Origin of the sequence: Streptomyces sp. NPDC096324, assembly GCF_044763015.1 — a bacterium.
GTDB lineage: Bacteria > Actinomycetota > Actinomycetes > Streptomycetales > Streptomycetaceae > Streptomyces.
The window spans coordinates 457,328-570,955 of record NZ_JBIWFK010000005.1; the positions used below are offsets into that span (position 1 = coordinate 457,328).

Below are 113,628 nucleotides of genomic sequence, written 5' to 3' on the forward strand. Positions count from 1 at the left end.
GGGGCGACCTCGTTGAGCAGCGACAGCGTGAACTGGTCGTTGCCCTGGTCGGCGACGTAGCGGTCCGTGGAGGCCAGCGACTGGAAGCCGAACTGGAACACGAACTTGTCCGGGTACGCGTTGCGCAGCGGGTCCGTCTCGGCGACCCAGTGCTCGTTGCGGACCAGCGTCGCGCCCTTGCCGATGCTGCGGCTCTCGATCTTGTACGGGGCGCAGGAGAGCGGGTGCTTGTCGTACTTCTCCTTGGTGTCGTGCTTCTTGGGCACGATGGAGAAGCCGCGCATGGCCACCATGAAGTTGAAGTCGGCGTGGGCCTCCTTCAGCTTGAACGTGATGGTCTTGCCGCTGATCTCGATGGAGTCGAGGTGCTTGCCGCCGTAGGGGCCCTTGTACTTGTCGCCGCCGACGAGCCAGCCCTGCGGGTAACGGGGACCCTGGGTGACGAACGAGGCGAAGAGGCGCTCGAAGGTGTGGCGCACGTCCTCGATCGTGACGTCGGCGCCGTCCTCCCACTTCACGTTGTCCTTCAGCGTGAAGGACCAGGTCTTGCCGCCGTCGGCCGCGGTGCCGGCGTCCGTGGCGAGGTCACCCACGAGGGTGGTGCCGCCCTTGGAGTCGATCTTGTAACCGGTCAGGCCGCGCAGGAACAGGACCGAGCAGGCGCCCTCGTACGAGGAGTAGAGCTGCGCCGGGTCCAGGTGGTCCCAGTCGATCTGGTCGAGGGTGTAGATCGTGCCGCCCTTGACCGCGCCGGGGACCTCGGGAGCCGCTCCGGTGGAGTCCGCCTTGGTGCCGACCAGGATCTCGGCCGCCTTGGCCTTGGCCACGGACGGAGCCTTGTTGCTGCCGGTCCCGCTGTTGCCGCTGCTGCAGGCGCTCAGCACCGTGGTGGCGCCGGCGGCCACACCGGTGGCTATGAGGAAGTTTCTGCGGGAAAAGGACATGGCTTACCTGCCTAGTGGTGGGTGAATGTGAGACGGGTAACCAGCCGGACGGCTATGACCGGTACTGGGGGTGGAAGTCAGCGCTTGGACTTCGGGTCGAGTGCGTCGCGGACCGAGTCTCCGAGCAGGTTGAAGGCGAGGACGAAGACGATCATCGAGACGCCCGGGAAGATCATGAAGGTGATGTCTTCCGTGTAGAAGCCGGCACCACGCTGGATCATGACGCCCCAGTCCGGGGTCGGGTCCTGGATACCGACGCCGAGGAAGGCGAGACCCGCTTCGGCCGTGACGTAGGCCGGCAGCATGAGGGTCGACTGGATCAGGATCGGTGTCCAGAGGTTGGGCAGGAGTTCCTTGAAGACGATGCGGCGCGAGGACGCGCCGGTCACCTTCGCGGCCTCCACGAACTCGCGCTCCCGCAGGCCGAGGACCTGACCCCGCAGCAGACGCGCGATGGAGGCCCAGCCGAAGGCGGAGAGGACGAGGATCAGGCAGGTGGCCCGCAGCCAGGTCGGGACCTCTTCGTTGAAGGGCACGAAGAGCGCGTAGACGACCGGCATGAAGGCGATGAAGAACAGCGTGGACGGGAACGACAGCAGGATGTCGATGATCCGGCCGACGAAGTAGTCCGTCTTTCCGCCGAGGTATCCCGCGGTGATGCCGATCACGACACCGACCACCGTGGTCAGCAGCGTGGCGGCGGTCGCGATCATCAGCGACGTGCGGATGCCGTACAGCAGGAACGTGAAGACGTCACGTCCGAGCTGGGGCTCGATGCCGAACCAGAAGCTGCCGTCGATGCCGCCGTTGGGCTTCACCGGGAAGGCGAAGTCGTTGAGCAGGCCGTCCGTCTCCTGGCCGTACTGCTCGTACGGGTTCTTCCCGTACAGCTTGGCTATGAGCGGCGCGCCGATCGCGATGACGAAGAAGAACACCACGATGTACGCGGAGACGACACCGGTGCGGTCGCGCTTGAAGCGCGTCCAGGCGAGTCGTCCGGGGGAGCGACTTTCCGAGCCCTTGGGGGTGGAAGACGGGACCGGGGTCTTGCCGGTCTCGTCGGTCACCTCAAGTGGGGCGGCCGCGGATGGAGTAGGGGGGGTCATGATGCTCCAGGCCCGAGGGGGTCAAGGGCTCCGCAGGGCGCTCCCTACGGGCTACGCCGGACTTTTTCAACGCAATTCATGCAAGGTCAATAAAATCTCGGTCGCCTTGGTCTTCTCTTTACTTTCTTTACCTCTGGTTGACCTGAGCGTAACTACGCGTGTAGCGCACTGTGGCCGTTCTGTGTCCGGATTCGGACCAACGGGGCGAAACGGGCAATGAGTTCGTTATCCGGACGCCGGAGTCTCGGAATGCGTACATCTCGTGCACTGGAATCAACAGTTCCGCATCGAACCGTGGAGATCTGTTGCGCGGACGGTCAAGATCGTCTGTGTGGACGGTCAAGATCATTTGACGGAGCGTCCGGAGTGCCTCCTTCCGGATGGATCGCCACTCGGAAGGGTGGGGTAAATGTGCGATCTGCCCTATATAGGAAGATATTGGGCCCTAAAGGCACACCGCACCGAGCAGGACCTCCGAGCCCGACTCGGCGCCGGCGGCACAGCGCACTCTTGAGGAGGCACTCCAATGCGTGGAGCCACGCACGCCAAATGGGCCGCATGTGCGGCGGCGGTAGTCCTGGCGGCGTCCGCCTGTGGGGGTGGAGGAGGCGGCAGCAGCGGCAGCGGCTCCGGCACCGTCAGCGCCTCCTGGGGTGACCCGCAGAACCCGCTGGAACCGGCCAACACCAATGAGGTGCAGGGCGGCAAGGTCCTCGACATGATCTTCCGCGGCCTGAAGCGGTACAACGCCAAGACCGGCGCCGCCGAGGACATGCTCGCCAAGAGCATCGATACCACCGACTCCCAGAACTTCACGATCACCGTCAAGGACGGCTGGAAGTTCAGCAACGGCGAGGCCGTCACCGCCCAGTCCTTCGTCGACGCCTGGAACTACGGCGCCAGCCTGAAGAACAACCAGAAGAACGCGTACTTCTTCGGATACATCGAGGGCTACGACAAGACGCACCCCGACACGGGCAAGCAGAGCGCCGACACCCTGTCCGGGCTCAAGGTGACCGGCACGAACACGTTCACCGTCAAGCTCACCCAGAAGTTCTCGACGTTCCCGGACACGCTCGGCTACGTGGCCTTCGCGCCGCTGCCCAAGTCGTTCTTCAGCGATCACGCCGCCTGGGTCGCGAAGCCCATCGGCAACGGCCCGTACACGATCAACAGCTACGCCAAGGGCTCCCAGATGTCCCTGACGAAGTGGGACGGCTACCCCGGTGACGACAAGGCGAAGAACGACGGTGTGACCCTCAAGGTCTACACGGACAACAACACCGCCTACAACGACCTCCTGGCCGGAAACCTCGACCTCGTCGACGACGTGCCCGCCGCCCAGCTCAAGAACGCCAAGAGCGACCTGAACGGCCGGTACATCAACACCCCGGCCGGCATCATCCAGACGCTCGCCTTCCCGTTCTACGACCCGAAGTGGAACACCAGCGGCGCCACCAAGGTCCGCCAGGGACTGTCCATGGCGATCAACCGCCAGCAGATCACCGACACCATCTTCCAGAAGACGCGGACGCCCGCGAGCGACTGGACCTCACCGGTGCTCGGCGAGAAGGGCGGCTTCCAGGAAGGCCTGTGCGGCAAGTACTGCGACTACAACCCGTCCGAGGCCAAGAAGATGGTCCAGGAGGGCGGCGGTCTGCCCGGCGGCCAGGTCAAGATCTCGTACAACGCGGACACCGGTTCCCACAAGGAATGGGTCGACGCCGTCTGCAACTCGATCAACAACGCCCTCGGCAACGACAAGGCCTGCGTCGGCAACCCGATCGGCACGTTCGCCGACTTCCGCAACCAGATCGGGCAGCACAAGATGCCCGGTCCGTTCCGGGCCGGCTGGCAGATGGACTACCCGCTGATCCAGAACTTCCTCCAGCCGCTGTACTACACGAACGCCTCGTCCAACGACGGCCAGTGGTCCAACAAGCAGTTCGACAGCCTGGTCAACCAGGCGAACGCGGAGACCGACACCGGCAAGGCCATCAAGCTCTTCCAGCAGGCCGAAGGCGTCGTGCGGGACAACATGGCCGCCATCCCGCTCTGGTACCAGAACGGAAGCGCCGGCTACTCGGACAAGGTCTCGAACGTGGCCCTGAACCAGTTCAGCGTGCCCGTCTACAACGAGATCACCGTCAACTGAGCCGCCTCGGCGGGCCCGCCACGGCGGGCCCGCTCCTCTCTCTCCGGAGCACTCATGGGACGGTACGTCATCCGGCGACTGCTGCAGATGATCCCGGTCTTCATCGGCGCCACACTGCTGATCTTCCTGATGGTGAACGTGATGGGCGACCCCATCGCGGGCCTGTGCGGTGAGCGCAAGTGCGACCCCGCCACGGCCGCCCAGCTCCGCTCGGAGTTCGGCCTCGACAAGCCCCTGTGGCAGCAGTATCTGACCTACCTCGGTCACATCTTCACCGGTGACTTCGGCACCGCGTTCAACGGACAGCCGGTCACCGAGCTGATGTCCACCGCCTTCCCGGTCACCATCCGGCTGACGCTGGTCGCGATCTTCTTCGAGATCATCATCGGCATCACGCTCGGTGTCATCACCGGTCTGCGCCGGGGCCGGCCCGTCGACACCGGGGTCCTGCTGCTCACCCTCGTGGTCATCTCCGTGCCGACCTTCGTCACCGGTCTGCTGGCGCAGCTCCTGCTCGGCGTCAAATGGGGCTGGATCAAGCCCTCGGTCTCCGCGGACGCCACCTTCGGCGAGCTGATCGTGCCCGGCCTCGTGCTGGCCTCGGTCTCCCTCGCCTACGTCACCCGGCTGACCCGGACCTCCATCGCGGAGAACAAGCGGTCCGACTACGTCCGCACGGCCGTCGCCAAGGGCCTGCCCCGGCGCCGCGTCACCATCAGGCATCTGCTGCGCAACTCGCTGATCCCGGTGGTCACGTTCATCGGCACCGACATCGGCGCGCTCATGGGCGGCGCGATCGTCACCGAGCGGATCTTCAACATCCACGGTGTCGGCTACCAGCTCTACCAGGGGATCGTGCGCCAGAACACCCAGACCGTCGTCGGCTTCGTGACGATCCTCGTCCTCATCTTCATGGTCGCCAATCTGCTCGTCGACCTTCTGTACGCCGTACTCGACCCGAGGATCCGCTATGCCTGAGCAGCCGCCGTACGAGGAAGAGGAATTCCACCACGGCCCCGAAGGTCCGCCGCCGGAGGACCTCGCCATCGCACCGACCGGCTTCGGCGGCACCATGGACCTCGGATCGAGCGAAGCGGAGACCCTGGAGAAGACGCCGGGAGGACCGGAGGGGACGGGGCCGACGGAGAAGCCGCGCTCCCTGTGGTCCGACGCCTGGCGGGACCTGCGCCGCAACCCCGTCTTCATCATCTCCGGACTCATCATCGTCTTCCTGGTCGTGATCTCGATCTGGCCCTCCCTGATCACCTCCCAGAGCCCGCTCCAGTGCGATCTCTCCAAGGCGCAGCAGGGCTCGCAGTCAGGACACCCCTTCGGCTACGACGGTCAGGGCTGCGACGTCTACACCCGGACCGTGTACGGGACCCGCGTGTCGATCAGCGTCGGTGTCCTCGCCACGATCGGGGTCGCGCTCCTCGGCTCGTTCCTCGGCGGGCTGGCCGGCTTCTACGGCGGGGTGGGCGACTCGATCCTGTCCAGGATCACCGACATCTTCTTCGCGATCCCCGTCGTGCTCGGCGGCCTGGTCCTCCTCTCCGTGGTGACCAGCAACACGATCTGGCCGGTCGTCGGGTTCATGGTGCTGCTCGGCTGGCCGCAGGTCTCCCGGATCGCGCGCGGCTCCGTCATCACCACCAAGGAGAACGACTACGTCCACGCGGCCCGCGCGCTCGGTGCCTCCAACTCCCGGATGATGCTGCGGCACATCACCCCGAACGCGGTCGCGCCGGTCATCGTCGTCGCGACCATCGCGCTCGGCACGTACATCTCGCTGGAGGCGACGCTGTCGTACCTGGGCGTGGGTCTCAAGCCCCCGACGGTGAGCTGGGGCATCGACATCTCCTCGGCCTCCGCGTACATCCGCCAGGCCCCGCACATGCTGCTGTGGCCGGCCGGCGCGCTCGCGATCACCGTGCTCGCGTTCATCATGCTCGGCGACGCGGTGCGCGACGCCCTCGACCCGAAGCTGAGGTGAGTGCCGTGCTGCTCGAAGTGCGCGATCTGCATGTGGAGTTCAGAACCCGGGACGGTGTCGCCAAGGCCGTCAACGGCGTCACGTACAGCGTCGACGAGGGCGAGACGCTCGCCGTGCTCGGCGAGTCCGGCTCCGGCAAGTCGGTGACCGCGCAGGCGGTCATGGGCATTCTCGACATCCCGCCCGGGAAGATCACCGGCGGCGAGATCCTCTTCCAGGGCAAGGACCTGCTGAAGTTCAAGGAGGAGGAGCGGCGCAAGGTGCGCGGCGCCGAGATGGCGATGATCTTCCAGGACGCGCTGTCCTCCCTGAACCCCGTCATCAGCGTCGGCGACCAGCTCGGCGAGATGTTCATCGTGCACCGCGGGATGAAGCGCAAGGAGGCCCGCGCCAAGGCGATCGAGCTGATGGAGCACGTGCGCATCCCGGGGGCCGCCGAGCGGGTGCGGGACTATCCGCACCAGTTCTCCGGCGGTATGCGCCAGCGCATCATGATCGCCATGGCGCTGGCCCTGGAACCCGCCCTGATCATCGCGGACGAACCGACCACCGCGCTCGACGTCACCGTGCAGGCCCAGGTCATGGACCTGCTGGCGGAACTCCAGCGCGAGCTGCACATGGGGCTCATCCTCATCACCCACGACCTCGGCGTGGTCGCGGACGTCGCCGACAAGATCGCGGTGATGTACGCGGGCCGGATCGTGGAGACCGCCCCGGTCCACGACATCTACAAGGCGCCCGCCCACCCCTACACCAAGGGCCTGCTGGAATCGATCCCCCGGCTCGACCAGAAGGGCCAGGAGCTCTACGCCATCAAGGGCCTGCCGCCCAACCTGATGCACATCCCGCCGGGCTGCGCCTTCAACCCGCGCTGCCCGATGGCCCAGGACATCTGCCGAACCGAGGTGCCGCCGCTCGCGGAGGTCGACGCGGACCGCCGCAGCGCCTGCTTCTTCTGGAGGGAGTGCCTCGATGACTCAAGCCGCAACTGAGCCGCTGCTGGAGGTCAGCGGACTGGTCAAGCACTTCCCGCTCACCCAGGGGATCCTGTTCAGGAAGCAGATCGGGGCCGTCAAGGCGGTCGACGGCGTCGACTTCCACCTCGACCGCGGCGAGACCCTCGGCATCGTCGGCGAGTCCGGCTGCGGCAAGTCCACCGTCGCCAAGATGCTCGTCAACCTGGAGCGGCCTACCGAGGGCGCGATCAAGTACAAGGGCGAGGACATCACCAAGTTGTCCGGCAAGGCGCTGAAGGCGGTGCGCCGCAACATCCAGATGGTGTTCCAGGACCCGTACACCTCGCTCAACCCGCGCATGACCGTCGGCGACATCATCGGGGAGCCGTACGACATCCACCCCGAGGTGGCGCCGAAGGGCGACCGGCGGCGCAGGGTCCAGGAGCTGCTGGACGTGGTCGGGCTCAACCCGGAGTACATCAACCGCTATCCGCACCAGTTCTCCGGCGGCCAGCGCCAGCGCATCGGCATCGCGCGGGGCCTGGCGCTGCGGCCCGAGATCATCGTCGCCGACGAGCCGGTCTCCGCGCTCGACGTCTCCGTGCAGGCGCAGGTGATCAACCTGCTGGACCGGCTCCAGGCCGAGTTCGAGCTCAGCTACGTCTTCATCGCGCACGACCTGTCGATCGTGCGGCACATCTCCGACCGCGTCGGGGTGATGTATCTCGGGCGGATCGTGGAGACCGGCAAGGACGTCGAGATCTACGACCATCCGACGCACCCCTACACCCAGGCGCTGCTGTCCGCGGTGCCCGTGCCGGACCCGGAGGCCCGGGAGCACCGGGAGCGGATCATCCTTCACGGGGACGTGCCCTCGCCCGCGAAGATCCCGTCCGGCTGCCGGTTCCGCACGCGCTGCTGGAAGGCGCAGGAACGCTGCACGCTGGAGGTGCCGCTGCTCGCGGTGCCGGCCGAGTTCCGGCTCGCCGAGGGACCCGCCGCCCACGACTCGGCCTGTCACTTCGCGGAGGAGAAGCGGGTCGTGCCGCCCGAGGAGCCGTCCGACGGAACGCCATAGCGGCACAAACGTGAGCAAACTTCGTTAACACGCAGGCAACTTGACGGAAGCGGTACCGATATACGGACGCGTCAAGGTGAACACCGTACGGCCGTGCGGGTGCCGTGAACGAGCCGGGGTGTCGCCATGTCACCCCGGCTCGTACTTTTCGCCCGAACCGGCGCCGCTCTCGCGGAGGTGGCCGGTGCGTCGTCGTGGGTCCTCGATCGATGCTTGCGGTGCCCGGTGGTGTGCCGGTGCTCAGTTCAGGCCGAGGGCGCGTCGCAGGAAGTCCACCTGGAGCAGGAGCAGGTTCTCGGCGACCGTCTCCTGCGGGGTCATGTGGGTGACCCCCGACAGGGGCAGGACCTCGTGGGGGCGGCCGGCGGCGAGCAGGGCCGAGGAGAGCCGGAGGGCGTGCGCCACCACCACGTTGTCGTCCGCGAGGCCGTGCACGATCATCAGCGGCCGGTGCGTGTCCGCGGGCTCGGCCAGACCCTCGTCGGTGACCAGCGAACTCTTCGCGTACGCCGCCGGGTTCGTCGCCGGGTCGCCGAGATAGCGCTCGGTGTAGTGCGTGTCGTACAGCCGCCAGTCGGCGACCGGGGCGCCCGCGATGCCCGCGTGGAAGACGTCGGGGCGGCGCAGCACGGCGAGCCCCGCGAGCCAGCCGCCGTAGGACCAGCCGCGGATCGCGACCCGGGACAGGTCGAGCGGGAACCGCTCGGCGAGACCGTGCAGCGCCTCCACCTGGTCGTCGAGGGAGAGCGTCAGGTCGTCGCGGATCGCCTTCTCCCAGGCGGGGGAGCGCCCCGGGGTGCCGCGCCCGTCGGCGACGACCACCGCGAAGCCCTGGTCGGCGAACCACTGCGAGGTGAGGTGCGCGTTGTGCGCGGCCAGCACCCGGGGGCCGTGCGGACCGCCGTAGGGGTCCAGGAGGACGGGCAGGGGAGTGTCACCGTCGTAGTCGGTAGGCATAAGCACGGCGCATGGGATTTTCTGTGCGCCCCCCTGTGTGAGTGTCACGCGCGGGGACAAACCGGGATCTTCGGCGTACGAGGAGATGGTCGCCGTCTTCTTCCCCTCGCGCAGCACCTGCACCTGGGCGCCCGGCTGGTCGAGCACCGACGACACGAGCACGGTCACGCCCCCGGCGCGTACGGCCGAGTGCACGCCGGGCTCCTGCGAGACGCGCTCCAGGCCGAGTTCGTTCACCCGGTACACATGCACTTCACCCGTTTCGGGGGAACTCGCCCCCTCGCCCGCCGAGGCCGCGACCAGCACGTCGTCGGCCGAGATGTCGAGCACCGCCCTGACGTGCAACTGGGCTCCGGTCAGCGGACGTTCGCCGAACGCCAGGACCCGCGCGCCGCCCTCGTCGGCGATCCGGACGAGCTGTCCGCCGGGGCTCCAGCACGGCACTCCAGGGAAAAGATCAAGCCAAGTTGGATCTTCGTCCGCGTGCACCATCCGGGTCGTCCCGGAATCCGGGTCCACGGCCAGGAAGAGCTGGCTGCGCTGGTCCCTCGCCTGCACCAGAAGCAGCGGCGCGCCCGCGGCTGACCAGTGCGCATGCGCCAGATACGGATAGCGCGCCCGGTCCCAGGTCACCTCGGTGCGCACCCCGTCGAGCCCGAACACGAAGAGCCGCACCTCGGCGTTGGGGCTGCCCGCCACCGGATAGGCGACCCGCTGAGGATCGGCTTCCGGGTGCGCCGGATCGGAGATCCACCAGCGCTGTACGGGCGTGTCGTCGACCCGGGCGACGAGCAGCCGGTCTCCTTCGGGTGACCACCAGAAGCCGCGCGAACGCCCCATCTCCTCGGCCGCGATGAACTCGGCCAGTCCATAGGAAACCGTCCCGGGACCTCCGGCCGACTCCGGCTCCGCGACGGCCCGGTCGCCCTCACCCTCGGCCCCGACGACGCGCAGGGCGCCCCCGGACACGTACGCCACGAGCGTGCCGTCCGGGGAGGGGCGCGGGTCGATCACCGGCCCGGGGACGCGGAGTTCACGCGCCGTGCCGGCCCGCAGCTCCGCCGTGAACAGCCGCCCTGACAAGGTGAAAGAGGCCAACTCGGCGGCTGTGTCGGTGGCATATCCGACGATGCCCGCGCCGCCCTCGCGGCTGCGCTCGCGGCGCGCCCGCTCCTCGGCGGACAGGTGCTCGGCGGCGCCCCCGAGCAGGGCCGCGGGGTCGGCCACGACCCGCTCACGGCCCTCCGGCACGTCGAGGACCCACAGGTGGTTCGCCCGCTCCGTACCGGAGGGGGACCGCAGGAACACCACACGGGAACCGTCGGGGGACACGGTGAACGCGCGCGGCGCGCCGGAGGTGAACCGCTGGGTGCGGGCGTACCGGCGCGGGAAGGAGAGAGGCTCGTTCGTCATGCGTCGACCATATTGGCCATGCGCCCCCTTGTGCGGCCGTGCGCCGATCGATGCGCGCGTACGGATAGTTATGATCACTAGCGCTGTGTGGGTAGGAACCTGCTGCCCGCTGTTTGGATGTACCGACCCTCGTGTCCGACCCCGTACCGGACCCCAAGTCCCCGGGAACTTTGGAGGTGAGCCGCCGTGGCACTCTCGATTTCGGCGGTGGTGCTGCTGGCGATCATCGTCTTTCTTCTGATCAAGAAGTCAGGACTGAAAGGCGGGCACGCGGTCGTCTGCATGCTGCTCGGCTTCTATCTCGCCTCCTCGACCATCGCGCCCACGATCAGCGATCTGACCACGAACATCGCGGGCATGATCGGCAGCATCAAGTTCTGATCCGCCCCGGGGCCGCCGGCGGGGAGAGTGTCCGGCTCCCGCTCCCCGCCTGCCCCGTCCGGTCCGCTCGAAACGGACCGGTCCGCGCCGCCGGACGGCGGGGGACCCGGGCCTCGTAGGGTGGCTTCCATGACGGAACTGCCCGACCGGCGTCTGCTCCTGGTGCACGCGCACCCGGACGACGAGTCGATCAACAACGGCGCGACCATGGCCCGGTACGCGGCCGAGGGCGCCCAGGTGACGCTGGTGACCTGCACCCTCGGCGAGGAGGGCGAGGTCATCCCGCCCGAACTCGCCCATCTCGCCCCCGACCGCGAAGGCGGACTCGGTCCCTACCGGACCGGTGAGCTGAGCGCGGCCATGAAGGAACTGGGCGTCACCGACCACCGGTTCCTGGGCGGACCCGGACGGTTCCGCGACTCCGGGATGATGGGCGCCGAGCAGAACCACCGCCCCGGCGCCTTCTGGGCCGCGGACGTCGACGACGCCGCGGACCATCTCGTGGAGGTGATCCGCGAGGTGCGCCCCCAGGTGCTCGTCACCTATGACCCCGACGGCGGCTACGGACACCCCGACCACATCCAGGCCCACCGCGTGGCCGTGCGCGCCGCGGAGCTCGCCGCGGATCCCGCCCACCGCCCCGACCTCGGCGGCGCGTGGCGGATCGCCAAGACCTACTGGAACCGGGTGCCGCGCCAGGTCGCCGAGGAGGCGTTCGCCCGCCTGCGCGAGGCCCTGCCCGGGCTGCCGTTCGGCCGGAGCGCCGCCGTCGACGACGTACCGGGCGTGGTCGACGAGGCGAGAGTCACCACCGAGATCGACGGCACCGCGTACGCCGCGGCCAAGGCCGCCGCGATGCGGGCGCACGCCACCCAGATCACCGTGGACGGCCCCTGGTTCGTCCTCTCGAACGAGCTGGCCCAGCCGCTCTTCACCACCGAGTACTACGAACTGGCAGGCGCCCCGCGCCCCGCGGCGCGCGAGCGAGACCTCTTCGAGGGAACCGGCACGACCGGGCGAGGGACGGATCCGCGATGAGCTCGAACGGACAGCGCGGCGGGGGAAGCATGCTCGCCCAGCCGATGAAGCCGCCCTCGGGCGGGCGGATCGCCGCCTACCTGGGGCTCTTCCTGCTCGGCGCCGTGGTGGGCGTCGCCGGAGCGCTGGTGCAGCCGGGCTGGTTCCCGTTCGGGCTGCTGCTCGCCCTGGCGGGCGCCGCCGGACTCTTCCTGGGCGGCGCGCGGGCGGCGGGCACCCGGGCCGGAGCCGTCGCCCCCGCGGCGGGCTGGATGGTCGCCGTCGTCCTGCTCACCGCCAGCCGACCGGAAGGGGACTTCCTCTTCGGCGCGGGAGTCGTCTCGTATCTCTTCCTGCTCGGAGGCATGGCCGTGGCTGTGATGTGCGCCACTCTCGGTCAAGGGCGGCAACCAGGCACTTCCGGTGCCCGACTTGGCAAGTGACGTACCACTTCGCCTCATCGGTCCCGGGCGGGTCCCGTGCGAGATTCCTGCACGGTCGAGGTTTGCGGGCCGGACATGGCCAGTATGGTGGTGCGCGCCGCCGAGCTGCCCGAGATGAGGTCGAGTAAACGGGCGGCGGAGCCAACCGGGAGAACCTGCCTTGAGTCGTGAAACTGACAGTTCGTCCTCCGGGCCCAACGGGCGCGGTGGAGCCGCGTACCCGTCGGGGACGCCCCCGTACGGCACCCCCGCGGCTTCCGAGAACGGTGCCGACACGGGCCGTTCGGCCGCCGGCAAGCCGACGGAGGAGCGCAAGACCGAGACAACGCTGACGACACGGATCCGGATCAACATCCCCGGATCGCGGCCCATCCCGCCCGTGGTCGTCCGTACACCCGTCGCCGACACCGACGCCTCGCCCGACAGCGGCGACGGCAGCGGGACCGGCACACCGGGGCCGCAGGGCACGAGTTCGCCCGCGGGTGCCTCCGGTCCGGCGGCCACCGCCCCGGCCCCGTCCGCCCCCGTGCCCGCGCCCGTGGAACAGCCCGCGCCGGCCGAGGAGAAGACGAGCGACTGGTTCGCGCCCCGCAGGGCCGGCGCGCCCCCCAAGGGCGCGACGGGCGGCGGCTCCACCAACGGAGCGGGCATGCCGGGCGGTTCGGCTCCCGCGGGCGCCCTGCCCGCCGGGACCACTCCGGGCGCTGGACGGCCGGCGCCGTCCACCGGCGCGGGTCCGCTGGGCATCACCGGGGGACGGCCCGGCGGCGCGAACAGTGCCCCGCTCCCCGGCGCCACCGGCGCCGGACCCGTGGCCCCCGGTCACGGCGGCGGCACGGGCTCCTTCGACGTCTCCGGGGCGCTGCGCGACACCGGCTCCTTCCCGGTCATCGGTTCGCCCGGCGCGGCGGGCACGCCCGGCCCGTCCGCGGGGTCAGGCGAACCCCGCCGCGACGACCTCCCGTACTTCTCCGAGAGCGGCCGCGGCGGCCCGGCCGGTCCGACCGGCGGTCCCGCCACCGGCGACGGCCCGCTGCGGCCCCCGGCCGGAGCCGGCGCGGGCCCCGGCAGCCTCGCCGCCCGGCCCGGTCCCGCCCACGGCAACCGGAACACGGGCACGGGACACTCCGGCGCTCGCGGCGGCCTGAGCGGCGGTCTCAGCGACGACACCGCGATCCTCACCCCGCAGAAGCCGGCACCCGACCCGGGCCCCGGTGCCTACGGCGCCCCCGCGGACAACGTCTCCGGGCACACGCTGACCAGTGGCATGCCCGTCGTGTCGCCCAGCCAGAACTTCGCGTACGACGGGGAGCCCGACCGCACCCGGTCGCACACCCCGCCGAAGCTCCCCGAACCCGTCCGGCAGCCGTCCGCCCCCGCGAAGGCGGCGAAGCCCGCGAAGAAGAAGGGCCGCAACAAGCCGGCGCTGCTCGCCGTCCTCGTCGTGGTCCTCGCCGGCGGTGCCTACGGTGCCGGCCTGCTCATGAACCACTCGGACGTGCCCAAGGGCACCACGGTGCTCGGCGTCGACATCGGCGGCGGCACCCGCGACGACGCCGTCAAGAAGCTCGACGACGCCCTCGGCGCCCGGACCAACAAGCCGCTCACGCTGTCCGTCGACGGTGACACGGTCCAGCTCAAGCCCGACCAGGCCGGACTCCAGCTCGACAGCCAGGCCACCGTCCGCGCCGCCGCCTCCAGCGACTACAACCCGATCTCCGTGATCGGCTCGCTGTTCGGGCAGGGGCGTGCGGTGGAGCCCGTGATGCCGGTCGACAAGGAGAAGCTGCAGGCCGCCCTGGAGCGCGCCGCGAGCGGCTCGGGTTCGGCGAGCGACGGCACGATCAAGTTCCAGGCCGGCAAGGCCGTCCCGGTCTACGGCAAGGCCGGCAAGGGCATCGACGTCGGACCCTCGCTTCAGGCCGTCCAGGATGCGTACCGCGCCCAGGTGGAGAGCAACACGGCCACGCCGGTGAAGGTCGCCACCACGACCCGCCAGCCGACGATCAGCAAGGCCGAGGTGGACCGGAAGATGTCGACGTTCGCGAACGTCGCCATGTCCGCGAACATCACCATCCGCACGGACGCCACCCACTTCATCCCCTTCAGCCCGCAGAAGTCCATCTGGAAGTTCCTGAGCGTCCGGCCGGTCCAGGGCAAGCTCGTCGAGTACTACGACCTCAACGCGCTCCAGTCGCTGTACGGCCACGCCTTCGACGGCGTGACGATCACCAAGGGCGACGGCAGCCAGAAGGCCGTCAGCCCGCAGGACGTGGCCTCCGCCATAGGAAGGGCGCTGGTCGGGAAGACGACCGCCGAGCGCGACGTGACCATCCCCACCAACCCCAACTAGCGGGCCCCGCCAAGCGCGTCGAGGGCACCCGGCCGAACCGGCCGGGTGCCCTCCTGCCGTTTGCCGTGTCGCGCGGCCCGCCACGAGCACGGACGCGGGCCGCCGACATGACATCTGTCATCCGCCGCTCAGGACACACCACACTGCCGCGCGTGCCCTCCTCTCGACCACGATGGACGACATGACAACGACTGCGGCGACCACCACCCCATCGGTGGTCCGGTTCGATTCGGTGACCAAGAGCTACGGGAACGTCCGGGCGGTCGACGGACTGACGCTCGAACTGCACCCCGGCGAGACCGTCGCCCTGCTCGGCCCCAACGGCGCGGGCAAGTCGACCACCCTCGACCTGCTGCTCGGCCTCAAGAACGCCGACAGCGGCACGGTGCGGGTCTTCGGCACCGGCCCGCGCGAGGCGATCGTCGCCGGCCGGGTGGGCGCCATGCTCCAGAGCGGCGGGCTGATGGACGAGGTCACCGTCGGCGAACTGGTCAAGCTCGCCTGCGACCTCCACCCGAGGCCCTACTCCGCGAGCGAGGTCCTCACCCGCGCGGGCATCACCCAGATCGCCGACCGCAAGGTCAACAAGCTCTCCGGGGGCCAGGCACAGCGCGTCCGCTTCGCCCTCGCCACGGCCGGCGACAGCGACCTGATCGTCCTCGACGAGCCCACCACCGGCATGGACGTCTCCGCCCGGCAGGCGTTCTGGGCCACCATGCGCGAACAGGCCGACCAGGGCCGTACGGTCCTGTTCGCCACGCACTACCTGGAGGAGGCCGACGCCATCGCGGACCGCGTGCTCGTCCTGCACCGCGGACGGCTGCTGGCCGACGGCACCGCCGCCGAGATCAAGGCCAAGGCCGGAGCGCGCCGCGTCTCCTTCGACCTGGAGGGCACGATCGACGAGGCCCCGCTGCGCGCGCTGCCCTTCCTCACCTCGCTCACGGTGGCCAGGAGCGGCTCAGCCGCGGGATCCGGGCAGACCGTCCGCATCCAGTCCTCCGACGCGGACGCCACCGTCCACGCGCTGTACGGGCTCGGCGTCTACCCCCGCAACCTCGAAGTCGCCGGGCTCGGTCTGGAGCAGGCCTTCGTCGCCATCACCGAGGCCGAAGAGGCCACCCGCGGCGCGGCCGAAGCGGCCCCCCGCGCCACCGCCGAGGAGGCCACGTCCAAGTGAACAGTCTCATCAAGCTGGAGATCACCCGCGCCCTGCGCAACCGCAAGTTCCTGTTCTTCTCGGTCATCTACCCCTCGGCCCTGTTCCTGCTGATCGCGGGCAGTGCCGACAGCACCACGAAGGTGGACGGCACCGGCCTGACCCTGCCGACCTTCTTCATGGTCTCCATGGCCTCCTTCGGCGCCCTGACCGCCGTCCTCATGGGCAACAGCGAGCGCATCGCGAAGGAGCGGGAGAGCGGCTGGGTACGGCAGTTGAGGCTCACCCCGCTGCCCGGCCGCGGCTACGTGTTCGCCAAGACGGCCAGCGCCGCCGTGATCAGCCTGCCGTCGATCGTGATCGTCTTCGTGGTCGCCGCGGCGGTGAAGGACGTACGCCTGGACGTCTGGCAGTGGTGCGCGCTCACCGGCGTGATCTGGGCCGGCAGCCTGGTCTTCGCCGCCCTCGGCGTCGCCATCGGCTACCTCGCCAGCGGAGACGCCGTCCGGCCGATCACGATGATCGTCTACTTCGGTCTGTCGATGCTCGGCGGCCTGTGGATGCCGACGACGACCTTCCCCGACTGGCTCCAGAACATAGCCAAATGGCTCCCCACCCACGCGTACGCTGCCCTGGGGCAGGCCATCGAACTGGGGGACGCCCCGCACGCGAAGGACATCGCCATCCTCGCCGTGTCCTTCGCCCTCTTCGCGGGCGGCGCGGCCTGGCTGTACCGGAAGGACACGCTGAAGGCGTGAACGCCATGACGGAAGACCCGCTGCCCGACGCGGCCCGCACGGACCGGATCGTGAGGATGGGGGAGTCCCCGCGCAACGTCCGTGAGGCCCTGCGCAAGTCGGTCTGGATCGTCATCTGGCTGGTGTTCCTCAGCTCGCCGGTCCACGACCTCGTCTCGGGCGACCACACGCCCGGGGCCACCGCGGCCGGCTGGGTGGGCCTCGCGGCCTTCGTCGCCGTCTATCTGACGCTGGTCTTCCGGCACATGGGCAAGGCCTTCACGGGCACCCTGGCCGTCACGCTCATGGTGCTCGCCCTGGGCGTGCTGGCCGTCGTCCTGTGCCTGACGCTCGGCGCGCCCTGGCTCGGCCTGTTCGTGTACGTCTCGGTCGCCTGCGGCACGACGTTCCCGCTGCGCGTCTCCTACTGGACGATCCCGCTGACCGCCGTCGTGATGCTGCTCGTCGGTCTGCACGGCGGCGAGGAGGACGCGCGCAACCTCGTCCTGCTCGTCGTCCTGATCGGCTTCGCGATGACCGGCGTACGGCAGTTGGTCCGTACGACGGTGGAACTGCGCAAGGCGCGGGCCACCGTCGCCCAGCTCGCCGCCAACGAGGAACGCCTGCGGCTCGCCCGGGACCTGCACGACCTGCTCGGCCACTCGCTGTCGCTGATCACGCTGAAGAGCGAGCTGGCCGGGCGGATGCTCCCCGACCACCCCGACAAGGCGGCCCAGCAGGTCGCCGACATCGAACAGGTCAGCCGCCAGGCCCTGGTCGACGTGCGCGAGGCGGTCACCGGCTACCGCAGGCCCCGGCTGGCCGGTGAACTCGCGGGAGCCCAGGTCGCGTTGACCGCTGCCGACGTGATCGCCGACCTGCCGGCCGAACCCGGCCTCGACGGCGTTCCCGAGGAGACCGAGTCCGCGCTGGCCTGGGCGCTGCGCGAGGCGGTCACCAACGTCGTACGGCACAGCGGCGCCCGGCGCTGCACGGTGGAGCTCGTCCGCCGCCAGACCCTGGACGGTCCCGTGCTCGAACTCTCGGTGGAGGACGACGGGTCGGGCGGCACCTCGGGCACGGCACCCGGCAACGGCCTGACCGGGCTGACCGAACGCCTGGAGAAGGCGGGCGGTTCGATGGAGGCGGGCCGGGTCCGGCACGGATTCCGGCTGGTGGCACGGGCGCCCCTGGAGGGCGGCCGGGCCCCTGTGGGCGCGGGGGACGACCCCGTAGGATCCGGTGCATGAGCCGCACGATCAAGGTCCTGCTCGCCGAGGACCAGTCGATGGTCCGCGAGGCACTGGCCGCCCTGCTGGGACTGGAGCCGGACATCGAGGTCGTCGCCCAGGTGGCGCGCGGTGACGAGGTGCTGGCGGCGGCCCGCGCCCACGACGTGGACGTGGCGCTCCTCGACATCGAGATGCCGGGCATGACGGGCATAGAGGCGGCGGCCGAGGTCCACAAGGAGCTCCCGGGCATCAAGCTGATCGTCCTCACCACCTTCGGCCGCCCCGGCTATCTGCGCAGCGCCATGGAGTCCGGTGCCGACGCCTTCCTCGTCAAGGACGCCCCGGCCGCCCAACTCGCCGCGGCCGTACGCAAGGTGCTGGACGGCGAGCGCGTCATCGACCCCACCCTGGCGGCGGCCGCGCTCGCCGAGGGCGCCAACCCCCTGACCGACCGCGAACGCGAGGTCCTCCGCGCCGCCGCCGACGGCTCCACCAACGCCGAACTGGCCAAGGCCCTCCACCTCTCCCAGGGCACCGTCCGCAACTACCTCTCGACCGCGATCCAGAAACTCGCGGTACGCAACCGGGCGGAGGCGGTACGGATCGCACGGGAGAAGGGATGGCTGTGAGCGCCACGGCCGGCCGGTGCCTCAGTTGAGCATCGCCCGTGCCGCGTGGGCCTGTTGGCGGACACGGGACGCGGCCGGTTCGTCGACCGCCGCCACCACGTCCGCGTAGGCGTCGAGTTCGGCGGCCCCGGTCAGGAAGTCTCCTCGCTGCACAAGGAGTTGGGCCCGTTCGTAGCGCAGCCGCGCGGAGTGCGAGGGCAGCTGCAGGGACAGCTCCACCGACCACAGGGCCACGTCGGAGCGCTCGGGCCGGGCGGCGGCCCAGGCCCGGATGTTGTTCAGGACGCGCAGGACGACGTCGAGCGGGTCGGCGGGGGCGAGCATCGACGGGTCGAGCGGGGCGCCGGTCGCGCCCGCGACGAGGAGCTGCGCGTCGGAGCCGGTCAGGACGCGTCCGCCGTCGAACGGGTCGGCGAGCACCTGTTCGTCGGGCGGTCCGAAGCCCACCACGAAGTGACCGGGCAGCGCGACCCCGTACACCGGCGCCCCGGCCCGCCGCGCGACCTCCATCCACACCACCGAGAGCAGGATGGGCAGCCCGCGCCGCCGGCGGAGCACCGCGTGCAGCAGGGAGGATTCGAGCCGCTGGTAGTCGCCCGGTGAGCCCCGGTATCCGAGGCGCCCGCCGAGGAGTTCGGCGAGGGCCGTCGCCCAGGCCCGGGGGCCGCCCGCGCGGAAGGGCAGCCGGCCCGCCAGCTCGTCCAGCAGGATCTGCGCCGCGTCGATCCCGGCGTCGTCCAGGGTTCCGTCCGCCGCCGCGCCCACCAGCAGGCACAGCTCCGCCGGATCGGGCCGCTCGGCCCGCGCCTCGGCGGCGAACCGGCGCCGTACCTCGTCGGCCCGGCCGGGCTCGGGCGGCTGGGGGGAACGCATAGGTGGCTCGTGCCCCGTCACGTCGATCGATACGGCTCGACACCCGCACCGGCGTCGCCGGACGGCTCGCGGTAGTGGTGGTAGGCGTGGTGCGGGGCGAACCCCATCCGGGCGTACAGCTCGCGTGCCCCGGCGTTGTCCGCCTCCACCTGGAGCCAGGCGGCCGAGGCGCCCTCCTCCAGGGCCCGGCCGGCCAGGGCGGCCATGACGGCGGTGGCGAGGCCGCGGCGGCGCAGGTCCGGATCGACCTCCACGGCGGCGAAACCGGCCCAGCGGCCGTCGACGACGCACCGTCCGATCGCCGCCGGAGCCGTGCCCCCTTCACCGGGAACCGTCGCGAACCACACCGAGGGACCGCCGCCCAGCACCTTCAGGGCCACCTCGCCGACGCCCTTGCGCTGGTAGCGGCCGAGCCATGCCTCGTCGGCCGTGCGGGAGAGCGTCACCCCGGGCGCCTCCCGGTCCGCGACCGGTGCCAACGCCCCGGTCCACAGCTCGGCGGTCACCTCGCGCGTCCAGCCGCGTGCCTCCAGCTCCGCGCACAGGAGTTCCTGGGTGCCCTCGGCGCCTGTGGCCGTCTGGACGAAGGCGGGCAGGTCACGAGCCGCGTACCAGTCCCGTACGTACGCGAGCGCACGGTCGAGCGGTACGCCGGGGTCGCCCAGCGGCAGCACGGAGTTGGCGCGCCGGGTGAACCCGCCCGCCGCCCGCAGCTCCCAGCCGCCGAGCCGCTCGCTCTCCACCGGCGGCCAGGCCCGCGCGGAGACGCGCGCCAGCTCCTCGTAGGACGCCGCGGGGCCGCGCCGCCGGGCCGGGGCGGACGGTACGACCTTCGCCGCGACCAGGGAGGACTCCGCGATCCGGACCCGTTCCCCGGTCCGTCGTGTGATCAGCAGCACACCGTCGTCCCATGATGTGAGAACACCGACCGTATCGGTGAACTTCTCCACCGTGTCTCCATCGTCGGTCAGGCGTCGTACCGAGACGCGTTTCCCCACGTCAGCAGCGGTGACGCGGACCTCCAGGCGGCCGGCGGCAGAGAATTCCACAGGTCAGTTCACCCCTCCTGTTCGGATCATGCCCAAGAACGGAGATACTAGGGGCGGGCATCGACTACGCCGCGCTCCCGCGCGCCAGGCGGCGGAGCCTACGACAGGCCCGCCAGCGCCCTATCGAGGAGGAACGACAGCGTGACCTACGTCATCGCGCAGCCTTGTGTCGACGTCAAGGACAAGGCGTGCATCGAGGAGTGCCCGGTCGACTGCATCTACGAGGGCTCCCGGTCCTTGTACATCCACCCGGACGAATGCGTCGACTGCGGAGCCTGTGAGCCGGTGTGCCCGGTCGAGGCGATCTTCTACGAGGACGACACTCCGGAAGAGTGGAAGGACTACTACAAGGCGAACGTCGAGTTCTTCGACGAGCTCGGCTCGCCCGGCGGTGCCAGCAAGCTCGGTCTGATCGAGCGCGACCACCCCTTCGTCGCCGCGCTGCCGCCGCAGAACCAGTAGAGCGGCCCGCACACGCGCCGCCTCGGTCCCGTACGGCCTGATCCTCCGGTCGCTGTACGGGACCGAGGCGTTTGCGGTGTCCGCCCGCGCATCCGTGCCGTGGCCCGTACCGGCGTACGGGGCGTACGTACGAGAAAGTGAGCCCGATCCCGTGTCCGCAGTCTCCGACCGGCTTCCCACCTTCCCCTGGGACAAGCTGGAGCCCTTCAAGGCGACCGCCGCAGCTCACCCGGGCGGCATCGTCGACCTGTCCGTCGGCACCCCGGTCGACCCGGTGCCCGAGCTGATCCAGAAAGCTCTGGTCGCGGCGGCGGACTCGCCCGGCTATCCCACCGTGTGGGGCACGCCCGAGCTGCGGGACGCGCTCACGGGCTGGGTGGAGCGACGACTCGGCGCGCGGGACGTCACCCACCGTCATGTCCTGCCGATCGTCGGTTCCAAGGAACTGGTCGCCTGGCTGCCGACCCAGCTCGGCCTCGGCCCAGGCGACAAGGTCGCCCATCCGCGCCTCGCCTACCCGACGTACGAGGTCGGCGCGCGGCTAGCCCGGGCGGAGCACGTGGTCTACGACGACCCGACCGAGCTGGACCCGACGGGCCTGAAGCTGCTGTGGCTGAACTCCCCGTCGAACCCGACCGGCAAGGTGCTGTCCGCCGCGGAGCTCACCCGGATCGTCGCCTGGGCCCGCGAGCACGGCGTCCTCGTCGTCTCCGACGAGTGCTACATCGAGCTGGGCTGGGAGGCCGACCCGGTCTCGGTGCTGCACCCCGACGTGTGCGGCGGCTCCTACGAGGGGATCGTCTCGGTCCACTCGCTGTCCAAGCGCTCGAACCTGGCCGGCTACCGCGCCGCGTTCCTCGCGGGCGACCCCGCCGTGCTCGGCGAGCTCCTCGCGATCCGCAAGCACGGCGGCATGATGACCTCCGCGCCGACCCAGGCCGCCGTGGTCGCCGCTCTCTCGGACGACACGCACGTCCGGGAGCAGCGTGAGCGCTACGCGGCCCGCCGCACCGCCCTGCGCGAGGCCCTCCTGGGCCACGGCTTCCGGATCGAGCACAGCGAGGCGAGCCTCTACCTCTGGGCGACCCGGGACGAGTCCTGCTGGTCCACGGTGGCCCACCTGGCCGAGCTGGGCATCCTGGTGGCCCCCGGTGACTTCTACGGCGAGGCGGGCGAGCGGTTCGTCCGCGTGGCCCTCACCGCCTCGGACGAGCGGGTGGCGGCCGCGGTGGAACGCCTGCGCTGACCGGCCGAGGGGCGGGAGCGCCCGCGCCGAGCGGCGAAACGGGGTCCGGGGAAGCACATCCCCGGACCCCGTCGCCGTACGTCCCGCCGGGCTAGCCCAGCGGCAGGGCGCTCATCGGGAGCTGTCCCGTCGGCAGGCCGCCCTTGGTCACGGCGTCCGTCGGCAGGCCGCTCGAGGACGCGGTCCTCGCGGTGTCACCGATGAGCCCTCCGGCCTGGCCGGCCGCGGTTCCGGCCACCTTCCGCGCGGCGGGCGCCGCCTTCCTGGCGACCTTGGTGCCGGCCTTGCCCGCGGGCGGCAGGGCCTTCTCGACCGCCGTGCCGCCGGTGATCCCGGTGGCGCGGTGCGTGGCTCCGTCGAGTGTGGGGCCGACGTTCGCCCCGTCCAGGGCGGTCAGCCCGCCGAGGCCGGGGGTGGGCGGCAGGTCGACGGCCGCGCTCGCGGAGCCGGCCGCGCCGACCACGGGTGCCGCTCCGGCCGCGACGAGCAGCGCGACACGGGCGATCCGGCGGGTCAGGGAGAGGGACATGGTGCTCCTTAGACGGAAGGGAACGAGCAGTCGTCCTGCCGGAGCCGATCGGCCGAGTCGATCGGGAGGTGATCGTTCCGGGCTCGGACGCAGTGACTACCGCTCGAAGTCCGCGAAGGTTGCGGTGGCCCGCCGTAAAGAGTTGGCAATGCGTCGCATTATCGGTTGTGGATAAAAACGGGCAAACGATATCCGGTCAAAGGGTTCGTGGAGTGGCCACGGCCCTTTGTTTCCAAGGGTTTTCACGCACCGGGGGTGAGTGCCCGAAAGGGCGCGCACATCGCCGGCCCCCGGTGTCCGCGTCCTCCCCAGGGGTGAGGTCCCGTACTACTGCCCGGTCATGATCCGGACCTCGCCCGCGGTGTCCTCCGCCTCCGTGCCGCTCTTGTCGTCCGCCGTGCGCCACGAGCCCTCCGCCGTTCCCGCGGTCCACTCGCGCCCCGCGTACGACACCCGGTCGATGTGCAGGGCCGAGGAGTTGGCGACGGCCCAGTGCGCCAGCTCCCAGCCGCGGCGCAGCTCCGTGGCGCCGGAGCCGGACCCCTCGCGCACGGGGACGGTCACGGTCCGGTCGGCGCTCCCCGTGGCGGCGGGGGCCGCGGAGGCCGAGGAGGCGGGGGAATCCGTGGAGACCGGCGAATCCGAGGGGGCCGCGGACTTCGGGGCGGCCGGTGCCGGTGACACGGCGGAACCCGCGGTGTCCACCGTGGCACCCGCCTCCTGGAACACATCCCGTCCGAAGTCCCGCGCGAGCGCGGCGCGCACCGGCGCCGGACCGCCCGCCGGAGTCGTCGCGGCCGGGCGCCCCTGACAGGTCAGCGTGGCCGCCGCGCGGCCGGTCAGGGCGGCGGCGAGCAGCGTGGCGTCCGGCTCGTGCTTGGCGTACGCCTGCGGGAAGCCGCTGTGCTGCACCCGCTGCGCCGCGACCGTGAGCGGCAGCCGTGAGTACCCGGGCACCTTGGCCAGGTGCTCGTAGAAGATGCCCGCCGCGTACGTCGGGTCCATGATCTGCTTCTCGGTGCCCCAGCCCTGCGACGGGCGCTGCTGGAACAGACCGAGGGAGTCCCGGTCGCCGTGCCGGATGTTGCGCAGCCCCGACTCCTGGAGCGCCGTCGCGAGGGCGATGGCCACCGCGCGCTCGGGCATGCCGCGCGAGGTGCCGATCGCCGAGATCGTCGCCGCGTTCACCGCTTGTTCGGGAGTGAACTCGTACGACGCGCCGTCGCCGTTGGCGGAGACGACCTTGCACCGGGGCGCGCCCACGCCGCCCGTGAGGTACTGCACGCCGAGGTAACCCGCGACCGCGAGCAGGACCACGAGGGCCCCGCCGAAACGCAGGAGGCGACGGCGGCGTCGCCGGACAGGAGTGGGGGACGGCTCAGACACGCGTACAAGGTACTGGAGAGCGCTGTGGGCGAACCCTGGGGCTGTGGACAACGGCGGCGGGGCCGGGGGATACGACCCCATCCGGCTGCTTTCGGTACCCCCGGGCCGGGCGCGCTAGGGTCGACGCCATGGCCGACACCCCTCTTGACCTCACCCTCGACGCAGCCGAGCTCACCGCGCGGCTCGTCGACTTCCGCTCCGAGAGCGGCGACGAGAAGCCGCTCGCGGACGCCGTCGAGACGGCCCTGCGCGCCCTGCCGCATCTGACGGTCGACCGGTACGGCAACAACGTCGTGGCCCGCACCGACCTGGGCCGCGCCGAGCGGGTCGTCCTGGCCGGTCACATCGACACCGTGCCGATCGCCGGCAACGTGCCCTCCCGCCTCGACGAGAACGGCGTGCTGTGGGGCTGCGGAACCTGTGACATGAAGTCGGGCGTGGCCGTCCAGCTCCGTATCGCGGCCACCGTTCCCGAGCCCAACCGGGACCTCACCTTCGTCTTCTACGACAACGAGGAGGTCGCGGCCGATCTGAACGGGCTGAAGCACGTGGCCGAGGCCCGCCCCGAGTGGCTGCGGGGCGACTTCGCGGTCCTCCTGGAGCCCTCCGACGGACAGGTCGAGGGCGGCTGCCAGGGCACGCTGCGGGTCCTGCTGAAGACCAAGGGCGAACGGGCCCACTCGGCCCGGAGCTGGATGGGCTCGAACGCGATCCACGCGGCCTCCCCGATCCTGGCCGCGCTGGCCGCGTACGAGCCGCGATACCCGGTGATCGACGGTCTGGAGTACCGCGAGGGCCTGAACGCGGTGAAGATCTCCGGCGGGGTCGCCGGCAACGTCATCCCCGACGAGTGCGTCGTCACCGTCAACTTCCGCTACGCGCCCGACCGCACCGAGGAGGAGGCGATCGAGCACGTCCGCGAGGTCTTCGCCGACTGCGGTGTGGCGGAGTTCGTCGTCGACGACCACAGCGGTGCCGCCCTCCCCGGCCTGTCCCACCCGGCGGCGGCCGCGTTCATCGAGGCGGTGGGGGGCACCCCGCAGCCCAAGTACGGCTGGACGGACGTCTCCCGTTTCAGCGGCCTCGGCATCCCGGCGGTCAACTACGGACCCGGCAATCCGCACCTGGCCCACAAGCGGGACGAGCGAGTGGAAACGGCCAAGATCCTCGCGGGCGAACAGCGCCTGCGCGCCTGGCTCACCGCCTGAGGAGCGGCCCGTACCCGTCGGCTGTTCACGGCGGACATGCCCACGTCCCCCCGCCGTAACCAGCGGAGATCTACGCTGGGGCGGAACGACCTTCCCCCGCACCGGTTTCGGCCGGGGCGGGGGAGATCCGTACGCGGAGGGAGTGGACATGGCTACTGGAGACCCGAGGGGCAAGAAGCGGCCACCTGAGGAGCAGCGGCTGGGCCCGGTGCTGCGCAGGCGGGACCAGGTTCAGGCGAGCACCACGGATCAGCGACTGCTGGACGCGGGCGGTCCTTCGGACTGGGTGCACACCGATCCCTGGCGTGTTCTGCGCATCCAGTCGGAGTTCATCGAGGGCTTCGGCACGCTGGCCGAACTCCCGGCCGCGATCAGTGTGTTCGGCTCGGCGCGGACCCCGGTCGGGTCGGCCGAGTACGAGGCGGGTGTCGCTCTCGGCCGCGGCCTGGTGGACGCCGGGTTCGCGGTGATCACCGGTGGCGGACCGGGTGCCATGGAGGCCGCCAACAAAGGCGCCCTGGAGGCGAAGGGCATCTCCGTCGGCCTCGGCATCGAGCTTCCCTTCGAGCAGGGGCTGAACCCGTACGTCGACATCGGCCTGAACTTTCGCTACTTCTTCGTGCGAAAAATGATGTTCGTCAAGTACGCGCAAGGGTTCGTGGTGCTGCCCGGCGGTCTCGGCACCCTCGACGAGCTCTTCGAGGCGCTCACGCTGGTCCAGACCCAGAAGGTCACCCGCTTCCCCATCGTGCTGTTCGGTACGGAGTACTGGGGCGGCCTGGTGGACTGGCTCAAGAACACCCTCGTCGCCCAGGGCAAGGCGGCCGAGAAGGACTTGATGCTGTTCCACGTGACCGACGACGTGGACGAAGCGGTGGCCCTGATGTCGAAGGAGGCCGGCCGCTAGGCGTTCACGGGGTGGGGGTACGGCCGTACCCCCACCCCGTCCGCTACGCCAGTCCGCGCCGGGCCACCGCCGGCGGCCGGTGCCCGGCGATCGACGCCACCATGTCCAGCACCTGACGGGTCTCCGCGACCTCGTGGACGCGGTACACCTGCGCCCCCAGCCACGCCGAGACCGCGGTCGTCGCCAGCGTCCCGAGGACCCGCTCCTTGACCGGCTTGTCGAGCGTCTCGCCGACGAAGTCCTTGTTGGAGAGCGAGACGAGGACCGGCCACCCGGTGGAGACCATCTCCCCGAGCCGCCGTGTCGCCTCCAGACTGTGCCGGGTGTTCTTCCCGAAGTCGTGTCCGGGATCGATGAGCACCGACTCGCGGGGCACCCCGAGGGCGACCGCGCGCTCCGCGAGGCCGAGCGTGACCCGCAGGATGTCGGCCATCACGTCCTCGTAGGCGATCCGGTGCGGACGGGTGCGCGGCTCGGACTCCCCGGCGTGCGTGCACACGAGCCCCGCCCCGTACCGGGCGGCCACCTCGGCCAGCCGGGGATCGACCCCGCCCCAGGCGTCGTTGAGCAGGTCGGCGCCGGCCTCGCAGACCGCCTCGCCGACCTCGTGCCGCCAGGTGTCGACACTGATGACCACATCCGGGAAGCGGCGGCGCACCTCGGCGACGAAGCCGACCGTCCGCCGCGCCTCCTCCTCGGCGGTGACCTCCTCGCCCGGACCGGCCTTGACCCCGCCGATGTCGATGATGGCGGCCCCCTCGGACACCGCCTGCTCCACGCGCGCGAGAGCGGGCTCGTCGCGGAAGGTGGCCCCCTGGTCGTAGAAGGAGTCCGGGGTCCGGTTCACGATCGCCATGATCACCGGCTCGTGCGCCTCGAATTCGCGCCTGCCCAGCCTGAGCATCCCCTGTGACCTCTCCCCGTCAGTCGCACCGATAAGCCGCCTGCGACCTTAACTGTCACACTCGCATGGCACGATCGGAGCCTGACACTTCCAGCGTCAGACTGCTTTCGTCAGCACCAGTAATTTCGCGCCGACGCGACCCGCGCCGGCACCAGAGCGTGGGGACCTCAGCGATGTTCATGTTCTTGTTCCTGGTCGTCGCCCTCGCCGTCGTGGTCGCCGCGGTGACCCTGTCCGTGGTGGGCGGCGGTGAGCGCGCGCCCCTTCCCGACGCCGAGCCCGAGCGGCTGCACGATCCGCTGCCGTACGACCGCCCGGTGCACAAGGGGGACGTGGACGCCCTGCGTTTCGCCGTCACCGTGCGCGGCTACCGCATGACGGACGTCGACGACGCCCTGGGCCGGCTCGGCGCCGAGATCGGCGAGCGGGACGCCCGGATCGCCGATCTGGAGTCGGCGCTCGCGGGGGCCCGCGCGGCGAGCGGCACCACCTCGCTGCGCAAGCACCCCGAGGACGAGCGATGAGCGACGCGCTGGCCGGACCCGACGGACTGCTGCGCTGCCCCTGGGCGCTGTCCACCGAGGACTACGTGGCGTATCACGACGAGGAGTGGGGCAGGCCCGTCCGCGGCGACGACGCCCTCTACGAGCGGCTGTGCCTGGAGGCCTTCCAGTCGGGGCTGTCGTGGATCACCATCCTGCGCCGCCGCCCCGGCTTCCGCGCGGCCTTCGCGGACTTCGAGATCGCCAAGGTCGCGCTGTTCACTGAGGCCGACGAGGAGCGCCTGCTCGCCGACGCGGGGATCATCCGCAACGGCGCCAAGATCCGGGCGACCGTCGCCAACGCGCGCGTGCTGGCCACGTGGGAGCCGGGCGAGCTGGACGAGTTCGTCTGGTCCTTCGCCCCCGATCACACCGCGCGTCCGGCCCCCGAGAAGCTCTCCGACGTACCGGCGGTCACCGACGAGTCGACCGCCCTGTCCAAGGCGCTCAAGAAGCGCGGCATCCGCTTCGTGGGCCCGACGACGGCGTACGCCCTGATGCAGGCGTGCGGCCTGGTGAACGACCACCTGGCCGACTGCGCGGTGCGCGACGCCGGCTGACCCGGACGCCCTCACGGACGTGGAGGGGGTCCGCCGCGGGCCGGCCCCGCGGTCCGCGGCGGACCCCCGAGGTTCAGCGCCCCAGGTACTTGGGCTTCTCCTTGTTCACGAACGCCTGGACCGCGATGGCGTGGTCCTCGGAGGCACCGGCCCGCGCCTGGAGTTCGTCCTCCTTCTCCAGGGTCTCCTCCAGCGAGTGGGTGAGCCCGAAGGCGACCGACTCCTTCAGGGCGGCGTACGCCAGCGTCGGCCCGGAGGCCAGGGCGCGCGCCACCTTCTCCGCCTCGGCCCGCACCTCGCCGGCCGGAACCAGCCGGTTCGCGATGCCCAGTTCGTACGCCTCCTGGGCGCTGATGCTGCGGGGGAAGAGCAGCAGGTCGGCGGCACGGCTCGGGCCGATCACCCGCGGCAGCGTCCAGGAGATCCCCGAGTCTGCGGTCAGCGCGACACCGGCGAAGGACGTGTTGAAGGCGGCCGTGTCGGAGACGACGCGGTAGTCCGCGGCCAGCGCGAAACCGAAGCCGGCCCCGGCCGCGACACCGTTGACCCCGGCCACCACGGGCTTCGCGGCGCCGACCAGCGCTCGCACGATGGGGTTGTAGTGCTCGCGGACGGTCCTCATCGTCCCGCCCGACCCCGACTCCCGGTCGGCGGCCAGCAGCCCGATGTGCTCCTTGAGGTCCTGGCCGACGCAGAACGCCCGGTCACCGGCCGCGGTCAGCAGGATGGCCCGTACGGCGTCGTCCGCGGCGGCTTCCTGCGCCGCGTCCCGGAAGGCGACCTTGGTCTCGACGTTCATCGCGTTCATCGCCTCGGGGCGGTTCAGTGTGATCGTCGCGAGTCCGTCGCTCACCTCGTAGAGCACGGTGTCGGCCATGGTGGGTCCCTTCCGGGGGTCGCGGCTCGTCGTACCGGCCGGTACGTCCTGTGTCCGATGACAGCATGGCGGAGATCACCGGCGGTGGGCGCGGGGCCTCCATGTGACCTGCGTCAAAGAATTCCGCGCCGTGAAGGCCGATGCGGCGGCGCAGTATCGCAGCCACATCGCCGAATTGGGTGGTTTTGCTCAAGCGCGTTGCGCAAGCGATGCCGACTGATGTTGGTCATCGGGTCCTGAGATGCGAGATAATGGCCTGGAAGCAATGTGTTCGATGCCGGTGACGTGTGTCCTATGAGAGGACGTGCGTGCCCTCCGAGGGGGCCGTCGGCGACGATGAGCTGGTTTCAGGAAGGGGAACGAGCATGGCGGCCATGAAGCCGCGGACGGGCGATGGCCCGCTCGAGGTGACCAAGGAGGGGCGGGGCATCGTCATGCGCGTTCCGCTCGAAGGCGGCGGGCGGCTCGTCGTCGAGCTGACCCCTGACGAGGCCGACGCGCTCGGCGACGCCCTCAAGAAGGTCGTCGGCTGACGCGGAACGCGACCCTTACCTCTTCGGCTTCCCCGGCATCGCACATGGTGCCGGGGAAGCCGTGTTTTCGCCGTCGTACGGGACCGCCGTGCCGCCTCGAACGGCGGGAACGGGCAGGTCAGCGCTTGACCGCGCACAGCAGGCCGTCGCCCACCGGCAGCAGCGAGGGCACCAGCTCCTGGCTCTCGCGCACCGCGCGCAGCAGCTCGCGCAGCCGGGTCACCTCGACCGGCTGCGGCCCCGAGTCGACGGTGCGGCCGTCCGCGAAGACGCCCTCGAAGGCGACGAGTCCGCCCGGGCGCAGCAGGCGCAACGATTCAGCGAGGTAGTCCAGGCTCTCCAGCCGGTCGCCGTCGCAGAAGACCAGGTCGTATCCGGCGTCGGCGAGACGGGGCAGGACGTCCAGCGCGCGGCCCGGGATGAAGCGGGCCCGGTTGCTGGCGAACCCGGCGGCGCGGAAGGCCTGGCGGGCGAACTGCTGGCGCTCCGGCTCCGGATCCACGGTGGTCAGTACCCCGTCCGGCCGCATGCCGTGCAGAAGATGAATTCCGGAGACGCCGGTCCCGGTACCGATCTCGGCGACCGCCTTCGCGTCCACGGTGGCGGCGAGCATGCGCAGCGCGGCGCCCGTGCCGGGTGACACCGAGCGCAGGCCGGCCTCGTGGGCCCGGTCCCGGGCCCAGCGCAGCGCCTCGTCCTCGGCGACAAAGGCGTCGGCGAACGCCGCCCAGCTCGTCTGCCGGTTGCCGGTAATGACCCTCTCCTGTCCCCGTGGTTGCCTGGGCGTGACTGTATCCGTTGGTGCTGGGAACCTGCGGATGGGACCGGGCGTTTAGAGGGGTGGGAGAACCGAGCGGGGGGAAGTCGATGGGTCGGTACACGGAGCGGGGCCGCGGGCGGACGTCGGCGGACCCATATGAGCCCGTATCAAATTCGCGTAAAACCGCTTATCCGGAGCTAACGGGCGAGGTGGCTATGGTAGGGGCTCCACTGGACACCACCAGAGCCGACAGGGGAGGTGCGGCTGCGCCTGTGGATCGGGGAGGAGTGCTGCGGCGCCTGCTCAGATCGACCGGTGAGCCGAAATCCGTGACCGACAACGCCGACCAGCTCCCCGTTGCTGCCCGCGCGCAGACCGCGACGTTCACCACCGACGCGGAGGCGCAGGCATGGACTCCGCCCACCTGGGAGGAGATCGTCAGCACCCACAGCGGTCGCGTCTACCGTCTCGCCTACCGCCTCACGGGCAACCAGCACGACGCCGAGGACCTCACCCAGGAAGTCTTCGTCCGCGTCTTCCGCTCGCTGTCGACCTACACGCCCGGCACCTTCGAGGGCTGGCTCCACCGCATCACCACGAACCTCTTCCTCGACATGGTGCGGCGCAAGCAGCGCATCCGCTTCGACGCCCTCGGCGACGACGCGGCCGAGCGGCTGCCCAGCCGTGAGCCCTCCCCGCAGCAGGTCTTCAACGACGCGCACTTCGACGCCGACGTCCAGCAGGCGCTGGACACCCTCGCGCCCGAGTTCCGCGCCGCAGTCGTCCTCTGCGACATCGAGGGACTGTCCTACGAGGAGATCGCCGCGACCCTGGGCGTCAAGCTCGGTACGGTCCGTTCCCGGATCCACCGCGGCCGCTCCCAGCTCCGCAAGGCCCTGGCACACCGGTCTCCCGAGGCCCGCGCCGAGCGTCGCTCGTTCGCGGCCCGTGTGCCCGTGCTGGGGGGAGGGGGCGCGACCGCGTGAGTGGAACCCGTCCCACCCCTGCCGAGCAGCACCTCGGGGACCGACTTTCCGCCCTGGTGGACGGAGAGCTCGGTCATGAGTCGCGCGACCGCGTCCTGGCCCACCTCGCCACCTGCGCCAAGTGCAAGGCCGAGGCCGACGCCCAGCGCCGACTGAAGAACGTCTTCGCGGAGATGGCCCCGCCGCCGCCCTCCGAGAGCTTCCTCGCCCGCCTCCAGGGACTCCCCGGGGGAGGCGACTCCGACAGCCCGCGACTGAACGGCGGCAGCTTCGGCGGCGGACTGCCCGGCGGCCCGACGGGCTCCGGACTGTCCGGCGGCTTCGGAATGCGGGGCGGGACCTTCGGGTACGTGCCCGCCGGACCGCACGCCGATGTACTGCCTCCCGCTCCGGGGCGCGGCTTCCGCATCCACGACGTCAGCCGCCACGAGGCCGACCGGTCCGCCTCGCGCGGACTGCGGTTCGCCTTCGTCGCCGCGGGCGCGGTGTCGCTCGCGGCCGTCGCGCTCGGCGGAGTGACCACCGGCATGCCCGGGGACACGGACGCGCGCGGAGGCGCCGGCGCCGGAAGCAACGTCACGCCGTCCCGGTCCCAGGGCACGGGGGCGACCTCGACTCCCGAGTCGCAGCGCCGCCGGTCCACCGGACCGCTGCTCGCCCAGGGCGAGCGGTCGCTCGGCAACGGTCCGGTGGCGCCGACCTCGGTGTCCGCCCCGCTGCTGCCGGGAGTTCCCGCTCCGGTGGGCCGCGGCCAGGACGCCGTGCACACGCTGACGACACCGGTGGTCGCCGGTGCCGCCGCGATGTCCCCTCTCATACGTCCCCTCACCGACGTCCAGCCGCTCACACCGACCCGGGCTCCGGGTCTGCTCGCCGCCCCCGCCGCGACACCGTCCCCCACTTCGTCCCCGTACTCCACCCCTCGTAACGCCCGCTGACACCGCCCTCTGCGCGTCGGCCCGGGAACCTGGTTGAATCCGGGGTGGGCCGCGTCCGCGGGAGGGATCACGGACGCGGAGGCGACAAGTCTGTGGTGGCCGTCGGCGCGTTGTGCCGCGGGCCGGGTGTGGGGAGAGCATGAACGAGGGCAGGCCCACGAACGCGAAGTGGTGGAGTCGACCCCGGCCCGAGGCCGAGGAGAGGGACACCGCACCGGCTCACCCCACGGAACCGGATCCCACCCACCCCGACGCCCCGACGCCCACGGACGGCGCCGTACCGGCGGCGCCCGAGCCGCACCCGGGAGACGCCCACGGGGGCGACACCGGCGGCGACGGTGGGGACTTCGAGCTTCAGGAGCCCGCCGCGCGGCGCCCCGCCCCCCTGCACGCGCCCGACCCCTACGGCACGCCGCCCTACGGCCGCCCCGGCCCCTGGGCGCCCGCCCCGCCGGTCCAGCACCCCGCCGGGCCCACGGCCCATCCGGCCCCGGTCGCCTCCGACGTGCCCGTCGCCTCCGACGTGCCCGTCGCCTCCGACGTGCCCGTCGCCTCCGACGTGCCCGTCGAGCCGGTCGAGCCCGTCGAGCCGGCCGCGCCCGTCGAGGCCGCCACCCCCGATCCCTGGCGGAACTACGACCCCTGGGCCGCCACGCCCGGCTCCCCGCGGGAGCACGGCGGCCTCCGGCACAGCGGACCCTTCCAGCAGAACGGCGTCGCCGTGCCCACCGTGGCGCAGCGGCGCGGGAGGGCGAGGAAGTCCCTGGCCCTCGCCGCCGTCGTGCTCGCGCTGGTGTCCGGCGGCGTGGGCGGCGTCGTGGGGGCCTATCTGGAGCGGAACGGGGGACTGACGGACGTCGAGCTGCCGCAGGCCGCCAGGGAGGCCCCGGGGCGCGCCCCGGACAGCGTCGCCGGGATCGCGGCCCACGCGCTGCCCGGCGTCGTCACCCTGCATGTGCACGGCAGCGAGGAGGACGGCACCGGAACCGGCTTCGTACTCGACGGCGAGGGACACATCCTCACCAACAACCACGTGATCGACCCCGCCGGCGGGAACGGCACGATCACCGTGACGTTCAGCGGCGGCGAGACGGCGAAGGCCCGGGTCGTCGGGCACGACAGCGGCTACGACCTCGCCGTGGTCAAGGTCACCGGAGTCGGTGGTCTGGCCCCGATAGCGCTGGGCAACTCCGACAGCGTCCAGGTCGGCGACCCGGTCGTCGCCATCGGCGCGCCCTTCGACCTCGCCAACACGGTCACCTCCGGGATCATCAGCGCCAAGGACCGGCCCATCACGGCGGGCGGCGAGAAGGGCGACGGCAGCGACGTCTCGTACGTGGACGCCCTCCAGACCGACGCACCGATCAACCCGGGCAACTCGGGCGGGCCGCTGCTCGACTCCCGGGCCCGTGTCATCGGCATCAACAGCGCCATCCGTTCCGCCGACAGCGGCTCCGACCTGGGGACCGGTCAGGCCGGTTCCATAGGGCTCGGCTTCGCCATCCCCGTGAACCAGGCCAAGCGCGTCGCCGAGGAGCTCATCAACACCGGCAGGGCCACCCACCCTGTGATCGGTGTCACGCTCGACATGAACTACACGGGCGACGGAGCGCGGGTCGGCGCCAAGGCCGCCGGGGGCGGCGCCTCCGTCACGGTCGGCGGTCCCGGCGCCAAGGCGGGCATCAAGGCCGGTGACGTCATCACCGAGGTCGACGGCACACGGGTCCACTCCGGCGAGGAACTCATCGTGAAGACCCGCGCCCACCGGCCCGGAGACCACCTCCGGCTGACCGTCAGGCGGGGCGGCGCGGACCGGACGATCACCCTGGTCCTCGGTTCGGCGGACGGCGGCTGAGCGGTGCCGACGACCGGGCCCGCGAGTGACACGAACCTCACAGTCGAGCACGACGTCCCAGCTCCGGACGGCAAACAGCAGGGAAAACCCGCGGTGCGCGCGAAGGCGGAAGCCTCGGGACAGTTCCGGACGGACGGGATCGACGGGTACGGTTGGATGCGGCCCGGACCACGGAAGACTCCCGAGGGCCGAGGACCGAGGTCATCGCGAGGAGCTACAGGTGTTCAATGACGTAGGACCGCTCGAGCTGGTGACGCTCGTCGTCCTGGCCGTGCTCGTCTTCGGTCCCGACAAGCTCCCGAAGATGATTCAGGACGTCTCGCGCACGATCCGCAAGATCCGCGAGTTCTCGGAGAGCGCCAAGGCGGACATCCGCGACGAACTCGGCCCGGAGTTCAAGGACTTCGAGTTCGAGGATCTCAACCCCAAGACGTTCATACGCAAGCAGCTCGACAACGACGAGCTGGGGCTCAAGGAGATCCGCAACGGCTTCGACCTGAAGAAGGAGATGGCCGAGGTCACGGACGCGGTGCACAGCAGCGAGTCCGGCTCCTCCGCGTCCGGCGGCTCCGTCGACATGACGAAGACGTCCGGTGGCTCCGTCGACATGACGAAGAAGCGCGAGAAGCTCGACGGCGACGAGCGCCCGCCGTACGACGCCGACGCCACCTGATCCCCTCAGGACCCCGTCCGATCCCCGTACGGCACCGTCTGATCCGTACGGAGTATCGCGGAGCGGCCCGTCGTACGAGTGCGGCCGCCGCCGGGCGGCCATGACCCTCTCGGGGCGCGGAACCCTGCCCCGAGACGGGCGGACACGGTCCCGGACCGCCTCCCGCCACAGGCCGCCGCCAGGCCCCGCGCGGTCCGAATACGCCGTTCGCGCACCTTACGCGCCGGGCGCTTTCGACGCTGCTCCGAGCAGGGTGGCTATGCTGCCCAGTTGTTGTGCGGACCGACAAGGTCGCCCGAGGGGGGTGGGCCGCCCGGTCCGACGAGAGCGAGGAGGCGTCCGGCAATGGAGACGACAAGTCGGGTAGGCGCGCAGGCGCCGGCCGCGGAGGGTGGCCAACAGGTCCCCACCGCCCGGCGTACGGTCGACGGCTACCTGCTGGCGCCCTTCCCCTGGTACGGCCTCGACGAGGCCTTCACGGGGCAGCGCTGGCTGATGCAGGTGGGCACCTCCGCGGACGGCATGGTCGAGCACGGTTCCGTCGGACACGGGGACGAGCCCTCGGTGCGCCCCGAGCCGGGCGAGGACAAGGAGCGGTTCGCGGTGGTGGTCACCGTCGCCGCCAGCCCCGTACGGCGCAGCGCGGACGGCACGGGACTGCTGGAGGCCACCTCGGTGTCCTCGGCGGCCTGGCTGGCCGGTGTGGGGCTGCTGTCCTTCACCTGGCCCGGCCAGATGGACCACAGCCTGCGCGACGACTGGCTGGACCAGCAGACCGAGACCGCTTGGGTGCTGGCCGACGACCTGGACGGCTCGGACTGGTCGACCCTGTCGCTGCCCGTGGACGGCGTTCCCACGCCGTTCCACTACCGCGAGTCCGAGTTCGGCTGGGTCCTCGCGGGTTCCACCCAGGAAGGCGTCCACGTGGGCGCGTACGGGCGGGGGATGAGCGCGTACGGGCTCGGCTTCGCGGTGATCAAGGACATCGCGTCCTACGCCTAGGACATCGCGTCCTGCGCGTAGGAGATCGGGTCCTGCGCCAAGGAGATCGGTTCCTGCATGAAGGAGGGGGCGCCGTCCGACACGGACGGCGCCCCCTCCTTCGTACGAGAGACCCGGGAACCCTAGAACTTGTTGCGCGGGGTGATGCCCAGCGACATGCCCGACAGGCCGCGCTGGCGGCCGCCCAGCTTGCCGGCGATGGCGCGCAGCGCGGAGCCGGCGGGGGAGTCGGGGTCGGTCAGGACGACCGGCTTGCCCTCGTCGCCGCCCTCGCGCAGCCGGACGTCGATCGGAATGGAGCCGAGGACCGGGACGGTCGCTCCGGTGGTGCGGGTCAGGCCGTCGGCGACCGACTGGCCGCCACCGGTGCCGAACACGTCGACCATCTCGTCGCAGTGCGGGCAGGGCAGCCCCGCCATGTTCTCGACCACGCCCACGATCTTCTGGTGGGTCTGCACGGCGATGGAGCCGGCCCGCTCCGCGACCTCGGCCGCCGCCTGCTGCGGGGTCGTCACGACCAGGATCTCGGCGTTCGGGACGAGCTGGGCGACGGAGATCGCGATGTCGCCGGTGCCCGGCGGGAGGTCCAGGAGCAGGACGTCCAGGTCGCCCCAGTACACGTCCGCCAGGAACTGCTGGAGCGCGCGGTGGAGCATCGGGCCGCGCCAGACGACCGGCGCGTTGCCCGGGGTGAACATGCCGATGGAGATGACCTTCACACCGTTCGCGGACGGCGGCATGATCATGTTCTCGACCTGGGTCGGCCGGCCCTCCGCGCCGAGCATGCGCGGCACCGAGTGGCCGTAGATGTCGGCGTCCACGACACCGACCTTGAGGCCGTCGGCGGCCATAGCGGCCGCCAGGTTCACGGTGACCGAGGACTTGCCGACACCGCCCTTGCCGGACGCGACGGCGTAGACGCGGGTGAGCGAGCCGGGCTTGGCGAAGGGCACCTCGCGCTCGGCGGTGCCGCCCTTCAGCGCGGTCGCCAGCTCACGGCGCTGTTCGTCGCTCATCACGTCGAGTTCGACGTCGACACGCGTGACGCCCTCGACCCGCGAGACCGCCTCCGTCACCCGCTGGGTGATCGTGTCGCGCATGGGGCAGCCGGAGACCGTCAGGTACACGGCGACCGCGACCACGCCATCCGCACCGATCTCCACCGATTTGACCATCCCCAGTTCGGTGATGGGTCGGTTGATCTCGGGGTCGTTCACCGTCGCCAGTGCTTCACGCACCGCGTCTTCCGTAGCCATAGGGACGATGGTACGGCGCGACCCATGTGCCCCGGAAAGCCCTGTCACCGGTCGTCTACGTCACGTCCCCGCGACCGATCCGCCGGGAATACGACCCGGCCGTCCCCGTGGCCGTCGGGATGGCGCTCCTCCAGCTCCTTGACCAGGTCCTGGAGCTCGTTGCGGATCCAGTCGCGGGTGGCGACCTCGCCCAGGCCCATCCGCAGCGCCGCGATCTCGCGGGTGAGGTACTCGGTGTCGGCGATGGACCGCTCGTTCTGCTTGCGGTCCTGTTCGAGGTTGACCCGGTCGCGGTCGTCCTGCCGGTTCTGCGCGAGCAGGATCAGCGGGGCGGCGTAGGAGGCCTGGAGCGACAGCATCAGGGTAAGGAAGATGAACGGGTAGTTGTCGAAGCGTAGGTCGTTCGGCGCGAAGATGTTCCAGACGACCCACAGGATGATGACGACCGTCATCCAGACGATGAACCGTCCGGTGCCGAGGAAGCGGGCGATGCGCTCGGAGAGCCGCCCGAAGGCCTCCGGGTCCCACTCGGGCAGCAGCCTGTGCCGTGGCGGCTTCGGCTGGTCGAGCCGGGTGCGCGGGCGGGGGGCCGCCGTCGCCCCCGTGGCGGCCCGCTCACGGGCCTCACGGTCGGGCGCCATGGCGTCCCTCCCCGCCCCGCGGGCCCTCCGGGTCCCGGCGGCCGTCCGCGGGGCCGCGGGCGTCGGGGACGCCCTCACGGCCGCTCCCGTCGCTCCCGTCGCTCCCGTCGGTCTCGTCCGTCCCGGTCCCGTCGGTCCTGTCGGTCCCGCGCCCGTCGTCGCCGTCGTCCCGCTCCGCGTGCATGCTCTCGTGCACGCCCTCGTCGAGGTGGAACTCCGTCTCCCGCCAGTCCTCGGGCAGCATGTGGTCCAGTACGTCGTCCACGGTCACCGCGCCGAGCAGCGAGCCGCTCTCGTCGACGACGGGGGCCGCGACCATGTCGTACGTCGCGAAGAACCCGGCGACCACCGGCAGCTCGTCCTCCGGGGCCAGCGGCTGGAGGTCGTCGTCGACGAGCGAGCCGACCAGCGTGGGCGGCGGATCGCGCAGCAGCCGCTGGAAGTGCACAGCCCCCAGGTACTTGCCCGTCGGTGTCTCGTCCGGCGGGCGGCACACGTACACCTGGGCGGCGAGCGCGGGGGAGAGGTCGGGGTTGCGGACCCGGGCGAGAGCGTCGGCGACGGTCGCGTCGGGCCGCAGCACGATGGGCTCGGTGGTCATGAGGCCGCCCGCCGTCCGTTCCGCGTAGGCCATCAGCCGCCGGACGTCCGCCGCCTCGCCGGGCCGCATCAGCGTCAGCAGCCGCTCCACGTCCTCGGTGGGCAGCTCGGCCAGCAGGTCGGCCGCGTCGTCGGGGTCCATCGCCTCCAGGACGTCCGCCGCGCGCTCCTCCTTGAGCTTGCCGAGGATCTCGATCTGGTCGTCCTCGGGCAGTTCCTCCAGGACGTCGGCGAGGCGGTCGTCGTCGAGCGCGGCGGCCACCTCGCCGCGCCGCTTGGGCGACAGATGGTGCAGCACGTTCGCGAGGTCGGCGGGCCGGAGCTGCTCGAAGGTGGCCAGCAGGCTCTCCGCGCCCTGTCCGTGCTCCTCCAGCGAGAAGCCGGTGACGGAGGACCAGTCGACCGTCATCGTCTCGCCCTTGGACCGCCGGAAGGCGCCGGCGCGGCCCTTGCGCACGAAGACCCGGCCGATCTCCCACTCCCTGCGGGCCAGGAGCTGCTGGATCGACACGTCCAGGACCGTCACCTCCTCCCCCGTCTCGACGAGGGTCACGAGCCGGTCGAGCAGCTCACCGAAGACGAGCCGTTCGGTGGGCCGCTGCTCGAAGCGGCGCACGTTCAGGACGCCGGTCGTGATGACCTGGCCGGACTCGATGCCGGTCACCCGGGTCATGGGCAGGAAGATGCGGCGGCGCGTGGACAGTTCGACGACGAGGCCGAGCATGCGCGGCGGCCGGCGTCCGACCCGGAGCATGGCGACGAGGTCCCGCACACGGCCCACCTGGTCGCCGTTCGGGTCGAAGACGGCGACGCCGGACAGGTGCGAGACGAAGATCCGGGGGGCGGCTGCGGCCATGCCCGGGCCTCCTTCGCTTCGATGCGTTCTGTGCCGGTCTGTCCGCTCGGGTGGGCTTCAGGCTAGCCCGTCCCGGTCGGGTACGCCCTGGTGGGCGGTCCGGACGGACTGCCTCCGCCGGGCGGGTGTCGCACCGGTACGCTGCCGTACGCCGTTTGAGGACCGCGCACGAGAGGCAGCCCCACCTGTGACCGCAATTCCCCAGGGCCGTTCCAGCAGAGCCCTGACGGTGGCCGCGATGTGCGCACTGGCCGTGACAGCGACGGGTCTGACGGGGTGCGGCAGCGAGGACCCGGACGCGGGCACGAACGGGGTGGGCAAGCTGTCCGCCGCCGTCATCCAGGCGAAGGCGAAGTCGGCGGCCGAGAAGGCGTCGACCGTGCGGCTCTCCGGGACCGTCGTCTCGGGCGGCACCACGTACACCCTCGACATGCGCCTCAAGTCCGACGGCGGCAGCGGTTCGGTCACCTCCAAGGGCGCCGGGTTCCGGCTGCTGCGGGTCGGCAGGCACCTCTTCCTCAAGGCGGACGCCGAGTTCTGGGCCCATGAGGACGGCGAGAGCGACGGCAAGCCGGCGGACACCGCGGCGGCGGGCAAGCTGGAGGGCATGTACGTGAAGGTGCCGACCGGCGACCCCGTGTACAAGCGCTTCAGCGGCTTCACCGACAAGGACGTCCTGCTCGACGGGCTGCTCGGTCTGCACGGCACCCTCGCCAAGGACGGACACCACGAGCAGGACGGCGTCCGCACGATCCGCATCTCCGGCGACAAGGGCGCGGGCGGCACCCTGGACGTCTCCCTCACGGGCACCCCGTACCCGGTCCTGCTCGGGCGGGCGGGCAACGCCGGCACCCTCCGGTTGACCGACTGGGGCAAGGACTTCCCGCTCGCGGAGCCGCCGAAGAAGGACACGGTCGACTACGGGCAGCAGCTCCCCTCGTCGTGACCCGGCCCGGCCCGCGTGCCGGGCGGGGTCATCCCTCTCCGGCCGGCGTTCCGGGCGGTCCGGCCCGGTCCGCGACCGGTGGCCGCCGGGCGACAGGCCCGGACAGGTCCTAGCCCCGCTTGCGCCGCTTCAGCAGGAGGCGGGGGAGCGCCGCCGGAACCGGGCGGCGGGTCGTCGCCGGGGTCGGCAGCGGCCGCTCGGCGAGCGAGCCCTCGGGCAGCCCGGCGGTCGCGCCCGTCGGTTCCAGGCGCACCACCCGGCATTCACGTGCCCAGCGCTCCGGCATGGCCTCGCCGTCCGGGGCGTTCAGCCGCTTGCCCTTGAGCTCCCCGACGGCCGCCTCCCACTCGGGGGTGCCCGCGGCGAGTTCCACGACCGTGCCGGACCAGGTGACGAGCCGCCCGCCCTTGTCCTTGCTGCGTACGGTGACTTCCGCGTGCCCTCCGTCGGTCAGCCCCGGCAGCGGCTGCTCGCCGGGCCCGTCGCCGACCAGGCAGGCCGCGCCGTCGTGCCACACGTGCCACAGCGCGCGGGTGGGCCCCTCCTCGCCCGGACCGGACGACGAGGGCGCGCCCGCGCCCCGCACCCAGATCAGCCCGGACTTCTTGGTGGCCTCCTCGACGAGGGCCTGGTCGAGCAGCTCTTGCGTCATGGGGCTCAGACTATCCAGCGCGCGCTACAGCCAGCCGTTGCGCTTCAGGATGCGGTGGATGGACAGACAGAGGCCGACCGTGATGCCCATGACCACCGGGTAGCCGTAGCGCGCGTGCAGCTCGGGCATGTGCTCGAAGTTCATGCCGTACACACCGCACACCATCGTCGGTACGGCGACGATGGCGGCCCACGAGGTGATCTTGCGCATGTCCTCGTTCTGCGCCACGGAGGCCTGGGCGAGGTTCGCCTGGAGGATCGAGTTGAGCAGTTCGTCGAAGCCGAGGACCTGCTCCTGCACGCGCGCGAGGTGGTCGGCGACGTCGCGGAAGTACTTCTGGATGTCGGGGTCGATCAGCCGCATCGGGCGCTCGCTCAGGAGCTGCATGGGCCGCAGCAGCGGCGACACCGCCCGCTTGAACTCCAGCACCTCGCGCTTGAGCTGGTAGATCTGCCCGGCGTCCGTACCGCGCGGGGTGCCCTTGCGGCCCGGCGAGAACACCTCGGTCTCGACCTCGTCGATGTCGTCCTGGACGGCGTCCGCGACCGCGATGTAGCCGTCGACGACATGGTCGGCGATCGCGTGCAGCACCGCCGAGGGGCCCTTGGCGAGCAGCTCGGGGTCGTCCTGGAGGCGGTGCCGCAGCGCGCGCAGCGAGCCCTGCCCGCCGTGCCGGACGGTGATGAAGAAGTCCCCGCCGGTGAAGCACATGACCTCGCCGGTCTCGACGATCTCGCTGGTCGCCGTCAGCCGGTCGTGCTCGACGTAGTGGATGGTCTTGAAGACGGTGAACAGGGAGTCGTCGTAGCGCTCCAGCTTGGGCCGCTGGTGGGCCTGGACGGCGTCCTCGACGGCCAGCGGGTGCAGCCCGAACTCGCGGGCGATACCGGCGAATTCGTCCTCGGTGGGCTCGTGCAGACCGATCCACGCGAAGCCGCCGTCGCGCCGTACCTGCCGCATGGCCTCCTGCGGCGTGAGCGGTACGCGCGTGTCGACGCGGGCACCGTCGCGGTAGACGGCGCAGTCGACCACGGCCGACGGAGTGGCGGGGTCACGGGTGGTGTCGTACGAGCCACTGTCCTTGCGCAGGGACGGGCGGGGGCGGACCGCGGCACGCAGGTCACGGATCATCGACATGGCAGGCTCCTTCTCGCAACGGAGGCGGCCGGCGACGGTTGGAACTACCCGGAATGGGGACGTCCTGACTGCGGATGTTTGGTACGTCCACAAAGCGGGGAGCACCGCACCGTCGTGTTGGCAGCTTCGCTGTTGATTCAGATCAGGCAGATCAGGGGTTCAGATCGGACAGATCAGGCGGAAACGAAGCGCTCTTCCGTAGTGCACCGGGCAACGCTGACACGTGTGCACGTGATTGCGGGAGGCGGCAGCCGGCAGGGCTGAGAAACCCGGTGGAACCAGCTACGAACTCAGCGACAGGAAGAGCGGGTGGTACTGCACGATCGACTTCGATCCATTGCAGCCCCACCTCCTCCGGTCGGTCCCCCGTGAGGGACGGTCCATCCCCCGAAGGGGAGTCTGTCTCCCTCCGAAGGGGAGTCAGATCAGTCTCAGTGCGTCGGAGTCGGGGAGCAACTCCCGCAGTGCCGATGAGGGCCTGGGGGCCCTCAGTCATGCACTGCTCCGACCAGCGGCCAAGAGTATCAGCGCACCGATACGTCAAGGCCCCGCTTTGCGCGTTGTTGACCGGGGTCCGGTGCGCCGTGGCGGAATTGACGCGGCCTATGCTCGGTTCATGGCTGATGTTCTTCCTCTGGTCGAGGCCCGTTTGCGCTCAGCGCTGGGCGAACCCGACGCGCGGGCCGCGGTCACCTTCCTGGGCACCGACCGTATCGAGGTGCTGCGCTTCACCGAGGGCGACATCGTGCGCTACGCCACGCTCGGCATGTCGGCCCAGCCGATGGCGGACCCCACCGCCGTGCTCGCCGATCCGGTGAAGGGCCCGCGCGCCGAGCTGGTGCTCTCGGTCCGCCCGTCCGGGGCCGACACCGACAAGGTGCTCCGCCCGCTGGCCGTGCTCGCCGCCTCTCCCCAGGTCGAGGGTCTGATCGTGGCCCCGGGCGCCTCGCTCGACGTGGGTGAACCCCTGTGGCCCGGGGCGCCGTTCACCTCCGTCCTGGTCGCCGAGGCCGGTGGCCTGGTGGAGGACCTGGAGCTGGACGCTCCCGCCGACCCCGTACATTTCCTGCCGCTGCTCCCCATGACGCCCAACGAGGCCGCCTGGAAGCGCGTCCACGGCGCCGGCGCCCTCCAGGAGCGCTGGCTGAACGGCGGAACGGACCTGCGCGATCCGCTGCGCAGGTCCGTCGCCCTGGACTGACCCGTCACGGGACGCCGGGTGTGGCGGGCCGTCAAGTCCCGCTCTCCGGCGTCGAGTCCCGATCCGGTCCGTCGAGTCCCCCGTCACATCACTGTCTCGACCGCTCAGTTGGCGAAGACGGTGACGCCGTCCTCGGTGGCGTGGACCGGCTCCAGCTCCTCGGCTTTCCTGGTGAGCGCGTCACGCCGTACGTAGACCACCACCGCGCCCAGCAGCGCGGTGACCGCGGCGACCACGAACGGGACGCGGATGTTGCTCCACTCCTCGATCTTCGGGGCGAAGTACGGCGCCGCGGCGGCCGCGAACCAGCGCACGAAGTTGTAGCCGGCGCTCGCCACCGGGCGCGGGGCGTCGGAGACCCCGAGCGCCAGTTCCGTGTAGACGGTGTTGTTCACGCCGATGAACGCGCCGGACAGGATCGTGCAGACGATCGCGGTGGTGTGGTCGCCGTAGCCGAGGACGAGCACGTCGGCGGCGAGCAGCACCAGGGAGCCGCCCAGCACCTTCAGCGAGCCGAACCGCGCCTGCATCCGGGGCGCCACGATCACCGAGAAGACCGCGAGCAGCAGACCCCAGCAGAAGAACACCGCGCCGGATTTGTACGGTGTCATGTTCAGTACGAACGGGGTGAAGGCCAGCACGGTGAAGAACGTGTAGTTGTAGAAGAACGCGGAGGCCGCGGCGGAGGCGAGACCGCCGTGGCCGAGGGCGCGCAGCGGGTCGAGCAGTGAGGTCCTGCGCGCGGGCTTCGGCTGCTCCTTCAGGAACGCCGTGATGCACAGGAAGCCGACCGCCATCAGGAAGGCGGTGCCGAAGAACGGGTAGCGCCAGCTCGCGTTGCCGAGCAGGGCGCCGAGCAGCGGCCCGCAGGCCATGCCGAGACCCAGCGCGGACTCGTACAGCAGGATCGCGGCGGCGCTGCCGCCGGCCGCCGCGCCGACGATGACGGCGAGGGCGGTGGAGACGAACAGTGCGTTGCCAAGCCCCCAGCCGGCCCGGAAGCCGACGAGCTCGCCGACCGACCCCGAGGTGCCGGCGAGGCCGGCGAAGACCACCACGAGCGCAAGGCCGAGCAGGAGGGTCTTCCTGCCGCCGATCCGGCTGGAGACGAAGCCGGTCAGCAGCATCGCCACGGCGGTGATCAGGAAGTACGAGGTGAAGAGCAGGGACACCTGGCCGGCGGTGGCGTCCAGTCCCCGGGCGATGGACGGCAGGATCGGGTCGACGAGTCCGATGCCCATGAAGGCGACGACGGACGCTCCGGCGGTCGCCCAGACGGCCCTCGGCTGACGCAGGATGCCACCCGCGCCCGCGTCGAACGTGTCGCCCGTCGCGGGGCCTTCCGTGCTGTTGATCATGCCCGCTCCCTCACTGTGCGCCGACTGGATCGTTGGCTTATACACACAATAAGTTAGGTGAGCTAATAAATGCAAGATGCACGTAGTTTTTGGCGTGGCCGGGCCATGCCGGACGGGTGATCGTCCTTGACGCGGGCAAGGACGGGGAGGACCGTTGGGCCCTATGAGGGGCGAACCCAGTTGCCCGAAGTGTGGTGGCCGGGTCAGGGCTCCCGGCCTCTTTGCCGATTCCTGGCAGTGCGATGTGCACGGCACGGTGCATCCGCTGCAGCCCGTGATCCCGCCCAGCGTCGAGGCCCTCGGTGTGGTCGTGCACCGTGCCCGGGTGCCGGTGTGGATGCCGTGGCCCCTGCCGGTCGGCTGGCTGTTCACCGGAGCGGCGTTCGCGGGGGACGACCGCAGCGGGGGCAGGGCCACCGTCATCGCCTGCTCGGGGCCGGGGCCGCTGGGCGGCATGGGCGAGCTGATCCTCGTCGCCGAGGAACTGGGTGTCGGCCTCGGCGCGCGGTACGCGGGCATGGACGGCCCCGACCCCGGCCCGTACATGAGCGTCGAGAAACCGCCTCAGGCGAAGGTCCTCGCGGCCGGCCGGCCCACCCCGCTGTGGCATGTCTCCGGCTCTCCCGACGACCGCGCCGTGTTCGCGGGCGAGGCGCGGGGGCTGTGGCTGTGGGCGGTCGTGTGGCCCGAGCAGACCGGACTGCTGATGTACGACGAGCTGGTGCTGACGGACCTGCGCGACGCGGGCGCCGAGGTCGACCTGCTGCCGTGCGGAGCGCTGTCGCCGCGCATTCTGGAGCCCTAGGCCGCGTCCTCGGCGTCTCGCCCGCCCGGCGACGTCCTTCGGGCGGACGGCGCGACTTCGCGGACGTGACCTGACGCCGTGCCCCGCGGCGCCCGGCCAGGGCGTGTCCGGAAGGCCTGTCCGGACGGTGTGGAGTGTAGGGGGTGCTCCCCAGGTGCGGGTGTGACAGTGGGGGGTCGGTTCCCGCTATCCTTGAGCGTCCCGCCCGTTCCGTCACCGCCTGGAGTCCGCGTAGTGCGTATCGACCTGCACGCCCACTCCACCGCCTCCGACGGTACGGACACCCCGGCCGAGCTGGTGCGCAACGCCGCCACCGCCGGTCTGGACGTCGTCGCGCTGACCGACCACGACACCACGCGCGGCTATGCCGAGGCGGTCGCCGCGCTGTCCGAGGGGCTCACCCTCGTCACCGGCGCCGAACTCTCCTGCCGGATCGACGGCATCAGCATGCACATGCTGGCCTACCTCTTCGACCCCGAGGACGCGGCCCTGCTCGCCGAGCGCGAGCTGGTGCGGGACGACCGGGTGCCGCGGGCCCAGGGGATGGTCATCCGACTCCAGGAGCTCGGCGTGCCGATCACCTGGGAGCAGGTGGCGCGCATCGCGGGCGACGGATCGGTCGGCCGCCCGCACGTCGCCTCCGCGCTCGTCGAGCTGGGCGTCGTCGGCAGCGTCTCCGACGCCTTCACCGAGCGGTGGCTGGCCGACGGGGGCCGCGCCTACGTCCCCAAGCACGAGACCGATCCCTTCGAGGCGATCCGACTCGTCAAGGGGGCCGGAGGCGTCACCGTCTTCGCCCACCCCGCCGCCGCCAAGCGGGGCCGGACCGTGCCGGAATCGGTCATCGCGGAGCTGGCCGTCGCGGGCCTCGACGGCATCGAGGTCGACCACATGGACCACGAGCCGGCCACCCGGGCGCGGCTGCGCGGTCTGGCCTCCGAACTGGGGCTGCTGGCCACGGGCTCGTCCGACTACCACGGCAGCCGCAAGACCTGCGTACTCGGGGAGTTCACGACCGACCCCGAGGTCTACGGGGAGATCACCCGCCGCGCCACCGGGGCGTTCCCGGTACCGGGCGCGGGCGGAGCGGCCTGACTTCCCGGACTCTCCGCGCCACGCGGGCCCGGCGGAGCCGCCCCTGATCACGGCCGTGTGTCCACGGCCGTGCCGACGGGCCGGTGTCGTCGGGACCGGCCCGTGAGGCCCGTACGAACCGGGCCGGTGCCGTAAGGCTCCTGGCGCGCCCTCTGCCGCTACCCGACCGCCGCGTTGCGTGCGTACCCGACGCCCGCGCCCGGTCCGGCGGGAGGTCACGTGCGTCCCGGCGTGCCGTCCGGCCGCGTCCCGGTGAACCGGTCGTGTCTCGGGGCCCCGGCTCCGACCGCCCGGGTCGCGCCGCCCGGTCGGCCCGCAGGGCCGGTCACGCCGCCCCGTTCCCCACGGGACCGGTCGTGCCCCCTGTACCGCGCCGCGGGACCGGTTGTACCCCCCGTTCCGCGCCGCGGGACGACTGCCCTAAACGGTGGCCGGAAGACCCGCCCACCCTCCTCCCACCACCTCGCAAGGCTGTCCTCACCATGTTCGACGTCGCCGTCTTCGGCTCCCTCTTCCTCACGCTCTTCGTCATCATGGATCCCCCCGGGATCACCCCGATCTTCCTGGCGCTCACCGCCGGCCGGCCCGCCCGGGTGCAGCGGCGGATGGCCGTCCAGGCGGTCTGCGTCGCCGGTGGTGTCATCACCGTCTTCGGGCTCCTCGGGCACCAGATCCTGGACTATCTGCACGTCTCCGTGCCCGCGCTGATGATCGCGGGCGGACTGCTGCTCCTGCTCATCGCGCTCGACCTGCTCACCGGCAAGACGGACGAGCCGAAGCAGACCAAGGACGTCAACGTCGCCCTCGTCCCCCTCGGGATGCCGCTGCTCGCCGGGCCCGGCGCGATCGTGTCCGTGATCCTCGCGGTGCAGAAGGCCGACTCGGTCGCCACCCAGGTCTCCGTGTGGACCGCGATCCTCGCGATCCACGTCGTGCTGTGGGTCGTGATGCGTTACTCGCTGCTGATCATCCGCGTCATCAAGGACGGCGGAGTGGTCCTGGTGACCCGGCTCGCGGGCATGATGCTCTCCGCCATCGCGGTGCAGCAGATCATCAACGGCGTCACCCAGGTGATCCGGGGAGGCTGACGGCCCCGGCGTCGCCCGCACGCGGCGCCGCGTCACCCACGCACGCAGCGCCGCGTCACTCACGCGCGGAGCCCCGCACGGCATCGCCGTGCGGGGCTCCGAAGTCTGTGAAGCGTCTGCTTGTCCGCTACGCCCTTCGCTTCCACGAGGCGCTTTCCGCGCGTCCTCGTGCGGCGAAGCGGACGGTCGTCGTCGTTACGAGGCGGTTGTGGCGGCCGGGCGGATCCACAGTCGCTGCCCGATGGCGGCGGCCTGCTGAACGATCCGATTGACGGAGGCGGCGTCCACGACAGTGCTGTCCACGGGCGTGCCGTCGACATCGTCGAGTCGCATGATTTCGAAGCGCATGGGCTTCTCCCTTCGTCTGGTCATCCTCCTGAGGAGAACTACTTGAGTGTGTGGCGAGCGAGGCATCTCTGCACTCGCTCACGTAGGGAGTCAACGGGGTGCGTGTTACAAACATTCCCTACGCTAAGGAAATTTTTCGAGAACCTAATTACCGGCGGGTAGTCCGGGTGGCGGAGACCGAACGGCGCCGGTTGTGTTCGCAGCGTGACCGCCGGGACAATGGCAAACGATGAACGACGACCACGCGGCTCTGGCCGCCCGCATCGACCGTACGAACGAGCTGTTGCAGCGCATGCTCGCCGAGGTCGCGAAGACTCCCTCCACCCACGCGATCTTCGTCGACGCCGGATATCTGTACGCGGCCGCGGGGCGCCTCGTCGCCGGCACGGAGGACCGCCGTTCGTTCGACCTGGACACCGAGGGCCTCATCGAGGCGCTCATCGACCGGGCCCGCACGATCTTCGCCGACAGCCGCCTGCTGCGCGTCTACTGGTACGACGGCGCACGGCGCCGCATCCACACGGCGGAACAGCAGTCCATCGCCGAACTCCCGGACGTGAAGGTCCGGTTGGGCAACCTGAACGCCAACAACCAGCAGAAGGGCGTCGATTCACTCATCCGCTCGGACCTGGAGTCCCTCGCCCGGCACCGCGCCATCAGTGACGCGGCCCTGCTCGGTGGGGACGAGGACCTCGTCTCCGCGGTCGAGGCGGCGCAGGGTTACGGCGCCCGGGTCCACCTCTGGGGCATCGAGGCGCCCGAGGGCGGCAACCAGGCCGAGCCGCTGCTCTGGGAGGTCGACAGCCAGCGCACGCTCGACCTCGACTTCTTCAAGCCGTATGTGGCCAGGAGGACCGCCCAGTCGTACGACCCGACGGCGGCGGTCCGGCCCACGCGGGAGGACGTGCGCTTCGTGGGCGCCCAGATCGCCGCGAAGTGGCTGGCCGCCCGCGGGCGTGAGTCCCTGGCCGAGCTGCTGCCCGGGCACCCGTATCTGCCCGGCTCGGTCGACCAGGACCTGCTGGTCGAGGCGGAGGGCCTGCTCCAGTACTCCCTGCGCGGCCAGTCGGACCTGCGCCGCGCCCTGCGGGACGGCTTCTGGGAGCACCTTCAGGGGCAGTACTAGCCGACGCGGCCGGGAGCCGGCCGACGGCGCCGGGATCGGGATCGGTGCCGGTCGATGGTGCCGGGAGTGACGTCAGCCCGTACTGCCGGGAATGGCGTCAACCCATACCTCAGGGTGTGGCGTCGGCCCGTACCTCCGGGTGTGGCGTCGGCCCGTACCTCCGGGTGTGGCGTCGGCCCGTACCTCCGGGTGTGGCGTCAGTCCGCGTCGCCGGGGGCGCTCGTGGGCCGCGTGCCGTCCCAGAAGGCGGCCAGGGCGTGGGCGGTCTCCATCGGCTGGTCGGCGTTCGGGGAGTGTTCCGCGCCCTCCACGACCGTGCGGCGCGCGTCCAGCCGTACGGCCATCGCGTCCAGCAGGGCGACCGGCCAGGTGTCGTCACGCTCGCCCGACAGCACATGCTTGGGGAGCGGGACGGCGGCCAGTTCGGCGACCCGGTCGGGCTCCTCGCAGAGCTGGCGGCCCGTGGCGACGAGCTGGGCGGGACTGTTGCCGAGCCAGCGGCGGCGCAGGTCGGCGAGGTCGTCGAGCCCCGCGTCCAGCTCGCCCGTGTCGGTCTCCTCGGGCGACTCCATCGCCTGGATGGCCTCCCACACCTCGGCCATGCTCATCACGGCCAGCGCGTCCCGCAGCAGCTTGACGCGCTGCTGCTGTGCCGTGGAGATCTGCGCGGGGCCGGAGGCCATGAGCGTCAGGGACACGAACGGCGACGGGTCGGTCAGCACCGCGGCACGCGCTATCTGCCCGCCGAGCGAGTGCCCCACGAGGTGCACCGGAGTGCCGACGGCGGCGGCCTGCGCGAGGACGTCCTGCGCCAACTCGTCCTGCGCGTAAGCGGTTTCGTCGTCCCGCGGCCCCTCGGTCTCGAACTGTCCGCGCCCGTCCACGGCCACCGTCCGGTAGCCCGCCGCCGCCAACGGCGCGTGCAGCGCGATGAAGTCCTCCTTGCTCCCGGTGAATCCCGGCAGCAGCAGGGCGGTCCCCTTGGACCGTCCCTCCGGCGCGGCGTCGAGCACGGCGAATTCGCCGCGAGGGGTGGACAACCGGTACGCGCGGACACCGGCGGGCGGGACGAATGTGTAGGGCCTGCTCATGCGGAGGAGGCTATCGGGCGTCGGCGACGGCCGCCCGACGGGTGCGTTGCCCCCGGGCCGGTCCCCGGTGAAGTCCGCCGTGGGCCGGCGGGCGGGGCGGAACCGGGAAACGCCGACGGCCCGGCCCCACCGGATGGGGGACCGGGCCGTCGGACGAGAGATCAGCTCTCCGTGGGCTCCGTGGCGACAGCCTTGCGGGTGCGTCGGCGCGTGGCGGGCTTGGCCTCCGTGGCTTCGGCGGCCTGGGCCGGGATCTCGGCGTCGGCGACGGCCTTGCGGGTCCGGCGGCGCACGGGCTTGGCCTCGGTCGCCTCGGCGGCCTCGGTGGTGTCCGTGGCCGTGGTCGCGGCCTTGGCGCGGGTGCGCCGCGGCTTGGTGACCGTTTCGGTGACCTCGGTCGCGGGGGCCTCGACGGTGTCGACGGCGGCCTCCGCGGCCTTGCGGGTCCGGCGCCGCGCGGGCTTGGCCTCGGTCGCCTCGGCGACCTCGGTGACCGTTTCGGCGGCGGGTGCCGTCTCGACGGTCTTGCGGGTCCTGCGACGGGCCGGGGCCTCGGCGACGACCTCGGCGGCGACGCTCTCGACCACGGCCTCGGCGGCGGTCACCACCGCCTCCGCCGTCTCGACGGCCGTCGTGGCGCTCTTGCGGCTCCGTCGACGGCGCGGCGCGGCCGGCTCGTCGGTGACACCCTCGGCCGTCGCCACGGCGGATTCCGCGGCCTCGGTCACGGGGGCGGCGGCAAGTGCCTCGCCCGCTCCGGCGCGCGTCCGCCGACGGCGGCGCGGCGTACGGGGCTCGGAGCTCTCGACGGACGCGGGCGACTCCGTGGCCGCCGGAGCGGCCGTGGACGCGGGCGCCTCCTCCGAGGACGCACCGCTGCGCGTACGACGGCGCTGGCGGGGCGTGCGCGGCGCGCGCTCACGCTCGGTGGACGACGGCGCGGCCGAACGGCCACCGCGGCCACGCGGACCGCCACGACCACCGGTCTCGCCCAGGTCCTCGACCTCTTCGGCCGCGAGCCCGGCGCGGGTGCGCTCGGAACGCGGCAGGACACCCTTGGTGCCGGCCGGGATGCTGAGCTCCTCGTAGAAGTGGGGAGAGGTCGAGTACGTCTCCGGCGGAGCCGGGAAACCGAGGTCCAGCGCCTTGTTGATGAGCTGCCAGCGCGGGATGTCGTCCCAGTCGACGAGGGTGATCGCGATGCCCTTGGCGCCCGCGCGGCCGGTGCGGCCGATGCGGTGCAGGTACGTCTTCTCGTCCTCGGGGGACTGGTAGTTGATGACGTGGGTGACACCCTCGACATCGATACCGCGCGCGGCGACGTCGGTGCAGACGAGGACGTCGACCTTGCCGTTGCGGAAGGCGCGCAGCGCCTGCTCGCGGGCACCCTGGCCGAGGTCGCCGTGGACCGCGCCGGAGGCGAAGCCGCGCTGCTGGAGCTGGTCGGCGAGGTCCGCCGCCGTCCGCTTGGTGCGGCAGAAGACCATCGCGAGACCGCGGCCGTCGGCCTGCAGTATGCGCGAGACCATCTCCGGCTTGTCCATGTTGTGCGCGCGGTACACGAACTGCTTCGTGTTCGCGACCGTCGCGCCCGAGTCGTCCGGCGCGGCGGCGCGGATGTGGGTCGGCTGCGACATGTAGCGGCGCGCGAGACCGATGACGGCGCCCGGCATGGTCGCCGAGAACAGCATCGTCTGACGGCGGGCCGGCAGCATGTTCATGATCTTCTCGACGTCGGGCAGGAAGCCCAGGTCGAGCATCTCGTCGGCCTCGTCGAGGACGAGGGCCTTGATGTGCTTGAGGTTGAGCTTCTTCTGGCCCGCGAGGTCCAGCAAGCGGCCCGGGGTGCCGACGATGACGTCGACGCCCTTCTTCAGGGCCTCCACCTGGGGCTCGTACGCCCGGCCGCCGTAGATGGCCAGAACGCGTACGTTGCGGACCTTGCCCGCGGTCAGCAGGTCGTTGGTCACCTGGGTGCACAGCTCGCGCGTCGGGACGACGACGAGGGCCTGCGGGGCGTCGGTGAGCTGCTCGGGCTTGGCCCGGCCGGCCTCGACGTCCGCGGGGACGGTGACGCGCTCCAGGAGCGGAAGGCCGAAGCCCAGCGTCTTGCCGGTGCCGGTCTTGGCCTGGCCGATGACGTCGGTGCCGGAAAGGGCGACCGGGAGCGTCATCTCCTGGATGGGGAAGGGGTTGACGATGCCGACGGCCTCAAGGGCCTCGGCGGTCTCAGGGAGGATTCCGAGCTCTCGGAAAGTCGTAGTCAGGGTGCTGCCTCTTCTGTGTGCGCGGTACGAGGCGAACGCGGGGGTCGTGTCGGGACCGTGCCGGGGACGTCGGCCGCTCTTGACGGGCGGGCCGGGTGGCATGGGACCACTGCCGACGCTCGAGCTCTCGTGCCGCTGAGGGTTCCCTCCGGATGTCGTACGCAATGTGCCGTACCGACGAGGAGGGCTGTCGGGTCGGAGCCGATCGGGCCACCGACCGGGCATCCTCATTCGTGCGGCCCGTCGAATACTCGCCGGGCGCATTACCACCATACCCCGGATTCGCGCACATGCGATGGCCGATTTGGTCACGTAGTCGTCGTCACACAGGTTGACCAGGGACTTCCCTCGTGCTGTGAGCGGGCTATTGTGCGCTTCATGACGACGCCTGACAACGCCGCTGAGAAGCCCGCCGAGACCACCGCCGACACCGCTCCCACGGCAACCGGAATCGCCGCGCAGAACTGGGAGACGGCCGCGGCCGAGCCCCAGTACCGCGCCGCGGTCGTGGACCTGCTCGGAGCGCTCGCGTACGGCGAGCTCGCGGCGTTCGAGCGGCTCGCGGAGGACGCCAAGCTGGCGCCCACGCTCAGCGACAAGGCGGAGCTGGCGAAGATGGCGTCCGCCGAGTTCCACCACTTCGAGCAGCTGCGGGACCGGCTCGCCGCGATCGGCGCGGAGCCGACGCAGGCGATGGAGCCCTTCGTCGCCGCGCTCGACGGCTTCCACCGGCAGACGGCCCCCTCGGACTGGCTGGAGGGGCTCGTCAAGGCGTACGTCGGCGACTCGATCGCCAGCGACTTCTACCGTGAGGTCGCGGCCCGCCTCGACTCGGACACCCGCGGGCTCGTCCTCGGCGTCCTCGACGACACCGGGCACGCCGGTTTCGCCATCGAGAAGGTGCGCGCCGCGATCGACGCCGACCCGCGCGTGGGGGGCCGGCTCGCGCTCTGGGCGCGCCGGCTGATGGGCGAGGCCCTGTCCCAGTCGCAGCGCGTGGTCGCCGACCGCGACGCCCTGTCGACGATGCTCGTGGGCGGCGTGGCGGACGGATTCGACCTCGCGGAGGTCGGCCGGATGTTCTCCCGGATCACCGAGGCGCACACCAAGCGGATGGCCGCGCTGGGCCTGGCGGCTTAGGGCCTCAGGCGGCCCGGACGCCGAGAGCCTCGCCACCCGGAGACCTGTTCGTCCCGCCGCCTACGCGCGCGGTTCACGGTCGCGGGACCGAGGCCTTCGCAGCGGCTTACGCGGTCGCCGAGCGGCGTCGAAAACGCTCCTCGGGGCGCAGCAGCAACGACAGCAGCGCCGCCGAGACGGCCACCGCGCCGAGGAGGATGGCCAGGAAGTGGCCGGAGCTCAGTGCCGTGTGCGTCAGGAAGGCACCGAACAGGGCTCCCACCACGCCGGTCGACAGGACCAGACTGCGGGACGGCAACCGGTGGGGCAGGCGGTACGAGGCCGCCCATGCCAGCGCGAGACCGATCAGCGCGGAGCCGAACGCTTCCAAGAACATGGTGGGGTCCCTCCCGCACGGCCGGTGCAAATCGGTCGTAGCCGGTCCTACCCCCGACGTTCGGAACGCAATCCTCCTCCGGGCCCGGCATGTGCTCCATCTGCGGAGGGTGACGGAGCGGAAGCGAGCGTGCGCCGGGCGCGAGGGGCGGCGCGGACCCGGCGGGACGTGCGTACGGGAAGGGCCCGGTGACGAGGTCACCGGGCCCTTCCCGTACTGCTGCGTGGCTCAGTCGCCCTACAGGGCGCTGAATCCGACCTTGCGCTGCGTGGGCTCGCCGAGCTCCACGTACGCCAGCCGGTCGGCCGGAACCAGGACCTTGCGGCCGTGGTCGTCCACGAGGCTCAGGAGCTGCGACTTGCCGGCCAGCGCCTCGGACACCGCGCGCTCGACCTCTTCCGGGGTCTGACCGCTCTCCAGAACGATCTCGCGGGGCGCGTGCTGCACGCCGATCTTGACCTCCACGGCTTTGTCCCTCCGACGGTCAGTCATGTGCGCGTTCGTACGCGCCGTACGCAGCACACATTAGCCCGGCGAGGGGACGCGCACGCTCCGCCCGGGAACGCCAGGAGCGAACAGCCGACGGGAACAAAGAAGCGGCCGGGGCGCGCCCCGGCCGCTTCCTCCGCGTCGGTGTTCCGACGGCCCGGCGGTCCGGCCGGTCCGGCGGATCAGTTGTGGTCGATGCCGTGCAGCGGGAATCCCGCGATGCCCCGCCAGGCGAGCGAGGTCAGAAGCTGGACCGCCTGGTCGCGCGGGACGCTGCGGTCGCTGTGCAGCCAGGAACGGGCCACCACCTGGGCCAGGCCCCCGAGGCCCGAGGCCAGGAGCATCGACTCCGCGCGAGAGAGACCCGTGTCCTCGGCGATGACGTCACAGATCGCCTCGGCGCACTCGTGCGTCACCTTGTCGACCCGCTCGCGCACCGCCGGCTCGTTGGTCAGGTCGGACTCGAAGACCAGCCGGAACGCGCCGCCGTCGTCCTCCACGTACGCGAAGTAGGCGTCCATCGTGGCGCGGACGCGCAGCTTGTTGTCCGAGGTCGACGCGAGCGCCGCCCGTACCGCCAGAAGCAGGGACTCGCAGTGCTGGTCGAGCAGGGCGAGGTACAGATCGAGCTTGCCCGGGAAGTGCTGGTAGAGAACCGGCTTGCTGACGCCCGCCCGCTCGGCGATGTCGTCCATGGCGGCCGAGTGATATCCCTGCGCAACGAAAACTTCCTGGGCGGCGCCGAGGAGCTGGTTGCGCCGGGCACGGCGCGGCAGGCGAGTGCCCCGCGGGCGTGCTGCCTCTGTCTGCTCGATGGCTGTCACGCCGCCTCCCAATCTTGTCCACGTGCGGTGTGCGCCGCGTCGCCATCGTACTTTTCGGTAACCCTGCTGTGTGCGGTGCGAGCGCAGAATTTCATGGACCGGACCCCGGCCGGGACGGCGCACAGTGTGCCGAAGGGGACGAGCTGGGCATCCGGGCGCCGCGCCGGCCCTGATCAGCGCCGTCTCAGCGCCGTCGGGTCACCCGTGGACACCGGCTCGCGGAGGGACGCCGATCCGCCTGTGGGCGACGGTCACCTGTAGTCGTCCTCGTTCAGCCGGACGACCCGGGACTGCTCGGCCAGATCGGCGTCGTCGGCGTTGAGGCGGTCGCCCGGGGGTTCCGGGTCGACGTCGTCCGCGGGGTCCAGCTCGGCGGACTGCTCTGCGGCGTCGGCCTCGGGGGCCTCCGCGTCGGGAATCTCCCGGAACTGGTCGTCGAACGTTCCGGGGTCTGTCGGGTCGACTGTCATGGTTCCTCTTCCCGAACGGTACGAGTGCGCTCCTGTGTGCCGGACGAGTGCCCTCGTTCGAAGCCTAGGAGACACGCGATCCGGACGCTATGCGATCCACCCGCGATCTGTGACGGCGAACACATGAGCCCCGGCGTGATCGTCTCGTAACATTGCGGCATGTCTTCGACCGAACTTCCTTCCGCGCCGGCCGCGAGTCTCACGCCGAGGGTCGGCGCCGTCAGGGTCGCGGACGGGGAGAGACTGCGATCGGTCGGGCTGCCCGGCATCACCCTGACGATCCGGTCGAGGCCACCGGTCCGCGAGGGACTTCCGCCCGCGCTGCACGTGCACGGTCTGGGCGGCTCCTCGCAGAACTGGTCGGCGCTGATGTCCGAGCTCGACGGGCTCGTGGAGAGCGAGGCCCTCGATCTGCCGGGCTTCGGCGACTCGCCGCCGCCGGACGACGGCGACTACTCGGTCACCGGACACGCGCGCGCGGTCATCCGGTATCTCGACGCGTCCGGACGCGGGCCAGTACATCTTTTCGGCAATTCCCTCGGTGGAGCCGTCACGACGCGCGTCGCGGCGGTGCGGCCGGATCTCGTCCGGACGCTCACGCTGGTGTCCCCCGCGCTGCCCGAGATCCGGGCCCAGCGCACCGCCTGGCCGACCGCGCTGCTCGCTCTGCCCGGGGTGGCGGGACTGTTCACGAGACTCACCAAGGAATGGAGCGCTGAGCAGCGCGTACGGGGGGTGCTGGCCCTCTGTTACGGCGACCCCGGCATCGTCACTCCCGAGGGGTTCCGCCACGCCGTCGAGGAGATGGAACGGCGGCTCGCCCTGCCCTACTTCTGGGACGCCATGGCACGCTCCGCGCGCGGTGTCGTGAACGCCTACACACTCGGCGGGCAGCACGGATTGTGGCGTCAGGCCGAACGGGTGCTCGCCCCGACGCTCCTGGTCTACGGCGGCCGGGACCAACTTGTCGGCTACCGTATGGCCCAGCGCGCGGCCCGTGCCTTCCGCGACTCCCGGCTGCTGTCCCTGCCGGAGGCGGGGCACGTCGCCATGATGGAGTATCCGGGGACGGTCGCCACCGCCTTCCGTGAACTCCTGGCGGATCTGGAGGAGTTGACCTCTTCGGTGGCAGTCGGCGTGGAGAGCTGAGGCGGGAAGTGGGACGACACAGTCGTCGGGGGCGGGCCGGCAAGACGGACACCGCGCAGACGCGAGCGGTTCCGGCGGAGGAGGCGGCACCCGCGCCGGCACCGGGCCCGGACGGCGCCCGTCGTGCGACGACACGCCCACCCGGATCCCTGGGCCCCTACCCGCCCGCGAACGGCACCGCGCGGCAGAGCGCACCGCGCTTCCCCGACGGGACCCCGGCGCACGGTGTTCCCCGTTTCCAGGGCGGCGCGCCGGCGCAGGGCGGGCCGCGTCTTCCCGAGGGGACTCCGGCGCACGGTTTCCCGCGGGTGGTGGACGGCACTCCCGTGCGTGGGGTGCCGCGTTACGCCGACGGGACCCCGGCGCACGGCGTTCCCCGTTTCCAGGGCGGCGCCCCGGCGCTGGGCGGGCCGCGTTTCCCCGAGGGGACTCCGGCGCACGGAACCCCGCGGCTTCCCGACGGGACCCCCGCCCATGGAATGCCGCAGGTGCGGGGCGGGCATCCCGAGCAGCATGAACAGGGCGGCGGCTGGGGGCAGTCCGGGGCCGGTGGGGCTTCCCAGGGCGCGCCCGCCGGGGCGCGGGTGCCCCGGCAGCGCCAGCAGGCGGTGGCGGGACCCCGGCAGGCCTACGTCGACGCGTTCGACCTCGACGAGGGGCCGGACCGCGGCGCGGCGCGGCGGAGGGCCGGCTCGCGTGCCGGGCTCGACGACTCCGCCGACTGGAGCGCCCGCTCCACCGACACCGATGACCGCCCGCTGCCGGAGACCGGGGACCAGGGCGAGGGCAAGGCCCGCAAGGGATGGGCGTTCACCGGGATCGCGGCGGCAGCCGTCACCACCGTGCTGGCCGTCGTCGTGGCCGGACAGATGGCCACGGGAGGGCACGAAGCCGACGCGCGGGCGCAGACCGCCGACAGCGGCGGCCGGACGACCCAGGACTCCGCCTCGCGCGGCGACGACCGGCCGACCCAGTCGGGGCAGCCGCAGGTGGCCGCGGCGCCCCTGACGTACGACCAGCAGATGGCCAGGACGTACCCGCTCGGGGCGAAGCTCAAGGCGTCGGGGAAGTTCGCCGCGGTGCCCGGAGTCGCCAAGGCGCCCGGCAAGGGACACAAGTACACCTACCGCGTCGACATCGAGCAGGGCCTCGATCTCGACGGCGCGCTCTTCGCCGACGCCGTGCAGAAGACCCTGAACGACAAACGGAGCTGGGCGCACGGCGGCGCCCGGACCTTCGAGCGGATCGATTCCGGCGACGCGGACTTCGTCATCACGCTGGCGAGTCCCGGCACCACCGCCGAGTGGTGCGCCAAGTCCGGGCTCGACACCACGGAGGACAACGTGTCGTGCGACTCGGCGTCCACCGAGCGCGTCATGATCAACGCGTACCGCTGGGCCCAGGGCTCCAAGACCTACGGTTTCGGTGACGAGATCCACGCCTACCGGCAGATGCTGATCAATCACGAGGTCGGCCACCGGCTCGGATACGGCCACGTCACCTGTGAGAAGGACGGCGATCTCGCCCCGGTCATGCAGCAGCAGACCAAGTTCCTCGACCACGACGGAATTCACTGCCGACCCAACCCCTGGCCCTTTCCCGCGAGTTGACGGAAAGCGCACACATCGCTTTGACATGCGGAAAAAGATCGTTCATATTTTCCGCATGTCCTCCCGTCACGCCTCCGTTCGCGCCGCCATCGAGCTGGCGCTCATCGGCGTGACCGCGCTCTGCGTGGCCGACATCCACTGTTGCTGACGCCCGCCCCAGGCGAGTGCGTCGCTTTCCTTTCCGTCTTGTTCCCGTGCGCCGCTGAACCTCAGCGGTTCCGCGCGCCCGTGCCCCTTTCGGTCCGGTCGGACTCCGACGCCTGACGCCCTGGGCGAGCTCTGCGCTCCGCCGTCTCACTCCGTGTCATTCCGTCTCAGTATTCGAGTCATCCGAGAGGTCGTCTTTCCGATGCGTCAACCGTCCGTCACAGCGCGCCGCGTGGCCGCGGCATCCGTCAGCCTGATCGTGGCAGCGGGCGCCGCCGCCTGCGGGCCGAAGGACAACGATGCCAAGAGCTCCGGTGGCGACGCGAAGCCCCACAAGGGCGGCACCCTCACCGTCCTGAACCGGAACCCGCAGGACGACTTCGACCCCGCGCGGCTGTACACCTCCGGCGGCGGCAACGTGCCCTCGCTCGTCTTCCGGACGCTCACCACCCGCAACCGCGAGAACGGGGCGGCCGGCGCCGAGGTCGTCCCCGACCTCGCCACGGACACCGGGCGTCCGAGCGAGAACGCGACCGTGTGGACGTACACCCTGAAGAAGGGCCTCAAGTACGAGGACGGAACCGCGATCACCTCCGCCGACATCAAGTACGGCATCGAGCGCTCCTTCGCGGCCGAGCTCTCCGGAGGCGCCCCCTACCTGCGCGACTGGCTGATCGGCGGCGCCGACTACCAGGGTCCCTACAAGGACAAGAAGGGCCTCGACTCGATCGAGACGCCGGACGATCTGACCATCGTCTTCCACCTGAACAAGCCCGAGGGCGAGTTCCCCTACCTGGCCACGCAGACCCAGTTCGCGCCCGTCCCGAAGACCAAGGACACCGGCACGAAGTACGAGGAGCACCCGGTCTCCTCGGGTCCGTACAAGGTCGTCAAGAACGAGAACGACGGTGAGCGCCTCACCCTGGAGCGCAACACCCACTGGTCCGCCTCGACGGACGCCGAGCGCAAGGCCTACCCGGACAAGATCGACGTGCGGTCCGGTCTCGACTCCTCCGTGATCAACCAGCGGCTGTCCTCCTCCCAGGGCACGGACGCCGCCGCCGTCACCACGGACACCAACCTCGGCCCGGCCGAGCTCGCCAAGGTGACCGGGGACAAGGCACTGGCCTCGCGCGTCGGCACCGGGCACTTCGGCTACACGAACTACCTCGCCTTCAACCCGAAGGTGAAGCCGTTCGACAACCCGAAGGTGCGCCAGGCGATCTCGTACGCCGTCGACCGCACCTCGGTGGTCAACGCGGCGGGCGGCTCGTCCCTCGCCGAGGCGGCGACGACGTACCTGCCGAACCAGAAGTCCTTCGGCTACACGCCCTACGACCTCTTCCCGGCGGGCGCCTCCGGCAACGCGGCCAAGGCCAAGGAACTCCTCGCGCAGGCCGGTTACAAGGACGGTCTGAGCATCACGCTCACCCATTCCAACAGCAAGGACTTCGAGACCAGCCCCGAGATAGCGACCGCGATCCAGGACGCTCTCAAGAAGGCCGGCATCACGGTCAAGCTCCAGGGTCTGGAGGAGAACGACTACAGCGACAAGATCACCACCGCCAGGACCGAGCCGGGCCTCTTCCTCGCCCACTGGGGTGCCGACTGGCCCTCCGGCGGCCCCTTCCTGGCCCCGATCTTCGACGGCCGGCAGATCGTCAAGGACGGCGCCAACTTCAACACCGGCTTCCTCGACGACAAGTCCGTCAATGACGAGATCGACGCGATCAACAAGTTGACCGATCTTGACGAGGCCGCCAAGCGCTGGGGCGCACTGGACAAGAAGATCGGCGAGCAGGCGCTGACCGTGCCGCTGTTCCACCCCGTCTACAAGCGCCTGTACGGCGAGGGCGTCAAGAACATCGTGATCAGCGACTGGACCGGCGTTCTGGACATCTCCCAGGTCGCGGTGAAGTAGCCCTGTGAGCGAGACACTTGTCGCCTCCCGGGCCCCCGTGACGGACGTGTCCGTCACGGGGGCCTCGGGGGCCCGTCAGTTCTGGCGGCGGCTGCGTGCGCAGCGCGCCGCCCTCGTCGCGGCGGCCGTCGTCGCGCTGCTCGTCCTGATCGCGCTCGCCGCCCCACTGCTCACGGCGATCGAGGGCCAGGACCCCGCCACCTATCACCCCTCGCTGGTGGACTCCGCGCGCGGCGGTGTCCCCGTCGGCGCGCTCGGCGGCATCGGCGCCGACCACTGGCTCGGCGTCGAACCCCAGACCGGCCGCGACCTGTTCGCGCGCCTCGTCTACGGCGCCAGGGTCTCCCTCGGCGTCGCGCTCGCCGCGACCGTGGTGCAGGTCCTCATCGCCGTCGTCGTCGGCGTCTCGGCGGCCCTCGGGAACCGATGGGTCGATCAAGTGCTGAGCCGGATCACCGAGATCATCGTCGCGCTGCCGCTGATGATCATGTCGTTGGCGCTGCTGGCCGTCGTGCCCGGCAGCTTCCCGCGACCCGTCCTGGTCGCCCTCGTCATCGGGCTGATCGCCTGGGGCACGCTCGCGAAGATCGTGCGCGCGCAGACGCTCACCCTCAAGCAGCTCGACTACGTCGCCGCCGCCCGGCTCAGCGGCTGGGGCACCTGGCGGATCGCCCGCCGCGATCTGCTGCCGGGCCTCGCCGCCCCGCTCATCACCTACTCCGCGCTCCTCGTTCCGGCGAACATCGGCGTCGAGGCCGCCCTGTCCTTCCTCGGCGTCGGCGTGAAACCGCCGACTCCGTCCTGGGGACAGATGCTGACCTCCGCCGACGTCTGGTACCAGGCGGCGCCCCAGTACCTGCTGCTGCCCGCGGGCGCGCTCTTCGTCACCGTCCTCGCCCTGACCGTCCTCGGCGACGGCGTACGCACGGCCCTCGACCCCCGCGCGGCCTCCCGCCTGCGCGTCGGCACGGGCCGCAAGGGAGAGGCCAGGGCCGACACGAACGGGACCACGCGCGGCGACGCGACCGTGCCCCGACAGAACGCACCCGGCACGGAGGTACCCGCGGCTGGCGCGTCCGGCACGGAGCTGCCCGCTTCCGGCGCGCCCGGCACGGACGTGCCCGTGGCCGGTGCGTCCGGCGCGGATCTGCCCCGGTCCGACGCCCCCGGCGCGGATCCGTCCCGGTCCGGTGTGTCCGGCGACGGCACGAAGGAGGCCACGGCATGAACGGTTTCACCGGGTTCGTCCTGCGCCGGACCCTCGCCACCGTGGTCACCCTCCTCGCCATCTCGGTGATCGTCTACGTCGTCTTCTACGCCACACCGGGCAACGTCGCCCAGATCACCTGCGGCCCGCGCTGCTCGCCACTCCAAGTGCACCAGGTCGCCCAGCAGTTGCACCTCGGTGACCCGCTGTACGTGCGCTACTGGCACTTCCTCGAAGGCCTCCTCGCCGGACAGGACTACTCGACCGGCACCTCGGTCCAGCACTGCCCGGCGCCCTGCCTCGGGCTGTCGTACCGGACGGACCAGCAGGTCACCCGGCTGATCCTGACGAAACTGCCGGTGAGCCTGTCGCTGGTGTTCGGCGCCATGGTCGTATGGCTCGTGCTCGGTGTCGGCACCGGCGTGCTCTCCGCCTGGCGGCGCGGCCGGCTCAGCGAGCGGGTGCTGACCGGCCTCACGCTCGCCGGCACGGCGACGCCCGTCTTCGTCATCGGCCTGATCCTGATGATCGTCGTCTGCGGCCAGCTCGAACTGCTGCCCTTCCCGCAGTACGTGAACTTCTCCGACGACCCCGAACAGTGGGCCTGGAACCTGGTGCTCCCCTGGCTCTCGCTCGCCCTCGTCGAGGCCGCCGCGTTCGCCCGGCTGACCAGGGCCTCGATGCTGGAGACGCTGGCCGAGGACCACATCCGGACCTTCCGCGCGTACGGCGTGGGGGAGCGGTCGATCATCGGGCGGCACGCCGTCCGGGGAGCGCTCGCCTCGATCATCGCGCTGAACGCCAACACCTTCGGGTCGGCGGTCGGCGGCGCGGTGCTCACCGAGACGCTCTTCGGACTGCCCGGCATCGGCCAGGAACTGGTGCACGCGGTGAACGTCGTCGACCTTCCCGTGGTCGTCGGCATGGTCCTGGTCATCGGCTTCTTCGTGGTCATCGCCAACGCCGTCGCGGACGTGCTCTACGCGGTGGCCGACCGACGGGTGGTGCTGGCATGAGCGACTCTTCCCCGACCCTGTCCACGGTCGATCGGGCGGGGGCGGACTCCGCTCCCCGCCCCTCCGCGGACTCCGCCTCCGCCGCCCCGCTGGTCGAAGTGCGCGACCTCGTCGTCGACTTCGGGGGGCTGCGCGCCGTCGACGGGATCTCCTTCCGGCTGGAGAAGGGCGCCGCTCTCGGCCTGGTCGGCGAGTCCGGCTCGGGCAAGTCCACCGTGGCCTCGGCCCTGCTGGCGCTGCACCGGGGCACCGGAGCGCGCGTCGACGGCACGGTCCGCGTGGCCGGCGTCGACGTCCGGCGGGCGTCCGACGACGAACTGCGCGGACTGCGCGGCGGGAAGGCCGCCATGGTCTTCCAGGACCCGCTGTCCTCCCTCGACCCGTACTACGCGGTCGGCGACCAGATCGCCGAGGTGTACCGGGTGCACGCCAAGGCGTCCCGGCGGGCGGCACGCGCGCGTGCGGTGCGGGTGCTGGACCGGGTCGGCATCCCCGACGCGGCCCGCCGGTCCCGCTCGCGCCCGCACGAGTTCAGCGGCGGTATGCGCCAGCGCGCCCTCATCGCCATGGCGCTGGCCTGCGAACCCGAGCTCCTGATCGCCGACGAGCCCACCACGGCGCTCGACGTGACCGTCCAGGCGCAGATCCTCGACCTCCTGCACACCCTGCGCCACGAGACCGGCACGGGACTCCTGCTGGTCACCCATGACGTCGGGGTCGCGGCCGAGAGCGTCGACGACATCCTGGTCATGCGGCACGGACGCGCGGTCGAGCACGGACCGGTGCGTGACGTCCTCGGCGCGCCCCGGGAGCCGTACACCCGCGAACTCCTCGGCGCCGTCCCGCGCGTGGACACACCTCGGGCCGCCGCCGCCGCCGTCGTCCGGCCGGAGGACACCGGTGGACCCGACGACGCCACCGGGCCGGGCGACGTCGTCCTCGAAGCGGCCGGGCTCCGGCGGGAGTTCGGGCGCGGGAAGCGGCGGTTCGCCGCCGTCGACGACGTGTCGCTGAGCGTCCGCCGGGGCGAGACCCTCGGCATCGTCGGTGAGAGCGGCAGCGGCAAGACGACCCTGGGACGGATGCTGGTCGGGCTCCTGGAACCCACCGCCGGGGTGGTCCGTCACGAGGGGCGCGAACAGTCCGGCGTCCGCCCCTCGGTGCAGATGGTCTTCCAGGACCCGGTGTCGTCCCTCAACCCCCGGCGCAGTGTGGGCGAGTCCATCGCCGACCCGCTGCGGGCGCGCGGGGACCGGGACGAGGGGCGCGTCCGGGGGCGCGTACGGGAACTGCTGGAGCGTGTGGGGCTCGACGGGTCGCACTACGACCGCTACCCGCACGAGTTCAGCGGCGGACAGCGTCAGCGTGTGGGCATCGCACGGGCACTGGCCGCGGAACCGCACGTCATCGTGTGCGACGAACCGGTCTCCGCGCTCGACGTCACCACACAGGCCCAGGTGGTCGCCCTACTCGGTGAGCTGCAACGGGAGCTCGGGCTCGCGCTGGTGTTCGTGGCGCACGACCTCGCGGTCGTACGCCAGGTCAGCGACCATGTGGCGGTGATGAGGCGCGGCCGGATCGTCGAGCACGGTCCCGCCGACGAGGTCTACGAGAGCCCCCGCGACCCGTACACCCGGCAACTGCTGGCCGCCGTACCGGCGCTCGACCCGGAGATCGCGGCACGGCGCCGCGCGGAGCGCGAGGAGCTGTCCCCGGCGTGATGCGCGCGCCGGGGATCCGCCGGAACGTGCCCGCGTAAACGCGTAGCGCTACGAAACGCGACCTGCGCGGGAAAGTTACGACCGTTCACCCCTTTTGGTGGTGCGATGGACAACCGTCCGTCGCACCACCGCCTTGTCCGCATACCTTCGTCCCGCTGCGAGCCGCCGAGTCAACGACGGCTCCTCATACGGGAGATCGGGGGTGTGCTCGTGCGCATCGGACTGCTTACGGAGGGTGGCTATCCGTATGTGAGCGGTGACGCCGGACTCTGGTGCGACCGGCTCGTGCGCGGGCTGGGGCAGCACGAGTTCGACCTCTACGCGCTCAGCCGCACCGAGCGCCAGGAGGACCTGGGCTGGGTCCGGCTGCCTCCCCAGGTCGGCCGCGTCCGCACGGCACCGCTGTGGACGGCGCACGACGACGGTGTGGTGTACGGGCGCCGGGCCCGGCGCCGGTTCGCCGAGACGTACGGCGAGCTGGTGGCGGCGGTGTGCGGGGGACCCCGAGCCGCGAGCCCCGAAGCCCCCGGGGACCCGGCGGATCACGCCGACACCGAGGCGGACCGTTTCGCCAACGCCCTGTACGGACTGGCCGAACTCGCCCGGGACGAGGGCGGACTGGCCGGCGCCCTGCGCTCCGAGAGCGCGGTGCGTGTCCTCGAACTCGCCTGTCGCGCACCCGGCGCACTCCGGACGGCCCGCACCGCGCGCGTCCCCGACCTGCTCACCGTCGCCGCGCACATCGAGCGCACGCTGCGCCCCCTCTCGCTGGACTGGTACGAGGACGACGCGCTCGGCTCGGCGGACCTCTGCCACGCCACGGCCGGCGGGGCGGCGGCACTGCCCGGCCTCCTCGCCCGGCACTTCCTCGGCGTCCCGCTGCTGGCCACCGAGTACGGCGTGCACCTGCGGGCGCACTACCTGGCCGCCGCGACCCTCGAAGAGGGCCCCGTGGTCCGGGCGCTGCTCGCCGCGTTCCACGGCCGGCTGGCCACCGAGGTCTACCGCGCGGCCGCCCTCATCACGCCCGGCAACGCGCATGCCCGCCGCTGGCAGGAGCGCTGCGGTGCCGACCGCGCCAAACTGCGCACCGTCCACCCCGGCATGGAGGCCGCGCGCTTCGCGGACGTCGGGGAGGGCGTGCGGGGCAGCCGGTCCGCGGACCCCGGCACGCTGGTCTGGGTCGGCCGCGTCGAACCGGCCAAGGACCTGATCTCCCTGCTCCACTCCTTCGCCGAGATCCGCAAGGCCGAGCCGGGAACCCGGCTGCGGATCGTCGGCGCCCCCGCCGAGGACCCGGACGCCGTCACCTATCTGACCCACTGCAAGGCGCTGGCCGCGCAGCTCTTCCCCGACGAGGCGGAGGGCGTGCACGCCGTCGGCGACAACCCCGTCTCCTTCGAGGAGATCGGCGGCCCCGAGATCCCGAGCCTCGCGGAGGCCTACGCCTGCGGCGCCGTGGTCGTCCTGTCCAGCGTCGTCGAGGGCTTCCCGGTGAGCCTCGTCGAGGCCATGCTCTGCGGCCGGTCCACCGTCTCCACGGACGTGGGCGCGGTCGTCGAGGTCATCGGCGGTACGGGACTGGTGGTTCCGCCGCACAATCCCCGGGCGCTCGCGGAGGCGTGCGTCGCACTGCTGCGCGACCCCGAGCGCCGTGAGCGGCTCGGCGCGGCCGCACGCGCACGGGCCCTCGAACTCTTCACCGTCGAGCAGAACGTCGCGGCATTTCACGGCATTTACCTGGAGATCGTCTCGCACTCCCCGGTACGCCGCCTCGTCGTGGACGACGAGGGGGAGCCGCTGCCCTTCGGTGTCCCCGCCGAGGCCCATGTGCCCGGCTGCTGGACCGAGACCCGCTTCACGACCGAACGCCGGCCGCGCTGGGCGGAGGGGGCACCGGTCCGAGCCACCGTTCCTCCTCCGGTACCCGTCTCCGTCGGGGAGGGCGCGTGACCATCGACCATGCGGGACGCGGCACCGCCGCCCCCCTCCGCGACGGCGATTCCGCCCGTGACGGCCTGCCCGGCACGCAGGGGCCCGCCGGGCGCCGCGGCGCGGTGGACCCCGTGAAGGCACTCATGCACCGGCACCGCGAGCTGTGCGAGCGCGCGGTGGACCCGCTGGAGATCGCGGCGGGTCTGGAGGCGCACGGGGTCACCGACCGGACCGCCGCACGTCTGCGGCACCGGGACGTCTTCTCACTCGCCGAGGAGATGTACGCCCGCGCGGCCCGCGACGGGGAAGCGGCCCCCCGCACCGACGCACCCGACCCCTCCGGCCCGCGCGCCTCCTGGGCGGCGCTCGCCCTGGTGCCGGGCGCCCTCGCCGCGGCCGTCGTCGTCGGGCTGCGGCTCACCGAGGGACAACCACGCCTGGCCGTCGCCGCGTTCGGCGCCCTGGCCATCGCCTCGGGTCCGCACCTCGCCTTCCGGCGCGGCCCCCTGAGCACCCCGCACCGCACGACGGGCCCCGCACGCGTGTGGACCTGCTGGCTCGTCGCGTACGCCCTCCTCGGCGACGGACTGCTGAGCGCCGCCCGGGACGGCGGCCCGCACGGACGCTGGCCCCTGGCCACCGCACCCGTGCTGGCCCTCTGCCTGGCCTGCGTCCCGGCGGTCTGGTGCGCCCACCTCTTCGCCGCCCGCGCCCGCCGCCGACTCGGCGCGAGCCGCGGCCTGGAGGAGTTCGCCGCCTCCGTACGCCCCCTGCTCCTCGGGGCGCTCGCCCTGTTCATGTCCGCGCTGTGCGGGCTGCTCGTCCTTTGCGGGACGGCACTGGACGAGCCTCCCGCCGTCGCCGGGGCCGGCGCCCTCGGCGCACTGCTCCTCCTCGCGCGGCTGCTCACGGCACGCGGCTTCTCCCACGTCCCGGGCCGCGCGCTCGCCGCCGCGGGCGCGGTGGAGGCCACCGCCCTCACCACGGTCTTCGCCGCGCGGCTGCCCGGCTGCTCGTTCCTGGCCGCCCCCGTCGACGGCCTGGTCGACGCGGCGGGCGCCGGGACCGTGCCGGCCCTGGCCTGCGGGGCGGGCGCCCTCGTCCTCCTCGTCCAGGCGATGCGCACGCTCACCCGCGCCTCGGCCCACGCCCAGCCCTCCCCGCCGCCGTGAGCCCTCCCCGGATCCGGACAGCCTGGCGGCTTCCCGATCCGGGCCCCCTACTCCCGCGGGGCCGACACCGCGGGCCCTCTCCCCGACCTACGGCATCACCTTGAAGGAGACAGCCAGATGATCACCTCCCGAACCGGAGAATCCGCCCCGGGAGCTGCCCGATGAGGGTCCTGCTGATCGGAGCCAATGGCTACCTCGGCCGATTCGTCGCCGACAGACTGCTCGCCGACCCGGCCGTACAGCTCACCGCGCTGGGCCGGGGCGACGACGCCGACGTACGGTTCGACCTCGCCTCGGGCAGCCCCGGCGCACTCACCCGCTTCCTGGACGCGGTGCATCCCGGAGTCGTCATCAACTGCGCGGGCGCCACCCGCGGCGGCGCCCGCGAACTGACCCGGCACAACACCGTCGCCGTCGCCACCGTCTGCGAGGCCCTGCGCCGCAGTGGCTGCGGCGCCCGGCTCGTCCAGATCGGCTGCGGAGCCGAGTACGGGCCCAGCCAGCCCGGCTCCTCCACCGCGGAGGACGCCGTCCCGCGCCCCGGCGGCCCGTACGGAGTGAGCAAACTCGCCGCCACGGAACTCGTCCTCGGCTCCGGCCTGGACGCCGTGGTGCTCCGCGTCTTCTCCCCCGCGGGACCCGGCACGCCCGCCGGATCCCCGCTCGGCCGGCTCGCCGAAGCCCTGCGCCGCGCCATGCAGGCCAACGACGGCGAACTCAAGCTCGGCGGCCTCGGTGTCCAGCGCGACTTCATCGACGTCCGCGATGTGGCCCGCGCCGTCCACGCCGCCTCCCTGTCCGCCGCGCAGGGCGTGATCAACATCGGCTCGGGCCGCGCCGTGCGTCTCCGCGACGCCGCCGCCGTCCTCGCGCGCGTCGCCGGCTACAGCGGCAGCCTGCACGAACTCGACGGCCCGCCCGGCCCGTCCATGAGGCCGTCCATCGGCCACCCCCGACCCGAACCCGACCACGTGGCCCCGGTGTCGTACCCCTACCCGGACGGCTGCGGGAGCTGGCAGCAGGCCGACGTGCGCACCGCGCGCGACCGGCTCGGCTGGCGGCCCCGGATCAACCTCGAGGAATCCCTGGCCGACATCTGGATGGAGGCGGCATGTCGTATCTGACCAGGACCGCGACCGGCAGCGCGAGCACCGGCCTCGGACTCGGCTTCGGCGTCCCCGGCTATGCGCACCCCCTTGTCGCTCCCCTGGAATGGGACGAACTCACCCGCCCCGGCACCCCCTTGCACTGGGTCGCCCTGAACGTGGACGAAGGCCCCGGCGAGCGGCCCGACCCACGCTGTCTGGAGGCCACGGGACGGCTGCGCAACGCGGGGGTCCGGGTACTGGGACTCCTCGACGCCGCCCATGGAGTACGCCCCTTCGGCGAACTGATCGCCGACGCGCGCCGCCATCTCGACTGGTACCAGGCCGACGGATTCATCCTCGACCGCTGCCCCACCGAACGCGCCGCGCTGCCCGACACCCGCCGGACGGCCGACGAACTGCGCCGGCTGAGGGACGGCGCCCACATCGTGTTCGGCCATGGCACCCACCCGCACCCGGGCTATGCCGAGAGCGCCGACCAACTCGTCACCTTCTCGGGCCCCTGGACCGACTACCGCTGGTCGCAGGTCGCCGAGTGGACCGCCGACTATCCCCCCGAGCGCTTCTGCCACTTCGTGCACGGCGTGCCGCGCGGCCATCTGGAGGAGGCACTGCGCATCGCCCGCTGGCAGGGCGCTTCGACGATCTACTTCACCGACCGCTCCGATCACGGCGGAACGGCCGACCCCTGGGAGGCGATGCCCGGCTACTGGGACGAAATCGTCTCGCGGATCGGAACGGGTGTCTCGGAATGAAGAAGGGCGTGGCAGTGTTACGGGGAGAACAACCGTAGTGATAGACCGACCAACGGAGTCCCCGTGTCGCTGCCACCCCTGGTCGAGCCAGCCTCTGAGCTCACCGTAGACGAGGTCCGCAGGTACTCCCGCCACCTGATCATCCCCGATGTGGGCATGGACGGGCAGAAGCGGCTGAAGAACGCCAAGGTGCTCTGTGTGGGCGCCGGCGGCCTCGGATCGCCGGCGCTGATGTACCTGGCCGCGGCGGGCGTCGGCACGCTCGGCATCGTGGAGTTCGACGAGGTCGACGAGTCGAACCTGCAGCGCCAGATCATCCACAGCCAGGCGGACATCGGCCGTTCCAAGGCCGCGTCCGCGCGCGATTCCGTACTGGGCATCAACCCGTACGTGAACGTCGTCCTTCACGAAGAGCGGCTCGAGGCCGAGAACGTGATGGACATCTTCAGCCAGTACGACCTGATCGTCGACGGCACCGACAACTTCGCGACCCGGTACCTCGTCAACGACGCCTGCGTGCTGCTGAACAAGCCGTACGTGTGGGGCTCGATCTACCGCTTCGACGGCCAGGCCTCCGTCTTCTGGTCCGAGCACGGCCCCTGCTACCGCTGCCTCTACCCGGAGCCCCCGCCGCCGGGCATGGTCCCCTCCTGCGCCGAGGGCGGCGTCCTCGGTGTGCTGTGCGCGTCGATCGGCTCCATCCAGGTCAACGAGGCGATCAAGCTCCTCGCCGGCATCGGTGAGCCGCTCGTCGGCCGCCTGATGATCTACGACGCCCTGGAGATGCAGTACCGCCAGGTCAAGGTCCGCAAGGACCCGAACTGCGCGGTCTGCAGCGAGAACCCCACCGTCACCGAGCTCATCGACTACGAGGCCTTCTGCGGCGTCGTGTCCGAGGAGGCCCAGGAGGCGGCCGCCGGCTCGACGATCACTCCCAAGCAGCTCAAGGAGTGGATCGACGACGGCGAGAACATCGAGATCATCGACGTCCGCGAGGTCAACGAGTACGAGATCGTCTCGATCCCCGGCGCCAAGCTGATCCCGAAGAACGAGTTCCTCATGGGCACCGCCCTGGCGACCCTGCCGCAGGACAAGAAGATCGTCCTGCACTGCAAGACGGGTGTCCGCAGTGCGGAGGTCCTCGCCGTCCTGAAGTCCGCCGGTTTCTCCGACGCGGTGCACGTCGGCGGCGGTGTGATCGGCTGGGTCAACCAGATCGAGCCCGACAAGCCGGTGTACTGACCGGCCGACCGGCCCGCTCTTTCGGCGGCGGGGGTCTCGCGGACCGGGTGTCCGTGAAACCCCCGCCGTCGTCATGAACAGACCTTGCCGTCCTTCGGCACCGTTCCGTCCAGCAGATAGCCGTTCACGGTCGAGTCGACACAGTCGCTCCCGCTCCCGTAGGCGCCATGGCCCTCGCCCTTCCAGGTGAGCTCCACCCCCACGCCCTTGCCTAGCTCGTCCGCCATCCTGCGCGCGCCCTCGTACGGCGTCGCGGGGTCCCCGGTGTTGCCGACGATCAGCACGGGCGCGGCTCCCGGCGCACTGACCTCGGGACTGTCGTACTGACCGGCCACCGGCCAGTCGTGACACCAGCCCGCCGTGTCCCAGCCCATGAAGTCCCCGAAGACGGGCGAGATCCTCTCGAACTCGGGAAGCCGCTTCTTCGTCTCCTCGGGAGTCGGCCGCTCCTTGTCGTCCAAGCACGATATGACCCGCTGGGAATGGGTCGTCGTGCCGTAGTGCCCCGAGGCGTCACGGTCGTTGTAGTCGTCGGCGAGCGCCAGCAGGGCCGAACCGTCCCCGCCCTCCGCGTCCTTCAGGGCCTTCGTCAGACGCGGCCAGCCCGCCTCGCTGTAGAGCGGCAGCACGATGCCGGTGAGAGCCGACGTCTGGCCGAGCTCGCGCCCGCCGGACGTGGGAAGGGGGTTCGCGTCGATCCGCTTCAGCAGGTCCGCGATCTTCCGGGAGCCCTGCTTCGGGTCCTGCCCGGTGGACTTGAGGTAGTCGTCCAGGGCCCGCTGGAAGCCCAGCGTCTGGTTCTTGGCGTGGCCCACGGTGTCGGCGCTCGGGTCGACGACCGCGTCCAGCACCAGGCGTCCCACGTTCTTCGGGAACAAGTGGGCATACACACCGCCCAGTTCGGTCCCGTACGAGATGCCGAAATAGTGCATCCGGCGGTCGCCCAGGACCTGGCGCATCAGGTCCATGTCGCGGGCCGTGTCCGTCGTCGAGACATGGGACAGCAGCCTTCCCGCGGCCTTCGCGCAGCCCTTCCCGAAGTCCTGCGCGTCCTTGAGATAGGCCGCTTCCTCGGCCGCGTCGTCCGGTGTCGCGTCCACCGACTCGGCGGCCTGGATCGCCTTGTCCCCGCGGCACCGCACCCCTTCGCTGGCGGCCACCCCGCGCGGGTCCCAGCTCACCAGGTCGTAGCGATCGTGCAGCGGGCCGACGGCGGTCTCGTACCACGGCATCGTGGAGACGCCCGAGCCGCCGGGGCCGCCGAAGTTGAACAGGAGCGAGCCGATGCGCTTGCTCCGACCGCCGGTCGCCTTGGAGCGGATGAGCGCCAGGCCGATCGTCTCGCCGCCCGGCTTCGCGTAGTCCAACGGCGCCTTGAGCGTCGCGCACTGCCAGCCGCTCCCGGGTGCGGGGGAGTCCGAAGTGCCTTTGCAGCGGCCCCAGTCGAGCTTCTGCGAGACGAGCGAGGAGGGCAGCCCCGGCGACCCGCCGGAGGGCGGTGCGGTGGTCGGCGCCTTGTCGCCGTTCTTCCCCTCCGCCTTGCCGTCGGCCGACGAACCCCCGCCGCAGCCGGCCAGCAGCAACATGGCCGCGGCCGCGGCCGTCCACCGTGCGAAACGTGTCATGAGTGTCCCCCTCGCCTGTGGTCCGCACGAGTTCGCGGATCACATGCAGGCCATAGTAGGCGGCGCCCACCATTCGCCGTCGAGGCCTGTGGATAACGCTCTGACCTGCTGTTTTCTAGGAACAGACGGTGCCGGCCCGTGGCACGGTGCCCTGCAGCAGATAGCCGTTCACCGCGCCCTGCACGCACTTGTTCTTGCTGTCGTACGCCCCGTGCCCCTGGCCCTTGTACGTCAGCTCCACCCCGACGCCCTTGCCGAGCGCGTTCACCATCGCCCGAGCGCCCTCGTACGGCGTCGCGGGGTCGCCGGTGTTGCCGACCACGAGGATCGGTGCCGCGCCGGGGGCGCTCACGTCCGGGTGCTCGGCGGCTCCCGGCACGGCCCAGTCGGTGCAACTCACCATGCCCCAGGCGAGATAGTCGCCGAACAGCGGCGAGGCGGCCCGGAACTCCGGAACCTTCGAGTTCACATAGTCAGCGGTGTAACGCGGCTTGTCGTCGGCGCAGTTGATGGAGATGTTCGCCGGGGTGATGTTGCTGTACTGGCCGTTCTCGCTGCGTCCGTTCATCGAGTCCGACAGCAGCATCAGCACCTTGCCGTCGCCGTCGTATGCCTGCTGAAGCCCCTCCGTCAGGTACTCCCAGAAGTCCTTGGAGTACAGCGACTGCGCGATGCCGCTGGTCGCGGCGGTCTGGGTGAGCCGGCGCGGGAAGACACCGGGAATCGGCTTGGTGTCGAGGTCCTTCAGCAGCCGGGCGATACGGTCCTTGACGTCCTGCGGGGTGTCGCCGATGGGGCAGTCCTCGACCTTCGAGGTGCAGTCCTTCGCGAAGTTGTCGAGCGCGAGCTGGAAGCCCCTGGCCTGGCCGAGGGAGCTCTGCTCCACGTTCTGGGTCGGGTCGACGACCCCGTCGAAGACGGCTCGGCCCACGTTCTTGGGGAACAAGTGGGCGTAGACGCCGCCCAGCTCGGTGCCGTACGAGATGCCGAAGTAGTGCAGCTTGTCGTCGCCGAGCGCCTGGCGCATCAGATCCATGTCGCGTGCGGCGTCCGTCGTGCGCACGTGGGGGAGGACCTTCCCGGAGTTCTTCTCGCACGCCGCGTTGAACGACTTCGTGTTCCGCAGGAGCGCCTGCTGCTCGGCGGTGTCCTCCGGAGTGGCGTCCTGCTGGAAGAACTTGTCGAGCTGCTGGTCGTTCTCGCACTTCACGCCCGCGCTGCGGCCGACGCCGCGCGGGTCGAAGCTCACCAGGTCGTAGCGGGTGCGCAGGGCGGCGTAGTCCTCTCCGAAGGCGGGCAGAGTGGCGACGCCCGAGCCGCCGGGTCCGCCGAAGTTGAAGACGAGCGAGCCGATGCGCTTGCCGGGGTCACCGCTCGCCTTCGCCCGGATCAGCGCGATCCCGATCGTGTCGCCCTTGGGGTCGGACCAGTCGAGGGGCACCTTCAAGGTGGCGCACTGCCACTCCGCGCCGCCCGGCAGGGGCGAGGGGGCGGTGCCGCCGCCCTGGGCCTCGGAGGGTGCCGGGCACGCCTTCCAGTCCAGCTTCTGCGCCGTCAGGTCCTCGTCCTTGGAGTCGTCGCCGCAGCCGGACACCCACGAGGTCAGCAGGACGACGGCGACGGCCGCGACGACGGCGCGCGACGGGGACGGGTTCGGCATGCTCCCCATCCTGCGTGCGGGCGCAGCGGGGCGCTCGGGGCACGAGCCGTGCGGGTGAGGCCACGGCCGAGCGCCCGCGGTCGGGCCGGTCGGGCGATCAGAGGCTGGGCCGGGCCGCCCTTCGAGCGACGACGCGAATTGTCAGACAGGCACTAGAGCGCGCCCTTGCGGGTCAGGTGGTTGAAGAACAGCCAGCCGGGCAGCACCGGGATCCACAGGGTCAGCAGCCGGTACAGGAGCACCGCGGGCGCCGCGACCTCCTTGGGGAGGCCGACGGCGATCAGGCCGACGGTGAGGGTCGCCTCGACCGCGCCGACACCGCCCGGAGTCGGCGCCGCCGAGCCCAGCGCGTTACCGGCGAGGAAGACCACGGCGACACTGGCGAGGCTGAGCGTGGTCGTCTCCTCGTGGCCGAACGCGCGGATCGACGCGTCCAGGCACATCACGAAGCAGGCCGTCAGCAGCAGCATGCCGCCGATGCCGGTGACGAGCTTCTGCGGCCGCTGCAGCACGTCCAGCATGCGCGGTACGACACCCGCGAACAGCGACCTCACGCGTGTGGAGACGAACTTGCGCAGCAGCGGAACCGACGTCACCACGAGGATGAACACCGCGACCGTCAGCAGGCCGGCGATGACCGTGCGGGACGGCGACAGGGACGGCGTCTTCTCCGTACCGGTCAGATAGCCGAAGGACAGCAGCATCAGGATGTGGCAGCCGAGCCCGAAGAGCTGCGACGCGCCGACACTCGCCACCGCGAGCCCCGGCCGTACCCCGGCACGCTGGAGGAAGCGTGTGTTGAGGGCGACGCCGCCGACCGCGGCGGGCGCCACGATCTTCACGAACGAGCCGGCGACCTGGGCCGCCGCGGTCCGCAGGAACGGCACCCGCTCCGGCACGAAGCCGAGGAGGCTCATCGCCGCCGCGAAGTAGCTGAGGGCGGAGAACAGCGCGGCAGCCGCGACCCAGCCCCATTCGGCGTTGTCGAACAGGGTCCCGAACTCGATGTGCGTGAGCTGCGTGAGCAGGAAGTACGCGCCGATCGCCCCGGCGAAGACACTGATCAGCGTGCGGGGCTTGACCCGCTCCAGCCGGGCCGGCTCCACGGGCGCCTGGGGTCTGATCAGCAGTACCTGATGGCGGATCTGGGTGAGCAGATCCTCCTCGCGCGCCTCGTCCAGGGCTTCGTCGATCGCTCGCTTCTCGGCGCGCTGCTCGGCGCGTACGGCCTTCTTCCCGGCCTTCTCCGGCACGGGCGGGGCCGCTTCTCCGCCCTCCTCGGCCGCTTCCGCGGCGCGGGCGAGTTTGGCCTGCCGCGAGGCCTCCAGGACCGCCTCGCGTTCGCGCTGCGCGCGCTCGCGGCCGAGTCTGCGCAGCGTCGCGCGCGTTGAGCGCGTCAGAGCGATCGGCTGGAGCATGGGCAGGCAGTCCGCGACGGCGTCCGGGCCGAGTACGCCCACCGCCGACGCGACCGCGCGCTCGGCGCCCACGCGCAGCGCGAGGGTGGTCACGAGCTGGGCGATGTCCATGCGCAGCACCAGATCGCCGGCCGCGATCTCGCCGCCGCGCAGGTCCGTGAGGATCACGGTGCCGGAACGATCCACCAGAATCGCGTCGCCGGCGAGGCGGCGGTGCGCGATGCGCCGTGACTGCAGTGCCTGCACCTGGTGCCAGGTGTCGCGCAGCAGCTCGTCGGTGATCAGTTCGTCGGGCAGGGAGTCCAGGGTGTGCGCGCCGGTGTGCTCGTAGACGAGCATCACGGCGTCCGGGCCCAGCTCGGAGGTCGCGATCAGCTTGGGCGCGTTGGCGCCGGCCGCGATGGCCGCGTAGGCGAGGAGGGCTTCCTGCTCCAGGGCCTGGCGCAGTGACTGGAGGCTGCGGCGCGTGGTGATGCCGCGCAGCGTCAGCCGGCGCCAGACGCGGTAGAAGAAGCCCTGGGCCTGCTGTTCGCGGTCGACGACCGTGACGTCGAGCGGCGGGCCGTCCTCCAGGGTGACGAAGTAGCGCCTGCCGCGGTCGCCGCTCTCCGTGGTCTCCGGCATCTCCTCGCGGGCCGCGCTGACCGGGTGGAAGCCGACGTGCCGTAGGCCCGCCATCAGCGTCCGTCCGGTCGGCCGCACGTTCGGGGAACCGACCGCGTACAGCGTTCCGTAGGCGACGGTCCAGCCGATCAGCACCGTGAGGATGATCGAGAACGGGGTCGTGTAGCCGGTGACCAGCATGGAGAAGGCGTCGAGGAGCAGTACGACCCAGAGCACCCCGCGCCAGCGGGGTCTGCGGGACATGCCGACGGCCGTCATGTAGGCGATGACCGGTGCGAGATAGCCGTGCACCGGGTCGGTGAGGGCGTGGATGTCACCTGGAGAGGGCTGGGTGAGCGCCTCCTGGATGGAGTGCGGGGCGCCCTTGGCGACCCACAGGTCCGTGGCGAGTGTCACTCCGTGGGCGAGGACCGCGGCGAGGACGCCGTCAGCGATGCGCAGCCCGTCCCGTTTGATCAGCCGCTCGATGGCGAAGGCGACCGGCACGAGCAGGATCGCGATGCTGGACGCCAGCCCCGCGATCTTGATCAGCAGATCGGGTGCCTGTCCGGTGCCCTTGTTGATGTCCTGTTCGAGGCCGGAGGTGGTGCCGTGCGCGAACGCGGCGATGGCGAGCAGCACCACGATCGCGAGAACGCCGACCAGCAGCCGCATCAGGTCCGAGGGGCGGTGCACGCGCGCGGGAAGCAGCGGTTCGTCGCCCTCCACCTCGTCGGCGTGGACCTCGTCCGCGCAGTCGGTGCCGCGCTCCGCCTGCCGCTGCTCGTCCCCGGTGTTCTCGGGTGAGGCCGCTCCGGCCTCGGGAGTCGGCTCCGTGGCCTTCTCGTCGACGCCGTCGCGCTCAGGGCGTGACGAGGCGGCGGAGGTGCCCTCCGCGTCTTCGGGGTGCACGCCCTGCTGCCTCATGGTCTCTTCTTGATCTCGTATCACCAGTCACCGCCCGCACGATGGTGGCATGCCCGACCGACACACGGGGGCATCAGGGTGCAAATGCGGGGCGCGCAATCTGCTACAAGCGTCACTCGGCGGGAAGGAATATGCACAGTCGCCGCCGGGTCACGTTGTCGGTGGGGTGGGGCAGGATGGGGCGGATGAGCGAGGAGAGCCTTCCGGCGGACGCGCTGCCGGAGTACGCGGAGCGGGTCCTCGACGTCGCCGAGCTGATCCCGCCCGGCCGCGTCATGACGTACGGCGACATCGCCGAATGGCTGGAGGAGGGTGGGCCGCGCCAGGTGGGCCGGGTGCTGGCCCTGTACGGCGGAGCGGTTCCGTGGTGGCGCGTGATGCGCGCCGACGGTGTGCTGCTGCCCGGCCACGAACTGGACGCGCTGGCCCACTACCGCGCCGAGGGGACGCCCCTGAAGGAGGCGAGCCGGGCCTCCGCGGGGCATCTGCCACGCGTCGACATGAGACGGGCCCGGTGGGACGGCGGCGAACGCGCGGAAGGTCACACCTGACAGCTTCGGGCATGCACGGGGCCGAAGGGGACACTGAGGCCCGTACGAGGGAAACGAGGCACATCCGTGACATGCCGTACGTTCGTAGGGCAGGGGACGCAGCAGGGGACGCACGGGACGCGTGGGGCGTGAGGGAAGAATCGGAAGCCCCCCTTCCGCGAACGGCACCGGCGTAGCGTCGTCGGCACGTGTCCCTCCCACCCCGCGGTCACCGCCCTCCACGCGGCAGTCCGCCCACCCGTACGACCACCAGGACCGGCGAACCACGTGAGCTCCACTTCCTCCACCAGGCGCCTGACGCACCCCTCTGTGCGCCAGGGGGGCCGCGGTGCGTACCGGCTGGTGCGTACCGCCCCGGCCCGGGTGGATCCTCCTCGTCTTGACGCGGGACAGCGCGCGGTGGTTGACCACGGGAGCGGACCGCTCCTCGTCCTCGCCGGTCCCGGTACGGGCAAGACGACCACGCTCGTCGAATCCGTGGCCGCCCGGATCGAACGCGGCGGCGACCCGGAACGGATCCTGGTGCTCACGTTCAGCCGCAAGGCGGCCGTCGAGCTCCGTGACCGCATGGCGCTGCGCATAGGAGCCGCCCGCGCGCCCCGAGCCACCACTTTCCACTCCTTCTGCTACGCCCTGATCCGGGCCCATCAGGACAGCGACCTGTTCGTGGAACCCCTGCGGCTGCTGTCCGGCCCCGAGCAGGACGTGGCCGTGCGCGAGCTGCTCGCGGGCCAGCCCGACCTGGAGCGGCTGGGCCTCGCCCATGTGCGCTGGCCGGACGAACTGCGCGCCTGCCTGACCACGCGCGGCTTCGCGGACGAGGTCCGCGCGGTCCTCGCCCGCAGCCGGGAACTCGGTCTCGGCCCCGACGCCCTGGAAGCCTTCGCGCGGCGCATCGGCCGCCCGGACTGGGGCGCCGCGGCCGCCTTCCTCGCCGAGTACCTCGACGTCCTCGACATGCAGGGAGTCCTCGATTACGCGGAACTGGTCCACCGCGCGGTACTGCTCGTCCGCCGCCCCGAGGTCGCCGAGCGGCTCGCGGCGCAGTACGACGCCGTCTACGTGGACGAGTACCAGGACACCGACCCCGCCCAGGTGCGGTTGCTGCGCGGCCTCGCGGGCGGCGGACGCACCCTCGTCGCCTTCGGCGACCCCGATCAGTCGATCTACGCCTTCCGCGGCGCCGACGTGAACGGCATCCTCGACTTCCCCGAGGCCTTCCCGCGCGTGGACGGCCGCCCGGCTCCGGTCGAGGTCCTCGGAACCTCTCGCCGCTCGGGCGCCGGCCTGCTGGAGGCCACGCGCCGGCTCACCCGGCGCATGCCGCTGACCCGGCTGCCCGCGCAGAAGGTGCGGGCCCACCGCGAGCTGTCCGCGGTGCGGGACGGGGGGCAGGTCGAGGTCTACACGTACCCGACGGCCGGCACCGAACTCGACAACATCGCGGACATCCTGCGCCGCGCCCACTTGGAGGACGGCGTCCCGTGGGGGGAGATGGCCGTCCTCGTGCGTGCCGGTTCCCGCACGATCCCCACGATCCGGCGGGCGCTCACCTCCGCGGGCGTGCCCCTCGACATCGACGGCGACGATCTGCCCCTGCGGCACGAACCCGCGGTCGCGCCCCTGCTGACGGCACTGCGGGCGGTGGCCCGCGCGGAGTCGGAGACGAGTACGGACGGATCGTCCGGCGCGGATGCGGCGCGCGGTGCGGACGGGTCGTCCGGTGCGGATGGGGTGTCCAGTGCGGATGCGTCGTCCGGTGCGGACACGTCGACCGATGAGGGTGTGGCGCAGGAGACGGAGGGGACGCCCGGTGCGGACGGAGTGTCCGCCGGCGTCGCCGAGCCGGGGGAGGACGCGGCCGGTGTCCGCGTCGCGTCCTGGCTCGACACCGAGACCGCGCTCACGCTCCTCGCCTCGCCGCTCGCGAGCATGGACGCCGCCGACCTGCGGCGCCTGGGGCGTGCCCTCCGCGAGGAGGAGCGGGCCGGCGGAAACCTCGTACCGCCGCCGTCCGACGTCCTGCTGGCCCGCGCGCTGGCCGAGCCCGAGCGGCTCGTCGCGCACGATCCCGCGTACGCCCGGGGGGCCCAGCGCCTCGGCGCGCTGCTGCGCAGGGCCCGTGAGCGTCTCGCCGGCGGCGGAACGGCCGAGGAGGCCCTCTGGGACCTGTGGGACGGCACACCCTGGCCGCAGCGCCTGGAGCGGGCCGCCCGGCGCGGCGGCGCTGCCGGACGCAACGCCGACCGGGACCTCGACGCCGTGTGCGCGCTGTTCGCGACCGCCGAACGCGCGGAGGAGCGCACCGGCGGCCGTGGCGCCCTGAACTTCCTGGAGGAGATCGACGCCGAGGACATCGCGGCCGACACGCTCACCCGCAGGGCCGTCCGCCCCGATGCCGTACGCCTGATGACCGCGCACCGCTCCAAGGGCCTGGAGTGGCGCCTCGTCGTCGTCGCGGGAGTCCAGGAAGGCCTGTGGCCGGATCTGCGCCGGCGCGGCTCCCTGCTGGAGGCCGACCGCATCGGGCGGGACGGACTCGCCGAACCCCTCACCCCCGGGGCACTCCTCTCCGAGGAACGCCGGCTGTTCTACGTCGCCGCCACGCGCGCGCGTGAACGGCTCGTCGTGACGGCGGTGAAGGCACCGGCCGACGACGGCGACCAGCCCTCCCGCTTCCTGACCGAACTCGGCGTCGAACCCAAGGACGTGACCGGCCGCCCGCGCCGCCCGCTGGCCGTGGCCTCGCTGGTCGCCGAGCTGCGCGCCACCACGGTCGACCCGCGTGTCTCGGAGAACCTCCGGCAGGCCGCGGCCCGCCGCCTCGCCCGGCTCGCCGCGCTCGCCGACGAGGACGGCCGCCCGCTGGTGCCCTCCGCGCACCCCTACCGCTGGTGGGGCATGTACGAGCCGACGGAGAGCAAGGTGCCGCTGCGCGACCGCGACCAGCCCGTCGTGCTCTCCGGCAGCGCGCTCGACCAGCTCGCCAACACCTGTGCCCTGCAGTGGTTCCTCGGGCGGGAAGTGAAGGCCGACGCGCCCGCGACGGCCGCCCAGGGCTTCGGCAACGTGGTGCACGTCCTCGCCGACGAGGTCGCGTCCGGACGCACCCCCGCGGACCTCGACGTGCTCATGGAGCGCCTCGACTCCGTGTGGAACGCGCTCGCCTTCGACGCGCCCTGGAAGTCCGCGCAGGAGAAGGAGCACGCGCGCGTGGCGCTCGAACGCTTCCTGAAGTGGCATGTCATGGACCGCACCGGCCGTACACCGGTGGCCAGCGAGCACGACTTCGACGTGACGCTCGAAGCGGGCTCCTACGAAGTACGCATCCGCGGCTCCATGGACCGCGTCGAGGCCGACACCGAGGGCCGCGCCTACGTGGTCGACTTCAAGACCGGCAAGCAGGCGCCGACCGCCGCCGAGGTGACCCACCACCCGCAGCTCGCCGTCTACCAGCTCGCCGTCGGCGAGGGCGCGGTCGACGACGTCTTCGACGGTGTACGCCCCGAAGCGGGCGGCGCCGAACTCGTCCAGCTCCGCCAGGGGGCCGCCAAGAAGAACGGCGGCGAGACCCTCCCCAAGGTGCAGGCGCAGGAGCCGCTGGAGGGCGAGTGGGTCGGCGACCTGCTGGCGAACGCCGCCGGCAAGGTCCTCGACGAACGGTTCTCGCCGACGACCGGACAGCACTGCACCCACTGCTCGTTCCGGGCGTCCTGCAGCGCCCGGCCGGAGGGCCGCCAGGTCGTCGAGTGAGCGGTGCCCGGAGCCGGAGGGCCGTCAGCCCGTCGACCGAGCGGTGTCCGGACCGGCACCGGGCCCGCCGCCGTTCCGAGTGGTACCAGGGACACGGCGTCAGCGAGTGACGTATTGCACCACATGTGCTGACCTGCGGTTCTTTCGCCCCTGGCGTCGATGTGGCCCCCGCTGTCAGTGGACGCAGCTAGCCTCTGCGACATGCCCGCCCGTATCACCGACCCCGAACAGCTCAAGGAGCTCCTCGGTATTCCGTTCACCCCGGAACAGACGGCCTGCATCACCGCGGAGCCGGCCCCCCAGGTGATCGTGGCCGGAGCCGGTTCGGGCAAGACCACGGTGATGGCGGCCCGTGTGGTGTGGCTGGTCGGCACCGGGCAGGTGGCCCCCGAGCAGGTTCTCGGCCTGACGTTCACCAACAAGGCGGCGGGCGAGCTCGCCGAGCGGGTCCGCAAGGCGCTCGTCAAGGCGGGAGTCACCGACCCGGACGTCATCGACCCCGACAACCCGCCGGGCGAGCCGGTCATCTCCACGTACCACGCCTTCGCGGGCCGGCTGCTGACCGACCACGGCCTGCGCATCGGGCTCGAACCGACCTCCCGGCTCCTGGCCGACGCCACCCGCTACCAGCTCGCCGCGCGCGTGCTGCGCGAGGCGCCGGGCCCGTACCCGGCGCTGACCCGTTCCTTCCCGGACCTGGTCGGCGACCTCCTGACCCTCGACTCCGAGCTCGCCGAACACCTCGTGGCGGCCGACGACCTGCGCGCCCACGACGCCGAGCTGCTGCGCACCCTGGAGGGCGCGCGACTCACGAACGCGGATCTGCGCAAGGTCCCCGAGAGTGCCGCGGCCCGCCGTGAACTTGCCGAGCTGGTGGGCCGCTACCGCGCGGCGAAACGAGAGCGCGACCTCCTCGACTTCGGTGATCAGATCGCCCTCTCGGCCACCCTGGCCCGCACCCGCCCCGAGGTCGGGGAGATCCTGCGGGACGAGTTCCGCGTCGTCCTGCTGGACGAGTACCAGGACACGTCGGTGGCCCAGCGCGTCCTGCTCGCCGGACTGTTCGGCGGCGGCACCGGACACCCCGTGACGGCGGTCGGCGACCCCTGCCAGGCGATCTACGGCTGGCGCGGCGCCTCCGTCGCCAACCTCGACGACTTCCCCGACCACTTCGCCCGCCCCGACGGCCGCCCGGCCACCCGCCAGTCGCTCAGTGAGAACCGCCGCAGCGGCGGCCGCCTCCTCGACCTCGCCAACGGCCTCGCCGAGCCGCTGCGCGCCATGCACGCGGGCGTGGAGGCCCTGCGGCCCGCCCCGGGAGCCGAGCGGGACGGCCTCGTGCGCTGCGCGCTGCTGCCCACCCACGCCGAGGAGATCGGCTGGCTCGCCGACTCGATCGCCCATCTCGTGCGCACCGGGAAGGCGCCCGCCGAGATCGCCGTCCTGTGCCGCACCGCCACCGACTTCGCCGAGATCCAGGGCGCGCTCGTCGCCCGTGACATCCCCGTCGAGGTGGTGGGCCTCTCCGGTCTGCTGCACCTTCCCGAGGTGGCCGACCTCGTGGCCGTCTGCGAAGTCCTCCAGGACCCGGGGGCGAACGCCTCCCTCGTCCGGCTGCTCACCGGTCCGCGCTGGCGGATCGGCCCGCGCGACCTCGCCCTCCTCGGGCGCCGCGCCCGCCTGCTCGTGTCCCACGCGCGCGTGGGGGCCGACGACGATCCGGACCGCAGGCTCGCGGCGGCGGTCGAGGGGGTCGACCCGGCCGAGGTGATATCGCTCGCCGACGCCCTCGACACGTTCCTGGAGACGCCGATCGGGGCCGCCGGGGACGACGACGGGCTGCCCTTCTCGCCGGACGCCCGTGTGCGCTTCGCACGGCTCGCCGCCGAACTCCGCGACCTGCGCCGCTCGCTGGCCGACCCGCTCATGGACGTCCTGCACCGGGTGCTCGCCGTCACCGGTCTGGAGGTCGAGCTCTCCGCGTCCCCGCACGCCCTGGCGGCCCGTCGTCGCGAGACCCTGTCCAACTTCCTGGACATCGCGGCGTCCTTCGCGTCCGGCGACGGCGAGGCGAGCCTGCTGGCCTTCCTCGGCTTCCTGCGCACCGCCGCGCAGTACGAGAAAGGTCTCGACAACGCGCTGCCCGGCGGCGAGAACACCGTCAAGGTGCTCACCGCGCACAAGTCCAAGGGCCTGGAGTGGGACGTGGTGGCCGTCCCCGGCCTCGTCGAGGGCACCTTCCCCAGCGGCCAGGGCCGTGAGAAGTGGACCGCCCAGGGCAAGGTCCTGCCCCACCGGCTGCGCGGCGACGCCGACACGCTGCCCGACGTCGACACCTGGGACGCCAAGGGCATCAAGGCCTTCCACGAGGCCATGAAGGCCCACCAGCACACCGAGGAACTGCGCCTCGGCTATGTCACGTTCACCCGGCCCCGTTCGCTCCTGCTCGGCTCGGGCCACTGGTGGGGGCCATCCCAGAAGCGGACGCGCGGCCCCTCGGACTTCCTGAACGCCCTCTACGACCACTGCGTCGCCGGACACGGCGAGATCGAGGTATGGGCGGCCGAACCGGCCGAGGGCGAGGAGAACCCGGCCCTGCGCGAGGCGGCCGCCGACCACGCCTGGCCGCTCCCGCTCGACGACGCGGCCCTCGCCCGCCGTCGCACGGCGGCGGAGACCGTACTCGCCCACCTGGAGCGGGTCGCGTCCCAAGACCAGACCCACCCGGGCGCCGACGCGCACCCGCGCACGGCCGCCCACGACCCCGGCTCGTACGACGACCCGGAATGGCCGCCCCCGCCCGAGGACGACATCCCGCCCTACGACGAGTACGACGAACACGACGAGGGCGTCCTGCCCGAGGACCCGTTCTCCGAGGACGCGGCGGACGCGGCGGACGCGGCGGACGACTGGGACTCCTGGACGACGCGGCGCCCCGGAGACCGTCCGGCCGCCTCCGGGAGCGGACGTCCGACGGTGCCGCACCAGGCCCAGGGCCCCGCCGCCCGCCCGCACCCCCGGGAGGCCGGGAGCGAGCGCCTCACGCCCGAGGAGGCCCGCACCCTCGCGTCCTGGGACCGCGACCTGGACGCGCTCACCGGAGAGCTCCTGCGCGCCCGCGCGACCGTCACCCAGGTCCCCCTGCCGGCCTCGCTCACCGCCTCGCAGCTCGTGCGTCTGGCCGCCGACCCGGACGGCTTCGCACAGGAGCTCGCCCGCCCCATGCCGCGCCCCCCGCAGCCCGCCGCGCGCCGGGGCACGCGCTTCCACGCCTGGATGGAGTCCCGCTTCGAGGAACTGCGGCTTCCGATGCTCGACCCCGAGGACCTGCCCGGCAGCGAGGCGGAGATCGCCGACGAGCACGACCTGGAAGCCCTGAAGGACGCCTTCGAACGCAGTCCCTACGCGCACCGCACCCCGTACCGCGTGGAGGTGCCCTTCCAGCTCGGGATCGCCGGCCGGGTCGTCCGCGGCCGGATCGACGCCGTCTACAGGAACGGCGAGGGCGAGGAGACGACGTACGAGATCGTCGACTGGAAGACCGGCCACGGCCGCACGGCCGACCCGCTCCAGCTCGCCCTGTACCGCCTGGGCTGGGCCGAGCGACAGGGAGTGCCCCTGGAATCCGTCACGGCCACGTTCCTGTACGTCCGCGACGGCGAGGTCGTACGACCGGAGGGACTCCCGGACCGTGCCGCGCTGGAGCGGCTGCTCGGCGAGGACCCGGCGCGCGCCCGGGACGAGGTCCCCGGGGAACCGCCGGACGAACACGCCTCCGTGGGCGGATAGGCTCAGGAACATGAGCAAGCCCGTTGACAACGCCGTCAGCACCGTCCGTACGTACATCGAGACGCATCGCGCCGCCTTCCTCGACGACCTCGGTCGGTGGCTGCGCATCCCCTCGGTCTCGGCTCAGCCCGAGCACGCCGCGGACGTGGCACGCAGCGCCGACTGGCTCGCCGCCGAACTCCTCAGGACCGGCTTCCCGACCTGCGAGGTCTGGCCGACCGAGGGCGCCCCGGCCGTCTTCGCCTCATGGCCCTCCGAGGACCCCGACGCCCCCACGGTCCTCGTCTACGGACACCACGACGTGCAGCCCGCCGCCATCGAGGACGGCTGGGACACCGACCCCTTCGAGCCGGTGATCCGGGGCAACCGCCTCCACGCGCGCGGGGCCGCCGACGACAAGGGCCAGGTGTTCTTCCACACACTCGGCGTCCGGGCCCATCTCGCCGCCACCGGACGCACCACCCCCGCCGTGCACCTCAAGCTGCTGATCGAGGGCGAGGAGGAATCCGGATCCCCGCACTTCCGCGAGCTCGTCGAGAAGCACGCGGAGCGGCTCGCCGCCGACGTCGTGATCGTCTCCGACACCGGCATGTGGTCCGAGGACACCCCCACCGTCTGCACGGGCATGCGGGGCCTCGCCGAGTGCGAGATCGTCCTCCACGGACCCGGGCAGGACATCCACTCCGGATCCTTCGGCGGCGCCGTGCCCAACCCCGCGACCGCGGTCGCCCGGCTGGTCGCGGCCCTGCACGACGAGCACGCACGCGTGGCCGTGCCCGGCTTCTACGACGGGGTCACCGAACTCACCGACCGCGAGCGCGAGCTCTTCGCCGAGCTGCCCTTCGACGAGGAACGATGGCTGCGGACCGCCAGGTCGACGGCCACCCACGGGGAGGCCGGTCACACCACCCTGGAGCGCGTCTGGGCCCGCCCGACCGCCGAGGTCAACGGCATCGGCGGCGGCTATCAGGGTGCGGGCAGCAAGACGATCATCCCGTCCTCGGCGCTGGTGAAGCTCTCCTTCCGGCTGGTCGCCGGGCAGGACCCGGACCACATCGAGAAGGTCGTACGCGCCTGGGCGGCCGAGCAGGTGCCCGACGGCATCCGGCACGAGATCACGTTCAGTCCGTCCACCCGCCCCTGCCTGACCCCGCTCGACCACCCCGCCCTGCAGTCCGTCGTACGCGCCATGGGCCGGGCCTTCGAGCAGCCGGTCCGCTACACCCGCGAGGGCGGCTCGGGACCTGCGGCCGACCTCCAGGAAGTCCTCGGTGCCCCGGTGCTCTTCCTGGGCATCTCCGTTCCGTCCGACGGCTGGCACGCCCCCAACGAGAAGGTCGAGATCGATCTCCTCATGAAGGGCGTCGAGACGGCCGCCCACCTGTGGGGCGACCTGGCCGAGAACTGGCGCGAGACGAACTGAACAAGCCGAACCGCAGCCCCGACAGCGCACCACCGCACGCCCGCCCTGCTGAACCGCCCGTCGAGACAACCGTTCCACCGGGGGAGTTGGAAGCATCCGTGACCACCTGGACCGACCACAGCGCCGACCGTCCCATCTCGCTCACCGCTCCGAGCGGCATCGACCGGGCGGCCCACCACCGGCTCGACGAGGCCTGGCTCGCGGCCGCCTGGAGCCACCCCACGACCCGCGTCTTCGTGGTCTCCGGCGGCCAGGTGCTCATCGACGAGACGGCCGACGGCACCACCGAACTGCTGATGACGCCCTCCTTCGAGGCCCCGCTCACCGAGGCGCACCGCTACTTCCTGGGCACGGACGACGACGGGGTGAGCTACTTCGCGCTCCAGAAGGACACGCTTCCCGGCCGGATCGACCAGTCCGCCCGCCCGGCCGGCCTGCGGGAGGCTGGCCTGCTGCTGTCGCCGCGTGACGCGGGTCTGATGGTGCACGCCGTCGGCCTGGAGAACTGGCAGCGCACTCACCGCTTCTGCTCCCGCTGCGGCGAGCGCACCGTCATCGCCGCCGCCGGGCACATCCGCCGCTGCCCCGCGTGCGGCGCCGAGCACTACCCGCGCACCGACCCGGCCGTGATCATGGCCGTGACGGACGACGACGACCGCATCCTGCTCGGCCGGCAGGTGCACTGGCCCGAAGGCCGCTTCTCCACGCTCGCGGGCTTCGTCGAGCCCGGCGAGTCGATCGAGCAGTCGGTGCGCCGCGAGGTCTTCGAGGAGGCCGGCGTCACGGTCGGCGAGGTCGAGTACGTCGCCAGCCAGCCCTGGCCGTTCCCCTCCAGCCTCATGCTGGGCTTCCGGGCCCGCGCCACCTCGTCGGAGATCGACGTCGACGGCGAGGAGATCGAGGAAGCCCGCTGGTTCTCCCGGGACGACCTGCGGGCCGCCTTCGAGTCCGGAGAGGTCATGCCCCCCTACGGGATCTCGATCGCGGCGCGCCTGATCGAGCTCTGGTACGGCAAGCCCCTGCCGACCCGGAACGCTCCCTGAGCGTGCCCCGGACATGACGCTGCCCCTCCGGCGAGCTCGTCGGAGGGGCATTGCCGTGCGCGCGTGAGGTCAGGCGGTGAGGGCCTGCTTCACCTGGGCGAGACTCGGGTTCGTCATGACGGCCTCGGCGCCACCGGGCGCGACCACCAGAACCGTCGGAACGGTCTGGTTGCCGCCGTTCGCCTTCTCGACGAACGCCGCCGACTGCGGGTCCTGCTCGATGTTGATCTCGGTGTACGCGATGCCCTCACGGTCCATCTGGCTCTTGAGCCGACGGCAGTAGCCGCACCACGTGGTGCTGTACATCGTCACAGTGCCCTGCATGTCTCATGCGCTCCTTCACGGCTTGGGGTGCGTGGTCGCTGCAAGTGGAACGCAGGTCACCCGGCCGCCATTCCCGTGGGGGGTATCGGGGACGCCCACCCGGACGTGCCGCCCGCCGCGGCCCCGCTCCACCGCAGGTGACACGGTCGCGGCAGGGGAGGAGCCTCATACCGGGGCATGGCCGAAAGCCGCCCCCGGCACTCACGGCGCACGTGACGCTCACCGCATTCGTACGACCGCAGCCGTCTCCCTGTGGACAACCGGCTCACCCGTCTCCGCCGACCTGGCAGCATGGCTGTGTGACAGCAGCAACGCACTCCACCCTCTTCCCGCAGGTTCCGGACACGGCCGACGCGGTGCTCGACGGGCTCGACCCCGAGCAGCGCGCGGTCGCCACCGCCCTGCACGGTCCGGTGTGCGTGCTGGCGGGAGCCGGCACGGGCAAGACGCGGGCGATCACCCACCGCATCGCCTACGGGGTGCGCGCGGGGATCCTCCAGCCCTCCAGCGTGCTCGCGGTGACCTTCACCGCCCGGGCCGCCGGAGAGATGCGCGGACGGCTGCGCCAGCTCGGCGCCGGAGGTGTCCAGGCCCGTACCTTCCACTCCGCCGCGCTGCGCCAGCTCCAGTACTTCTGGCCGAAAGCCGTCGGTGGCCAGCTGCCCCGGCTGGTGGACCGCAAGATCCAGCTCGTCGCGGACGCGGCGGCCGCCTGCCGTATCCGCCTCGACCGGGGGGAGCTGCGGGACGTCACCGGCGAGATCGAGTGGTGCAAGGTCACCCAGACCATCCCCGCCGACTACGCCGCAGCCGCCGCCCGGGCCGGCCGCGATGCGCCCCGGGACCCGGCCGAGACCGCCAAGATCTACGCGGCGTACGAGGACCTCAAGCGCGACCGCGCGGTCATCGACTTCGAGGACGTCCTGCTGCTCACGGTCGCCATCCTCCAGGACCGGCACGACATCGCCGAGCAGGTCCGCTCCCAGTACCAGCACTTCGTGGTGGACGAGTACCAGGACGTCAGCCCGCTCCAGCAGCGCCTGTTGGAGCTGTGGCTCGGCGAGCGGGACAGTCTCTGCGTGGTGGGCGACGCCAGTCAGACGATCTACTCGTTCACCGGTGCAACCCCGGACCACCTTCTCGACTTCCGCACCCGCCATCCCGGAGCCACCGTCGTCAAGCTCGTCCGCGACTACCGCTCCTCGCCCCAGGTCGTCCACCTGGCCAACGGACTGCTCTCCCAGGCCCGCGGCCGGGCCGCCGAGCACCGTCTCGAACTGATCTCCCAGCGGCCCCCGGGCGCCGAGCCCGTCTACGCCGAGTACACGGACGAGCCCGCCGAGGCCGAGGGTGCCGCCCGCCGCATCCGCGACCTCATCGCCTCGGGCGTCCCCGCCGGCGAGATCGCGATCCTGTTCCGCACGAACTCCCAGTCCGAGACCTACGAGCAGGCACTCGCCGACGCCGGTGTGCCCTATCAGCTCCGCGGCGCCGAGCGGTTCTTCGACCGCCCCGAGGTGCGCAAGGCGGGTGCGGCGTTGCGCGCGGCGGCCCGTTTCGGCGGCAACGACTCGCTCCTCGACGACGTCGTCGACCTGCCCTCGCAGGTCCGGGCGGTGCTCTCGGGCGAGGGCTGGACGAGCATTCCCCCGGCGGGCTCCGGCGCGGTCAGGGAGCGCTGGGAGTCGCTGGCCGCCCTGGTGAACCTTGCGCAGGACTTCGCGACCGCCAAGCCCGGCGTGACGCTCGGCGACCTGGTGGCCGAGCTCGACGAACGCGCGAGTGCCCAGCACGCCCCGACCGTCCAGGGCGTCACCCTCGCCTCCCTGCACTCCGCCAAGGGACTGGAGTGGGACGTCGTCTTCCTGGTGGGGGTCGCCGAGGGCATGATGCCGATCACCTACGCAAAGACCGACGAGCAGATCGAGGAGGAGCGCCGTCTGCTCTACGTCGGTGTCACCCGTGCTAGGGAGCACCTGTTCGTCTCCTGGGCGCTCGCCCGCTCGCCCGGAGGCCGCGCGGGCCGGCGCCCCAGCCGGTTCCTCGACGGACTGCGCCCCGGCTCCGTCGCCACCGCGGGCGGTCGCGCCGGCGCCGCCGCGGGCGGCATCGAGCGCGGTGCCGCGAGATCCGGCGTCACCGCCGAACGGCGTACGAGCCGCAGCCCCGCGCGCTGCCGGGTCTGCGGCCGCACCCTCACCGACGCCGGTGAGATGAAGCTGATGCGCTGCGACGACTGCCCCTCCGACATGGACGAGGGTCTCTACGAGCGGCTGCGCGAGTGGCGCGCGGTGCAGGCGGAGCGCAGCGGGCAGCCCGCGTTCTGCGTCTTCACCGACAGGACGCTGATGGCGATCGCGGAGACCGCGCCGGACGAGGAGGGCGAGCTCGCCCGGATCCCGGGGGTCGGCGTCCGCAAACTCAACCGCTTCGGAGCCGACGTTCTGGCCATCTGCGCAGGTCGTGAGGTCGGGGAACACGGTGGGGGCAACTGATTCAAACTCGTCGAGAAAATAGTTTGCGCATGCCCCAGCAATCCCCATAGGTTCTTAACCACGGCAGCAGCGGCCTTCTCGAAGGCCCTGGTTCCGTGCTGTACTTAATAACCGTCGGACCGGTTCGCACCAGTCCCCCAAGACGCCGAGAGGAGGCGATTCCAGTGATCAGCATCGACACCAGCTCCATCTACACCGTGAAAATGACCGATCCCTCGGTCGTCGTCTCCATGTGCTCGCTCGGCGTCTCGAACCTGGGCACCGGTCTGTCCGGCATCAGCGCCGTCCGGCCGGCGTCCTCCGTGTCTCTCGTGGGTCTTCCCATTCGTGAGCGCAATGAGCGACCGACGCAGGCACTGGAAGCGGCAGTAGTGGCAGAGGCACATGCCTATGCCTTTGCGGCAGCCGGTGCCGGATCCCTGAAGCAGACGCAGCAGCACCACACGATGTGGGCCTTCCGTGGGCCTGAACCCTGGAGTGATCCAGCCTGATTCACCATCAGGCCGGCGCCTTCAGGGCCGCGGAACCCCACCCGGGATCCGCGGCCCTTCTGTTTGTCCCCGACCGGGGACGGCGGAGCGAAGGGGCCTCGGGACAAGAAAAGAACCCGGTACCAGCCGCCAACCGGCCGACCCCGGCCGGCACGACCAGACGAGGAAGACGAACCGTGCAACTCGAAGCGCACGCCCCGTCCGTACCGCCTTCCGAAACGATCTCCCCGCCCGGCCTCACGGAGGACTCCACCTTGATCCCCCTCACCGCGCTCACCGCGCTCGACGACGCCATCGAGAACCTCGGCGTACCCGTCCCCTGCCGTTCCTACGACCCGGAGGTCTTCTTCGCCGAGTCGCCGGCCGACGTCGAGTACGCCAAGTCTCTCTGCCGCACCTGCCCGCTGATGGAGGCCTGCCTCGCCGGCGCCAAGGAGCGGCGTGAGCCCTGGGGCGTCTGGGGTGGCGAGCTCTTCGTCCAGGGTGTCGTCGTGGCCCGCAAGCGGCCGCGTGGCCGCCCGCGCAAGAACCCGGTCGCGGCATGAGCATCCGAGGAACGATCGACCGCCCCCTGACGCGCGACCCCAAGAAACAGGCCCCGATGAAGCCGTCCACGAGCGAGCCCGCAGGCTCCGCGACCACAGACTTCGCCACCACCGGCGCGAACGACTCGCGTCAGAACAGGACCCGAGAGATGCAACTCATCCCAGAAGCCCTGGCTCGTGCGCATATGCACGAGCGACTGCACCAGGCCGAGCGGGAACGTCAGGCCGTGCGCCTGGCGACCGCTCGCCGCATGCAGCGCCGGGCCGAGCGCGCTTCGATGCGAGCCCGGCGCGCGCTGGCCATGGCGGTCATGCAGTAATCGACGCCCAGCGTCGTAGCAGCCGTTGCAGTCGCAGCACACACAGGCAGGAAGTCGCGGGGGCCGGTCCGAACGGACCGGCCCCCGCGGTGCGTTGCACCGCGCGAACCACGGGCCACGGAGATATCGTCGGCCGGGTGACGAGTCTTCCCGAAGACAGTGACAGCAGCGGCCCCGCACCGGAGTCCGACGCGGACGAAGCCGAGAAGATCGTGTGCGCCCAGTGCGGCACCACGGCTGACGGCCCCCGGCCGACGTGGACCTGCTCCGTCGAGAACGGCACCCGCCGCTACTTCTGCGACACCTGCGCCCGCAGCAACCTCAGAGCGATCGAGGGCCGTCTCGACTCGGCCTGGTGGTAGCCCACCCGACGAGTGCCCCGCCCCGCCGGCCGGGCCGGGGGCGCGGACTCACGCCTCGGCGGCCGCCACCTCTTCGCCCAACTCCCCGTCCTCCAGCTCCTCCTCGGGCACGAACCCCGGCAACCACTCCTCCAGTTCGTCGCGCAGCCGGACCGTCGCGCCGAGCTGGCACAGGACCCCTATGGTGCTGAGGGTCACCCGGTGTATGAGGAGATAGGCGGGCGGCAGGTTCAACTGCCGGCCCAACTGATGGGCGGGGGAGCGCGGGTCGGCGATACGGGCGGCCTGGTTGCGCATCCAGCCCCGGGTGAAGGTGAACTCGTCCGCCTCGGCCGGTTCGATGATCGGCAGGAGGTAGTCCAGGACCGCGTCGGGTTCGAGGTCTATCGACTCCTTGACGAAGCCTTCCTCGCGGAGCAGTTCGTAGACCGACTCGGCGTCGCCGTCCAGGGTCATCCGCAGGGAATCGCCGATCGGCTGGGGCAGACCGCCGGGAAGCCGGTCCACCGTCCCGAAGTCCAGGACACCCAGCCGCCAGCCGCCCTCCTCGTCCGGCAGGAGACGGAAGTTGCCGGGGTGCGGATCGGCGTGCAGCAGACCGGTGCGGGCGGGGCCCGAGAAGAGGAAGCGGGCCAGCAACTGGCCGGCACGGTCCCGCTGCTCCGGCGTGCCCTCGTTGATCACCTCCGACAGCGGCACCCCGTCGATCCATTCCGTCACGAGGACCTGATCGCACTGGTGGACCACCGCCGGCACCAGCACGTCGGGATCGTCCGCGAACTCCTCGGCGTGCGCCGTCTGGGCCTGCGCCTCCAGGCCGTAGTCGAGCTCCTCGGAGACCCGGTCGCGCAGCTCCGCGATCAGCGGCTTGATGTCCATTCCGGGGATCAGGGGCCCCAGCAGCCGGGCGAACCGGCTGAGTTGGGTCAGATCGGACAGCAGGGCCTCGCCCGCCCCCGGATACTGCACCTTGACGGCGACCTCCCGGCCGTCGTGCCACACCGCCCGGTGCACCTGGCCGATCGAGGCCGCCGCCGACGGCTTGTCCTCGAACTCCACGAACAGGTCGGCCCAGTCCGCGCCGAGCCGCTCCTCCAGCACGGAGTGGACCGTGCGCGTCGGCATGGGAGGCGCCGCGTCCTGGAGTTTCGTCAGCGCCGCGCGATAGGGGCCCGCGATCTCCTCCGGCAGTGCCGACTCGAAAACGGACATCGCCTGCCCGAACTTCATCGCACCGCCCTTCAGCTCCCCGAGGACCTTGAAGAGCTGCTCGGCCGTGCGCTGCTGGAGCTCGCGGCCCACGATCTCCGCCGACTTCCCGCCGATCCGCTTCCCGAGCCCCCAGGTCGCCCGCCCGGCGAAACCGATGGGCAGAGCGGCCAGTTTGGCAGTCCGTGTGACTGCCTTCCGGGGAAGATCAGACATGCGCCCTCCAGGTCCCAGCAAGCTGTGCCGCGTTCGGCTGTCGCCCTGCCATTCTCTCGTGCGCTTCGCCGTCCTCGGGGGTTCGCTCTCCATTTGTTTTCCTCGCGGTGCCGCAGGAGCAGGCGGCGTGCGCCGCGACCGGCGTCGCCCGCCACGCGCAGCCCGGCAGCGACACCTCCCAGCGGGCCCCCGCGCAGCCGGGCGGATCCCCGTCCAGGAAGGCGAGCGCTTGGCTCGCCGCGAGTCCGGCGACCGCGGCGGCCAGGGCGAGATCGCACGCGCCCACCCGCCGCTGCCGCCCGGAGCGCCACTGCGCGACCAGGCGCGGCCAGGCCGGATCCCTGTCGGCGCGCCGCCGGTCCAGGCAGCCCGCGCAGCCGGTGTCGCCGGGCAGGACCAGGGGACCCACCACTCCGGTCGCCTCGACGACCCCCGCGTAGAGATGGGGTGTCCCCGAGGCGATCAGGCCCTCGGTCTGCGCGGGGTCCGGCGCGTGGACGGCGAGACCGTCCCGGGGAGCGAGGATCACGAGGGACAGTCCGCGCGTCTCCTCCCCCATCCCGTCCCTGGCGACCGCGCGGGGCGGTCGGTCCGGGGCGGCCCGGCGCACCGCCCGCCGGGCGGCGTCCTCCCGGCGCTCGCCGACGGACTCGACGGGAAGCCCGCCCGGCGCCACGTCCCACGGCTCCACACGACCGAGGTCACGCACGTCGACCTCGCCCACGCCGGCGCCCGCGAGCAGCGCGGCCAGTACCACTCCCACCCGGCCGGCGCCCAGGACCCGTACGCGCAGCCGGCGGCGGGCGGCCAGCCGCTCGACGGCGCCGCCGGGCCCGCGGGCGACGAGGGAGAGGGAGGCGAGGTCCGACCGCAGCCGGTCCATGACCCCCTTCTTCTCACGCAGCGCGTCCGCGTCAGGGCCGCCCGCGGTCGTGTCGTCCAGGAGACCGGACCCGGCCAGCCGGTCCACCAGACCGTCCACATGGCCGTCGGGCAGCCCCATCCCACGCCCCTGCTCACGCAACAGCGGCATTCCGCGTGTCCCGTCGAGCAGTTCGAGGAAGCTGCCGGTCGCCGTGTCCATCGGGCCCAGCACCATCGCGTGCGCCGGTGTCATCCCGAACTGCATGGTGTTGAGATCCCGCCAGCCGCGCCGCAGAGCCGGCTTCACGATCGGATGCATGACCTACCCCCGTAGACCCGTAGTACGTCCCCGTATGTCCGCGGTGCACTCCCGCAGCGCGGACCGAGTGCCAGCATGCCCGTGCCCGCCGGACCCCGCCGAAAGTTGTCCACAGATGGCACCGTTCGTCGTACGAATCAATCGGGCAGGGCGCGGATCGGCATCGAACCGTCCCGGGGGCGGGACTTTCGCCATGTGCAGCAGGTAACGTCGGGGCGTGCCCGCCGACCCACCGCACAGCGTCGCGACATCTCAGCGCAGCACGACGAGCCCGCCGCCGAGCGGTTCGGGGGCGAGCGCGATCGAGGTCCGCCGGAGTGCCCGACGGCGCAGAACGGTCTCCGCGTACCGCGAGGGCGACCGCACCGTCGTGCTCATCCCCGCCCGGATGTCGGAGGCGGAGGAGAAGCGCTGGGTCACCGTCATGCTCGACAAACTGGCCGCCCAGGAGAGCCGGCGTGTGCTCGGCGACAGCGAGCTGGCCGAACGCGCCGAGCGGCTGTCGGCCCACTATTTCGACGGTCGCGCGCGGCCGTCTTCGGTGCGCTGGGTCACCAATCAGAACACCCGCTGGGGCTCCTGCACCCCCGCCGAGGGCAGCATCCGTCTGTCGCACCGGCTCCAGGGCATGCCCGAGTACGTCGTCGACTACGTCCTCCTCCACGAGCTCGCCCATCTGCTCGTGCCCGGCCACGGGCCCCGCTTCTGGCGGCTTCTGGAGGCCTATCCGCGCACCGAGCGCGCCCGCGGCTACCTCGAAGGCGTCGTCGCCGCGGACCGGCTGCCCCACCTCCCGGCGGCACGCGACGAGTAGCGGGGCGGATCGTCCCGCCCGGAGTGCGATTGTGTACCGGGTCTGCACCGGCTTCGTCCACTTCCGGACTTTGCCGTTAGCCTGACGCGACGCACTCGTATTCGGGATGGGGGACGGTCGTTACGCATGGCCAGGGAATTCCAACGCGGCCACAAGGCCAAGATCAGTGACCTCACCGCGGGCACGGATCTGTACGTAGGCGTGCAGATCACCGGCCCCGGACTCACCTTCGACATCAGCTGCTTCGGCCTGGACGCCGACGAGCGGCTGTCGGACGACCGGTACTTCGTCTTCTTCAACCAGCCGAAGTCCCCCGAGGAGTCCATCCAGCTTCTCGGTACGCAGTCGGGCGACACGGAGTCCTTCCGGGTCACCCTCGACCGGATTCCGGCGCAGATCCAGAAGCTGTCGTTCACGGCGACGATCGACGGCGCCGGACAGATGTCGCAGATCGCACCCGGATACCTGCGCGTCGTCGCAGGCGGCGAGGAGGTCGCCCGGTACGCGTTCAGCGGTGCCGAGTTCTCCACCGAACGCGCCGTGATGCTGGGCGACTTCTACCTCAAGGACGTCTGGCGCTTCGCCGCGGTGGGACAGGGCTTCGACGGCGGCCTCGACGCGCTGCTGAAGAACTTCGGCGGCGAGGTCGCCGAGGAGGAGCCGGCCGCCGCCGCCCCGCAGCCGCAGTCCGGCGCGGCTCCGTCCTTCGCCCCGCCCGCGTTCGGCGCGCCACCGGCTCCCGCGCCTGCTCCGGCGCCCGCGCAGGGTTTCGCGCCGCCCCCCGGTGGTCCGCCGCACGCCCCCATGCCCGCCCCCGCGCCCTCGATGCACGGCGCGCCGACGATCGTGGCGCCGCTGCACACCCCGCCGGGTGGCACCGTCCCGCCGCCGGGCCCCGCGCCCTACGGGCAGCCGCCCGGTCCGCCGCCGGGATACGGCCAGCAGCCGCCCGGTCCGCCGCCCGGCTACGGCCAGCAGGCACCGACCGCTCCTCCCGGATACGGTCAGCAGCCCCCGACGGCACCCCCCGGCTACGGCCAGCAGCCGCCCTACGGTCAGATCCCGGGCCAGGCTCCCGGGCAGTACCCGGGCCAGCCCGGCGCCCCGTCCCCCTACGGCGCACCCCAGGGCGCTCCGCAGGGCGGGGCCGGTGTGACCGCCGCGCTGAGTGCCTTCAAGGAGACGCCCACCGGCCAGCGGTGGACTCCGCAGAACAAGAAGCTCATCCGCGTCGACCTCGGAATCGGCGGTCAGCCCGTACTGGCCCGCCAGGGCAGCATGGTGCTGTACCAGGGCAAGGTCGACTTCAGCTACAAGGGCGCCGGGTTCGCCGGCCGGATCGTGGGCAACGCCACCGGCCAGGAGATGCAGCTCATGCGCTGCACCGGCCAGGGCCAGGTGTTCTTCGCCGAGAACGCCACCCACGTGCACCCCATCGAGCTCCAGGGAGACGCGATCTGTGTCTCCGCGGAGAACGTCCTCGCCTTCGACGAGTCCCTCCAGTACGAGGTCCGTCGCATCGAGGGGCACGGCATCCCCGGGGGCGCGCTGTTCACGATGCAGTTCCAGGGCACGGGCACCATCGTCGTCAAGACGCACGGCGCGCCCGTCGTCCTGCCGGTGACGCCCACGACGTTCGCCGACTGCAACGCCGTCGTCGCCTGGTCCGCCGCCGCGCAGGTGATCGTCTCCAGCCAGGTGAGGATGCGCCGCAACGCCTACGCCGGAGACACGGGCGAGAGCGTGAACCTCCAGTTCCGTGCCGCGCCCGGCAATTTCGTCGTCGTCCAGCCGTACGAGGTCTGAGGGAGCCCGTCATGAACCAGCCACTCGCGGGCTTCGCCCCTGCACCCGTCACCGCGCGCATGGAGAACCACGGCAATCACATGCTGAAGGTCGCCATGCAGACCGGAAACGACCTCCTCGCGCGCGTGGGGTCGATGGTCGCCTACGAAGGGTTCGTCCAGTACGAGCCCAACCCGCCCGCCGTGCGCCAGATCGCCCGTGACTGGATGACCGGCGAGGGCGCGCCCCTCATGAAGTGCGCCGGCGACGGCCTGCTCTACCTCGCCGACTACGGGGCGAACGTCGTCGTCATCAACCTCAACGGTGACGCGATCTCCGTCAACGCGACCAATCTGCTCGCCTTCGACGCCCACCTCACCTGGGGCGTCGAGCGGGTCAAGGGGCTCGCCAAGTTCGCCGGGCAGGGTCTGTGGAACACCAAGATCTCCGGCCAGGGCTGGGTGGCGCTGACCTCCCGCGGCAAGCCGATCGTGGTCGACTGCGGCGGCGGTGAGGACGAGACGTACGTCGACCCGGACGCGCTCGTCGCCTGGTCCCCGAACCTCAAGGTGAAGGGCAAGCGCAGCTTCAAGGCACAGTCGCTCATCGGACGTGGCAGCGGCGAGGCGTTCCAGATGGCGTTCTCCGGGCAGGGCATCGTCGTCGTCCAGCCCAGCGAGGACAGCACCGACCGCCTCCGAGTCCGGGGCTGAGGGGGAGCAGGACATCATGCAGAGCCCGCTTTTCGGCTACAACGAGCAGCAGACCCAGGACCGTTACAGCCTGCAGAACTCGCAGATGCTGCGCATCGTCCTGGAGGGTCACGACGACATCCTCGCCCGCAAGGGCACCATGGTCGCGTACCAGGGTCTCGTCGAGTTCGACGCCGAGTACCAGAACAACAGCCAGCACCGCGCGCGTGCGTACACCGGCGAGGGTCTCGACCTGATGCGCTGCCACGGGCAGGGCACGGTCTACCTCGCCAACCTCGGCCAGCACGTGCACATCCTCGACGTCGACCAGGACGGCCTGACCGTCGACAGCAGCTATGTGCTGGCGATGGACTCCGGGCTGCACCACGAGGTCATCGCCGTGGACAGCCAGTACGGTATCTCCGGCTCCGGCAAGTACCAGCTCAACATCACCGGCCGCGGCAAGGTCGCGCTGGTGACCTCCGGGGTCCCGCTGATGATGCAGGTCACCCCGGACAAGTACGTCAACTGCGACGCCGACGCGATCGTCGCGTGGTCCACCGGCCTGCGGGTGCAGATGCAGGCCCAGACGCACTCCTCGGGTGTGTGGCGGCGCCGGGGCAACACCGGTGAGGGCTGGGAGCTCAGCTTCATGGGCAGCGGTTACGCGCTCGTGCAGCCCAGTGAACTGCTGCCGCCGCAGAACGCGGCGATCGGCCAGGGGCTGCGTGCCCAGTACGGCATGGGGCAGCAGGGCGTCCACGCGCAGAACCAGGGCAACGCTTGGAGCTGACCGTTCCGCCCTTCGGGCTACGACGGTTCCGTGAGCAGAGGTAAGGGGCGATCGCCATTGGCGGTCGCCCCTTACACGTCGGTGCTCCTCTTCGTATCGGTGGTTCTCTTACCCGTCGGTGGTCCTCGCGCCGGTCACAGCCGGGCGCGGGTCGCCTCCAGGAGTCGTACGACCGATGCGTCGGCCGCCTCGGCGACCTCGTCGTACGCGAACCACCGCAGATCGAGGGACTCGTCGCTGATCGCCTCGACCGCGTCGGCCGGGGCGAGGGCCGCGTACTGGACGTCCAGGTGCCAGTGGCACGGCGCCGGGATGGCGTGCCGGTCCAGCGTCACCGGGCCGCCCGGCAGCAGGGTCAGGCCCGCGATGCCCGACTCCTCGGCCGCCTCGCGCAGGGCGGCCTCGGCCAGGGTCGCGTCGCCCGGCTCGCAGTGCCCGCCCATCTGCAGCCACATCCGCAGCTTGCGGTGCAGCGTCAGCAGGACGCGGCCGCGCGACGGATCGATCACCAGGGCGCTCGCCGTGACGTGCCCGGCCTCGCACGCCTTCCACATCCCGTCCGCATGCTCGGACAGGTGGTCCAGATAGACCTGGCGCAGTTCGTCCTGGCCCTCGTGGCTCTTCAGCACGAGGACCGCGTCGTCGTGCAGGCTCACTCGGTGCCGTCGCCCTTGCCGGAGTCCTTGGAGCCGTCAGTGCCCTCGGAGCCCTCGGAGCCCTCGGAGCCCTCGGAGCCCTCGGAGCCCTCGGGGGTGTCGTGCTTCTTCAGGTCCGGCTTTCCCGCGGTGCCGCTCGCGGCCTCGCCCAGCATCTTGTCGAGCTCCGAGAAGTCCATGTGCTCGCGGTGCACGAAGCCGTCCGGGTCGTCCAGGTCCGACGCCGTCGGCAGCATGTCCGGGTGAGCCCACAGGCCGTCCCGGCCGTCCACACCGCGCGCGTCGGTGAGCGAGGCCCACAGGCGCGAGGCGTCGCGCAGCCGGCGCGGGCGCAGCTCCAGACCGATCAGCGTGGCGAACGTCTGTTCGGCTGGGCCGCCCGTGGCGCGGCGGCGGCGCAGCGTCTCGCGCAGCGCGTCGGCCGACGAGAGACGCGGCTTGGCCGCCGAGTGGACGACCGCGTCCACCCATCCCTCGACCAGCGCGAGCGCCGTCTCCAGGCGGGCCAGCGCGGCCTTCTGCTCCGGCGTGTCCTCCGGCTGGAACATGCCCTGCTGGAGCGCCTGCTGGAGCTCCTCGGGGTTCTGCGGGTCGAACTGGCCGACCACGTCCTCCAGCTTCGCGGTGTCGACCTTGATCCCGCGCGCGTATCCCTCGACAGCGCCGAACAGGTGCGAGCGGAGCCACGGCACGTGTGCGAAGAGGCGCTGGTGGGCGGCCTCGCGCAGGGCGAGGTAGAGCCGCACCTCCTCCTGGGGCACGCTCAGGTCCTTGCCGAACGACTCGATGTTCAGCGGCAGCAGCGCGGCCTTGCCGACCGGGCCGAGCGGCAGACCGATGTCGGTCGAGCCGACGACCTCGCCCGCGAGCACGCCGACGGCCTGGCCGATCTGCGTACCGAACATGGCGCCGCCCATGGAGCGCATCATGCCGATCAGCGGGCCCGCCATGGCCTGCATCTCCTCGGGCAGCACATCGCCCATGGCCGCGCCGACCCGCTCGGCGACCGGGTCCACGAGTTCCTTCCACACCGGCAGGGTCGCCTCGACCCACTCCGCCCGGCTCCAGGCCAGCGCGGAGGCGGCACCGGACGGCAGGGACGTCGCGTCGTCCAGCCACAGATCGGCCAGACGGACGGCCTCCTCGACCGCGAGCCGCTCGGACTGTCCGACGCTCGCGTCCTTGGTGCCGTCCGAGGTGCCCTGGGCGACCGTCTGCCGGGCGATCTGCTTGGCCATGTCCCAATTCACCGGGCCGCCCTCGTACGAGAGCATCTGGCCCAGTTGCTGGAACGCGGCGCCCAGGTCGTTGGGGTTCATCGAACCGAACATCGCTGCGAGCGGATTGTCGGCTCCGGGGCCGCCGGCTCCGGGCAGCCCGAAACCGAACGGTCCCTGACCACCGCCGCTCTGCTGGTCCTTCTTCTTGCCCTCGTCGCCGTTGTCCGGCTCCTCCGGCGGAAGGCCGAATCCGAATGGGGTGTCACTCACGGGATTCCTCGGCTGGTAAGGCCGCCGGTTCGTGCCGACGGCGGCTGCCCACAACACCACCCAGCGTAGACACCTGAACCCGATCGGGCCTCGGTGCTTCGCCGACTCGTCGCCTGCGGCAGGATGGATGCCACCTGGTAGGGACGCGTCACACGCGTCCATTACTGAAGACAACCGCTGGAGACGCCCGGTGAGTTCCCCAGATCCGCAGGTTCGCGCAGCGCGAAACCACTCAACCAGCCCAGCCTCGCGCGGCCCCGTCGTCGCGGTCACCGGCGCGGCGGCCGGTGTGGGCGCGCTGCTCACCGAGCGGCTGGCCGCCAGCGAGGAGATCCGGCAGGTCGTCGCCATCGACGAGCGGCGCGGCGACTGCGCCGACGCCCAGTGGCACATCCTGGACGTCCGGGACCCGGCGATCGCCGAGAAGCTGCGCGGAGCGGACGTCGTGGTCCATCTGGCGCTCGACCTCGATCTGGAGACGGACGCGGCGGCCCGGACGGCGTACAACGTCCGCGGGACGCAGACCGTGCTCACCGCCGCGGCGGCGGCCGGGGTCCACCGGGTCGTGCTGTGCACGTCCGCGATGGTCTACGGAGCGCTGCCCGACAACGAGCTGCCCCTGTCCGAGGACGCCGAGCTGCGGGCGACGGCCGAGGCGACGGGTGTCGGCGACCTGCTGGAGATCGAGCGGCTCGCGCGCCGCGCGCCGCGGGCGCACCCCGGGCTGAACGTGACCGTCGTGCGGCCCGCGGTACTCGTCGGCGGCGGCTCGGACACCGCCCTGACCAGGTATTTCGAGTCTCCCCGGCTGCTCGTGGTGGCGGGGTCGAGGCCCGCCTGGCAGTTCTGCCACGTCGAGGACCTGTGCGCCGCGTTGGAGTACGCCGTCGTCGAAAAGGTCGAGGGCGAGCTGGCCGTCGGGTGCGACGGGTGGCTGGAGCAGGAGGAGGTGGAGGAGCTGAGCGGGATCCGGCGGATGGAGCTGCCGTCCGCGGTCGCGCTGGGCGCCGCCGCGCGGCTCCACCGGATCGGGCTCACCCCCTCGCCCGCCGGGGACCTCGCCTACACGATGTACCCCTGGGTGGTCAGCGGGAGCCGCTTGCACGACGCCGGATGGCGGCCGCGCTGGACCAACGAGGAGGTCCTGGCGGAGCTGCTGGAGGAGGTCGCGGGGCGGCACACGGTGGCCGGCCGGCGGCTGGGCCGCAAGGACGCGACCGCGGCGGGCGCGGCGGGCGCGACGGTGGCCCTGCTGGGCGCGGCCGCGGTGGTCCGCCGGGCCCGCAAGGCCCGGCGCAGGTTCTGACACCGGCGCCGCACCACTGCGCCAACGGGGTGAACGGCGCCGGGGCGTCGATCCCGGCGGGGCCTACCGGCGTGGTCGACGCCGAGCCGGGCGCCGCCGAACCGTGCCGCACCGCACCGCACCGTGCCGAACCGCACCGCACCGTGCCGAACCGCGCCGTGCAGCGCCGAACCGCGCCGTGCTTCGCCAAGCCGTGATGTGACCCGGGCCGGGGTGCGGGCCTCGCCCGTTCCGTACGGCCGTCCCCGCCCCGGGGCGCCCGGATGGCCGAAGGCGTCCTGGAGGAGGCTCCAAGTGGGGCGCGTGCGTGCCGGGGGAAAGGTGTATTCCTCGGGGTCGGCGGGGTGCGGCACGATGGGGGGCATGGCACCTACCTATGACCACCCCGGTGAGCGGGCCGCGCAGGACCCGATCCGGCTGCTCGCGATCCGCGACGAACCGCTCTCCCTCGACGAGGTCTTCAAGGCCGTCGGGGACGACGCCGCCGGGGGGACCGCGTTGTTCGTGGGGACCGTGCGGAATCACGACGGGGGTGCCGACGTCGACGAGCTCGGGTACTCGTCCCACCCCACCGCCGAGGCGGAGATGCGCCGCGTCGCGGAGAGGGTGGCCGCCACCCATCCGGTGCGGGCGATGGCCGCCGTTCACCGGGTGGGCGACCTGCGTGTCGGGGACCTGGCCGTGATCGTCGCTGTGTCGTGCCCGCACCGGAGCGAGGCCTTCGAGGCCTGCCGCATGCTCATCGACGACCTCAAGCACGAGGTGCCGATCTGGAAGCACCAGAGGTTCTCCGACGGCACCGAGGAATGGGTCGGCGCCTGCTGAGACCGACCGGATTGTCCGGATACCCGGCGCCCATGGGGCCCGGCCGACCGGATACCGCCGTCCGGTTGCGTAACCGGGGCCCTGCCGTGAGCGTTGACACTGCGGATGGTTAATCTGCTGATCAGTCAGTTGCGGTCGCTCATGGGGTTCGGAGGTCGACATGGCGGCGCTTGCCTGGTTGCTGATTCCGCTGATGGCCGCGATCGGTGCCGGTCTGTGGGGTAGTTGGGCCGGCCGGAATCGCAAAGCCGCGGGAGATGGTGTCGAGCTCGCCGGATACACGCGTTTCCGTGAGGCCATGGAGCGGACGGATGTCCGGGAGAAGTCCCACTCCGACGCGGTCTGAGGCCCACGGGTCCGTCCCCCGCACGCGGAGGTGACGGGTCCGGGCGTTCGAGGAACCCGTTCGACGGACCGTGCCGCGGGCCCGGTCCGTCGGGATCCTGCCCGGGTGGTCCCGAAGCGCGCGGAACGCGGCGCGGCAACGCCCGGAACACGGCTTTCGCGCCGTTCGGGCGTGTTCCGGAGCCACCACGTACGGACGGCCCGGACGGTGCGCTTACATCACCGTCCCGTACTGTCGTTCCATGCCACGCCGCACCGCGACGATGCTCGCCTCCACTCTGATCCTGATCGCGCTCCTGTGCGCGGGAGTGTTCATCAAAGTGCCGTACTCGGAGATGTCGCCGGGTCCCACGGTGAACACACTGGGTGACCACGACGGCGAGCCGGTGCTGCAGATCGCGGGCCGCAAGACGTACCCGACGACCGGGCACCTGAACATGACCACGGTCCGGGTCACGAGCGCCGACTACAACATGAACCTCGTCGAGGCCGTGTACGGATGGCTGGCGCACGACAGCAAGATCGTGCCGCACGACACGCTCTACCCGGACGGCAAGACCGAGCAGGAGTCGACGCAGGAGAACGCCGAGGAGTTCAGCCAGTCCCAGGAGAGCGCCAAGGTGTCCGCCCTGAAGGAGCTGGGCATCCCCGTGAAGTCCTGGGTGATCGTCTCCACCGTCGTCAAGGACTCTCCGGCCGAGGGACGACTGCACGCCGGTGACGTCATCAAGGCCGTCGACGGTACGACCGTGAAGGCGCCCGACGACGTCGCGAAGCTCGTCACCAAGCACAAGCCGGGCGAGAAGGTCGTGTTCACGATCGTGCCCGCCAAGGAGCAGGCCGCCGCCACGAAGGAGCACACGACGGCGACCGCGACCAAGGATGTGACGATCACCACGGTCAAGTCCGACGACGACGGCACCGACCGAGCCGTCGTCGGGATCTCGGCCGGCACCGATCACACGTTCCCGTTCACGATCGACATCAAGCTCGCCGACGTCGGCGGTCCGAGCGCCGGTCTGATGTTCTCGCTCGGCATCGTGGACAAGCTCACTCCGGGGAACCTCACCGGAGGCAAGTTCGTGGCCGGCACGGGCACCATCGACGACAACGGCAAGGTCGGCCCGATCGGCGGCATCGACATGAAGACGGTCGGCGCGCGCAACAAGGGTGCCCAGTACTTCCTGACGCCCAAGGACAACTGCGCCGAGGCCGCCAAGGACACCCCCGACGGGCTCAGGCTCGTCAAGGTCGACACCCTCGACGACGCGATGAAGGCCCTCAAGGACATCGGAGCGGGCCGGACCTCCGACCTGCCCTCTTGCTCCACCAAGGGCTGAGGGACACCGCTCCTCCGTGGCCGGGGGCGCTCCGCGACATGCGGAGCGCCCCCGGCCACGTCCGTGCGCCGGTCAGTCCGCGAACGTCGCCGACAGCGCCTCCGCGAGGCCCGGTACGAGACCCGCGCCCGTGAGCACCTCGGTGGCCGCGTCCTTCTCGCGCAGCCGCAGTGCCGAGTCACGGGTGCCGTCGCGCAGGACACCGACCGTCATGCGCACCTCCTGACGGTCCGGGTGCGCGGCGACCCACTGGGTGAGCTTCTTGCCGCTCAGACCCTCAGGGACCGAACCCTCGGCGGACGGCGGCAGCATCAGCCGCTCGACGGTGAGGGCGCAGCCGACGACGGCGTCGGGCCAGGCGATGGTGCCGAGGAACTCGTCCAGCGGCTTGCCGGCAGGGATCTCTTCCTGCTCGACGGGGGTGAGACCGGTGGTCTCCTGCTCGTGCTCCAGACCGAGCTGAGCGGCGAGGCCGGGTTCCTGGGACCGCAGCCGTGCGGTGTCTACGAGGGCGAAGAGGCGGGCGGGCTGGTCCCAGCCGAGGCCGGAGGCGTACTCGTCGATCTCGAGTACGGCCCGGGTCAGGGGGCTCGCTGCCATGGGAGTGTTGGACATGGTCACAATCCTGCCTCGTTCGTGACCTGAATCGGGAACCGAGTAAAGCGTGAGTAAGTTGCATAGATGAGGCTCCCCGATCACGGAGCCTTGCTGACGGTCCACCGACATGGGGGCCTGATGGAATCGACAGCGACTTCGAGGTGCGCACCTTGGCTTTCCAGATGCCGGACCGCGGCGGAGGCCCGACGGGGCCACGGATCAGAGTGGGCCGGCCGTCCCGGCGTGTCCGGACCCTGCTCATGACACTGGGCGTGCTGGCCGTGCTGGCCATGGCCTTCGTCATGTTCGCGGGGTTCTGGACGGACTGGCTCTGGTACCGCTCGGTCCACTATTCGTCGGTCTTCACCACCACGCTGTGGACCAAGATCGGGCTCTTCTTCGTCTTCGGTCTGCTGATGGCGGCCGCGGTGGGGTTCAACATCTGGCTGGCGCACCGGTTGCGTCCGCCGCTGAGCGCCATGTCGATGGAGCAGCAGAGCCTCGACCGGTACCGCATGGGCATCGCGCCCTACAAGCGCTGGCTGCTGCTCGCGATCACGTCCCTGGTGGGGCTGATCGCCGGCGCGTCCGCCTCGGGCCAGTGGCGCACGTGGCTGATGTGGGTGAACGGAGTTCCCTTCCACCAGAAGGACCCGCAGTTCCACCTCGACGTCTCGTTCTACGCCTTCGACCTGCCCTGGTACCGCTTCCTGCTCGGCTTCGGCTTCGCCGCCGCCGTGCTCTCGCTGATCGCCGCCGCGCTCACGCACTACCTGTACGGCGGCCTGCGGATCACCAGCCCCGGAGCGCGTGCCACGGCCGCGGCCACCGGACACCTCTCGGTGCTCCTCGGCGTCTTCGTCGCCCTGAAGGCGGTCGCCTACTGGCTCGACCGGTACGGGCTCGCGGTGAAGTCCAGCGACTTCAAGGCGACCGGCAACTGGACGGGTCTGCGGTACGTCGACGCGAACGCGTATCTGCCCGCCAAGACGATCCTGTTCTGCATCGCCGTCATCTGCGCGCTGCTCTTCTTCGCGACGCTGTGGCGGCGCACCTGGCAGCTCCCGGTGATCGGCTTCGGCCTCATGGTGCTGTCCGCCGTCCTCATCGGCGGCCTGTACCCCGCGATAGTCCAGAAGTTCCAGGTCGAGCCGAACGAGCAGGCCAAGGAAGCTCCGTACGTCGAGAAGAACCTCAAGGCGACCCGCGACGCGTACGGGATCGCCGGCACCGATGTGCAGGACTACGCCGGGGCGAGCGACACCAAGGACAAGGCCGAACTCCGTGACGACGCCGACACCGTCGCGAGCATCCGCCTGATGGACCCGAACATCGTGTCGCCGACCTTTCAGCAGCTCCAGCAGGTCCGGAACTACTACGGCTTCCCGTCGAACCTGGACGTCGACCGGTACAGCAAGGACGGCAAGGAGCAGGACACCGTCCTCGGTCTGCGCGAGCTGAACCTCGCGGGCATCCCGAAGAACAACTGGATCAACGACCACTTCCGTTACACGCACGGATACGGCGTCGTCGCGGCCAAGGGCACCACGGCCGACAGCGAGGGCCGCCCGGTCTTCACCGAGTACAACCTGCCGTCCAAGGGCGACCTCGGCTCGTACGAGCAGCAGGTCTACTACGGCGAGAAGACCACCCAGTACTCGATCGTCGGCGGTCCCCAGAAGGAGATCGACTACTCCGACGACAACGGTGAGAAGACCACCAGCTACAAGGGCAAGAGCGGGGTCAGCCTGGCGAGCCCGGTCAACCGGGCCGCGTACGCGGTGGCGTTCGGCGAGCCGCAGATCTTGTACTCGGGCGCGATCGGCGAGGGTTCGCGGATCCTCTACAACCGCACGCCCAAGGAGCGGGTCGAGGCGGTGGCCCCCTGGCTGACCATCGACGGCGACGCCTACCCGGCGGTCGTCGACGGGAAGATCCAGTGGATCGTCGACGCGTACACCACCACCAACGGCTATCCGTACGCCTCGCGCACCACGCTCGGCGACACCACGGCGGACTCGCTGACGGCGGCCAACGACCAGCGCGCGGTGGTGGCCCAGCAGAACCAGGTCAACTACATCCGCAACTCGGTGAAGGCGACCGTCGACGCGTACACCGGCGCGGTCAAGCTCTACCAGTGGGACACCGAGGACCCGGTCCTGAAGACCTGGATGAAGGCGTTCCCGGACACGGTGGAGTCGAAGAAGTCGATCTCGCCGGAGCTGATGGCCCATCTGCGGTACCCGCAGGACCTGTTCAAGGTCCAGCGCGAACTGCTCACCCGCTACCACGTGAAGGACGCCCAGACGTTCCTGAGTGGCAGCGAGGTGTGGCAGGTCCCGGACGACCCGACCAACAAGTCGGGCAGCGCGGTGCCTCCGTACTACCTGAGCATGAAGCTGCCGGGGCAGTCGTCGCAGGCGTTCTCGCTGACGACGACGATGACACCGAACGGCCGGGACAACCTGAGCGCGTTCGTGTCGGTCAATGCCGAGGCGGGGACGCCCGGTTACGGCAAGATCAGCGTGTTGAAACTGCCGACCGGCAGAACGGTCGACGGACCCAAGCGGGTGCAGAGCCAGTTCAACTCCGAACCGTCCATCGCCGAGTCCATCAGACTCCTCAGAGGCGGCGACTCGGAAGTCGAGTACGGCAACCTGCTGACCGTGCCGCTCGACGGCGGACTGCTCTACGTGGAACCGGTCTACGTGCGCGGTGGCGACCTCAAGTACCCGCTGCTGCGCAAGGTGTTGGTGACCTACGGAGGCAGCACCGCCTTCGAGGACACCCTGGGCGAGGCGCTCAACAAGGTCTTCGGAGCGGAGAGTTCGACCGCGCCGCCGGAAGAGAGCACCACGAAACCGCCCACGTCGAGCAACCCGACGGTCCAGGCCGCGCTCGCCGACGCCCAGAAGGCCTTCGACCAGGGCCAGGAAGCCCTCAAGAAGGGCGACTGGAAGGCGTACGGCGAGGCGCAGAAGGACCTCGAGGACGCGCTGAAGCGGGCCGAGGACGCGCAGGCCAAGGCGGACAAGACCGCCGGCGGTTCCGGTGCGGACAAGTCGGCCGACAAGAGTACGGACAAGAGCACGGACAAGGGCAGTGGTCCCAGCGGCAGCCCCAGCCCGAGCGGCAGCCCGAGCAGTGAGAAGAGCTCGGGAACCGGCTGATCAGGAGCCCACCTCGCGCCGTGGTACGGTTGAGTCACAACGGCGCGGGGTGGAGCAGCTCGGTAGCTCGCTGGGCTCATAACCCAGAGGTCGCAGGTTCAAATCCTGTCCCCGCTACTCAAGTCGAAGGCCCGGATCCAGTTCATGGATCCGGGCCTTCGACGTGTGACGCCACGCCGGGGCGCGCCGGTGACCTGCCGACTCGTTTGAAGTGCCGCGACATGCGAGGGGAGTTGAGCGTTCTGTGTTTGACTTGTCTCTCTGTGGGCATGTCGACAAAACGCTGAAGTGACCTCACTGGCTGCGGTATACCAGGTGTACCCAGGTAGCAGGTGGTGCGACGATGGACGTTATGGGGGACAAGGCAACTCTGTTGGATACAGGGCGGTTTGCGCAGTCTGCCGACTTTGAGCAGCCGGCGGACCTCACGCAGCCCTCCGACCGGGACGAGACCGGCGAGGCTGCCGAGGAGGCGCGCCAGTGGTCGGCCGCGGAGGCCGGCGACGTCGAGGCGATGAGCGTCCTCGGGGCCATGCTGCTGCGCCGCGGCGATCTCGACGCTGCCGAACCGCAGTTGCGCGCGGCCACCGCCGCGGGTGACCGTGCCGCCGCCAACAATCTGGGTGTCCTCCTCCACCAGCGCGGATACGCCGACGAGGCCGCCGGATGGTGGCGGATCGCCGCCGTCGCCGGCAGTGCCGCCGCCGCGCACGCGCTCGGCCGGCACCACCGCGAGCGCGGTGACGAGCCCGCCGCCGAGTACTGGCTGCGCCAGTCCGCCGAACAGGGCCACGCCCTGGGCGCCTACGCTCTCGCCGATCTGCTGGAGCATCGTAGCGACGTGGGTGCCGAGCAGTGGATGCGGGCCGCCGCCGAGCGAGGGCACCGCGAGGCCGCGTACCGGCTGGCGCGCACGCTCGACCGCAAAGCGCTGGACTCGGGCGAGGCCGTGGGTGACAACGGTGTCATCGGTGCCGCCGGACAGGCCGCCGAGCAGTGGTACCGGCAGGCCGCCGCGCGTGGGCACCGCAGGGCCGCGCTGCATCTCGGGGCCATCCTGGAGAAGCGCGGCGATCTCAAGGAGGCCGGGCGCTGGTATCTGACCTCCGCCAAGGACGGGGAGGCGCGTGCCGCGTGCGCCCTCGGGTTCCTGCTGCGCGACGCCGGGGACCCCGACAGTGCCGCCGTCTGGTGGCTGCGGGCCGCCCAGGACGGGGACGGGAACGCCGCCAACGCGCTGGGCGCGCTGCACGCCGAGCGGGGTGAGACCCAGACCGCCGAGCGGTGGTACCGCGCCGCGATGGACGCGGGTGACGTGAACGGCGCGTACAACCTCGGGCTGCTCTGCGCCGAGCAGGGGCGGACCGCGCAGGCCGAGCAGTGGTATCGCAGGGCGGCGTACGCCGGTCACCGCGAGGCGGCCAACGCCCTGGCGATCCTGCTGCTCCAGGTCGGCGACGCGGCCGGGGCCGAGCCCTGGTTCTCCAAGGCCGCGGAGGCCGGGAGCGTGGACGCCGCGTTCAACCTCGGCATCCTGCACGCCGGGCGCGCCACCGAGAGCGACGACGCCGCGGCGCTGCGGTGGTACGAGCGCGCGGCCGCCGCCGGTCACACGGAGGCGGCGCTCCAGGTGGGCATCGCGCGGCTGCGGGAGGGCGACGAGCCGGCTGCCGAGCGGCATCTGCGGTGCGCCGCGGGAGGGGGCAGCGCCGAGGCCGCGTACCGCCTCGCCGCCGTGCTCGACGCCCGGCGGCCCCCTGCGCCCGCGCATGAACTCGGGGAGCCCGCGCAGGAGAAGAGCGAGTGCGAGGAGTGGTACGAGCGGGCCGCGTCCCAGGGGCACCGGCGTGCGCAGGTGCGGGTCGGGATGCTGGCCGCGGCGCGGGGCGACGTCGTGGAGGCGGCGCGCTGGTACCGCGAGGCCGCCGAGGCCGGGTCGCGCAACGGGGCCTTCAACCTCGGGCTGCTGCTGGCCCGCGAGGGCAGTGAGCCGGAAGCGGCGCTGTGGTGGACCCGCGCGGCCGACGCGGGCCACGGGCGGGCGGCGCTCCGGCTGGCGCTCGTGTACGCGCGGCGCGGGGAGCTTGCCGAGGGCCAGCGCTGGGCCGATCGGGCCGTGTCGCTGGGCCCGGCGGAGGTCGCCGAGCGGGCGGCACGACTGCGGGACGCCTTGCGCGAGGAACTGTCGGCGTGAGGGTGGGGCGGCCGAGGGCCGGTCGGGCCTGGCGCTGATCGGGTGCGGGTGGCCGGACGGCCCTGGCACTGATCGGGTGCGGGGTGGCCGGACGGGCCACCGGCCGAACGGGGCGGCATCCGCTGGGCGGGAGGTTGGCTGGGCGGGTCCTGCCGGGACTGCGCCTGTCCGTCCGGGACCTGCTGTCCCGCCGGGGGCCGCGCCGTATCACCTGGGAGCTGTCCCCAGCGGGGGACGGCGTGGCGCAGCAGAGGCCTGCCGTCCCGCTGGGGAGGGCACCACCCTGCCTGGAGCCGCACCGGCTTACCCGGGATCTGCTGCCCCGCTGAGAGTCGCGATGGTTTGCCCGGGATCTGCCAGCCCGCCTGGAGCCGCACCGACTCGCGGGATCTGCCCCGGCTGGGCCCCCGCCGGGGATGGCGCCGACCCGGCCGGGACCTGCCGCCCCCGCCGGGGATCGCGCCGCACTCAGGTCCGCCGGGTGGCCGTCGGGCCGCCCTGTTAATGGATTTGCGCGGGCCACCGTCTTGACGTACTGTTCAGTTCATCGACGCGGGGTGGAGCAGCTCGGTAGCTCGCTGGGCTCATAACCCAGAGGTCGCAGGTTCAAATCCTGTCCCCGCTACTGAAGGCCGAGGGCCGGAATCCGAAAGGGTTCCGGCCCTCGGTGCGTTTGCGGGTCCCGCACGGAAACGCGGTAGCGAACAGTGAACAGCGCCGGTCGGCAATGGACAGTGAACGGAGAGCAGAGGGCGGCTCTGGTGAGTTGCCGGCCGTGTGGGCGTCGGTGTGCCGCTACGCCGCGATGGCCGCGCAGTCGGGGCAGACGCCTCGGTAGGTCACCTCGACGTCCGAGACGGCGAAGCCGAAGCGCTCCGAGTCGGGGAGGTCGCCGAGCGGGTTGCCGATCGGGTGGACGTCGCGGATCGCCCCGCACCGGGCGCAGACCAGGTGGTGGTGCGGACGGTGCGCGTTCGGGTCGTACCGCTTGGCGCGCTTGTCCGTGGCGACTTCCAGCACCTCGCCGAGCGAGACCAGCTCGCCCAGGGTGTTGTAGACGGTCGCCCGGGAGATCTCGGGCAGCTTGGCCACGGCGCGGGCGTGCACCTCGTCGGCCGTCAGATGGACGTGGTCGCCGTCGAGGACCTCGGCCACGACACGTCGCTGCGCGGTCAGGCGCCATCCACGTCCGCGCAGTCGTTCCAACAGGTCACTCATACAGGTCAGCGTAACAGCAGGTGAACCAGATCCCGAACAGGTGTGATTTTAGATCTTGCCCTGACTTGGACAATGTCCACCACCGGGGTGAGCGGGGTACGCCCGCTGCGGACGGCGGGCCTGAACCCCCTTCATCCGCAAGGGGGTTCAGGCCCGCCGACGCGTTCTGGCCGGGCCCGACGGCGTCTCAGGCCGGTACGTGCTGCCGGACGGGTGCCCAGCAGCGGATGATGTCGCGGACCGAGACGATGCCGACCGGTCCGCTGCCGTCGAGCACGATCAGGTGCCGGAAGCCGCCGTGCGACATCGCGGCCGCGGCCTCCTCCAGGGTCCAGGTGGGCGCCGCGAAGACGACGTCGGTGGTGGTGTGGCTGCCTGCGGTCTCCGAGTCCGGGTTCTGGCCGTGGGCGAGGGAGTTGAGGATGTCGCGTTCGGTGAGGATGCCGAGGCCGGAGGAGTCCTCGTCGAGGACCACCGCCGCGCCGACGTGACGCGCGGACATCAGGCGGGCCGCCTGTCGGAGGGTGTGTGCCGGGCCGATGGTGAGGACCACCGTGCTCATGGCGTCGCGGACGAGCATGGGCTGGAGCCACCTCCTCGGTGAGCCGCGGGCTCTCCGGCTCCTCGACGGAGCGCAAAGAGAAGCGGTTCACAAGTTCACAAGTGGGGGAGCTCTCAGAGTCGCAGTTAAAGAGACGGTCAACAAGGGGGCGCGTGCCGCGAGTTCGGGGGCGCCCGGGGTTGCTCAGCAGTCCCGGGGTCAGGCAGAGCCGCTCAGGCGCCCCGCGGGCACCGCCGGGGCCGGAGGGGGGCGTCGGGCGGATCACGGCCGTGTGCCGTGCCCCCGAGCCGGCTCCCAACACGCGCCGCCCGCACCGTCGTGCTCGGCTCACCGCGGGCCCCAAGCGCCGCGGAGTTCGGCTCGCCATCCCCGCCGGGCTCGGCTCACCATCGTCCGACGCCCCACCGGATTCAGCTCACTGCGGCCCCACGTGCCGCCGGGTTCAGCTCACTGCGGCCCCAAGCCCCGCCGGGTTCAGCTCACCTGAGTCCGAGCTTCACGACCAGGCCACCCGTCCGCGCCACCTCGTTCGTGATCTCCGTCTTCCCGTGCAGGCTGATCTGTACCGAGTACGACGCCGAGCCGCCCGGCACTCCCCGTACGGCCAACGGGAACACGCACCTCGCGTAGGTGTCGTAGGCGCCGTTTCCCAGCGACCCGGTCGCGACGACCCGGCCCGCCGCGTCGAAGACGGTCACCGGCGCGCCCTTGTCGAGGTCGCCGTACTCGTGATCGCCGGCGCACGACCCCGAGGCTCCGGGCTCGCCCGCGACCTGCACCTGTCCCACCAGTGTGAACGCCTGGTCGTCGTCGGACCCGGACAGATTCCACGCCAGCGCGACGGCACCTGCCCCGATCACGATCCCGGTGGCCAGCCAGGCAGCCCGGGCCCCGCGTGGGCGGAGCCCTCGCACGGGCCCGGAGGATGACGCGGACGCGGTGGGCGGCGGAGCGGGCCGCTCGTCGAGCGATTCCTCGGGCATGTCCGCAGCATCGCATCGAGCGACCGTCATATGAATCACCGTCACATCACGGCCGTCCGCTCGCCACTCAGTAGCGCTGGTTCAAATACCCCAGCATCTCGTCGTGGAGGATGCCGTTCGACGCCGCCGCGTTGCCGCTGTGCGGGCCGGGGCGTCCGTCGAGGCCGGTGAACGTGCCGCCCGCCTCGGTCACGATGATCGCGTTCGCCGCCATGTCCCAGAGCGACAGCTCGGGTTCGGCGCAGATGTCGACCGAGCCCTCGGCGACCATCATGTACGGCCAGAAGTCGCCGTAACCCCGGGTGCGCCAGACCGCCTTCGTGAGATCGAG

100 protein-coding genes and 2 tRNA genes (2 of these 102 only partly in view) are annotated in these 113,628 nt (G+C 71.5%); 66 read left to right on the forward strand and 36 right to left on the reverse strand.

What is annotated here, in order from left to right:
• Together ACIQ7M_RS16125 and ACIQ7M_RS16130 are read right to left on the reverse strand one after the other, a co-directional pair.
• Positions 1-944 carry the 5' portion of an ABC transporter substrate-binding protein gene (locus tag ACIQ7M_RS16125; protein WP_403644234.1) on the reverse strand. Its footprint begins 817 nt before the window's first position, so 944 of the gene's 1,761 nt are visible here — the first part of the coding sequence; the start codon lies at positions 942-944; its stop codon lies beyond the left edge, outside the window.
• Between the two features lie 77 nt (positions 945-1,021).
• Complete coding sequence (locus tag ACIQ7M_RS16130; RefSeq protein WP_403644237.1) at positions 1,022-2,011, reverse strand: ABC transporter permease; 990 nt, start codon at positions 2,009-2,011, stop codon at positions 1,022-1,024.
• A gap of 565 nt (positions 2,012-2,576) precedes the next feature.
• On the opposite strand from ACIQ7M_RS16130, the gene ACIQ7M_RS16135 reads away from it, so the two are divergent.
• Genes ACIQ7M_RS16135 through ACIQ7M_RS16155 form a run of 5 tightly spaced genes read left to right on the forward strand, consistent with a single transcriptional unit; the run spans position 2,577 to position 8,232 of the window.
• The gene (locus tag ACIQ7M_RS16135; protein ID WP_403644240.1) at positions 2,577-4,205 is read left to right on the forward strand and encodes an ABC transporter substrate-binding protein; all 1,629 of its coding nucleotides are present in this window, start codon (positions 2,577-2,579) and stop codon (positions 4,203-4,205) included.
• A 54-nt stretch (positions 4,206-4,259) separates the two neighbouring features.
• Entirely contained in the window at positions 4,260-5,183 is a 924-nt protein-coding gene (locus tag ACIQ7M_RS16140; RefSeq protein ID WP_355765563.1) for an ABC transporter permease, read from the forward strand.
• Positions 5,176-6,198 carry an ABC transporter permease gene (locus tag ACIQ7M_RS16145; RefSeq protein WP_389846013.1) on the forward strand — a complete coding sequence of 341 codons (1,023 nt, stop codon included), beginning with the start codon at positions 5,176-5,178 and terminating at the stop codon, positions 6,196-6,198. Before ACIQ7M_RS16140 ends, ACIQ7M_RS16145 begins: the two co-directional genes overlap by 8 nt.
• 5 nt (positions 6,199-6,203) lie before the next feature.
• Complete coding sequence (locus tag ACIQ7M_RS16150; RefSeq protein WP_355765566.1) at positions 6,204-7,190, forward strand: ABC transporter ATP-binding protein; 987 nt, start codon at positions 6,204-6,206, stop codon at positions 7,188-7,190.
• The gene (locus tag ACIQ7M_RS16155; RefSeq protein WP_355765569.1) at positions 7,171-8,232 is read left to right on the forward strand and encodes a dipeptide ABC transporter ATP-binding protein; all 1,062 of its coding nucleotides are present in this window, start codon (positions 7,171-7,173) and stop codon (positions 8,230-8,232) included. The genes ACIQ7M_RS16150 and ACIQ7M_RS16155 overlap by 20 nt, the downstream gene beginning before the upstream one ends.
• Positions 8,233-8,472: 240 nt before the next feature.
• Here ACIQ7M_RS16155 and ACIQ7M_RS16160 read toward each other — a convergent pair whose 3' ends face one another.
• A complete protein-coding gene (locus ACIQ7M_RS16160) occupies positions 8,473-10,602 on the reverse strand; it encodes a prolyl oligopeptidase family serine peptidase (protein WP_403644245.1) in 2,130 nt (709 codons plus the stop codon).
• A gap of 186 nt (positions 10,603-10,788) precedes the next feature.
• On the opposite strand from ACIQ7M_RS16160, the gene ACIQ7M_RS16165 reads away from it, so the two are divergent.
• From ACIQ7M_RS16165 to ACIQ7M_RS16200, 8 genes are all read left to right on the forward strand, one after another.
• On the forward strand, positions 10,789-10,983 hold the full coding sequence (locus ACIQ7M_RS16165; protein ID WP_037620693.1) for a hypothetical protein: 195 nt from the start codon (positions 10,789-10,791) through the stop codon (positions 10,981-10,983).
• A gap of 129 nt (positions 10,984-11,112) precedes the next feature.
• Positions 11,113-12,021, forward strand: coding sequence for an N-acetyl-1-D-myo-inositol-2-amino-2-deoxy-alpha-D-glucopyranoside deacetylase (mshB, locus tag ACIQ7M_RS16170; RefSeq protein ID WP_403644248.1), 909 nt, complete (start codon positions 11,113-11,115; stop codon positions 12,019-12,021).
• Complete coding sequence (locus tag ACIQ7M_RS16175) at positions 12,018-12,443, forward strand: DUF6113 family protein (RefSeq protein WP_355765575.1); 426 nt, start codon at positions 12,018-12,020, stop codon at positions 12,441-12,443. Before mshB ends, ACIQ7M_RS16175 begins: the two co-directional genes overlap by 4 nt.
• Positions 12,444-12,603: 160 nt before the next feature.
• On the forward strand, positions 12,604-14,796 hold the full coding sequence (locus ACIQ7M_RS16180; RefSeq protein ID WP_403644251.1) for a hypothetical protein: 2,193 nt from the start codon (positions 12,604-12,606) through the stop codon (positions 14,794-14,796).
• Positions 14,797-14,977: 181 nt separating this feature from the next.
• Positions 14,978-15,976: an ABC transporter ATP-binding protein gene (locus ACIQ7M_RS16185; protein ID WP_403644254.1), complete on the forward strand. Its 999-nt coding sequence runs from the start codon at positions 14,978-14,980 to the stop codon at positions 15,974-15,976.
• Positions 15,973-16,713, forward strand: coding sequence for an ABC transporter permease (locus ACIQ7M_RS16190; protein WP_403644257.1), 741 nt, complete (start codon positions 15,973-15,975; stop codon positions 16,711-16,713). The genes ACIQ7M_RS16185 and ACIQ7M_RS16190 overlap by 4 nt, the downstream gene beginning before the upstream one ends.
• Before the next feature lie 5 nt (positions 16,714-16,718).
• On the forward strand, positions 16,719-17,942 hold the full coding sequence (locus tag ACIQ7M_RS16195) for a sensor histidine kinase (RefSeq protein WP_403644583.1): 1,224 nt from the start codon (positions 16,719-16,721) through the stop codon (positions 17,940-17,942).
• Positions 17,939-18,553, forward strand: coding sequence for a DNA-binding response regulator (locus ACIQ7M_RS16200; RefSeq protein ID WP_389846031.1), 615 nt, complete (start codon positions 17,939-17,941; stop codon positions 18,551-18,553). The genes ACIQ7M_RS16195 and ACIQ7M_RS16200 overlap by 4 nt, the downstream gene beginning before the upstream one ends.
• 21 nt (positions 18,554-18,574) lie before the next feature.
• Here the strand turns inward: ACIQ7M_RS16200 and ACIQ7M_RS16205 are convergent, their stop codons facing one another.
• On the reverse strand, positions 18,575-19,426 hold the full coding sequence (locus ACIQ7M_RS16205) for a tetratricopeptide repeat protein (protein WP_403644260.1): 852 nt from the start codon (positions 19,424-19,426) through the stop codon (positions 18,575-18,577).
• A 17-nt stretch (positions 19,427-19,443) separates the two neighbouring features.
• Positions 19,444-20,475 carry a GNAT family N-acetyltransferase gene (locus ACIQ7M_RS16210; RefSeq protein ID WP_403644262.1) on the reverse strand — a complete coding sequence of 344 codons (1,032 nt, stop codon included), beginning with the start codon at positions 20,473-20,475 and terminating at the stop codon, positions 19,444-19,446.
• Positions 20,476-20,616: 141 nt separating this feature from the next.
• Between ACIQ7M_RS16210 and fdxA the strand changes: the two genes are divergently transcribed.
• Positions 20,617-20,937, forward strand: coding sequence for a ferredoxin (gene fdxA / locus ACIQ7M_RS16215; RefSeq protein WP_019058397.1), 321 nt, complete (start codon positions 20,617-20,619; stop codon positions 20,935-20,937).
• A gap of 151 nt (positions 20,938-21,088) precedes the next feature.
• Positions 21,089-22,183 (forward strand): bifunctional succinyldiaminopimelate transaminase/glutamate-prephenate aminotransferase, encoded by a 1,095-nt coding sequence (locus ACIQ7M_RS16220; RefSeq protein WP_403644265.1) that lies wholly within the window; start codon positions 21,089-21,091, stop codon positions 22,181-22,183.
• Positions 22,184-22,274: 91 nt separating this feature from the next.
• Here ACIQ7M_RS16220 and ACIQ7M_RS16225 read toward each other — a convergent pair whose 3' ends face one another.
• Complete coding sequence (locus tag ACIQ7M_RS16225) at positions 22,275-22,712, reverse strand: ATP-binding protein (protein WP_403644268.1); 438 nt, start codon at positions 22,710-22,712, stop codon at positions 22,275-22,277.
• Positions 22,713-23,039: 327 nt separating this feature from the next.
• Positions 23,040-24,098 carry a heavy metal transporter gene (locus tag ACIQ7M_RS16230; RefSeq protein WP_355765602.1) on the reverse strand — a complete coding sequence of 353 codons (1,059 nt, stop codon included), beginning with the start codon at positions 24,096-24,098 and terminating at the stop codon, positions 23,040-23,042.
• 128 nt (positions 24,099-24,226) lie between these two features.
• Between ACIQ7M_RS16230 and dapE the strand changes: the two genes are divergently transcribed.
• Together dapE and ACIQ7M_RS16240 are read left to right on the forward strand one after the other, a co-directional pair.
• The gene (gene dapE / locus ACIQ7M_RS16235) at positions 24,227-25,306 is read left to right on the forward strand and encodes a succinyl-diaminopimelate desuccinylase (RefSeq protein WP_355765605.1); all 1,080 of its coding nucleotides are present in this window, start codon (positions 24,227-24,229) and stop codon (positions 25,304-25,306) included.
• 148 nt (positions 25,307-25,454) lie between these two features.
• Positions 25,455-26,213, forward strand: a complete 759-nt coding sequence (locus tag ACIQ7M_RS16240; protein WP_403644272.1) for a TIGR00730 family Rossman fold protein — start codon at positions 25,455-25,457, stop codon at positions 26,211-26,213.
• A 43-nt stretch (positions 26,214-26,256) separates the two neighbouring features.
• Here the strand turns inward: ACIQ7M_RS16240 and folP are convergent, their stop codons facing one another.
• On the reverse strand, positions 26,257-27,117 hold the full coding sequence (gene folP, locus ACIQ7M_RS16245) for a dihydropteroate synthase (RefSeq protein ID WP_355773601.1): 861 nt from the start codon (positions 27,115-27,117) through the stop codon (positions 26,257-26,259).
• A 173-nt stretch (positions 27,118-27,290) separates the two neighbouring features.
• Here folP and ACIQ7M_RS16250 point away from each other — a divergent pair, with 173 nt between their 5' ends.
• Together ACIQ7M_RS16250 and ACIQ7M_RS16255 are read left to right on the forward strand one after the other, a co-directional pair.
• Positions 27,291-27,641 carry a DivIVA domain-containing protein gene (locus ACIQ7M_RS16250; protein ID WP_355773599.1) on the forward strand — a complete coding sequence of 117 codons (351 nt, stop codon included), beginning with the start codon at positions 27,291-27,293 and terminating at the stop codon, positions 27,639-27,641.
• Positions 27,638-28,219 (forward strand): DNA-3-methyladenine glycosylase I, encoded by a 582-nt coding sequence (locus ACIQ7M_RS16255; protein WP_355773596.1) that lies wholly within the window; start codon positions 27,638-27,640, stop codon positions 28,217-28,219. The genes ACIQ7M_RS16250 and ACIQ7M_RS16255 overlap by 4 nt, the downstream gene beginning before the upstream one ends.
• A gap of 73 nt (positions 28,220-28,292) precedes the next feature.
• Here the strand turns inward: ACIQ7M_RS16255 and ACIQ7M_RS16260 are convergent, their stop codons facing one another.
• A complete protein-coding gene (locus ACIQ7M_RS16260) occupies positions 28,293-29,096 on the reverse strand; it encodes an enoyl-CoA hydratase-related protein (protein ID WP_355773594.1) in 804 nt (267 codons plus the stop codon).
• A 365-nt stretch (positions 29,097-29,461) separates the two neighbouring features.
• On the opposite strand from ACIQ7M_RS16260, the gene ACIQ7M_RS16265 reads away from it, so the two are divergent.
• Complete coding sequence (locus tag ACIQ7M_RS16265) at positions 29,462-29,629, forward strand: DUF3117 domain-containing protein (RefSeq protein ID WP_003966491.1); 168 nt, start codon at positions 29,462-29,464, stop codon at positions 29,627-29,629.
• A gap of 118 nt (positions 29,630-29,747) precedes the next feature.
• Here the strand turns inward: ACIQ7M_RS16265 and ACIQ7M_RS16270 are convergent, their stop codons facing one another.
• Entirely contained in the window at positions 29,748-30,449 is a 702-nt protein-coding gene (locus ACIQ7M_RS16270; RefSeq protein WP_355773606.1) for an O-methyltransferase, read from the reverse strand.
• 227 nt (positions 30,450-30,676) lie between these two features.
• Between ACIQ7M_RS16270 and sigE the strand changes: the two genes are divergently transcribed.
• The 5 genes from sigE (at position 30,677) to ACIQ7M_RS16295 (ending at position 35,843) form a co-directional block, all read left to right on the forward strand.
• Entirely contained in the window at positions 30,677-31,375 is a 699-nt protein-coding gene (sigE, locus tag ACIQ7M_RS16275) for an RNA polymerase sigma factor SigE (RefSeq protein ID WP_355773603.1), read from the forward strand.
• Positions 31,372-32,313, forward strand: a complete 942-nt coding sequence (locus ACIQ7M_RS16280; protein ID WP_355773591.1) for an anti-sigma factor — start codon at positions 31,372-31,374, stop codon at positions 32,311-32,313. The genes sigE and ACIQ7M_RS16280 overlap by 4 nt, the downstream gene beginning before the upstream one ends.
• Positions 32,314-32,452: 139 nt before the next feature.
• Positions 32,453-34,168: a trypsin-like peptidase domain-containing protein gene (locus ACIQ7M_RS16285; protein WP_403644278.1), complete on the forward strand. Its 1,716-nt coding sequence runs from the start codon at positions 32,453-32,455 to the stop codon at positions 34,166-34,168.
• Between the two features lie 220 nt (positions 34,169-34,388).
• Positions 34,389-34,841, forward strand: a complete 453-nt coding sequence (locus ACIQ7M_RS16290; RefSeq protein ID WP_389846051.1) for a sec-independent translocase — start codon at positions 34,389-34,391, stop codon at positions 34,839-34,841.
• A gap of 345 nt (positions 34,842-35,186) precedes the next feature.
• Positions 35,187-35,843: a hypothetical protein gene (locus tag ACIQ7M_RS16295; protein ID WP_355773584.1), complete on the forward strand. Its 657-nt coding sequence runs from the start codon at positions 35,187-35,189 to the stop codon at positions 35,841-35,843.
• Between the two features lie 122 nt (positions 35,844-35,965).
• On the opposite strand, the gene ACIQ7M_RS16300 is transcribed toward ACIQ7M_RS16295, so the two are convergent.
• From ACIQ7M_RS16300 to ACIQ7M_RS16310, 3 genes are read right to left on the reverse strand one after another with little or no spacing between them, the layout of a single operon-like run.
• Positions 35,966-37,099: an Mrp/NBP35 family ATP-binding protein gene (locus ACIQ7M_RS16300; protein WP_389846054.1), complete on the reverse strand. Its 1,134-nt coding sequence runs from the start codon at positions 37,097-37,099 to the stop codon at positions 35,966-35,968.
• Positions 37,100-37,143: 44 nt separating this feature from the next.
• On the reverse strand, positions 37,144-37,740 hold the full coding sequence (locus ACIQ7M_RS16305) for a DUF1003 domain-containing protein (protein WP_403644282.1): 597 nt from the start codon (positions 37,738-37,740) through the stop codon (positions 37,144-37,146).
• A complete protein-coding gene (locus tag ACIQ7M_RS16310) occupies positions 37,724-39,196 on the reverse strand; it encodes a magnesium transporter MgtE N-terminal domain-containing protein (protein ID WP_403644285.1) in 1,473 nt (490 codons plus the stop codon). Before ACIQ7M_RS16310 ends, ACIQ7M_RS16305 begins: the two co-directional genes overlap by 17 nt.
• 187 nt (positions 39,197-39,383) lie before the next feature.
• Between ACIQ7M_RS16310 and ACIQ7M_RS16315 the strand changes: the two genes are divergently transcribed.
• Positions 39,384-40,142: a hypothetical protein gene (locus ACIQ7M_RS16315; protein WP_355769937.1), complete on the forward strand. Its 759-nt coding sequence runs from the start codon at positions 39,384-39,386 to the stop codon at positions 40,140-40,142.
• Between the two features lie 109 nt (positions 40,143-40,251).
• Here ACIQ7M_RS16315 and ACIQ7M_RS16320 read toward each other — a convergent pair whose 3' ends face one another.
• Together ACIQ7M_RS16320 and ACIQ7M_RS16325 are read right to left on the reverse strand one after the other, a co-directional pair.
• Positions 40,252-40,794 carry a hypothetical protein gene (locus ACIQ7M_RS16320; protein ID WP_403644288.1) on the reverse strand — a complete coding sequence of 181 codons (543 nt, stop codon included), beginning with the start codon at positions 40,792-40,794 and terminating at the stop codon, positions 40,252-40,254.
• Positions 40,795-40,818: 24 nt separating this feature from the next.
• Positions 40,819-41,931, reverse strand: coding sequence for a magnesium and cobalt transport protein CorA (locus ACIQ7M_RS16325; protein ID WP_355769932.1), 1,113 nt, complete (start codon positions 41,929-41,931; stop codon positions 40,819-40,821).
• Between the two features lie 616 nt (positions 41,932-42,547).
• Here ACIQ7M_RS16325 and ACIQ7M_RS16330 point away from each other — a divergent pair.
• The gene (locus tag ACIQ7M_RS16330; RefSeq protein WP_403644291.1) at positions 42,548-43,132 is read left to right on the forward strand and encodes a suppressor of fused domain protein; all 585 of its coding nucleotides are present in this window, start codon (positions 42,548-42,550) and stop codon (positions 43,130-43,132) included.
• 104 nt (positions 43,133-43,236) lie between these two features.
• On the opposite strand, the gene ACIQ7M_RS16335 is transcribed toward ACIQ7M_RS16330, so the two are convergent.
• The gene (locus tag ACIQ7M_RS16335; protein WP_403644294.1) at positions 43,237-44,490 is read right to left on the reverse strand and encodes an MFS transporter; all 1,254 of its coding nucleotides are present in this window, start codon (positions 44,488-44,490) and stop codon (positions 43,237-43,239) included.
• Positions 44,491-44,653: 163 nt separating this feature from the next.
• On the opposite strand from ACIQ7M_RS16335, the gene ACIQ7M_RS16340 reads away from it, so the two are divergent.
• The 3 genes from ACIQ7M_RS16340 to ACIQ7M_RS16350 all read left to right on the forward strand — a co-directional run bounded on the left by ACIQ7M_RS16340 (position 44,654) and on the right by ACIQ7M_RS16350 (position 47,478).
• A complete protein-coding gene (locus tag ACIQ7M_RS16340) occupies positions 44,654-45,295 on the forward strand; it encodes a DUF6758 family protein (RefSeq protein ID WP_326785665.1) in 642 nt (213 codons plus the stop codon).
• A 234-nt stretch (positions 45,296-45,529) separates the two neighbouring features.
• Complete coding sequence (locus ACIQ7M_RS16345) at positions 45,530-46,390, forward strand: PHP domain-containing protein (RefSeq protein ID WP_403644297.1); 861 nt, start codon at positions 45,530-45,532, stop codon at positions 46,388-46,390.
• 482 nt (positions 46,391-46,872) lie between these two features.
• A complete protein-coding gene (locus ACIQ7M_RS16350; RefSeq protein ID WP_326785663.1) occupies positions 46,873-47,478 on the forward strand; it encodes a MarC family protein in 606 nt (201 codons plus the stop codon).
• A 195-nt stretch (positions 47,479-47,673) separates the two neighbouring features.
• Here the strand turns inward: ACIQ7M_RS16350 and ACIQ7M_RS16355 are convergent, their stop codons facing one another.
• Positions 47,674-47,826, reverse strand: a complete 153-nt coding sequence (locus ACIQ7M_RS16355) for a hypothetical protein (RefSeq protein WP_355769920.1) — start codon at positions 47,824-47,826, stop codon at positions 47,674-47,676.
• Between the two features lie 229 nt (positions 47,827-48,055).
• Here ACIQ7M_RS16355 and ACIQ7M_RS16360 point away from each other — a divergent pair, with 229 nt between their 5' ends.
• Positions 48,056-48,952, forward strand: coding sequence for an NYN domain-containing protein (locus tag ACIQ7M_RS16360; RefSeq protein WP_355769917.1), 897 nt, complete (start codon positions 48,056-48,058; stop codon positions 48,950-48,952).
• Positions 48,953-49,149: 197 nt separating this feature from the next.
• Here ACIQ7M_RS16360 and ACIQ7M_RS16365 read toward each other — a convergent pair whose 3' ends face one another.
• Together ACIQ7M_RS16365 and ACIQ7M_RS16370 are read right to left on the reverse strand one after the other, a co-directional pair.
• Positions 49,150-50,043: an alpha/beta fold hydrolase gene (locus ACIQ7M_RS16365; RefSeq protein ID WP_403644302.1), complete on the reverse strand. Its 894-nt coding sequence runs from the start codon at positions 50,041-50,043 to the stop codon at positions 49,150-49,152.
• 161 nt (positions 50,044-50,204) lie between these two features.
• Positions 50,205-52,217 carry a DEAD/DEAH box helicase gene (locus ACIQ7M_RS16370; protein ID WP_403644305.1) on the reverse strand — a complete coding sequence of 671 codons (2,013 nt, stop codon included), beginning with the start codon at positions 52,215-52,217 and terminating at the stop codon, positions 50,205-50,207.
• Positions 52,218-52,688: 471 nt separating this feature from the next.
• On the opposite strand from ACIQ7M_RS16370, the gene ACIQ7M_RS16375 reads away from it, so the two are divergent.
• A complete protein-coding gene (locus ACIQ7M_RS16375; RefSeq protein WP_403644308.1) occupies positions 52,689-53,450 on the forward strand; it encodes a ferritin-like fold-containing protein in 762 nt (253 codons plus the stop codon).
• Positions 53,451-53,556: 106 nt separating this feature from the next.
• Here ACIQ7M_RS16375 and ACIQ7M_RS16380 read toward each other — a convergent pair whose 3' ends face one another.
• The 4 genes from ACIQ7M_RS16380 to ACIQ7M_RS16395 form a co-directional block, all read right to left on the reverse strand.
• Positions 53,557-53,826 carry a hypothetical protein gene (locus ACIQ7M_RS16380; protein WP_403644311.1) on the reverse strand — a complete coding sequence of 90 codons (270 nt, stop codon included), beginning with the start codon at positions 53,824-53,826 and terminating at the stop codon, positions 53,557-53,559.
• A 237-nt stretch (positions 53,827-54,063) separates the two neighbouring features.
• On the reverse strand, positions 54,064-54,291 hold the full coding sequence (locus ACIQ7M_RS16385) for a DUF3107 domain-containing protein (RefSeq protein WP_028801993.1): 228 nt from the start codon (positions 54,289-54,291) through the stop codon (positions 54,064-54,066).
• Positions 54,292-54,497: 206 nt separating this feature from the next.
• Entirely contained in the window at positions 54,498-55,139 is a 642-nt protein-coding gene (locus ACIQ7M_RS16390) for a TetR/AcrR family transcriptional regulator (protein WP_355775122.1), read from the reverse strand.
• Between the two features lie 251 nt (positions 55,140-55,390).
• A complete protein-coding gene (locus tag ACIQ7M_RS16395; RefSeq protein WP_355775120.1) occupies positions 55,391-55,609 on the reverse strand; it encodes a hypothetical protein in 219 nt (72 codons plus the stop codon).
• A 159-nt stretch (positions 55,610-55,768) separates the two neighbouring features.
• Between ACIQ7M_RS16395 and ACIQ7M_RS16400 the strand changes: the two genes are divergently transcribed.
• The 12 genes from ACIQ7M_RS16400 (at position 55,769) to moeZ (ending at position 70,590) form a co-directional block, all read left to right on the forward strand.
• On the forward strand, positions 55,769-56,758 hold the full coding sequence (locus ACIQ7M_RS16400; protein ID WP_403644315.1) for an alpha/beta fold hydrolase: 990 nt from the start codon (positions 55,769-55,771) through the stop codon (positions 56,756-56,758).
• A gap of 8 nt (positions 56,759-56,766) precedes the next feature.
• Positions 56,767-58,368, forward strand: coding sequence for a DUF3152 domain-containing protein (locus ACIQ7M_RS16405; protein ID WP_403644318.1), 1,602 nt, complete (start codon positions 56,767-56,769; stop codon positions 58,366-58,368).
• A gap of 55 nt (positions 58,369-58,423) precedes the next feature.
• On the forward strand, positions 58,424-58,516 hold the full coding sequence (locus ACIQ7M_RS16410) for an Ms4533A family Cys-rich leader peptide (protein ID WP_318658278.1): 93 nt from the start codon (positions 58,424-58,426) through the stop codon (positions 58,514-58,516).
• 201 nt (positions 58,517-58,717) lie between these two features.
• Positions 58,718-60,436: an ABC transporter substrate-binding protein gene (locus ACIQ7M_RS16415; protein ID WP_403644321.1), complete on the forward strand. Its 1,719-nt coding sequence runs from the start codon at positions 58,718-58,720 to the stop codon at positions 60,434-60,436.
• A gap of 4 nt (positions 60,437-60,440) precedes the next feature.
• Positions 60,441-61,664 (forward strand): ABC transporter permease subunit, encoded by a 1,224-nt coding sequence (locus ACIQ7M_RS16420; RefSeq protein WP_403644324.1) that lies wholly within the window; start codon positions 60,441-60,443, stop codon positions 61,662-61,664.
• Entirely contained in the window at positions 61,661-62,659 is a 999-nt protein-coding gene (locus tag ACIQ7M_RS16425) for an ABC transporter permease (protein WP_386987563.1), read from the forward strand. The genes ACIQ7M_RS16420 and ACIQ7M_RS16425 overlap by 4 nt, the downstream gene beginning before the upstream one ends.
• Positions 62,656-64,380 (forward strand): dipeptide ABC transporter ATP-binding protein, encoded by a 1,725-nt coding sequence (locus ACIQ7M_RS16430; protein ID WP_403644328.1) that lies wholly within the window; start codon positions 62,656-62,658, stop codon positions 64,378-64,380. The genes ACIQ7M_RS16425 and ACIQ7M_RS16430 overlap by 4 nt, the downstream gene beginning before the upstream one ends.
• Positions 64,381-64,590: 210 nt before the next feature.
• On the forward strand, positions 64,591-66,333 hold the full coding sequence (locus ACIQ7M_RS16435; RefSeq protein WP_403644331.1) for a DUF3492 domain-containing protein: 1,743 nt from the start codon (positions 64,591-64,593) through the stop codon (positions 66,331-66,333).
• Positions 66,330-67,487, forward strand: a complete 1,158-nt coding sequence (locus ACIQ7M_RS16440; RefSeq protein ID WP_403644334.1) for a hypothetical protein — start codon at positions 66,330-66,332, stop codon at positions 67,485-67,487. The genes ACIQ7M_RS16435 and ACIQ7M_RS16440 overlap by 4 nt, the downstream gene beginning before the upstream one ends.
• A gap of 161 nt (positions 67,488-67,648) precedes the next feature.
• Positions 67,649-68,611, forward strand: a complete 963-nt coding sequence (locus tag ACIQ7M_RS16445) for an NAD-dependent epimerase/dehydratase (RefSeq protein WP_355763835.1) — start codon at positions 67,649-67,651, stop codon at positions 68,609-68,611.
• Complete coding sequence (locus tag ACIQ7M_RS16450; RefSeq protein ID WP_355763838.1) at positions 68,599-69,348, forward strand: spherulation-specific family 4 protein; 750 nt, start codon at positions 68,599-68,601, stop codon at positions 69,346-69,348. The genes ACIQ7M_RS16445 and ACIQ7M_RS16450 overlap by 13 nt, the downstream gene beginning before the upstream one ends.
• 63 nt (positions 69,349-69,411) lie before the next feature.
• Positions 69,412-70,590: an adenylyltransferase/sulfurtransferase MoeZ gene (gene moeZ / locus ACIQ7M_RS16455; RefSeq protein WP_355763841.1), complete on the forward strand. Its 1,179-nt coding sequence runs from the start codon at positions 69,412-69,414 to the stop codon at positions 70,588-70,590.
• Positions 70,591-70,661: 71 nt separating this feature from the next.
• Here the strand turns inward: moeZ and ACIQ7M_RS16460 are convergent, their stop codons facing one another.
• From ACIQ7M_RS16460 to ACIQ7M_RS16470, 3 genes are all read right to left on the reverse strand, one after another.
• The gene (locus ACIQ7M_RS16460) at positions 70,662-72,215 is read right to left on the reverse strand and encodes an alpha/beta hydrolase (protein WP_403644339.1); all 1,554 of its coding nucleotides are present in this window, start codon (positions 72,213-72,215) and stop codon (positions 70,662-70,664) included.
• 115 nt (positions 72,216-72,330) lie between these two features.
• Entirely contained in the window at positions 72,331-73,875 is a 1,545-nt protein-coding gene (locus tag ACIQ7M_RS16465; protein WP_389846094.1) for an alpha/beta hydrolase, read from the reverse strand.
• 152 nt (positions 73,876-74,027) lie between these two features.
• Positions 74,028-76,823 carry a lysylphosphatidylglycerol synthase domain-containing protein gene (locus ACIQ7M_RS16470; RefSeq protein ID WP_403644342.1) on the reverse strand — a complete coding sequence of 932 codons (2,796 nt, stop codon included), beginning with the start codon at positions 76,821-76,823 and terminating at the stop codon, positions 74,028-74,030.
• A gap of 185 nt (positions 76,824-77,008) precedes the next feature.
• On the opposite strand from ACIQ7M_RS16470, the gene ACIQ7M_RS16475 reads away from it, so the two are divergent.
• The 5 genes from ACIQ7M_RS16475 to nudC all read left to right on the forward strand — a co-directional run bounded on the left by ACIQ7M_RS16475 (position 77,009) and on the right by nudC (position 87,382).
• The gene (locus ACIQ7M_RS16475) at positions 77,009-77,374 is read left to right on the forward strand and encodes an MGMT family protein (protein ID WP_162683959.1); all 366 of its coding nucleotides are present in this window, start codon (positions 77,009-77,011) and stop codon (positions 77,372-77,374) included.
• Between the two features lie 267 nt (positions 77,375-77,641).
• Positions 77,642-81,127 carry an ATP-dependent helicase gene (locus ACIQ7M_RS16480; protein ID WP_403644346.1) on the forward strand — a complete coding sequence of 1,162 codons (3,486 nt, stop codon included), beginning with the start codon at positions 77,642-77,644 and terminating at the stop codon, positions 81,125-81,127.
• A gap of 201 nt (positions 81,128-81,328) precedes the next feature.
• Positions 81,329-84,916 (forward strand): UvrD-helicase domain-containing protein, encoded by a 3,588-nt coding sequence (locus ACIQ7M_RS16485; protein ID WP_403644349.1) that lies wholly within the window; start codon positions 81,329-81,331, stop codon positions 84,914-84,916.
• 10 nt (positions 84,917-84,926) lie between these two features.
• Positions 84,927-86,339, forward strand: coding sequence for a dipeptidase (locus ACIQ7M_RS16490; RefSeq protein ID WP_403644352.1), 1,413 nt, complete (start codon positions 84,927-84,929; stop codon positions 86,337-86,339).
• A 98-nt stretch (positions 86,340-86,437) separates the two neighbouring features.
• Positions 86,438-87,382, forward strand: a complete 945-nt coding sequence (gene nudC, locus ACIQ7M_RS16495) for an NAD(+) diphosphatase (protein WP_355763864.1) — start codon at positions 86,438-86,440, stop codon at positions 87,380-87,382.
• 69 nt (positions 87,383-87,451) lie between these two features.
• Here the strand turns inward: nudC and ACIQ7M_RS16500 are convergent, their stop codons facing one another.
• Positions 87,452-87,706, reverse strand: a complete 255-nt coding sequence (locus ACIQ7M_RS16500) for a mycoredoxin (RefSeq protein ID WP_355763867.1) — start codon at positions 87,704-87,706, stop codon at positions 87,452-87,454.
• A gap of 299 nt (positions 87,707-88,005) precedes the next feature.
• Here ACIQ7M_RS16500 and ACIQ7M_RS16505 point away from each other — a divergent pair, with 299 nt between their 5' ends.
• The 5 genes from ACIQ7M_RS16505 to ACIQ7M_RS16525 all read left to right on the forward strand — a co-directional run bounded on the left by ACIQ7M_RS16505 (position 88,006) and on the right by ACIQ7M_RS16525 (position 91,919).
• Positions 88,006-90,201 carry an ATP-dependent DNA helicase UvrD2 gene (locus ACIQ7M_RS16505; protein WP_403644356.1) on the forward strand — a complete coding sequence of 732 codons (2,196 nt, stop codon included), beginning with the start codon at positions 88,006-88,008 and terminating at the stop codon, positions 90,199-90,201.
• A gap of 164 nt (positions 90,202-90,365) precedes the next feature.
• Positions 90,366-90,692, forward strand: coding sequence for a hypothetical protein (locus tag ACIQ7M_RS16510; protein WP_355763872.1), 327 nt, complete (start codon positions 90,366-90,368; stop codon positions 90,690-90,692).
• 176 nt (positions 90,693-90,868) lie between these two features.
• Positions 90,869-91,237: a WhiB family transcriptional regulator gene (locus tag ACIQ7M_RS16515; RefSeq protein WP_355763875.1), complete on the forward strand. Its 369-nt coding sequence runs from the start codon at positions 90,869-90,871 to the stop codon at positions 91,235-91,237.
• Positions 91,234-91,557 (forward strand): hypothetical protein, encoded by a 324-nt coding sequence (locus ACIQ7M_RS16520; RefSeq protein ID WP_355763877.1) that lies wholly within the window; start codon positions 91,234-91,236, stop codon positions 91,555-91,557. The genes ACIQ7M_RS16515 and ACIQ7M_RS16520 overlap by 4 nt, the downstream gene beginning before the upstream one ends.
• A 137-nt stretch (positions 91,558-91,694) precedes the next feature.
• On the forward strand, positions 91,695-91,919 hold the full coding sequence (locus ACIQ7M_RS16525) for a hypothetical protein (protein WP_403644360.1): 225 nt from the start codon (positions 91,695-91,697) through the stop codon (positions 91,917-91,919).
• 48 nt (positions 91,920-91,967) lie between these two features.
• Here the strand turns inward: ACIQ7M_RS16525 and ACIQ7M_RS16530 are convergent, their stop codons facing one another.
• Together ACIQ7M_RS16530 and ACIQ7M_RS16535 are read right to left on the reverse strand one after the other, a co-directional pair.
• The gene (locus tag ACIQ7M_RS16530) at positions 91,968-93,344 is read right to left on the reverse strand and encodes an AarF/UbiB family protein (protein ID WP_355763882.1); all 1,377 of its coding nucleotides are present in this window, start codon (positions 93,342-93,344) and stop codon (positions 91,968-91,970) included.
• Positions 93,337-94,527 (reverse strand): TOMM precursor leader peptide-binding protein, encoded by a 1,191-nt coding sequence (locus ACIQ7M_RS16535; protein WP_403644364.1) that lies wholly within the window; start codon positions 94,525-94,527, stop codon positions 93,337-93,339. Before ACIQ7M_RS16535 ends, ACIQ7M_RS16530 begins: the two co-directional genes overlap by 8 nt.
• A gap of 217 nt (positions 94,528-94,744) precedes the next feature.
• Here ACIQ7M_RS16535 and ACIQ7M_RS16540 point away from each other — a divergent pair, with 217 nt between their 5' ends.
• The 4 genes from ACIQ7M_RS16540 (at position 94,745) to ACIQ7M_RS16555 (ending at position 98,611) form a co-directional block, all read left to right on the forward strand.
• The gene (locus ACIQ7M_RS16540) at positions 94,745-95,341 is read left to right on the forward strand and encodes a M48 family metallopeptidase (RefSeq protein ID WP_355763887.1); all 597 of its coding nucleotides are present in this window, start codon (positions 94,745-94,747) and stop codon (positions 95,339-95,341) included.
• Between the two features lie 126 nt (positions 95,342-95,467).
• Entirely contained in the window at positions 95,468-97,147 is a 1,680-nt protein-coding gene (locus tag ACIQ7M_RS16545) for a TerD family protein (protein ID WP_403644367.1), read from the forward strand.
• A gap of 11 nt (positions 97,148-97,158) precedes the next feature.
• Positions 97,159-97,839, forward strand: a complete 681-nt coding sequence (locus ACIQ7M_RS16550; protein WP_355763893.1) for an AIM24 family protein — start codon at positions 97,159-97,161, stop codon at positions 97,837-97,839.
• Positions 97,840-97,855: 16 nt separating this feature from the next.
• Positions 97,856-98,611, forward strand: coding sequence for an AIM24 family protein (locus ACIQ7M_RS16555; protein ID WP_355763894.1), 756 nt, complete (start codon positions 97,856-97,858; stop codon positions 98,609-98,611).
• A 134-nt stretch (positions 98,612-98,745) separates the two neighbouring features.
• On the opposite strand, the gene ACIQ7M_RS16560 is transcribed toward ACIQ7M_RS16555, so the two are convergent.
• Complete coding sequence (locus ACIQ7M_RS16560) at positions 98,746-99,267, reverse strand: NUDIX hydrolase (RefSeq protein ID WP_386986724.1); 522 nt, start codon at positions 99,265-99,267, stop codon at positions 98,746-98,748.
• Positions 99,264-100,757 (reverse strand): zinc-dependent metalloprotease, encoded by a 1,494-nt coding sequence (locus tag ACIQ7M_RS16565; protein ID WP_403644372.1) that lies wholly within the window; start codon positions 100,755-100,757, stop codon positions 99,264-99,266. Before ACIQ7M_RS16565 ends, ACIQ7M_RS16560 begins: the two co-directional genes overlap by 4 nt.
• A gap of 190 nt (positions 100,758-100,947) precedes the next feature.
• Here ACIQ7M_RS16565 and ACIQ7M_RS16570 point away from each other — a divergent pair, with 190 nt between their 5' ends.
• From ACIQ7M_RS16570 to ACIQ7M_RS16585, 4 genes are all read left to right on the forward strand, one after another.
• Entirely contained in the window at positions 100,948-102,063 is a 1,116-nt protein-coding gene (locus ACIQ7M_RS16570) for an SDR family oxidoreductase (protein ID WP_355763902.1), read from the forward strand.
• Positions 102,064-102,426: 363 nt separating this feature from the next.
• Entirely contained in the window at positions 102,427-102,888 is a 462-nt protein-coding gene (locus tag ACIQ7M_RS16575; RefSeq protein WP_403644376.1) for a molybdenum cofactor biosynthesis protein MoaE, read from the forward strand.
• Positions 102,889-103,048: 160 nt separating this feature from the next.
• A complete protein-coding gene (locus tag ACIQ7M_RS16580) occupies positions 103,049-103,234 on the forward strand; it encodes a hypothetical protein (protein ID WP_355763908.1) in 186 nt (61 codons plus the stop codon).
• 241 nt (positions 103,235-103,475) lie between these two features.
• Complete coding sequence (locus ACIQ7M_RS16585) at positions 103,476-104,573, forward strand: PDZ domain-containing protein (RefSeq protein ID WP_389846123.1); 1,098 nt, start codon at positions 103,476-103,478, stop codon at positions 104,571-104,573.
• A gap of 72 nt (positions 104,574-104,645) precedes the next feature.
• Here the strand turns inward: ACIQ7M_RS16585 and ACIQ7M_RS16590 are convergent, their stop codons facing one another.
• Positions 104,646-105,188, reverse strand: coding sequence for a PPA1309 family protein (locus ACIQ7M_RS16590; RefSeq protein WP_386985675.1), 543 nt, complete (start codon positions 105,186-105,188; stop codon positions 104,646-104,648).
• Positions 105,189-105,352: 164 nt separating this feature from the next.
• On the opposite strand from ACIQ7M_RS16590, the gene ACIQ7M_RS16595 reads away from it, so the two are divergent.
• From ACIQ7M_RS16595 to ACIQ7M_RS16610, 4 genes are all read left to right on the forward strand, one after another.
• Entirely contained in the window at positions 105,353-108,340 is a 2,988-nt protein-coding gene (locus ACIQ7M_RS16595) for a UPF0182 family protein (RefSeq protein ID WP_386985678.1), read from the forward strand.
• Positions 108,341-108,383: 43 nt separating this feature from the next.
• Positions 108,384-108,457: transfer RNA gene (locus ACIQ7M_RS16600), tRNA-Met, on the forward strand.
• A gap of 226 nt (positions 108,458-108,683) precedes the next feature.
• Complete coding sequence (locus tag ACIQ7M_RS16605; protein WP_403644381.1) at positions 108,684-110,534, forward strand: sel1 repeat family protein; 1,851 nt, start codon at positions 108,684-108,686, stop codon at positions 110,532-110,534.
• Positions 110,535-111,085: 551 nt separating this feature from the next.
• Positions 111,086-111,159: transfer RNA gene (locus ACIQ7M_RS16610), tRNA-Met, on the forward strand.
• Between the two features lie 170 nt (positions 111,160-111,329).
• Here the strand turns inward: ACIQ7M_RS16610 and ACIQ7M_RS16615 are convergent.
• The 4 genes from ACIQ7M_RS16615 to hisN all read right to left on the reverse strand — a co-directional run.
• The gene (locus ACIQ7M_RS16615) at positions 111,330-111,752 is read right to left on the reverse strand and encodes a Fur family transcriptional regulator (protein ID WP_355775184.1); all 423 of its coding nucleotides are present in this window, start codon (positions 111,750-111,752) and stop codon (positions 111,330-111,332) included.
• A gap of 187 nt (positions 111,753-111,939) precedes the next feature.
• Positions 111,940-112,332 carry a CBS domain-containing protein gene (locus ACIQ7M_RS16620; protein ID WP_355775182.1) on the reverse strand — a complete coding sequence of 131 codons (393 nt, stop codon included), beginning with the start codon at positions 112,330-112,332 and terminating at the stop codon, positions 111,940-111,942.
• 461 nt (positions 112,333-112,793) lie between these two features.
• Positions 112,794-113,297 (reverse strand): hypothetical protein, encoded by a 504-nt coding sequence (locus ACIQ7M_RS16625; RefSeq protein WP_403644385.1) that lies wholly within the window; start codon positions 113,295-113,297, stop codon positions 112,794-112,796.
• 67 nt (positions 113,298-113,364) lie between these two features.
• Positions 113,365-113,628: the 3' portion of a histidinol-phosphatase gene (hisN, locus tag ACIQ7M_RS16630; protein ID WP_355775178.1), read on the reverse strand. Its footprint extends 537 nt past the window's final position; 264 of the gene's 801 nt are visible here — the last part of the coding sequence; the start codon falls outside the window, past its right edge; the stop codon is at positions 113,365-113,367.

Bases quoted from the DNA above. Each gene is read 5' to 3' on its own strand.
- ACIQ7M_RS16305 (WP_403644282.1), bottom strand. From the start codon at position 37,740: ATGGCGCCCGACCGTGAGGCCCGTGAGCGGGCCGCCACGGGGGCGACG.
- ACIQ7M_RS16160 (WP_403644245.1), bottom strand. From the start codon at position 10,602: ATGACGAACGAGCCTCTCTCCTTCCCGCGCCGGTACGCCCGCACCCAG.
- ACIQ7M_RS16470 (WP_403644342.1), bottom strand. From the start codon at position 76,823: ATGAGGCAGCAGGGCGTGCACCCCGAAGACGCGGAGGGCACCTCCGCC.
- ACIQ7M_RS16395 (WP_355775120.1), bottom strand. From the start codon at position 55,609: ATGACAGTCGACCCGACAGACCCCGGAACGTTCGACGACCAGTTCCGG.
- ACIQ7M_RS16185 (WP_403644254.1), top strand. From the start codon at position 14,978: ATGACAACGACTGCGGCGACCACCACCCCATCGGTGGTCCGGTTCGAT.
- ACIQ7M_RS16520 (WP_355763877.1), top strand. From the start codon at position 91,234: ATGAGCATCCGAGGAACGATCGACCGCCCCCTGACGCGCGACCCCAAG.
- ACIQ7M_RS16625 (WP_403644385.1), bottom strand. From the start codon at position 113,297: ATGCCCGAGGAATCGCTCGACGAGCGGCCCGCTCCGCCGCCCACCGCG.
- ACIQ7M_RS16575 (WP_403644376.1), top strand. From the start codon at position 102,427: ATGGCACCTACCTATGACCACCCCGGTGAGCGGGCCGCGCAGGACCCG.
- ACIQ7M_RS16360 (WP_355769917.1), top strand. From the start codon at position 48,056: ATGAACGACGACCACGCGGCTCTGGCCGCCCGCATCGACCGTACGAAC.
- ACIQ7M_RS16430 (WP_403644328.1), top strand. From the start codon at position 62,656: ATGAGCGACTCTTCCCCGACCCTGTCCACGGTCGATCGGGCGGGGGCG.
- ACIQ7M_RS16585 (WP_389846123.1), top strand. From the start codon at position 103,476: ATGCCACGCCGCACCGCGACGATGCTCGCCTCCACTCTGATCCTGATC.
- ACIQ7M_RS16500 (WP_355763867.1), bottom strand. From the start codon at position 87,706: ATGCAGGGCACTGTGACGATGTACAGCACCACGTGGTGCGGCTACTGC.
- ACIQ7M_RS16175 (WP_355765575.1), top strand. From the start codon at position 12,018: ATGAGCTCGAACGGACAGCGCGGCGGGGGAAGCATGCTCGCCCAGCCG.
- ACIQ7M_RS16555 (WP_355763894.1), top strand. From the start codon at position 97,856: ATGCAGAGCCCGCTTTTCGGCTACAACGAGCAGCAGACCCAGGACCGT.
- ACIQ7M_RS16370 (WP_403644305.1), bottom strand. From the start codon at position 52,217: ATGACGCTCCCGGTCGCCCTTTCCGGCACCGACGTCATCGGCCAGGCC.
- ACIQ7M_RS16225 (WP_403644268.1), bottom strand. From the start codon at position 22,712: ATGTCCCTCTCCCTGACCCGCCGGATCGCCCGTGTCGCGCTGCTCGTC.
- ACIQ7M_RS16255 (WP_355773596.1), top strand. From the start codon at position 27,638: ATGAGCGACGCGCTGGCCGGACCCGACGGACTGCTGCGCTGCCCCTGG.
- ACIQ7M_RS16605 (WP_403644381.1), top strand. From the start codon at position 108,684: ATGGACGTTATGGGGGACAAGGCAACTCTGTTGGATACAGGGCGGTTT.
- ACIQ7M_RS16140 (WP_355765563.1), top strand. From the start codon at position 4,260: ATGGGACGGTACGTCATCCGGCGACTGCTGCAGATGATCCCGGTCTTC.
- ACIQ7M_RS16545 (WP_403644367.1), top strand. From the start codon at position 95,468: ATGGCCAGGGAATTCCAACGCGGCCACAAGGCCAAGATCAGTGACCTC.
- ACIQ7M_RS16415 (WP_403644321.1), top strand. From the start codon at position 58,718: ATGCGTCAACCGTCCGTCACAGCGCGCCGCGTGGCCGCGGCATCCGTC.
- dapE (WP_355765605.1), top strand. From the start codon at position 24,227: ATGGCCGACACCCCTCTTGACCTCACCCTCGACGCAGCCGAGCTCACC.
- ACIQ7M_RS16550 (WP_355763893.1), top strand. From the start codon at position 97,159: ATGAACCAGCCACTCGCGGGCTTCGCCCCTGCACCCGTCACCGCGCGC.
- ACIQ7M_RS16445 (WP_355763835.1), top strand. From the start codon at position 67,649: ATGAGGGTCCTGCTGATCGGAGCCAATGGCTACCTCGGCCGATTCGTC.
- ACIQ7M_RS16465 (WP_389846094.1), bottom strand. From the start codon at position 73,875: ATGCCGAACCCGTCCCCGTCGCGCGCCGTCGTCGCGGCCGTCGCCGTC.
- ACIQ7M_RS16195 (WP_403644583.1), top strand. From the start codon at position 16,719: ATGACGGAAGACCCGCTGCCCGACGCGGCCCGCACGGACCGGATCGTG.
- ACIQ7M_RS16580 (WP_355763908.1), top strand. From the start codon at position 103,049: ATGGCGGCGCTTGCCTGGTTGCTGATTCCGCTGATGGCCGCGATCGGT.
- ACIQ7M_RS16340 (WP_326785665.1), top strand. From the start codon at position 44,654: ATGAGGGGCGAACCCAGTTGCCCGAAGTGTGGTGGCCGGGTCAGGGCT.
- ACIQ7M_RS16260 (WP_355773594.1), bottom strand. From the start codon at position 29,096: ATGGCCGACACCGTGCTCTACGAGGTGAGCGACGGACTCGCGACGATC.
- ACIQ7M_RS16335 (WP_403644294.1), bottom strand. From the start codon at position 44,490: ATGATCAACAGCACGGAAGGCCCCGCGACGGGCGACACGTTCGACGCG.
- ACIQ7M_RS16350 (WP_326785663.1), top strand. From the start codon at position 46,873: ATGTTCGACGTCGCCGTCTTCGGCTCCCTCTTCCTCACGCTCTTCGTC.
- ACIQ7M_RS16135 (WP_403644240.1), top strand. From the start codon at position 2,577: ATGCGTGGAGCCACGCACGCCAAATGGGCCGCATGTGCGGCGGCGGTA.
- ACIQ7M_RS16380 (WP_403644311.1), bottom strand. From the start codon at position 53,826: ATGTTCTTGGAAGCGTTCGGCTCCGCGCTGATCGGTCTCGCGCTGGCA.
- ACIQ7M_RS16595 (WP_386985678.1), top strand. From the start codon at position 105,353: ATGCCGGACCGCGGCGGAGGCCCGACGGGGCCACGGATCAGAGTGGGC.
- ACIQ7M_RS16615 (WP_355775184.1), bottom strand. From the start codon at position 111,752: ATGAGTGACCTGTTGGAACGACTGCGCGGACGTGGATGGCGCCTGACC.
- ACIQ7M_RS16310 (WP_403644285.1), bottom strand. From the start codon at position 39,196: ATGGCCGCAGCCGCCCCCCGGATCTTCGTCTCGCACCTGTCCGGCGTC.
- ACIQ7M_RS16410 (WP_318658278.1), top strand. From the start codon at position 58,424: ATGTCCTCCCGTCACGCCTCCGTTCGCGCCGCCATCGAGCTGGCGCTC.
- ACIQ7M_RS16535 (WP_403644364.1), bottom strand. From the start codon at position 94,527: ATGCATCCGATCGTGAAGCCGGCTCTGCGGCGCGGCTGGCGGGATCTC.
- ACIQ7M_RS16375 (WP_403644308.1), top strand. From the start codon at position 52,689: ATGACGACGCCTGACAACGCCGCTGAGAAGCCCGCCGAGACCACCGCC.
- ACIQ7M_RS16295 (WP_355773584.1), top strand. From the start codon at position 35,187: ATGGAGACGACAAGTCGGGTAGGCGCGCAGGCGCCGGCCGCGGAGGGT.
- ACIQ7M_RS16475 (WP_162683959.1), top strand. From the start codon at position 77,009: ATGAGCGAGGAGAGCCTTCCGGCGGACGCGCTGCCGGAGTACGCGGAG.
- ACIQ7M_RS16460 (WP_403644339.1), bottom strand. From the start codon at position 72,215: ATGACACGTTTCGCACGGTGGACGGCCGCGGCCGCGGCCATGTTGCTG.
- ACIQ7M_RS16250 (WP_355773599.1), top strand. From the start codon at position 27,291: ATGTTCATGTTCTTGTTCCTGGTCGTCGCCCTCGCCGTCGTGGTCGCC.
- ACIQ7M_RS16490 (WP_403644352.1), top strand. From the start codon at position 84,927: ATGAGCAAGCCCGTTGACAACGCCGTCAGCACCGTCCGTACGTACATC.
- ACIQ7M_RS16285 (WP_403644278.1), top strand. From the start codon at position 32,453: ATGAACGAGGGCAGGCCCACGAACGCGAAGTGGTGGAGTCGACCCCGG.
- ACIQ7M_RS16265 (WP_003966491.1), top strand. From the start codon at position 29,462: ATGGCGGCCATGAAGCCGCGGACGGGCGATGGCCCGCTCGAGGTGACC.
- ACIQ7M_RS16400 (WP_403644315.1), top strand. From the start codon at position 55,769: ATGTCTTCGACCGAACTTCCTTCCGCGCCGGCCGCGAGTCTCACGCCG.
- ACIQ7M_RS16620 (WP_355775182.1), bottom strand. From the start codon at position 112,332: ATGCTCGTCCGCGACGCCATGAGCACGGTGGTCCTCACCATCGGCCCG.
- ACIQ7M_RS16325 (WP_355769932.1), bottom strand. From the start codon at position 41,931: ATGTCGATGATCCGTGACCTGCGTGCCGCGGTCCGCCCCCGCCCGTCC.
- ACIQ7M_RS16155 (WP_355765569.1), top strand. From the start codon at position 7,171: ATGACTCAAGCCGCAACTGAGCCGCTGCTGGAGGTCAGCGGACTGGTC.
- ACIQ7M_RS16205 (WP_403644260.1), bottom strand. From the start codon at position 19,426: ATGCGTTCCCCCCAGCCGCCCGAGCCCGGCCGGGCCGACGAGGTACGG.
- mshB (WP_403644248.1), top strand. From the start codon at position 11,113: ATGACGGAACTGCCCGACCGGCGTCTGCTCCTGGTGCACGCGCACCCG.
- ACIQ7M_RS16425 (WP_386987563.1), top strand. From the start codon at position 61,661: ATGAACGGTTTCACCGGGTTCGTCCTGCGCCGGACCCTCGCCACCGTG.
- ACIQ7M_RS16590 (WP_386985675.1), bottom strand. From the start codon at position 105,188: ATGTCCAACACTCCCATGGCAGCGAGCCCCCTGACCCGGGCCGTACTC.
- ACIQ7M_RS16200 (WP_389846031.1), top strand. From the start codon at position 17,939: ATGAGCCGCACGATCAAGGTCCTGCTCGCCGAGGACCAGTCGATGGTC.
- ACIQ7M_RS16320 (WP_403644288.1), bottom strand. From the start codon at position 40,794: ATGACGCAAGAGCTGCTCGACCAGGCCCTCGTCGAGGAGGCCACCAAG.
- ACIQ7M_RS16330 (WP_403644291.1), top strand. From the start codon at position 42,548: ATGGCTGATGTTCTTCCTCTGGTCGAGGCCCGTTTGCGCTCAGCGCTG.
- ACIQ7M_RS16450 (WP_355763838.1), top strand. From the start codon at position 68,599: ATGTCGTATCTGACCAGGACCGCGACCGGCAGCGCGAGCACCGGCCTC.
- ACIQ7M_RS16530 (WP_355763882.1), bottom strand. From the start codon at position 93,344: ATGTCTGATCTTCCCCGGAAGGCAGTCACACGGACTGCCAAACTGGCC.
- folP (WP_355773601.1), bottom strand. From the start codon at position 27,117: ATGCTCAGGCTGGGCAGGCGCGAATTCGAGGCGCACGAGCCGGTGATC.
- ACIQ7M_RS16300 (WP_389846054.1), bottom strand. From the start codon at position 37,099: ATGGCTACGGAAGACGCGGTGCGTGAAGCACTGGCGACGGTGAACGAC.
- ACIQ7M_RS16145 (WP_389846013.1), top strand. From the start codon at position 5,176: ATGCCTGAGCAGCCGCCGTACGAGGAAGAGGAATTCCACCACGGCCCC.
- ACIQ7M_RS16240 (WP_403644272.1), top strand. From the start codon at position 25,455: ATGGCTACTGGAGACCCGAGGGGCAAGAAGCGGCCACCTGAGGAGCAG.
- ACIQ7M_RS16485 (WP_403644349.1), top strand. From the start codon at position 81,329: ATGCCCGCCCGTATCACCGACCCCGAACAGCTCAAGGAGCTCCTCGGT.
- ACIQ7M_RS16365 (WP_403644302.1), bottom strand. From the start codon at position 50,043: ATGAGCAGGCCCTACACATTCGTCCCGCCCGCCGGTGTCCGCGCGTAC.
- ACIQ7M_RS16355 (WP_355769920.1), bottom strand. From the start codon at position 47,826: ATGCGCTTCGAAATCATGCGACTCGACGATGTCGACGGCACGCCCGTG.